This window comes from Minwuia thermotolerans, from assembly GCF_002924445.1.
GTDB lineage: Bacteria > Pseudomonadota > Alphaproteobacteria > Minwuiales > Minwuiaceae > Minwuia > Minwuia thermotolerans.
Window position 1 is genome coordinate 111,994 of sequence record NZ_PIGG01000010.1, and the last position, 94,993, is coordinate 206,986.

General features: G+C 67.0%; 86 protein-coding genes (1 of these 86 cut by a window edge). 39 read left to right on the plus strand and 47 right to left on the minus strand.

All coding sequences use genetic code 11. The features are described 5' to 3' along the window. The 3 genes from CWC60_RS01680 to CWC60_RS01690 all read left to right on the plus strand — a co-directional run. Positions 1–641: the final stretch of a mechanosensitive ion channel family protein gene (locus tag CWC60_RS01680; protein WP_109792318.1), read on the plus strand. It extends 679 nt beyond the left edge of the window; only the last 641 of its 1,320 coding nucleotides appear in the window; its start codon lies beyond the left edge, outside the window; it ends in the stop codon at positions 639–641. A 12-nt stretch (positions 642–653) separates the two neighbouring features. Then, positions 654–1,886 (plus strand): MFS transporter, encoded by a 1,233-nt coding sequence (locus CWC60_RS01685; protein ID WP_109792319.1) that lies wholly within the window; start codon positions 654–656, stop codon positions 1,884–1,886. A 79-nt stretch (positions 1,887–1,965) separates the two neighbouring features. Continuing rightward, a complete protein-coding gene (locus tag CWC60_RS01690) occupies positions 1,966–3,168 on the plus strand; it encodes a pyridoxal phosphate-dependent aminotransferase (protein WP_109792320.1) in 1,203 nt (400 codons plus the stop codon). Between the two features lie 165 nt (positions 3,169–3,333). Here the strand turns inward: CWC60_RS01690 and acuI are convergent, their stop codons facing one another. The 4 genes from acuI to hrcA form a co-directional block, all read right to left on the minus strand. Further along, the gene (gene acuI, locus CWC60_RS01695) at positions 3,334–4,326 is read right to left on the minus strand and encodes an acrylyl-CoA reductase (NADPH) (RefSeq protein ID WP_109792321.1); all 993 of its coding nucleotides are present in this window, start codon (positions 4,324–4,326) and stop codon (positions 3,334–3,336) included. A gap of 68 nt (positions 4,327–4,394) precedes the next feature. Continuing rightward, positions 4,395–5,360 carry an ATP-grasp domain-containing protein gene (locus tag CWC60_RS01700; RefSeq protein ID WP_109792322.1) on the minus strand — a complete coding sequence of 322 codons (966 nt, stop codon included), beginning with the start codon at positions 5,358–5,360 and terminating at the stop codon, positions 4,395–4,397. 23 nt (positions 5,361–5,383) lie between these two features. Continuing rightward, positions 5,384–6,061, minus strand: a complete 678-nt coding sequence (locus CWC60_RS01705; protein WP_109792323.1) for a nucleotide exchange factor GrpE — start codon at positions 6,059–6,061, stop codon at positions 5,384–5,386. Positions 6,062–6,103: 42 nt separating this feature from the next. Beyond that, on the minus strand, positions 6,104–7,153 hold the full coding sequence (gene hrcA, locus CWC60_RS01710; RefSeq protein WP_109792324.1) for a heat-inducible transcriptional repressor HrcA: 1,050 nt from the start codon (positions 7,151–7,153) through the stop codon (positions 6,104–6,106). Positions 7,154–7,287: 134 nt separating this feature from the next. Here hrcA and rph point away from each other — a divergent pair, with 134 nt between their 5' ends. The 4 genes from rph to CWC60_RS01730 are packed head-to-tail and all read left to right on the plus strand — an operon-like array spanning position 7,288 to position 10,998. Continuing rightward, positions 7,288–8,007, plus strand: a complete 720-nt coding sequence (rph, locus tag CWC60_RS01715; RefSeq protein WP_109792325.1) for a ribonuclease PH — start codon at positions 7,288–7,290, stop codon at positions 8,005–8,007. Next, positions 8,004–8,609, plus strand: coding sequence for an RdgB/HAM1 family non-canonical purine NTP pyrophosphatase (rdgB, locus tag CWC60_RS01720; protein ID WP_164516319.1), 606 nt, complete (start codon positions 8,004–8,006; stop codon positions 8,607–8,609). Before rph ends, rdgB begins: the two co-directional genes overlap by 4 nt. Continuing rightward, positions 8,606–9,769: a radical SAM family heme chaperone HemW gene (gene hemW, locus CWC60_RS01725; RefSeq protein ID WP_109792327.1), complete on the plus strand. Its 1,164-nt coding sequence runs from the start codon at positions 8,606–8,608 to the stop codon at positions 9,767–9,769. Before rdgB ends, hemW begins: the two co-directional genes overlap by 4 nt. After that, the gene (locus CWC60_RS01730) at positions 9,766–10,998 is read left to right on the plus strand and encodes an MFS transporter (protein ID WP_109792328.1); all 1,233 of its coding nucleotides are present in this window, start codon (positions 9,766–9,768) and stop codon (positions 10,996–10,998) included. Before hemW ends, CWC60_RS01730 begins: the two co-directional genes overlap by 4 nt. Here CWC60_RS01730 and CWC60_RS01735 read toward each other — a convergent pair. Continuing rightward, positions 10,995–12,344 (minus strand): FAD-dependent oxidoreductase, encoded by a 1,350-nt coding sequence (locus CWC60_RS01735; RefSeq protein ID WP_164516312.1) that lies wholly within the window; start codon positions 12,342–12,344, stop codon positions 10,995–10,997. The two genes, CWC60_RS01730 and CWC60_RS01735, sit on opposite strands and share 4 nt — an antisense overlap. Before the next feature lie 110 nt (positions 12,345–12,454). Here CWC60_RS01735 and CWC60_RS01740 point away from each other — a divergent pair, with 110 nt between their 5' ends. Beyond that, complete coding sequence (locus CWC60_RS01740; protein ID WP_109792330.1) at positions 12,455–13,639, plus strand: 3-hydroxybenzoate 6-monooxygenase; 1,185 nt, start codon at positions 12,455–12,457, stop codon at positions 13,637–13,639. A 7-nt stretch (positions 13,640–13,646) separates the two neighbouring features. Here CWC60_RS01740 and CWC60_RS01745 read toward each other — a convergent pair whose 3' ends face one another. Next, entirely contained in the window at positions 13,647–14,222 is a 576-nt protein-coding gene (locus CWC60_RS01745; protein WP_164516313.1) for a cold-shock protein, read from the minus strand. A 168-nt stretch (positions 14,223–14,390) separates the two neighbouring features. On the opposite strand from CWC60_RS01745, the gene CWC60_RS01750 reads away from it, so the two are divergent. The 12 genes from CWC60_RS01750 (at position 14,391) to CWC60_RS01805 (ending at position 24,746) form a co-directional block, all read left to right on the plus strand. Continuing rightward, the gene (locus CWC60_RS01750) at positions 14,391–16,637 is read left to right on the plus strand and encodes a tetratricopeptide repeat protein (protein WP_109792332.1); all 2,247 of its coding nucleotides are present in this window, start codon (positions 14,391–14,393) and stop codon (positions 16,635–16,637) included. Positions 16,638–16,741: 104 nt separating this feature from the next. Continuing rightward, positions 16,742–17,248: a Na+/H+ antiporter subunit E gene (locus CWC60_RS01755; protein ID WP_164516314.1), complete on the plus strand. Its 507-nt coding sequence runs from the start codon at positions 16,742–16,744 to the stop codon at positions 17,246–17,248. 2 nt (positions 17,249–17,250) lie between these two features. Further along, on the plus strand, positions 17,251–17,523 hold the full coding sequence (locus CWC60_RS01760) for an MrpF/PhaF family protein (RefSeq protein ID WP_109792334.1): 273 nt from the start codon (positions 17,251–17,253) through the stop codon (positions 17,521–17,523). After that, complete coding sequence (mnhG, locus tag CWC60_RS01765) at positions 17,520–17,864, plus strand: monovalent cation/H(+) antiporter subunit G (RefSeq protein WP_109792335.1); 345 nt, start codon at positions 17,520–17,522, stop codon at positions 17,862–17,864. The genes CWC60_RS01760 and mnhG overlap by 4 nt, the downstream gene beginning before the upstream one ends. Beyond that, positions 17,861–18,436 carry a DUF4040 domain-containing protein gene (locus CWC60_RS01770; RefSeq protein ID WP_109792336.1) on the plus strand — a complete coding sequence of 192 codons (576 nt, stop codon included), beginning with the start codon at positions 17,861–17,863 and terminating at the stop codon, positions 18,434–18,436. Before mnhG ends, CWC60_RS01770 begins: the two co-directional genes overlap by 4 nt. Continuing rightward, a complete protein-coding gene (locus CWC60_RS01775; RefSeq protein ID WP_109792337.1) occupies positions 18,433–18,900 on the plus strand; it encodes a Na(+)/H(+) antiporter subunit B in 468 nt (155 codons plus the stop codon). The genes CWC60_RS01770 and CWC60_RS01775 overlap by 4 nt, the downstream gene beginning before the upstream one ends. Then, entirely contained in the window at positions 18,897–19,286 is a 390-nt protein-coding gene (locus tag CWC60_RS01780) for a cation:proton antiporter subunit C (RefSeq protein WP_109792338.1), read from the plus strand. Before CWC60_RS01775 ends, CWC60_RS01780 begins: the two co-directional genes overlap by 4 nt. Next, positions 19,283–20,791 carry a monovalent cation/H+ antiporter subunit D family protein gene (locus tag CWC60_RS01785; RefSeq protein ID WP_206419719.1) on the plus strand — a complete coding sequence of 503 codons (1,509 nt, stop codon included), beginning with the start codon at positions 19,283–19,285 and terminating at the stop codon, positions 20,789–20,791. The genes CWC60_RS01780 and CWC60_RS01785 overlap by 4 nt, the downstream gene beginning before the upstream one ends. A gap of 8 nt (positions 20,792–20,799) precedes the next feature. Then, positions 20,800–22,269, plus strand: coding sequence for a monovalent cation/H+ antiporter subunit D family protein (locus tag CWC60_RS01790; RefSeq protein ID WP_109792405.1), 1,470 nt, complete (start codon positions 20,800–20,802; stop codon positions 22,267–22,269). Beyond that, positions 22,266–22,505: a hypothetical protein gene (locus tag CWC60_RS01795; protein ID WP_109792339.1), complete on the plus strand. Its 240-nt coding sequence runs from the start codon at positions 22,266–22,268 to the stop codon at positions 22,503–22,505. The genes CWC60_RS01790 and CWC60_RS01795 overlap by 4 nt, the downstream gene beginning before the upstream one ends. Further along, a complete protein-coding gene (locus CWC60_RS01800; RefSeq protein WP_109792340.1) occupies positions 22,492–24,195 on the plus strand; it encodes a Na(+)/H(+) antiporter subunit D in 1,704 nt (567 codons plus the stop codon). Before CWC60_RS01795 ends, CWC60_RS01800 begins: the two co-directional genes overlap by 14 nt. Further along, positions 24,195–24,746, plus strand: a complete 552-nt coding sequence (locus tag CWC60_RS01805) for a histidine phosphatase family protein (protein WP_109792341.1) — start codon at positions 24,195–24,197, stop codon at positions 24,744–24,746. The genes CWC60_RS01800 and CWC60_RS01805 overlap by 1 nt, the downstream gene beginning before the upstream one ends. A 25-nt stretch (positions 24,747–24,771) precedes the next feature. Here CWC60_RS01805 and CWC60_RS01810 read toward each other — a convergent pair whose 3' ends face one another. After that, positions 24,772–25,923 carry a tetratricopeptide repeat protein gene (locus tag CWC60_RS01810; protein ID WP_164516315.1) on the minus strand — a complete coding sequence of 384 codons (1,152 nt, stop codon included), beginning with the start codon at positions 25,921–25,923 and terminating at the stop codon, positions 24,772–24,774. Positions 25,924–26,017: 94 nt separating this feature from the next. Then, on the minus strand, positions 26,018–27,409 hold the full coding sequence (locus CWC60_RS01815; RefSeq protein ID WP_109792343.1) for an aspartate aminotransferase family protein: 1,392 nt from the start codon (positions 27,407–27,409) through the stop codon (positions 26,018–26,020). A 193-nt stretch (positions 27,410–27,602) separates the two neighbouring features. On the opposite strand from CWC60_RS01815, the gene CWC60_RS01820 reads away from it, so the two are divergent. From CWC60_RS01820 to CWC60_RS01830, 3 genes are all read left to right on the plus strand, one after another. Continuing rightward, positions 27,603–28,448, plus strand: a complete 846-nt coding sequence (locus CWC60_RS01820; protein WP_109792406.1) for a prephenate dehydratase — start codon at positions 27,603–27,605, stop codon at positions 28,446–28,448. A 12-nt stretch (positions 28,449–28,460) separates the two neighbouring features. Then, positions 28,461–29,018 (plus strand): PAS domain-containing protein, encoded by a 558-nt coding sequence (locus CWC60_RS01825; RefSeq protein ID WP_109792344.1) that lies wholly within the window; start codon positions 28,461–28,463, stop codon positions 29,016–29,018. Positions 29,019–29,125: 107 nt separating this feature from the next. Further along, positions 29,126–31,021, plus strand: a complete 1,896-nt coding sequence (locus CWC60_RS01830; RefSeq protein ID WP_109792345.1) for a propionyl-CoA synthetase — start codon at positions 29,126–29,128, stop codon at positions 31,019–31,021. Between the two features lie 7 nt (positions 31,022–31,028). Here CWC60_RS01830 and CWC60_RS01835 read toward each other — a convergent pair whose 3' ends face one another. Genes CWC60_RS01835 through rpiB form a run of 12 tightly spaced genes read right to left on the minus strand, consistent with a single transcriptional unit; the run spans position 31,029 to position 41,553 of the window. Further along, positions 31,029–32,498, minus strand: a complete 1,470-nt coding sequence (locus CWC60_RS01835) for an MBOAT family O-acyltransferase (protein ID WP_109792346.1) — start codon at positions 32,496–32,498, stop codon at positions 31,029–31,031. Continuing rightward, positions 32,495–32,617: a hypothetical protein gene (locus tag CWC60_RS24230; RefSeq protein WP_277422307.1), complete on the minus strand. Its 123-nt coding sequence runs from the start codon at positions 32,615–32,617 to the stop codon at positions 32,495–32,497. The genes CWC60_RS01835 and CWC60_RS24230 overlap by 4 nt, the downstream gene beginning before the upstream one ends. Continuing rightward, positions 32,601–34,568, minus strand: coding sequence for a hypothetical protein (locus CWC60_RS01840; RefSeq protein WP_109792347.1), 1,968 nt, complete (start codon positions 34,566–34,568; stop codon positions 32,601–32,603). Before CWC60_RS01840 ends, CWC60_RS24230 begins: the two co-directional genes overlap by 17 nt. A 4-nt stretch (positions 34,569–34,572) precedes the next feature. Continuing rightward, positions 34,573–35,526, minus strand: a complete 954-nt coding sequence (gene thiL, locus CWC60_RS01845; RefSeq protein ID WP_109792348.1) for a thiamine-phosphate kinase — start codon at positions 35,524–35,526, stop codon at positions 34,573–34,575. After that, entirely contained in the window at positions 35,523–36,020 is a 498-nt protein-coding gene (gene nusB, locus CWC60_RS01850) for a transcription antitermination factor NusB (RefSeq protein WP_109792349.1), read from the minus strand. The genes thiL and nusB overlap by 4 nt, the downstream gene beginning before the upstream one ends. Next, complete coding sequence (locus tag CWC60_RS01855) at positions 36,017–36,469, minus strand: 6,7-dimethyl-8-ribityllumazine synthase (RefSeq protein ID WP_109792350.1); 453 nt, start codon at positions 36,467–36,469, stop codon at positions 36,017–36,019. The genes nusB and CWC60_RS01855 overlap by 4 nt, the downstream gene beginning before the upstream one ends. 4 nt (positions 36,470–36,473) lie before the next feature. After that, a complete protein-coding gene (ribB, locus tag CWC60_RS01860; RefSeq protein WP_109792351.1) occupies positions 36,474–37,589 on the minus strand; it encodes a 3,4-dihydroxy-2-butanone-4-phosphate synthase in 1,116 nt (371 codons plus the stop codon). 8 nt (positions 37,590–37,597) lie between these two features. Further along, complete coding sequence (locus CWC60_RS01865) at positions 37,598–38,188, minus strand: riboflavin synthase (RefSeq protein ID WP_109792352.1); 591 nt, start codon at positions 38,186–38,188, stop codon at positions 37,598–37,600. A 9-nt stretch (positions 38,189–38,197) separates the two neighbouring features. Further along, complete coding sequence (ribD, locus tag CWC60_RS01870; protein ID WP_206419721.1) at positions 38,198–39,322, minus strand: bifunctional diaminohydroxyphosphoribosylaminopyrimidine deaminase/5-amino-6-(5-phosphoribosylamino)uracil reductase RibD; 1,125 nt, start codon at positions 39,320–39,322, stop codon at positions 38,198–38,200. Further along, the gene (gene nrdR, locus CWC60_RS01875; protein ID WP_109792353.1) at positions 39,294–39,764 is read right to left on the minus strand and encodes a transcriptional regulator NrdR; all 471 of its coding nucleotides are present in this window, start codon (positions 39,762–39,764) and stop codon (positions 39,294–39,296) included. The genes ribD and nrdR overlap by 29 nt, the downstream gene beginning before the upstream one ends. A 27-nt stretch (positions 39,765–39,791) precedes the next feature. Beyond that, a complete protein-coding gene (glyA, locus tag CWC60_RS01880) occupies positions 39,792–41,090 on the minus strand; it encodes a serine hydroxymethyltransferase (protein WP_206419722.1) in 1,299 nt (432 codons plus the stop codon). Between the two features lie 7 nt (positions 41,091–41,097). Further along, the gene (gene rpiB / locus CWC60_RS01885; RefSeq protein WP_109792355.1) at positions 41,098–41,553 is read right to left on the minus strand and encodes a ribose 5-phosphate isomerase B; all 456 of its coding nucleotides are present in this window, start codon (positions 41,551–41,553) and stop codon (positions 41,098–41,100) included. Between the two features lie 302 nt (positions 41,554–41,855). Between rpiB and CWC60_RS01890 the strand changes: the two genes are divergently transcribed. Continuing rightward, the gene (locus CWC60_RS01890) at positions 41,856–42,221 is read left to right on the plus strand and encodes a Ros/MucR family transcriptional regulator (RefSeq protein ID WP_241147884.1); all 366 of its coding nucleotides are present in this window, start codon (positions 41,856–41,858) and stop codon (positions 42,219–42,221) included. Between the two features lie 27 nt (positions 42,222–42,248). Here the strand turns inward: CWC60_RS01890 and CWC60_RS01895 are convergent, their stop codons facing one another. From CWC60_RS01895 to CWC60_RS01925, 7 genes are all read right to left on the minus strand, one after another. After that, the gene (locus tag CWC60_RS01895; protein WP_164516320.1) at positions 42,249–43,547 is read right to left on the minus strand and encodes a branched-chain amino acid ABC transporter permease; all 1,299 of its coding nucleotides are present in this window, start codon (positions 43,545–43,547) and stop codon (positions 42,249–42,251) included. A gap of 2 nt (positions 43,548–43,549) precedes the next feature. After that, positions 43,550–44,560, minus strand: a complete 1,011-nt coding sequence (locus CWC60_RS01900) for a branched-chain amino acid ABC transporter permease (RefSeq protein WP_109792357.1) — start codon at positions 44,558–44,560, stop codon at positions 43,550–43,552. Continuing rightward, a complete protein-coding gene (locus CWC60_RS01905; protein ID WP_109792358.1) occupies positions 44,561–45,268 on the minus strand; it encodes an ABC transporter ATP-binding protein in 708 nt (235 codons plus the stop codon). Next, complete coding sequence (locus CWC60_RS01910) at positions 45,265–46,047, minus strand: ABC transporter ATP-binding protein (protein ID WP_109792359.1); 783 nt, start codon at positions 46,045–46,047, stop codon at positions 45,265–45,267. Before CWC60_RS01910 ends, CWC60_RS01905 begins: the two co-directional genes overlap by 4 nt. 73 nt (positions 46,048–46,120) lie before the next feature. Further along, on the minus strand, positions 46,121–47,305 hold the full coding sequence (locus CWC60_RS01915; protein WP_109792360.1) for an ABC transporter substrate-binding protein: 1,185 nt from the start codon (positions 47,303–47,305) through the stop codon (positions 46,121–46,123). Positions 47,306–47,393: 88 nt separating this feature from the next. Next, positions 47,394–48,608, minus strand: coding sequence for an MFS transporter (locus CWC60_RS01920; RefSeq protein WP_109792361.1), 1,215 nt, complete (start codon positions 48,606–48,608; stop codon positions 47,394–47,396). 18 nt (positions 48,609–48,626) lie between these two features. After that, entirely contained in the window at positions 48,627–49,517 is an 891-nt protein-coding gene (locus tag CWC60_RS01925) for a TauD/TfdA dioxygenase family protein (protein ID WP_109792362.1), read from the minus strand. A 78-nt stretch (positions 49,518–49,595) separates the two neighbouring features. Here CWC60_RS01925 and CWC60_RS01930 point away from each other — a divergent pair, with 78 nt between their 5' ends. The 3 genes from CWC60_RS01930 to CWC60_RS01940 all read left to right on the plus strand — a co-directional run bounded on the left by CWC60_RS01930 (position 49,596) and on the right by CWC60_RS01940 (position 53,537). Next, the gene (locus CWC60_RS01930; protein WP_109792363.1) at positions 49,596–50,084 is read left to right on the plus strand and encodes a GNAT family N-acetyltransferase; all 489 of its coding nucleotides are present in this window, start codon (positions 49,596–49,598) and stop codon (positions 50,082–50,084) included. 109 nt (positions 50,085–50,193) lie between these two features. Beyond that, complete coding sequence (locus CWC60_RS01935; protein WP_164516316.1) at positions 50,194–51,357, plus strand: TAXI family TRAP transporter solute-binding subunit; 1,164 nt, start codon at positions 50,194–50,196, stop codon at positions 51,355–51,357. A gap of 149 nt (positions 51,358–51,506) precedes the next feature. Beyond that, positions 51,507–53,537: a TRAP transporter permease gene (locus CWC60_RS01940; RefSeq protein WP_109792365.1), complete on the plus strand. Its 2,031-nt coding sequence runs from the start codon at positions 51,507–51,509 to the stop codon at positions 53,535–53,537. 18 nt (positions 53,538–53,555) lie between these two features. Here CWC60_RS01940 and CWC60_RS01945 read toward each other — a convergent pair whose 3' ends face one another. From CWC60_RS01945 to CWC60_RS01980, 8 genes are all read right to left on the minus strand, one after another. Continuing rightward, the gene (locus CWC60_RS01945) at positions 53,556–54,059 is read right to left on the minus strand and encodes a 2,4'-dihydroxyacetophenone dioxygenase family protein (protein WP_109792366.1); all 504 of its coding nucleotides are present in this window, start codon (positions 54,057–54,059) and stop codon (positions 53,556–53,558) included. 29 nt (positions 54,060–54,088) lie between these two features. Beyond that, positions 54,089–55,678, minus strand: a complete 1,590-nt coding sequence (gene ggt / locus CWC60_RS01950; protein ID WP_109792409.1) for a gamma-glutamyltransferase — start codon at positions 55,676–55,678, stop codon at positions 54,089–54,091. A gap of 84 nt (positions 55,679–55,762) precedes the next feature. Further along, positions 55,763–58,060, minus strand: a complete 2,298-nt coding sequence (locus CWC60_RS01955) for a hybrid sensor histidine kinase/response regulator (RefSeq protein ID WP_109796384.1) — start codon at positions 58,058–58,060, stop codon at positions 55,763–55,765. Between the two features lie 196 nt (positions 58,061–58,256). After that, entirely contained in the window at positions 58,257–58,697 is a 441-nt protein-coding gene (locus tag CWC60_RS01960) for a MarR family winged helix-turn-helix transcriptional regulator (protein ID WP_164516317.1), read from the minus strand. Between the two features lie 92 nt (positions 58,698–58,789). Beyond that, a complete protein-coding gene (locus CWC60_RS01965; RefSeq protein WP_109792369.1) occupies positions 58,790–59,965 on the minus strand; it encodes an iron-containing alcohol dehydrogenase in 1,176 nt (391 codons plus the stop codon). A 97-nt stretch (positions 59,966–60,062) separates the two neighbouring features. Then, complete coding sequence (locus CWC60_RS01970; protein ID WP_109792370.1) at positions 60,063–62,726, minus strand: TRAP transporter large permease; 2,664 nt, start codon at positions 62,724–62,726, stop codon at positions 60,063–60,065. 11 nt (positions 62,727–62,737) lie between these two features. After that, entirely contained in the window at positions 62,738–63,733 is a 996-nt protein-coding gene (locus tag CWC60_RS01975) for a TRAP transporter small permease subunit (protein WP_109792371.1), read from the minus strand. A 134-nt stretch (positions 63,734–63,867) separates the two neighbouring features. Continuing rightward, positions 63,868–64,956 carry a TRAP transporter substrate-binding protein gene (locus tag CWC60_RS01980; RefSeq protein ID WP_109792372.1) on the minus strand — a complete coding sequence of 363 codons (1,089 nt, stop codon included), beginning with the start codon at positions 64,954–64,956 and terminating at the stop codon, positions 63,868–63,870. A 307-nt stretch (positions 64,957–65,263) separates the two neighbouring features. On the opposite strand from CWC60_RS01980, the gene CWC60_RS01985 reads away from it, so the two are divergent. Further along, positions 65,264–65,833, plus strand: a complete 570-nt coding sequence (locus tag CWC60_RS01985; protein ID WP_164516318.1) for a rhomboid family intramembrane serine protease — start codon at positions 65,264–65,266, stop codon at positions 65,831–65,833. Here the strand turns inward: CWC60_RS01985 and CWC60_RS01990 are convergent. Next, a complete protein-coding gene (locus CWC60_RS01990; protein WP_109792374.1) occupies positions 65,823–66,332 on the minus strand; it encodes an acyloxyacyl hydrolase in 510 nt (169 codons plus the stop codon). The two genes, CWC60_RS01985 and CWC60_RS01990, sit on opposite strands and share 11 nt — an antisense overlap. Positions 66,333–66,399: 67 nt before the next feature. On the opposite strand from CWC60_RS01990, the gene CWC60_RS01995 reads away from it, so the two are divergent. The 3 genes from CWC60_RS01995 (at position 66,400) to CWC60_RS02005 (ending at position 69,941) form a co-directional block, all read left to right on the plus strand. After that, positions 66,400–67,176: a thermonuclease family protein gene (locus CWC60_RS01995; RefSeq protein WP_206419724.1), complete on the plus strand. Its 777-nt coding sequence runs from the start codon at positions 66,400–66,402 to the stop codon at positions 67,174–67,176. Between the two features lies 1 nt (position 67,177). After that, positions 67,178–68,653, plus strand: a complete 1,476-nt coding sequence (locus CWC60_RS02000; protein WP_109792375.1) for a M48 family metalloprotease — start codon at positions 67,178–67,180, stop codon at positions 68,651–68,653. 82 nt (positions 68,654–68,735) lie between these two features. Continuing rightward, positions 68,736–69,941, plus strand: a complete 1,206-nt coding sequence (locus CWC60_RS02005; RefSeq protein WP_109792376.1) for a multidrug effflux MFS transporter — start codon at positions 68,736–68,738, stop codon at positions 69,939–69,941. 4 nt (positions 69,942–69,945) lie between these two features. Here the strand turns inward: CWC60_RS02005 and argE are convergent, their stop codons facing one another. Then, on the minus strand, positions 69,946–71,106 hold the full coding sequence (gene argE, locus CWC60_RS02010; RefSeq protein ID WP_109792377.1) for an acetylornithine deacetylase: 1,161 nt from the start codon (positions 71,104–71,106) through the stop codon (positions 69,946–69,948). A gap of 50 nt (positions 71,107–71,156) precedes the next feature. Here argE and CWC60_RS02015 point away from each other — a divergent pair, with 50 nt between their 5' ends. Further along, positions 71,157–71,819: an SOS response-associated peptidase gene (locus CWC60_RS02015; protein WP_109792378.1), complete on the plus strand. Its 663-nt coding sequence runs from the start codon at positions 71,157–71,159 to the stop codon at positions 71,817–71,819. A gap of 17 nt (positions 71,820–71,836) precedes the next feature. Here CWC60_RS02015 and CWC60_RS02020 read toward each other — a convergent pair whose 3' ends face one another. The 3 genes from CWC60_RS02020 to groES form a co-directional block, all read right to left on the minus strand. Further along, positions 71,837–72,244: a DUF4864 domain-containing protein gene (locus CWC60_RS02020; RefSeq protein WP_109796383.1), complete on the minus strand. Its 408-nt coding sequence runs from the start codon at positions 72,242–72,244 to the stop codon at positions 71,837–71,839. Positions 72,245–72,406: 162 nt separating this feature from the next. Then, positions 72,407–74,056, minus strand: a complete 1,650-nt coding sequence (gene groL, locus CWC60_RS02025; RefSeq protein ID WP_109792380.1) for a chaperonin GroEL — start codon at positions 74,054–74,056, stop codon at positions 72,407–72,409. Between the two features lie 82 nt (positions 74,057–74,138). Further along, the gene (gene groES / locus CWC60_RS02030) at positions 74,139–74,450 is read right to left on the minus strand and encodes a co-chaperone GroES (protein WP_109792381.1); all 312 of its coding nucleotides are present in this window, start codon (positions 74,448–74,450) and stop codon (positions 74,139–74,141) included. Between the two features lie 281 nt (positions 74,451–74,731). Between groES and CWC60_RS02035 the strand changes: the two genes are divergently transcribed. After that, positions 74,732–74,995, plus strand: a complete 264-nt coding sequence (locus CWC60_RS02035; protein WP_109792382.1) for an usg protein — start codon at positions 74,732–74,734, stop codon at positions 74,993–74,995. A 12-nt stretch (positions 74,996–75,007) separates the two neighbouring features. Here the strand turns inward: CWC60_RS02035 and hflX are convergent, their stop codons facing one another. The 7 genes from hflX to CWC60_RS02070 all read right to left on the minus strand — a co-directional run bounded on the left by hflX (position 75,008) and on the right by CWC60_RS02070 (position 84,255). Further along, a complete protein-coding gene (gene hflX / locus CWC60_RS02040) occupies positions 75,008–76,309 on the minus strand; it encodes a GTPase HflX (RefSeq protein ID WP_109792383.1) in 1,302 nt (433 codons plus the stop codon). Positions 76,310–76,334: 25 nt separating this feature from the next. Next, on the minus strand, positions 76,335–76,583 hold the full coding sequence (hfq, locus tag CWC60_RS02045) for an RNA chaperone Hfq (protein WP_109792384.1): 249 nt from the start codon (positions 76,581–76,583) through the stop codon (positions 76,335–76,337). A 175-nt stretch (positions 76,584–76,758) separates the two neighbouring features. Then, positions 76,759–77,646, minus strand: coding sequence for a D-amino-acid transaminase (locus CWC60_RS02050; RefSeq protein WP_109792385.1), 888 nt, complete (start codon positions 77,644–77,646; stop codon positions 76,759–76,761). An 18-nt stretch (positions 77,647–77,664) separates the two neighbouring features. Beyond that, positions 77,665–79,125, minus strand: a complete 1,461-nt coding sequence (locus CWC60_RS02055) for a TrkH family potassium uptake protein (protein ID WP_109792386.1) — start codon at positions 79,123–79,125, stop codon at positions 77,665–77,667. Positions 79,126–79,142: 17 nt separating this feature from the next. Continuing rightward, entirely contained in the window at positions 79,143–80,519 is a 1,377-nt protein-coding gene (gene trkA, locus CWC60_RS02060; RefSeq protein ID WP_109792387.1) for a Trk system potassium transporter TrkA, read from the minus strand. Between the two features lie 54 nt (positions 80,520–80,573). Then, positions 80,574–81,968, minus strand: a complete 1,395-nt coding sequence (gene ntrX / locus CWC60_RS02065; RefSeq protein WP_109792388.1) for a nitrogen assimilation response regulator NtrX — start codon at positions 81,966–81,968, stop codon at positions 80,574–80,576. Between the two features lie 7 nt (positions 81,969–81,975). Further along, positions 81,976–84,255: a sensor histidine kinase NtrY-like gene (locus CWC60_RS02070; protein WP_109792389.1), complete on the minus strand. Its 2,280-nt coding sequence runs from the start codon at positions 84,253–84,255 to the stop codon at positions 81,976–81,978. 131 nt (positions 84,256–84,386) lie between these two features. On the opposite strand from CWC60_RS02070, the gene CWC60_RS02075 reads away from it, so the two are divergent. The 6 genes from CWC60_RS02075 (at position 84,387) to CWC60_RS02100 (ending at position 94,855) form a co-directional block, all read left to right on the plus strand. After that, the gene (locus tag CWC60_RS02075; RefSeq protein ID WP_206419725.1) at positions 84,387–86,186 is read left to right on the plus strand and encodes an acyl-CoA dehydrogenase family protein; all 1,800 of its coding nucleotides are present in this window, start codon (positions 84,387–84,389) and stop codon (positions 86,184–86,186) included. A gap of 7 nt (positions 86,187–86,193) precedes the next feature. Then, positions 86,194–87,285, plus strand: a complete 1,092-nt coding sequence (locus CWC60_RS02080; RefSeq protein ID WP_109796382.1) for a sensor histidine kinase — start codon at positions 86,194–86,196, stop codon at positions 87,283–87,285. A 106-nt stretch (positions 87,286–87,391) separates the two neighbouring features. Further along, entirely contained in the window at positions 87,392–89,671 is a 2,280-nt protein-coding gene (locus CWC60_RS24235; protein ID WP_109792391.1) for an NADP-dependent malic enzyme, read from the plus strand. A gap of 73 nt (positions 89,672–89,744) precedes the next feature. Further along, a complete protein-coding gene (locus CWC60_RS02090; RefSeq protein ID WP_109792392.1) occupies positions 89,745–91,934 on the plus strand; it encodes a PAS domain-containing sensor histidine kinase in 2,190 nt (729 codons plus the stop codon). 124 nt (positions 91,935–92,058) lie between these two features. After that, positions 92,059–93,162 carry an amidohydrolase family protein gene (locus tag CWC60_RS02095; RefSeq protein WP_109792016.1) on the plus strand — a complete coding sequence of 368 codons (1,104 nt, stop codon included), beginning with the start codon at positions 92,059–92,061 and terminating at the stop codon, positions 93,160–93,162. A 10-nt stretch (positions 93,163–93,172) separates the two neighbouring features. Continuing rightward, positions 93,173–94,855, plus strand: coding sequence for an N-acyl-D-amino-acid deacylase family protein (locus CWC60_RS02100; RefSeq protein WP_164516278.1), 1,683 nt, complete (start codon positions 93,173–93,175; stop codon positions 94,853–94,855). The last annotated feature ends 138 nt before the right edge of the window (positions 94,856–94,993 follow it).

Here is a 94,993-nt window from a genome sequence, read left to right on the forward strand (position 1 = left end):
AGATCATGGGCATCGACGTGACCACCCTGGTGGTCTTCGGCGGCGCCATCGGCGTCGGCCTCGGCTTCGGTCTGCAGCAGATCGCGGCGAACTTCATCTCCGGCATCATCATCCTGCTGGACCGTTCGATCACCATCGACGACTACATCCAGCTGGAGGACGGCCGCGCGGGCCGGCTGCGCGAACTCAACATGCGCTACGCCATCCTGGAGACCTTCGACGGCAAGGACATCATGGTGCCGAACGAGCAGTTCATCACCACGGCCTTCACCAACTGGACGCATCACAACCAGAAGCAGCGCTACGCGCTCAACTTCCAGGTCGCCTACGACACCGACCTGGAAGCGATGTTCCCCATCATCCGTGACGTCGTCGCCAGCCATCCGAAGGTGCTCAGCGGCGAGCACATTCCCATCGCCGAACGTCCGGATGCGGAAATCCAGGAGTTCGCCGATTCGGGCATCACGATCCTGGTCGAGTTCTGGATGGAGGGGATCGATGATGGCGACAACCGCGTCGGCGGCGATCTGCTGCTGATGATCTGGTCGACGCTGAAGGCGCACGGCATCGAGATCCCGTTCCCGCAGCGGGAGATCCGGCTGCTGAAGGACCAGGACCAGACCCCGAATGCATCCGCCTGACCGGGGCCGGCCGTGACCGTCCGGCTCGCCATCGCCGCTCTCGCCATCGGCCAGACCATCGTCTGGGCGGGCACCTACTATTTCTTTCCCGCCATGCTGCTGCGCTGGGAAACGGTGGAAGGCTGGCCCAAGACGACGCTGACCGCCGCCTTCGCCGCCGCCCTGGTGCTGACGGCGCTGGTTTCCCCGCTGGCCGGCCGCCTGATCGACCGCGGCCGCGGGCCACAGACCATCGCAGGCCTCGCCTTCGTTGCCGCGGGACTGGTGGCGCTGCTGCCCTTCGCACCGAATATCTGGGTCTTCGCCGCCCTGTGGCTGGCGATCGGCATCTGCATGGGCGGCTGTCTCTACGAGCCCTGTTTCGCCCTGATCACGCGGACCCGCGGCGCGGCGGCGCGGCGCGCCATCACCATGGTGACGCTGGTGGCCGGCTTCGCCAGCACGGTGAGCTTCCCCCTCAGCCATTACGTCTCCCGCGAAGCGGACTGGCAGACCGCCGCCTTCGTCTTCGCCGGCCTGATCGCATTCGCCGGCGCGCCGCTGCTGCTGTTCGGCGCGCGGACGCTGGAACACGCGCACGGCGCCGCGGGCGCAGCGGCGCCCGCCGAGACCGCTCACGGCGGCATTGCCGCAGCCGCGGAGCGCACCGTCGCCCAGGTGCTGCGCAGCCCCGTCTTCCTGTTGCTGGCGCTGGCCTTCGCGCTGCTCTCGCTGAATCACGCCGTGATCATCAACCATATCCTGCCGATCCTGGACGACCGGGGCGTCTCGCCGGAGCAGGCGGTGCTGGCGGCCTCGCTGATGGGGCCGATGCAGGTCGCCGGCCGTGTCGCCATGATGCTGTCGGAGCGGCACCTGTCGAACCATGTCATCACCACCTACTGCTTCGGCGCGCTGTTGCTGGCAACGGTCTGTCTCTTCACGGCGTCGTTCTGGCCGCTGCTGATCTTCGCCTTCGTCGTCCTCCAGGGCAGCGGCATCGGCATCTTTTCCATCATGAAACCGGTGATGACCCGCGATCTGCTGGGGGAAAAGAATTTCGGCGCGATCTACGGCTCGCTTGCCCTGCCGACCATGCTGGCCTTCGCCCTGGCGCCGTTCCTCGGCACGCTGCTCTGGGCCGCCGGCGGCTACGACTTCGCGATCATGGTGATCGGCGCGCTGACCCTGGCCGGCCTGATCGCGTTCCGGGCCGCCTCCGCCCAGGCGCATGCGGCGGCCGGCGCAGGGCCTCGCCCTTCTTGAATTGCCTCCGCGCCGGGCGTAGTTTCCCGCCGGCCCGTCGCAGGGGCCTCACGCAAAACATCATTCCGGAGCAGGAACCATGTCGATCCTTGCCGAATCGCTGAGCCGCATCAAGCCGTCGCCGACCATCGCGGTCACGGCCAAAGCCCGCGAGCTGCGCGCCATGGGCAAGGACGTCATCGGACTGGGCGCCGGCGAGCCGGACTTCGATACGCCCGACAACATCAAGGAAGCGGCGATCAAGGCCATCCGCCACGGCGAGACCAAGTACACCAACGTGGACGGTACGCCGGAGCTGAAGGCCGCGGTGAGCCAGAAGTTCAAGCGCGAGAACAACCTGGACTACGCGCCCGAACAGATCACGGTCGGCACCGGCGGCAAGCAGGTGCTCTACAACGCGCTGATGGCGACGCTGAACCCGGGCGACGAGGTTCTGATCCCCGCTCCCTACTGGGTGTCCTATCCGGACATGGTGCTGCTGGCCGGCGGCACGCCGACCTTCATCGAGGCCGGCGCCAACCAGGGCTTCAAGCTGGTGCCCGAGGAACTGGACAAGGCGATCACGAAGAAGACCAAGTGGCTGATCCTCAACAGCCCGTCGAACCCCTCCGGCGCGGCCTATACCCGCGAGGAGCTGGCGGCGCTGGGCGAGGTGCTGAAACGCCACGAACATGTCTGGGTCATGACCGACGACATGTACGAACACCTCGTCTATGACGACTTCGAGTACTCGACCATCGCCGAGGTCTGCCCGTTCCTCTACGACCGCACGCTGACGGTCAACGGCGTCTCCAAGGCCTATGCGATGACCGGCTGGCGCATCGGCTATGCCGGCGGGCCGGTGACGCTGGTGGCGGCGATGGCCAAGATCCAGTCGCAGTCGACCTCCAACCCCTCCTCCATCAGCCAGGCGGCGGCCGTCGAGGCGCTGACCGGCCCGAACGACTACATCGCCGAGCGCAACAAGGTCTTTCAGGAACGGCGCGATCTGGTGGTCGCCATGCTGAACGATGCCGAGGGGCTGCATTGCTCGACGCCGGAAGGCGCGTTCTACGTCTATCCGTCGTGCGCCGGCTGCATCGGCAAGACCACGCCCGACGGCAAGAAGATCGGCAACGACACCGACTTCGTCACCTACCTGCTGGAAAGCGTCGGCGTGGCCTGCGTGCAGGGCGAGGCCTTCGGGCTGAGTCCGCATTTCCGCATCTCCTACGCGACCTCGACCGAGGCGCTGAAGGAAGCCTGCACGCGGATCCAGAAGGCCTGCGCCGATCTGAAGTAGGGCGATGTGCCCCTGCCCCGGCTATGACGGCCGACTGGGCTCCGGGATCGAATCCCGGAGCGGGCAAAAGCCGGTGGCACTTTCAATTCATCCCCGTCCCGGGGCTTGACCCTGGGACCCAGCCCGGGGTCAAGGCCTGCCCGGAACGGGACCGGGGCAGGCGCCTCAGGCGTTGACGTCGACGATGACCCGGCCCCGCACCTGGCCCTTCAGGATCTCGGGCGCCAGTTCCAGCACCTTCTGCAGCGGCGCCATCTCCGACATGGCGTCCAGCTTGTCGAGCGGCAGGTCGACGGCCAGCCGGGACCAGGCTTCCTGCCGCGCCGGCATGGGCGCGTAGACGGAATCGACGCCGGCCAGATTCACCCCGCGCAGGATGAAGGGCAGCACCGTGGTGGGCAGGTCCGGCCCGCCGGCCAGGCCGCACGCCGCGACGCAGCCGCCATAGGCCGTTTGCGCCAGCGCGTTGGCCAGAGTGTGGGAGCCGACGGTGTCGACCACACCCGCCCAGCGCGGTTTCTGGAAAGGCTTGCCCTGTTCGGAGAGTTCGGTGCGGTCGATGATGTTCGCCGCACCGAGATCCTTCAGATAGCCGTGGGTCTCCTCACGGCCGGTCGAGGCGGTAACCGAGTAGCCGAGCTTGGCCAGCACCGCGACCGCGACCGAGCCGACGCCGCCGGCCGCGCCGGTGACCAGCACGTCGCCCGATCCGGGCGCCACGCCATGTTTCTCCAGCGCCAGCACGCAGAGCATCGCCGTATAGCCGGCCGTGCCGATGGCCATCGCCTGCTTCAGGTCGAGACCGTCGGGCAGACGCACCAGAATGTCGCTCTTCACCCGCGCCTTCTGGGCATAGCCGCCGCTCTTGTCCTGGCTGAGGCCATAGCCGTTCACGACCACGCGGTCACCGGGCTTGAAGGCGTCGGTTTCCGACGACGCCACGGTGCCGGAGAAGTCGATGCCGCAGACCATGGGAAAGCTCTCGCAGATCTTGCCCTTGCCCGTGACCGCGAGGCCGTCCTTGTAGTTCAGGGTCGAATAGGCCACGTCGACGACCACATCGCCTTCGGATAGCTGGTCGAGACCGATCTCCTCGATCTTCGCCTCGTAGCCGGCGTCGGTCTTGTTGGCGACGATGGCTCTGAACGTGTCACCCATGATGCGCTCCTCCCAAACGGCTGTTATCCGCGTACTACCTAGAGCATCGCCCGGTCCGGGCCAAATGCCTATGCGTCGAAGGCCCGCGCCAGCGCCGCCTGGTAGATTTCGACCGCCCGTGCGCGCCGCTCTGCGCCGGCGCGGGCGAAATGCTCCAGCATGACGCCGGCATTGATTTCCATCACCGCCGGCACGCCGTCGACCGCCTCTGCGATGTCAACGCTGCCGAACCGCAGGCCGACCGCCTCGGCCGCGCGCAAGGCGATCTCGCCGTTGGCGGCGACGGTGGGATGGCTCGATTCCAGTTCCTTCGGCCGCGCGCCATGGCCGAGATTGTGCCGCCAGCCGACGGTGACGATCTCGCCCCTGTCCGGCGCCCGGTCCAGTTCCCGCGGCGTGCGGGCGGCCAGCCATTCGCCGAAGGCCTCCGCCATCTCCGGTGTCATGACCGCGGCGGCAAGCTGGCGCAGGGTGCGCTCTCCGTCGCCGACCACGGCGGGCCTGGTCTTGTCGTAGGCGAGCACGATTTCGCCGTCCAGGATGACGAAGCGTTGTTCGGCAGCGATCTCGACAAAGGGCGAGAGCGCGATGGAACGGCACCCCTGCAGCAGCATGTGGACGACGCGCTCCAGCTCGGCCACTGAATCCACACGGTGAACATCGTTGCCGCTGGTGCCCTCGTTGGCCTTGACCACCACGTCGCCGCCGAAGTCCGCGAAGGCCTTCAGCAAGGCCTGCCAGTTGCCGGACTGTCCGGTGAAGCGATGCATGATCGGCTCCAGGAACAGCCGGTGCTCGATCATGGGCACGCCCGCGGCGCGCAACACCTCGAAGCTGGCGGCCTTGTCGTTGGCAACCCTGAGGCATGCGGCGCCATTGAGCCCGACGTCATAGCCGAAGACGAGGTGGCGCCGGCCCGCCGCCTCGAGCACCAGGATCCAGTCATGCGAAAGCCGCGTCAGGGCAAGGCCGCGGCGCTCGGCGTAGTCCACCACCGCCTCGACCAGAAGCCGCTCGTCATTTCGGATCGGCACGCGCCCCGCTCCGGCCGCCGGCCTCAGGCCTGGGTGTCCACCCTCTGGCCGGCGGAACGGCTCTGCGCCTTCGTCACCACGACGCGTGCGGGACGCAGCAGACGGCCGTTCAGGGTGTATCCGGTCTCGATCACCTCGATGCAGATTCCCGGCGGCGCGCCGGGGACGTCGATCTCGGTCATCGCCTCGTGCAGATTGGGGTCGAACTTCTGGTCCCTGGCTTCGATCACCCGGATGCCATGACGTTCGAAGATCTGCTGCAGCGCGGCCCGGGTGATCTTCACACCCTCCAGCACCGCCATGGTGTTCTCGTCCGCACCTTCCTCCGGCGCGGCGTCGATGGCGCGCTGCAGATTGTCGGCGACCTCGCACATGTCGCGCGCGAACTTCTGGACCGCGAACTTCTGGGCGTCCTCGCGGTCGCGCTGCGCGCGCTTGCGGGTGTTCTCCAGGTCGGCCAGCGTGCGCACCAGCCGGTCCTTCAGCGATGCGTTCTCCTCGGTCAGCACGGCCAGTTCGTCGGGCTCACCCGCGACCTCGTTCTCGGGCGGCGCGGCCGGCGCGTCGGGCTCCTGCTCCATGTCGTTGGCCGCCTGCTCGGCCGCCGCCGCCGCCGCATCCTCGCTGTCGGCGATTTCCTCGGTCGGCCGGCTCTCGTCGACCTTGTCCTCGGGCAACTTCTTGCCGTCTTCCTGCATCATCGTTCGGTCCTGAATTCTGGAGGGCGCATCGTGGGCCGAGGCTCAGCCGATCAGCTTTCCGATCACGCGCGCGGTGTAGTCCACCATGGGAATGATGCGCGCGTAATTCAAGCGCGTCGGGCCGATCACGCCGATCGAGCCGACGATCTGCTGATTGCTGTCGGAGAAGGGCGCGACGATCATCGAACTGCCCGAAAGGCTGAACAGCTTGCTCTCGGAGCCGATGAAGATGCGCACGCCCTCGCCTTCGCCGGTGAGGTCCAGCATGTTCACCAGGTCGCTTTTCGTCTCGAGATCGTTGAACAGGCGCCGCACCCGCTCCAGATCCTCGATCGCCTGTACATCCTCCAGCAGCCGTCCGCTGCCGCGGATGATCAGGCGGCTGGAGCCGTCGCCGCCGGCCCAGTCGGCGAGCCCCGCCTCCACCACCTGGGACGCCAGCGCGTCGAGCTGCGCCTGATGTTCCTCGATCTCCTTCAGGATCGCGTCCCTGGCCTCGGTGATCGTGCTGCCCCGCAACCGCTCCGAGAGGTAGTTTCCTGCCTCCTCCAGCGACGAGGGCGGCAGGCCGGGCGGCAGCGCGATCAGCCGGTTCTCGACCACGCCGCCGACCGTGACCATGACCACCAGCGCCTTGTCGGGCGCCAGGCTGACGAACTCCAGATGTTTGAGGGGCTGATCGTTCTTGGGCACCGTGACCAGTCCGGCGTAGCCCGACAGCGTGGACAGCATGTCGCTGGCCTGGGTGAGCATGTCCGTATAGTTGCGGCCGACAGCGACGCAATGCCCCTCGATCGACGCCCGCTCGTCATCGGTCAGATCGCCGATTTCGAGGAATCCGTCGATGAACAGCCTCAAGCCCACTTCGGTCGGCATGCGGCCGGCCGAAGTGTGCGGCGAGTAGAGCAGCCCGAGTTCTTCCAGATCGGACATCGTGTTGCGGACGGACGCCGGCGAAAGCGCGGTATGGAGCCGGCGGGAGATCGTGCGCGAACCCACTGGCGCCCCTGTCTCCAGATAGCCCTCAACGATATGTCGGAAGATTTCGCGGCTGCGTTCGTCCAGTGACTGAATGACGGCCTTGTCGTGCATCTTCCCATGTTACCGAAAAAACGGATGTGTTGCGGAAGTTAGGTAGGCCCCGGCCCGGGGTCAACGTCCTCGACCCGGTTCCCCCCGCCCCTCATATGGCCTAGAAGCACGTTCCGAAGACAAGGAGAAACGAAATGCCACGACCTTCGGGCCGCGCCGGCGACGAGATGCGACAGGTCACGATCGAGCCCGGCTTCGCCAAGCACGCGGAAGGCTCCTGCCTGATCCGCTTCGGCGACACGCATGTCCTCTGCGCCGCCTCGATCGAGGAGCGCGTGCCGCCGTGGCTCAGGAATTCGGGCCGCGGCTGGGTCACGGCCGAATACGGCATGCTGCCGCGCTCGACGCACACGCGCACCGACCGCGAGGCGGCGCGAGGCAAGCAGTCCGGCCGCACGCAGGAGATCCAGCGCCTGATCGGCCGTTCGCTGCGCGCGGTGACCAATCTGGAAGGCTTCGGCGAACGCCAGATCCGCATCGACTGCGACGTCATCCAGGCTGACGGCGGCACCCGCACCGCCTCCATCACCGGGGCGTGGATCGCGCTGCATCTCGCGTTCGAGAAGCTGGTCGAGAAGCAGGCCATTCCCGCCATCCCGCTGATCGGCCACGTCGCGGCCATCTCCTGCGGTATCTTCGGCGGCGCGCCGGTGCTGGACCTGGACTACGCCGAGGATTCGAACGCGGAAACGGACGGCAACTTCGTCATCACCGACGGCGGCACGCTCTGCGAGATTCAGGCCACCGCCGAGGGCACGCCCTTCACGGACACGGAGTTCCTGGAACTGCTGCGCCTGGCGAAGAAGGGCTGCGCGGAGCTCTGCGAACATCAACGAAAGGCCATCGGAGGCTGATCATGACGCGCAAGCTGACCGAGAGGCGGATCGTCGTCGCCAGCCACAACAGGGGCAAGGTCCGCGAGATCGCCGATCTGGTGCAGCCGCACGGCATCGAGACGGTCTCGGCCGCCGACCTCGATCTGCCGGAGCCGGAGGAAACCGAGAACAGCTTCGCCGGCAATGCGCTGCTCAAGGCGCGGGCTGCGGCGAAGGCGGCGAACATGCCGGCGCTGGCCGACGATTCGGGCCTTGCGGTGGCGCTGCTCGACGGTGCGCCGGGGATTTACTCGGCGCGCTGGGCCGGCCCGGACAAGGACTTCGCGCTGGCCATGGAAAAGGTCGAGAACGCCTTGCGCGAACAGGGCGCCTCCGACCGTTCGGCGCGCTTCGTCTGCGCACTCGCGCTGGCCTGGCCGGACGGCGGCGAGGCTGTCTTCGAAGGCACGGTGGAAGGGCAACTGGTCTGGCCGCCGCGGGGCGAGCACGGCTTCGGCTACGACCCCATCTTCCTGCCCGACGGGCACGACGTCACCTTCGGCGAGATGCCGCCCGACGAAAAGCACGCCATCAGCCACCGCGCTGACGCCTTCCGACAGCTTCTGGAATCCTGCCTTTGACCGGACACGCGATCTACGTCCACTGGCCGTTCTGCATCTCCAAGTGCCCCTATTGCGACTTCAACAGCCATGTCCGCGAGACCGTCGACGAGGCCGCCTGGGCGCAGGCGATGGGCCGGGAGATCGCCTGGTGGGGCGAGCGCTTCGGCGGCCGGGCGACATCGGTCTTCTTCGGCGGCGGCACGCCCTCGCTGATGCCGGCCTGGCTGGTCGACGGTATCCTCCGGAACATCGACGACGCCTTCGGTCTGGGGCCCGATTGCGAGATCACACTGGAGGCCAATCCCTCTTCGGTCGAGGCCGGACGCTTCCGGGATTTCCGGGCCGCCGGCGTCAACCGCCTCAGCCTGGGCGTACAGAGCTTCGACAATGGCGCGCTGAAGTTCCTCGGCCGCGCCCATGATTCGGGCCAGGCGCTCGCCGCCATCGAAACCGCGCGGCAGAGCTTCGATCGCTTCTCCTTCGACCTGATCTACGCCCTGCCTGGCCAGGACGCGGCGCGCTGGCGCGCCGAGCTGGAGCGCGCCATAGGCCTCTCCGCCGGACACCTTTCGCTCTACCAGCTTACCATCGAGGCGAATACAGGCTTCGCCGGCGCCGTCCGCCGCGGCGCCTGGTCGCCGATGGACGACGATCCGGCAGCCGACCTCTACGAGATGACGCAGGAGATCTGCGAAACGGCCGGCATGCCCGCCTACGAGACCTCCAACCACGCCGCGCCGGGCCATGAGAGCCGCCACAACCTCGCCTACTGGCGCTACGGCTCGTGGATCGGCGTCGGGCCGGGCGCCCATGGCCGCCCGCTGGGCGCCGACGGCGCGCGCTTCGCCACCGCCAACTGGAAAAAGCCCGAGAGATGGCTCGAAGCGGTCGGCCGCGAGGGCCGGGGCGCGGACGAGTACCGAAAGCTCGACGCGGACGAACAGGCCGAGGAAGCGATGCTGATGGGGCTTCGCCTCGCCGAAGGCGTCGACATCGCGGCGCTGCGGCGGGAAACCGGCCGGCCCCTGGAGGCGTTCGTCGATACCGATGCCGCAGCCCAACTGGCCGCGCAGGGCCTGATCGAACTGGACGCCGAACGGCTCAGGATCCTGCCGGCCGGCCGGCTGCTGCTGGACGCCATCGCCTCACGGCTGATCGCCGAGCGCGCGGCGGCATGAGCCCGGAGGCGGAGCGGCCGCTCGGCCGCAACATCGCGCTGATCGTCTTCGGCGCCTTCATGTGCCTGCTGTCCAGCGTCGGCCAGACTTATTTCATCTCGCTGTTCGGCGGCGAGATCCGCGCCGATTTCGGCCTCAGCCACGGCGAATTCGGGCTGGTCTACATGATCGGCACCATCGCCAGCGGCGCGACGCTGATCCTGTTCGGGCGCATCGTCGATCACCTGTCGCTGGCCGGCAGTTCCTTCGTCGTGCTGCTCGGCCTGGCCGGGGTGGCCGCCTTCGCCGGGCTGGCATGGTCGGCCGTCGCGCTGACCGTGGCGATTTTCGGCCTCCGGCTGTTCGGACAGGGCATGTCTACCCATGTCGGGATCACCGCGATGGCGCGGCATTTCGAGGGGTTCCGGGGCCGCGCAATCTCCATCGCTTCGCTGGGTCACGCGATCGGCGTCGCCGCCTCGCCGCCCTTCGTCATCTTCCTGGTGGCATGGCTCGGCTGGCGCAATGCCTGGTTCGCCACCGCGGTGCTGGTGCTGGCGCTGATTCCGGTCGTGCCGATGCTGCTGCGCCGGACGGGCTGGCAGCGGCCGGAGAAAGACAGCGGCCCGGCGGTGAGCGCGGAAGACCGGCGGCGTTCGGGCGACTACAGCCTGTCGGACGCGCTGCGCGATCCGGGCCTGTGGCTGCGCATGCCGGCGCTGCTGGCCCCGGCCTTCATCTCGACGGGCTTCTTCTTCCACCAGGTCCATCTCGCCGGCGCCAAGGGCTGGGACATCGAGACCATGGCGTTCTCCTTTTCGGCCTTCGCGGCGACCACCGTGGCGGGCCTGCTGGTCGGCGGCGCGCTGGTCGACTGGCTGGGCGCGCGGCGGCTGGTCAGCGTCTTCCTGACGCCGCTGGCGGCTTCCGCCCTCGTGCTCTGGGCCGGCGACGACCCGGCGACCGCGCCGGTCTTCCTCGGCCTGATGGGCTTCGGCGCCGGCCTCACCCAGGTTCTGCTGGGTGCGCTCTGGGCGGAACTCTACGGCACGCGCCACATCGGCTCGATCCGCGCTTTCGCCACGGCCATGATGGTTTTCTCAACCGGGCTCGCGCCCTTCGTCATGGGCTACGCCATCGATGGCGGCGCCTCGATGGAGACCATCGCCATCTGGTCGGCGCTCTATTGCCTGGGCGCCTCAATCTTCTCGACGCTCGCCGCGCGCTTCGGCGTCGCCGTCCGGCGCTAGGCGCCGTCCGCCTCACGGCCCGACTCGGCGACGAACGCCCGCGTCCAGGGATCGTGGTCGGCGCGGCTCAGATTGTCGGCCACGTCCCGCTGCAGGCCGGCGATATCGATCTGATGAAAGGAGCCGCCGCCCAGCCGGGCCGCCGCTGCGGCCGCTGCGCGGCCCATGGCGAAGCACGGACCCATCACCCGCACGCTGGCGAGCGCGGCGGGTTCGGCGTCGATGCAGCGGCCTGCCGTCACCACGTTGTCCAGACCCTGCGGCACCATCGCGCCGAAGGGAACGTAGTGCATGTGATCGGCGTCGAAGACCTCCCAGTGGGTATCCGCCATCTCCGTGTGCAGCTCGATCGGCCAGCTGCAGCGCACCACGGCGTCGTCGGGCTGTCTTCCCCGGCGGACATCGTCGACTCTGATCCTGCCCTGGCCCCGGATCGTCCGCGTCTGGCGGATGCCGGGCTGGCCGTAGAGCGCCACACGGGCCTTGCCGAAGGCGTCGGGAAACTCGTCGCGGAACAGCGCCAGCAGGCCGTCGATCTGCCGACGGCCCGCGATCCCCGACAGCGCCAGGCCCACAGCCTCCTGCGGCGTCTCGATGTGGGTCATGTTGAGCAGCACGCGGCCACCCCGGGCGACGGGGAAGATGAAACCGTCATGGCGCACCAGTCCGAATTCGCCGCCGCGGCGGCGCATCGCCTCGTGGAAGGTATCCCGGGGCCAGGATCCGCAGAGGTCGGTGTCGACGTCCTCGAAGACGGCCATGATGGTGCCGTAGATGTCCTGATCGGCCTGATTCAGATCAAGACCCGCGAGCCAGGACAGGACGGCGTCGCCGGACGCATCGACGAAGGCGTTGGCGCGGACCTCGTAGTCGCCCCAGCGCGTCGTCAGATGCAGGACACGGATGCGTCCGTCCTCGACCATGACCTCCCTGAGGACCGCCCCGGTGAGCGGCGTCACCCCGCGGTCGGCCACGGCGTCCTCGGCCCAGCGCATCCAGGCGTTGATCGAGTAGTCCAGGATCAGGGTGTTGCGGGCGCGACGCGCGGCGGCGTCGCCATTGGCTGTCAGCGCCGCCAGCATCTCGTCCATGACCCCGTAGGTCACGCGGTGCGGCCCCTCGCCATTGGCGTAGAGGCCGCAGATCGTGCCGATCGCGCTGCCGACCGCCTGACCTCCGAGCTGCGGCGAGGCGTCGACAACGATCACGCGCTGGCCCAGCGCGCGCGCCTCGAGCGCGGCCGAAAGGCCCGCGGCGCCCGACCCCACGACGCAGAGATCGGCCTCCAGCGAACGCACGGCCCCTGCCGGCCGACGAACGGTGATCATCCCCGGATGTTGCGCCATTGACATTCTCCTCCCTGTTTCGCCGAACTATAGAGAAAGGCGCACCGGGCCGCATTGTCCCGCCATTGCGGAACACCTAAGAAGGTTCCGGCTCCGGGAGGGGAGATACAATGGCGCGGGCGGAACACATCATCGTCGCGGGCGGCGGCATCGGCGGCCTGGCAGCGGCGCTGGGGCTGTCGTCGAAGGGCTTCCGCGTCACGGTGCTGGAACAGGCCCCAGCCTTCGGCGAGATCGGCGCCGGCATCCAGCTCGGCCCCAACGCCTTCCATGCCTTCGACTGGCTGGGCGTCGGCGAGGGCGCGCGGGCGACGGCCGTCTACATCGACGGGCTGGTGCTGATGGACAGCCTGTCCGACGAGGAGATCTGCCGGATACCGGTCGACGCGCCCTTCCGCAAGCGTTTCGGCAACCCCTATGCCGTCTGCCACCGGGCGGATCTCCACAAGGTGCTGCTTGACGCCTGCGCGGCGCGGCCGAATGTGGCGCTGCTGACCGATCAGCGGATCACGGACTACACGCAGGACGGAGATACGGTCACGGTGCGCACCGCCGCGGGCGGAAGTCATCGCGGCGATATACTGATCGGCGCCGACGGTCTCCGCTCGGCGGTGCGCGCGCAGCTCGTCGGCGACGGCGAGCCCCGGGTCTCCGGCCACACCACCTACCGATCCGTCATTCCGGTCGAACGGATGCCCGAGGAATTGCGCTGGAACGCGGCGACGCTCTGGGCCGGGCCGAAATGCCATATCGTCCACTACCCGCTCAGCGGCTGGAAACTGTTCAACCTGGTGGTCACGTTCCATTCCGACGCCGACGAACCGGTGACCGGGGTTCCGGTGGACAAGGATTTCGTACGCAAGGGATTCGACCACATCGCCGACCGCCCCCGCGCCATCATCGACCTGGCCGACGACTGGCGGATGTGGGTGTTGTGCGACCGCGACCCTGACGGGAACTGGGTCGACGGGCGCGTGGCCCTGCTGGGCGATGCGGCGCATCCGATGCTGCAGTACATGGCGCAGGGCGCCTGCATGGCGCTGGAGGACGCGGTCTGCCTGTCGCACATGCTGGACAGCCATGCGGAAGCCGGGCGGGCCCTGCTGGCCTATCACGACATGCGTGTCGCGCGCACGGCCCGGGTTCAGCTCTCGTCGCGGCTGATAGGCGACCATGTCTACCATGCCGCCGGTCCGGTCCGGCTGGTCCGCAACCAGATGCTGGGCGGACGCGACCGTGAGCAGCACTACGACAGCATCGCGTGGCTATATGGCGGAACGGGCCTCGCGCCCTGAGCAGAGGTCAGACGGACTGGGAGCCGCTGTCCGGTTCTCCGGTGGATATCAGGTCGACCTGACGGGCCATCAGGCCCTTGTCACCCTCCTCGACCAGGGCCTGAACCTGCTGGCCGGGCTGCACGCTGGTCAGGCCGGCGCGGCGCAGCACCTCGATATGCAGGAAGATGTCGGGCGTATTCTCGCCCACCGAGAGGAAGCCATATCCACGGATACGGTTGAACCACTTCACCGTGGCGACGATCGAATCCAGATCGCCCGATACCGGCTCTGGGGCCGGCCGGCCGGGCTCGCCGGCAGGCTGTCGCGCAGCGGATTGCGCGACCGCCGCCTCGTTCGCCGTCGCGGGCCGTACCTGAAGCACCGAAACCGCCTGCAATCCGCGCGGGCCGTCGCTGACCTCGCACCAGATTTCCGAGCCTTCCTCGATGAAGGAAAGCCCGGCCTTGCGCAAACACGACAAATGCAGGAAGACATCGGAACCGTCCGGGGTGGTCACGAACCCGTAGCCCTTGACGTAGTTGAACCACTTGAGGCGACCGCCAACTTCGAACGTCTGCTTTTCAGCGACCTCGTGAGCCATGCCCCTCCTCACATCGGTCTCGTGTACTGGCACCATAGCCTACGCAACGCGTTAAAGTAACATAATCAAGTGTCGATACGAAAGCGTAAATATGAATGAGCCATCCATATTGAAACCCGCTCCGGTATCGGAAATACCTTATTACCGCCGGGTTACGACGTCAAAGAAATGAAACAGAGCGCCGGGGACTGGCTGGAGGCTGCACAACCCGCTTTGGAAGCGGAGGCGGCTGGTCTGTTTGCGACCGCCGCGCGCCACTGGCTGACCCTGGTTCGCCGCCATCCGGAAGACGCGGAACTGCGCTGGCGCCACGCCGAGGCGCTGCGTCTCGACGGGGACAGGGACGGCGCGCGCCAGGCACTGCGCAAGGCGCTGGTCACGCGCCCCGATCACGCCGGCGCCGCCTTCCGATTCGCCGAGATGCTGTTTCAGGACGGCGACGCCGCCGAGGGCATGGTCTGGCTGAAACGGATCATGGCGCGGCGGCCCGACGACGACGAGCTGCGGATCGGCGTACTGGAGTTCTGCGCCCGCCACGGCATGATCGGCCAGGTCCGGGTGCAAGCGGAACGCATGCTTCGCGGCGACCAGCCGCCTTCGGCCCGGCTGTCGACAGCGCTTGCCTTCCTGTTCGGCTGCATGGGCGATCACGGCCGGGCGCTGGAGGCGGCCCGCGCGGCCATGGCCGCGCGGAAGGCGCCGGCGAGAAGCGCCCTGCTCGCCGCACACTACGCCGAACTGGCCGGCGCCCCAGAGGAAGCCGGACGCATCCTCGGAGAACTGATCGACGGGACGCCATCGGGCGCCGCCTATGGCCGCCGGGCGCGCGCGCTGGCCGAATCGGGTGAGGCGGATGCCGCCGCCGCCGCGATCGGTTCGGCGCTCCTGACCTTCGCAACGATGCCCGAGCATCTCGCCGACATGGCGCATATGCTTGCGGCGCCCCGGCACGCCCGGCTGTGCGGCGTCCTGCTCGATGCGCTGCAGGCCGGAGCCGCAGGCGGACGCGCCGACGCCCGGATCGCGCTGGCGCTGGTGCATTACCGGCTGGGAGACTCGCGTGAGACGGGCCGGCTGCTCGACGCGGACGCATCCATGCAGGGACACCCGGCGCTGGCCGTCGCCCGCGCGAACATCGCGGCCGCGGCGGATCTGCTGGAGGCCGGAAGCGGCACGATGCCGGCGGATGCCCTGGCGCGCGGCCTCCCCGGCCCGCCGCGCGGAACGCCTGCCGCCGCAGAAGGTCTCGTCGTGCTTCTCGACCGCGAAGGCTGGACCGGCCGCCAGCGCGGCGTCATGGAAGTGGCGAAGCTGGCCGCCGAGCGGCATGGCATGAAGGTGTCGGTCATCCAGCGCGCGCCGCCGGGGGTCGACGCCGCGGCCGCCGCAGACGCGGCGCGGCTCGCTGGCGCGCTCGCCGGCATTGCCGACTATGTCGTCCTGGACCCCGCCGGGGCGTCGCCGGCGGAGGATTCGGCGCTCGGCTATCTCACGCCGGCGCTGGCCGCCGAAACCGGCGCGCTGCAGCACGCCATCGCCGAAAGGCGGCCGGCGGCGGTCCATCTCGCCAGCGCAGGGATGATGATGGCCGGCGGGCTCGGCGCGGTCATGGCCGGCGTGCCGCGCCTGTTCCTGCACGCGGGCGCGGACTGGCTGAGCGATGGCCCGCAGGGAAGCCGGGCCTTCCGCTCGGCGTTCGCCCATCTGGCGCGCCGGTCTCAGGTCCGGGTCGTGGCTGCGTCCGATGCGAGCGGCGAGGCTCTGAGAGCCTATGCGCCAGAAGGCGCGCGCCGACCGTTGCTGATCCCCACCGCCGTCGACAGCCGGGATCTGCGGCGGCGTTCCGGCGGGCGGGAAAGGCGGCGCGCCGCCGAACTGCTGGAACTCGGCGAGGGCGCAGATTTCCTTTCGGTTTTCGGCGCGTTGACCGAAGAGGCCGGACTGGCGGACCTGCTCGAGCGCCTCGACGCAGATGCCCTGCCGCCGCGCATCGTGCTCTGGCGCCACGCCCCCGGCCCGGCGGCCCTCACCGGCCTGGGCGGGTCCGCCGGCGCGGCCCTGAGGCGGCGGCGCTGGCCGATCGAGCCGGCCCCTTTTCTGGGTCACGCCCGGCTGGCCATCGCCTGGAACGCCACCGAGCGCCACCGTCTGAGCGTCCTGCAACATGTGATCATGGGCGTGCCGGTTCTGCTGGCCGATTCCCCGGATCTGGAGGATCTCGCGGGCCCCGACGGCGCTGCCATGGCGCTCGCCACGTCCGAGCCGGACGCCGCGGCCCGGGAAACGGCGCGCTGGCTCGGCGATGCGGCGCTGCGGCGGGTGACGGCGGAGGCGGCGGCGCGCAACGTGCGCCGCGTCCACAATGTCGAGCGGGCCCTGCGCCGGGTGATCCGTCTTCACCCCCGCAACGTGTAAGTTTCGCTGGTCATACGCAGTTGCATCGGGGTCCGCCGCCGGGATAAGCATTGGCAATGCTCCGGCGACCGCCGGATGGAACGCCAAGGGGGATGGCAGTCGGAATGTCGCGCGCTCTGGGTTTGCTGGTGGTGCTTGCCGCGACATGGCTGCTGCTCTCCGGCATCTACGACCATGCCCTGCTCTACTGGCTTGGCGCCGCCTCGGTCATCGCCTGCGTGTTGCTGGCCGCCCGTATGGACGTGGTCGACCATGAAGGTGTGCCCTTCGACCTGGGCTGGCGCATCCTGGTCTACTGGCCTTGGCTGTTCGTCGAGATCGTGAAGGCGAATATCGACGTCGTCGGCCGGCTCATGCGCCTCAATCCGGCCATCTCGCCGACCCTGATCCGTTCCTTGCCGCTGCAGAAGACCGATCTGGCGAAAGTGACCTACGCCAACTCGATCACCCTCACGCCCGGCACATTCTCGATCGACATCGACCACGAGCACGGCATTCTCGTCCATGCGCTGTCGCGCGAAGGCGCCGAAAGCGTGCTTTCGGACGACATGAACCGCCGCTGCGAACGCCTGGAGAGCACTCGTCTGCACCGCAAGGCGGGTGTGAAATGACCATGTTCGCCGCGGCAGCGCTGGGCCTGCTTACCGCCATGGCGCTGGCCATCGTCCGCGCCCTGCTGGGCCCGACGATCTATGACCGAATCATGGCCGTGAACATGTTCGGGACCAAGACGGTGCTGTTGATCGCCGTGCTCGGATTTCTCGCCGGCCGGCCGGATTTCCTGGACCTCGCGCTGCTCTACGCGCTGATGAACTTCATCGGCACCATCGCGGTGCTGAAATACGTCCGCTACCGCGATCTCGGGCAATCGAGGTACGGCGAATGAGTCTCTGGGCCGAAATCCTGGTCTGGATCCTGGTGGGCTCGGGGGCTTTCTTCACAATCGTCGGCGCCTGGGGCGTCGTGCGCCTGCCCGACCTTTACACGCGCATGCATGCGGCCAGCGTCACCGACACGCTGGCGACGTTCCTCATCCTGGCCGGCTGCGCCGTGCCGGTGCTGCTCGCGGGCGACTGGCTGATCGCGATCAAGCTGTTCTTCATCCTGGTCTTCCTCTGGTTCACCAGTCCGATGGCCTCCTACGCACTGGCGCATGCGGCCTTCTTCGATGGCGACAAGCCCGTCCTCGACCATGACCTGACCGAGGACAGGGAGGGGAGCGCATGAACTGGGAAGCCATCATCAACATCGTCCTGCTGGCGCTGCTGGTGGTGATCACGCTCGGCATCCTGCGCCTGCGCAATCTGTTCGCCGTGGTCATGCTCTCGGGCATCTTCAGCCTGATCATGGCCTCGGTCTTCACGGTTCTCGACGCCGTCGACGTGGCTTTCACCGAGGCGGCGGTCGGGGCCGGCATTTCCACGATCCTGGCGCTGTCGACGCTGGCCCTGATCGACAACCGCCGGGAGAAAGTGCCATCCAGGCTGCGCTTCATGCCCCTGCTGGTTTCGGTGGCGACCGGCGCGGCCCTGCTGTGGGCGATGGGCGGCCTGCCGCCGGTGGGCGCCCCGGACACGCCGGCGCAGCAGCACGTGGCGCCTTACTACATCCAGCAGGCGCCGCAGGAGATCGACGTGCCCAATCTCGTCACCGCGGTGCTCGCCAGCTATCGCGGCTTCGATACGCTGGGCGAGGTCGCGGTGATCTTCACCGCCGGCGTCGGCGTGATGTTCCTGCTCGGCACCCTGCCGGCGATCGGCGCGCGGCCCAGGCGACGGAAGGAGGGCGAGGAGGAATGATTCATCACCTGATTCCGCGCGTCCTCTCGAAGCTGCTGATCCCGTTCATCGTGCTGTTCGGCTTCTACGTGCAGTTCCATGGCGACTTCGGACCCGGGGGCGGCTTCCAGGCCGGCGTGATCGTTGCCGCCGGGATCATCCTCTACGCACTGATCTATGGCCTCGACGCCGCCGAGACCGTGATTTCACCCGGGGTGGTCGGCGTGATCATGGCGCTGGGCCTGTTGCTATACGCCGGCGTGGGTGTCGCCACCATGGCGCTGGGCGCGGAGTTCCTGAACTACAACGCCCTCGACAGCCACGATCCCGTGCACGGCCAGCACATGGGCATCCTGATCATCGAATTCGGCGTCGGGGTGACCGTGGCCGCGGTGATGCTGACGATCTTCTTCAAGTTCGCCGACCGGCTGAAGCTGATCCGCGATCTGGAACAGATGCACGGCGACGACGAGGACGTCCGATGACCGGTCTGGAGCAGTACAATTACTGGATCTTCGCGATCCTGCTGACGATCGGCATCTATATCGCCATCAGCCGCGGAAATCTGGTCAAGAAGGTGGTCGGTCTGAACATCTTCCAGGCCAGCGCCTTCCTGCTCTACATCAGCTCAGGCAAGATCTGGGGCGGCACCGCGCCGATCCTGATGAAGGGGGCCGACGCGACCTACGCCAACCCCCTGCCGCACGTGCTGATCCTGACTGCCATCGTCGTCGGCGTGGCGACCACGGCCATCGGCCTGGCGCTGGTGGTCCGCATCAAGGAAGCCTACGGCACGATCGAGGAGGATGACGTGCTGGCCGCCGAGGCCGCCTTCGAGGCGGAGATGCGGCAGGAGGCCAGGCAGTCATGAGCGCCACGGGGGGCGCACTGAGCCTGATGGACAACCTGCCCGCGCTGCAGGTCGCCGTGCCGCTGATTGCGGCTCCGATCTGCACCTTCCTGCGCTTCCGCAACGGGGCCTGGGCCTTCGCGCTGCTGGTCAGCGCCGCGGTGTTCTGGATGTCCTGGCTGCTGCTGCAGCAGGTGCTCGTCGACGGCGTCATCTCCTATCACATGGGCGGATGGGCGCCGCCGATCGGCATCGAGTACCGCGTCGACCGGGTCAACGCCTTCGTCATCCTGATCGTGGCCATGATCTCGCTGATCACCCTGCCCTTCGCCAAGGCGACGGTGGAACGGGAGGTGCCGGCGGACAAGCATCACCTGTTCTACGCCGCGTGGCTGCTCTGCATCACCGGCCTGCTGGGCATCGCGATCACCGGCGATGCCTTCAACGTCTTCGTCTTCCTGGAGATATCGTCCCTGTCGAGCTACGTGCTGATCGCCGCCGGGCGCGACCCGAGGGCGCTGACGGCGTCGTTCCAGTATCTGATCCTCGGCACGCTGGGCGCGACCTTCATCCTGATCGGCGTCGGCCTGCTCTACATCATGACCGGCACGCTCAACATGATGGACCTCGCCGACCGGATCCCGGCGATCGCCCACACGACTCCGGTCCGGGCGGCGGCCGGCTTCCTGACCGTGGGCATTGCGCTGAAAGCGGCGCTGTTCCCGGCGCATTTCTGGCTGCCCAACGGCTACGCCTTCAGCCCCAATGCGGTCTCGGTCCTGCTCTCGGCGACGGCGACCAAGGTCTCGATCTACCTGCTGCTGCGCTTCGAGCTCACGGTCTTCGGCGACGTCGACGCGGTGGGGGATTTCAGCTTCGCCAACCTGCTGCTGCCCTTCGCCGTCGCCGCCTTCGTCCTCGGCTCCGTTTCGGCGATCTTCCAGAGCGACGTCAAGCGGCTGCTGGCCTATTCGTCGGTGGCGCAGATCGGCTACATGATCGCCGGCCTCGGCCTCGGCTCGGTCGACGGCGTGACGGCCGGCATCGTGCACCTGTTCAACCACGCACTGATGAAGGCGGCGCTCTTCATGGCCGCCGGCGCGGTGTTCATGCGGGCCGGCGGCGTGCAGCTCGCCAACTTCGCGGGCATGGGCCGGCGCATGCCGCTGACCATGTTCGCCTTCGTGCTGGCGGGACTGAGCCTGATCGGGGTGCCGCTGACCGTCGGCTTCGTTTCCAAGTGGTATCTGGTGCTCGCCGCGCTGCAGACCGGACCCGGGGGGTACGTTCTCACCGGCCTGATCCTGGCCAGTTCCCTGCTCTCGGTCATCTATGTCTGGCGCGTCGTCGAGGTCGCCTATCTGCGCGATCCCGAACCCGATGCGCCGCGCCACGAGGCGCCGCTGTCGGTGCTCGCGCCCATGTGGCTGCTGGTCGTGGCCTGCTTCTGGTTCGGCATCGACAGCAGCTTCACCGTCGGCATCGCCCGCGATGCCGCGATCCAGCTCATGGGGCCGGGCCAGTGACGGTGGAGATGCAGATACTGCTGACGGTCGCCGTGCCGTTGATCGGCATGGTCGGCATCGCGCTGGCCGGACGCTGGCCGAACCTGCGCGAGGGCGTGACCCTGCTGACGGCCACGGTCAATGCGGTCAATGTCTGGACCATCCTGCCGGTCGTCCTGGAAGGCGGGCGGCCTGCGGTCAGCGTGATCGAGATCCTGCCCGGCCTGCCGCTGAAGTTCGAGGCGGAGCCGCTCGGCATGTTGTTCGCGGCGGTCGCGGCGACGCTCTGGATCGTCAATTCGATCTATTCGATCGGCTACATGCGCGGCAACAACGAAGTCCGCCAGACCCGCTTCTACGCCTGCTTCGCGCTGGCCATCGCCGGGGCCATGGGCGTCGCCTTCGCCGGAAACCTGCTGACGCTGTTCATCTTCTACGAGGTGCTGACGCTCTCCACCTACCCGCTGGTGATCCACAAGGAGACCGAGGAAGCGCGCCGGGGCGGGCGCACCTATCTCGGCATCCTGATCGCCACGTCCATCGGCCTGCAGCTTCCGGCGATCATCTGGACCTGGCACCTGACGGGCACGCTGGACTTCGTCCCCGGCGGCACCCTGGCGGGCAAGGTGCAGGGGGTTTCCGCGGGCCTGCTGCTGGCGCTCTACATGTACGGCATCGGCAAGGCGGCGCTGATGCCCGTGCATCGCTGGCTGCCGGCAGCGATGGTCGCGCCGACCCCGGTCTCGGCGCTGCTGCATGCCGTCGCCGTGGTCAAGGCCGGCGTCTTCACGGTGCTGAAGGTGATCGTCTACATTTTCGGCCTGGACCTGATGTCGTCGGAGCCGATGACCAACTGGCTGGTCTACGCCGCCGCGATCACGCTGACGCTCGCCAGCCTGATCGCCATGCAGCAGGACAACCTGAAACGACGGCTGGCCTATTCGACGGTCAGCCAGCTTTCCTACGTCATCCTGGCGGGCGCGCTTGGCACGGCCATGGGCGTGGTCGGCGGCGGCATGCACATCGCCATGCACGCGGCCGGCAAGATCACGCTGTTCTTCTGCGCCGGCGCGATCTACGTCGCCGCCCACAAGAACGAAATTTCGGACATGAAGGGAATCGGCCGGGTCATGCCCGTGACCACCTTCTGCTTCATGATCGGGGCGCTGTCGGTGATCGGCCTGCCGCCCCTCGGCGGTTCGTGGTCGAAGATGCTGATCATGGTCGGCGCGGCGGACGCCGGCTTCCAGATCATGATCGGCGTGCTGATCCTGAGTTCCCTGCTCAACGTCGCCTATCTGATGCCCGTGCCGCTGCGCGGTTTCATGTTCCGCCCGCCCGACGCTGGCGATGGCCCGGTCAAAGTCAGGGAGGCGCCCCTGCCCTGCCTGATCGCCATCGTCATCACCTCGGCACTGTGCGTCGTGCTGTTCTTCGGCGCGGGCGAGATCTACGACATGCTGCTGCCGATCACCGAACCCGGGGGAGGCCGGCGATGAGCGGACGCACCCTCTACCGCATATTGCTCGCCCTCTGCGCCGCGCTGCTGCTGATCGACGTGGCCAACCTGGCGCTGCACTTCATCCACCATCATCCCAAGTTCGCGATCGAGGAGATCCCGAACTTCTACGGCTTTTACGGTCTCGCCGGCGGCGTGGTGCTGGCGCTGCTGGCGGAGCGGATCGGCAACGCACTGACGCGCGGGGAGGGCTACTACGACGATGACGTGGGCTGACCTGCCGCCGGGCCTGGTGCTGATCCTGGGCGGCGTCCTCGCCGCCGTCCTGCCGCATGCGCTGCGCAAGGCGCTGATGCTCGCCCTGCCGCTCGCCGGGCTGGCGCACATCCTGGCGCTGCCGGCAGGCGGGCATGCGGAGATGATGCTGTTCGGCATCGACCTGGTCGGCAGCCGCGTCGACGGCCTCGCCCTCGTCTTCGGCGGTATCTTCTATGTCGCCGCCTTCCTCGCCGCGGTCTTCCACCTGCACGTCCGCGACCGCATGCAGGATGTCGCGGCCATGGTCTATGCCGGCGCGGCGGTGGGCGCGGTATTCGCCGGCGACCTGGCGACGCTGTTCGTCTACTGGGAGCTTACGGCCATTGCCTCCGTGTTCCTGGTCTTCGCCGGCCGCACCGACGCCGCCTATCGCGCGGGCATCCGCTATCTGCTGGTACAGATCACCTCGGGCGTGCTGCTGATGGGCGGGCTGGTGCTCCACTGGCGCGCGACCGGCTCGGTCGCCTTCGACGACATCGGCCTTGGCTCGGCCGGCGCGGTGATGATCTTCCTCGCCTTCGCCATCAAGTGCGGCTTCCCGCTGCTGCACGGCTGGATCGCCGACGCCTATCCGCGCGCCAGCATCACCGGCGCGGTCTTCCTCTCCGCCTTCACCACCAAGCTCGCCGTCTATGCGCTGGCCCGCGGCTTTCCGGGCACTGAACTGCTGATCTGGATCGGCGCGGCGATGGGCATTCTGTTGGCGCTGCTGGCGCTGAAGGCGACCGACATCCGCCGCATCCTGGCCTACAGCCTGAACAGCCAGCTCGGCATCATGGTCGCCGGGGTCGGCATCGGCACGCCGCTGGCGCTGGACGGCGTCGCCGCCCACGCCGTGGTCTCCATCCTCTATACGGCGCTGCTGTTCATGGCCGCCGGCGTCGTGCTGCACCGCACCGGCCGCTCGGAGGCCAGCGCACTCGGCGGGCTGGCCACGCGCATGCCCTGGACGCTCGCCGCCACGCTGGTGGCCGCGGCGACGATCTCCGCCCTGCCGCTGACCGGCGCCTTCGTCTCCAAATCGCCGATCCTGACCGCCGCCGGATCCGAAAGCGGCTGGCTGGCCTGGAGCCTGTTGCTGCTCGGCGCGGTCGGCGCCATCGCCCATACGGGTCTGCGCCTGCCCTGGCTGATCTTCGCCGGCCGGCGTGAGGGGCCCGTGGAGATCCGGCAGCCCGCGCCTGCGAACATGTACGCCGCGATGGCCGGAAGCGCGGCGCTCTGCATCGCCATCGGCCTTGTCCCGGGTCTCTATTACGGCTGGATGCCGAACGCCTCCGATTACGAGGTCTACTCTGCCAGCCACGTGCTGACCCAGCTCCAGCTCGTCGCCTTCGCCGCGCTGGGCTTCGTCTGGCTGGTCCGCTCGGACCTGCTGTCACGGCCCGCCGCTCCGGAGACACTGCTGGACGCCGACTGGTTCTACCGGCGCGGGCTGCAGGACGTCTGGCGGAAGACCGTCGAATGGGGCGGCGAGATCGGCCGCGCCGGCCGCGGCGGCCTGCACGGCTGGGTCCAGGCGGTCATCCTGACCAGCCGCCGCCTGGCTGGGCCGGACGGGCCGCTCGGCCGTGCGGTCACGCCGGGTACGGCCGTGCTCTGGCTCACCGCCATGCTGGGACTCTATCTCGTGGTATTCTACACCTGATGCCGAAGACCGTTCACCTGATCCGCCACGGCCAGTCCACCTTCAACGCCCACATGTCGCTGACGGGGGTGGACCCGATGACCTTCGACGCGCCGCTCAGCCCGAAGGGCGAACTGCAGGTCGAGACCCTGCGCGAGGCGATGTCCGCCCGGCCCGTGGACCTGGTGGTGACCACGCCCTTCACCCGCGCGATCCAGACCAGCCTCGGCGCGTTCGGGCAGCGCGGCCTGCCGCTGGTGGTGGAGGCGATGCACCGCGAGCATCTGGCGGCCAGCTGCGACGTCGGCCGCTCGCCCGCCATTCTGGCGCGCGACTTCCCGGAACTGGACTTCGACCACCTGAACGATCCCTGGTGGTATCACCGCGACGATCACGACGGACCCTTCGCCGAGGAGCCGCAGGATCACGTCATGGACCGCGTCCACCGCTTCAAGGGCTGGCTCGCCAGCCGGCCCGAGCGCCACATCGCGGTGGTCGGCCACGGCACCTTCTTCTGGATGCTGACCGGCCGCTTCCTCAACAATGCCGAGGTCGCGACCCTGGAAATGTAGAAGGCCTCGGCCTCCGGCAGCGGGCCTATTCGTTCAGGATCGTACAGTTCTCGCGCGCGCACTCTGTCAGGGCCGCCTGCGCGGCGTCGCTCCATTCGTCCTCCGGGGCGTCCGCGGCCAGATAGCCCTTCCGCTTCAGCACGCTGATGTAAACGGACTTGTAGACCCAGTGGTTGTCGGCGAGCCGCCGGTGCGTCGCCACCGCCGCATCGATATCGCCCTTCGCCGCGTGGATACGCGCGAGCACGTAGACGCCAACACCGTCCGCCGGGTCGAGCCTGAGGTTCTCTTCCGCATGGAACAAGGCCTTGTCGAAATCGCGGACCTCCTCCGGCCCGAAGGCGCGGAACTGCGCCAGCATGAAATGAGCCGCCGATACCGATGGATCGTGGCTGACGACATCCTCATAGGCCGCGACGGCCGCGGGGCCATCGTTCAAATCCGCATAGGCTTCGGCTCTCTGGCCGTGGAGAAACGCGATATCCACGACCTCACCGATCGCATCCCCGGCTGCTGCGAGCGCCTCGTAGTTGGCGAGCGCCGCCCGGAGCCGGCCTTTATGCTGCAGGGCGAGACCCAAGTTGAACCGCGTCAGGCTGTTGCCGGGCTGCAGATCGAGGGCCTTCTGGAAATCGGCGATGGCGCGGTCGTAACGCTCCTGCCGAAGAAAGACGGTGCCGCGGTTGTTGTAAGCGTCCATTCGTCCCGGTTCGGCCTCGATCGCCAAATCGTAGTCCGCGACAGCCTCGTGCAGCCGGCCCGCCTTGCGCTTCGCGAGGCCGCGATTGACCAACGCATCGTAGTCGCCTGGACGCAACTCGAGCGCCCGGTCCAGATCGATGATGGCTTCGTCATAGGCGCCGATCTCATCCAGCGCATAGGCGGATTCGTAGTACGCCGCGGCGCGTATGTCGGGATCGGTCGCATGATGGGCGAGAACGCTGCAGAAGGCCGAATCCAGCGCCCAGGAGTTGTAGGGCTCGGTCTGATCGGGGCATTGCTCTATCAGATCGTCGACCGTGATGGTTGCGGAAGGATGGGCGCCGAGCGCGATGGACACACCGCAATAGGATTTCTGCAACCGTGTCGGAAGCCCGTCATCCTCGCATCGCTGCTGCAGCACTTCGCCGGTGAGCGGCGACTCCGCCTCCGCTCGAACGGCGCCGAAAACCAGCACCGCACCCAGAACAATCGCCCGCATCGCTCCGCCTCCCACAACCCTGGATGGCTGCAGGAAATCACATGCACGCGAACAAATCAAGATCGGAGGATCAGGCGGCCTGGCGCAGGCCCTCCTTCGTCACCCAGTGCTCGGTGTCGTCGAGGGCCTTCTCGAAGCGGTCGAACATCTCGTTGATCTCGGCTTCGGTGATGACCAGCGGCGGGCAGAAGCCCAGCGAATCCGTCATCGCCCGGGTGATGAGACCGTGCCTGACCGCGAATTCCGAGCAGTTCGCGCCGACCATCTTCTTCGGGTCGAAGGCCCGCTTCGTGGCCTTGTCGGCGACCAGTTCCACCGCGCCGACGAGGCCGACGCCGCGAACGTCGCCGACCAGCGGGTGATCGCCCAGCTTGCGCAGGCGCCGCTGCATCACCGGCATGACCTCGCGGACATGCTCCAGGATACGCCGCTCCTCCATCAGCTCCAGCGTGCGCACGGCGACCGCCGCGCAGACCGGATGGGCCGAATAAGTGAAGCCATGGGCGAAGGTGCCGATCTTCTTCGACTGCTCGATCATGGCGTCGTGGATGCGGTCGTTGACCATCACGCCGGAGATCGGCAGATAGGCCGAGGAGAGCTGCTTGGCGCAGGAGACGGAATCCGGCTCGATGTCGTAGGTCTCGCAGCCCCACATGTTGCCCGTCCGGCCGAAGCCGCAGATCACCTCGTCGGCGATCATCATGATGTCGTATTTCTTCAGCACGGCCTGGATCTTCGGGAAGTAGCCCGCCGGCGGCACCAGCACGCCGCCCGCGCCGCAGACCGGTTCGGCGATGAAGGCGGCGACCGTCTCCGGTCCCTCCTCCAGGATGCGCTGCTCGAGCAACTCGGCGAGGCGGGTCGAGTATTCCTCCTCGGTCTCGCCCGGCTCCATGCCGCGATAGGGATAGGCCATGTCCACATGGCCGATATTGGCGATGGGCAGGTCGAACTCGGCATGGTTGGCCGGCAGTCCCGTCAGCGAGGCCGAGGCGATCGTGACGCCGTGATAGCCCTTGATGCGGGAGAGGATCTTCTTCTTCTCCGGCCGGCCGAGGGCGTTGTTGACGTACCACTGCAGCTTGACCTGGCTGTCGTTGGCCTCGGAGCCGGAATTGGCGAAGAAGACCTTCGACATGCCCTTCGGCGCGATCGCCAGCAGCTTCTCGGCCAGCTCGATGGAGGGCATCGAGCTCTTGTGGCCGAACTGGTGGTAGAAGGGCAGCTTGCGCATCTGCTCGACCGCCGCGTCGATCAGCGCCTCCTCGCCGAAGCCGAAGCTGGCGCACCAGAGGCCGGCCATGCCTTCGATGTATTCGTTGCCCTCGTCGTCCCAGACCATCACGCCCTTGCCGCGGTCGATGATCATCGGGCCCTTGGTCCGGTGCACGTCGAGATTGGTGTAGGGATGGATAATGCTTTCGATGTCGCGCGCGGACGGCGAATTGCCGATGTCGTTCATCTCTCGCCTCCAGGGGTAAGGTCGTCCGTTTCGGGCCGCGATCCTGCCAGAATACCGGCCCGCCGGCGACTGCTTTGATCGCGGACCCGTCGGCGCGGACGCGCAGGCACCGTCCAAGCGGCTTGAAATGACCCGCGTTTTCTGCCCATTTCCCTCCGCCCGAAGCCTTCTGTGGACAAGCACGACCATGAACATGATCCCCTCCCCCAGGACCGTCGCCTTCCAGGGCGTCCCCGGCGCCTATTCGAACCTGGCCTGCCGGGAGGTCTTTCCGGAGGCGGAGGCGGTGCCATGCAAGACCTTCGATGCCGCCTTCGAGGCGGTGCGCAATGGCGACACCGATGTCGGCATGATCCCGATCGAGAACTCGCTGGGCGGCCGCGTCGCCGACATCCACTCACTGATCCCGAAGTCCGGCCTCTACATGGTCGGCGAACACTTCCAGCGCGTCGAGCACATGCTGCTGGCGCCGAAGGGCGCGACGCTGGAAGGCCTGAAGCGCGTCTACAGCCACGAGCAGGCGCTGGCCCAGTGCCGGGACCTGATCGCCAATCTGGGCCTGGAAGCGGTGGTCCATGCGGATACCGCCGGCTCGGCGCAGGAGGTCGCGGAGCGCGGCGACCCGGCGGAGGCAGCGATTGCCTCCAGTCTCGCCGCCGAGATCTACGGACTCGAGCCCCTGCGCAGCCGTGTCGAGGACAAGATCGGCAACACCACCCGCTTCATCGTCATGGCGCGCCAGCGTATGGATCCGCCGCCGACCGACCCGGCGATCACCAGCCTGCTGTTTCAGGTGCGCAGCGTGCCGGCCGCGCTCTACAAGGCGCTGGGCGGTTTCGCGACCAACGGCGTCAACGTGGTCAAGCTGGAGAGCTACATCGTCGACATGAGCTTCACGGTGGCCCAGTTCTACGCCGAAATCGAGGGCCATCCGGCGATGCGCGAGGTCGATCGCGCTCTGGAGGAGGTCCGTTTCTTCTCAACCAGTGTGAAGGAACTCGGCGTCTATCCTGCACATCCCTTCCGCCGCCAGGGATAGCAGCGGAGACACATGCATCTGCAGCCGGAGATATTCGTATCGGAGAAGGCCCGGACGCTGTTCGAGTACTGGCTGTCCCTGGCCCCGCCCGGCCATCCGCCGCGCCGGCGCGACTTCGATCCGGCTGCGGTGCCGGACCTGTTGCCCGAAATCCTGATGGTGCGGCCGACCGATGACGGCGATTTCAGGATTTCTCTGCTCGGTACCGCCCAGCGCGAGGCCTTCGGCGAGGAACTGACCGGCGAGAGCATCTTCGCGCGGATCGGCCGGCGGGAGGCAGAGCGCCTCCGGCAGATCCAGACCGAGGCGCTGACCGGGCGCAGCGGCTTCGTCACCCTGCGCCAGTTCTATCGCGACAACGGCAAGCACTGGACGGTGCAGGGCCTGGCATTGCCCATGCTGGGCGAGGACGGGATCGTCAGCCGCAACCTCGCCGGCTTCTTCTCCCTGACGGCGGCGGAATTCGGCGAACGGCGCGGCGCCGGCCTGGACGTGGACCGGACCACCCTGCAGGGCGCCTGGCGCTATGACATCGCCCGCGGCACCTTCGCCGTCGCCCGCCTGGACTGAGGCGCGCTTCATCCGTTCCTGATTGCGCGCCTTTCCCGCATTCCGCCCGCGGCGGCCTTGTGATAGCTAACGGGAAAGCACGAAGACGCACCGGGGAGGGTGAACCGATGGGCCGTTATGACGACGTCTACAACGCCTGGCGCGAGGATCCGGAAAGCTTATGGGCCGAGGCTGCCAAGGATATCGACTGGGTCAAACCCTGGGACAGGGTGCTGGACGATACCAACCCGCCGTTCTACCGCTGGTTCGCCGGCGGCGAACTGAACACCGCCTACAACTGCCTCGACCGCCATGTCGATGGCGGCCGCGCCGACCAGGCGGCGATCATCTACGACAGCCCGATGACGGGGAATGTCGAGCGGCTGACCTATCGCGATCTGCGCGACAGGGTGGCGCTGTTCGCCGGCGCGCTGCGCGCCCGCGGCGTGGGCAAGGGCGACCGGGTGATCATCTACATGCCGATGATCCCGGAGACGGCGGTGGCCATGCTGGCTTGCGCGCGGATCGGCGCCGTGCACTCGGTTGTCTTCGGCGGCTTCGCTCCCAACGAACTCGCCACCCGCATCGACGACGCGAAACCGAAGCTGATCATCGCCGCGACCTGTGGCCTGGAACCGGGCCGGGTGATCGAATACATGCCGCTGATCCACAAGGCGATCGACCTGTCGAAGCACAAGCCGGACGGCACCATTGTCTACGCGCGCCCCGAAGTCCCGGCGTTCGAGATGCGTCAGGGCGACATGCTCTGGGACGATGCGCTGAAGGACGCCGAGCCGGCCGAGTGCGTCACCGTGAAGGCGACGGACCCGCTCTACGTCCTCTACACCTCCGGCACGACGGGCCAGCCCAAGGGCGTGGTGCGCGACAATGGCGGCCACGCCGTGGCGCTGAAATGGTCCATGAAGAACCTCTACGACGTCGATCCGGGCACGACCTTCTGGGCGGCCTCCGACGTCGGCTGGGTGGTGGGCCACAGCTACATCGTCTACGCGCCGCTGCTGCACGGAGCGACGGCCATCCTGTTCGAGGGCAAGCCCGTCGGCACCCCGGACCCCGGCACATTCTGGCGCGTCATCGCCGACCACGATGTGCAGGTGATGTTCACCGCCCCGACCGCCTTCCGCGCCATCAAGCAACAGGATCCGAAGGGCGAATTCATCGGCAAGTACGACCTGTCGAAGTTCCGCATCCTGTTCCTGGCCGGGGAGCGTGCGGATTCCGACACCATCCAGTGGGCCGAAAAACAGCTCCAGGTGCCGGTGATCGATCACTGGTGGCAGACCGAGACCGGCTGGCCCATGGCGATCAACCCGATGGGCATCGAGGCCCTGCCCGTCAAATACGGCAGCCCGGGCAAGCCGGTACCGGGCTATGACATCCGCATCGTCAACGACGCCAACGAGGAAGTGAAACGCGGCGACATGGGCGCGATCGTGGTTAAGCTGCCGCTGCCTCCGGGCGCGCTGCCGACGCTGTGGAACGCCGAACAGCGCTTCCGCGACGCCTACCTCACCGACTACCCCGGCTACTACAAGACCGCCGATGCCGGCTACATGGACGAGGACGGCTATCTCTACGTCATGGCCCGTACCGACGATATCATCAACGTCGCCGGTCACCGCCTCTCCACCGGCGCCATGGAGGAGGTGCTGTCCCAGCATCCGGACGTCGCCGAGTGTGCGGTCTTCGGCGTCGCCGACCAGATGAAGGGTCAGTTGCCGCTCGGCCTGATCGTGCTGAAGGCGGGCGTCGAGCGCGATGTCGACGAGATCCGCAACGACTGCATCCAGATGATCCGCAACCAGATCGGCGCGGTGGCCGCCTTCCGGCTGGTGACGCCGGTCAAGCGCCTGCCCAAGACCCGCTCGGGCAAGGTGCTGCGCGCGACCATGCAGAAGATCGCCGACGGGGAGGAGTTCAAGACGCCGGCGACGATCGACGATCCGGCGATCCTGGACGAAATCCGCGTCTCGCTGGAAGACCTGGGCTACCCGAAGCGCTGAGCCGCGCTCAGAAGTCCCAGTAGAGGAACTCCGGCACCACGGCGGAGTTGGCGCGCAGCATGGCGAAACAGGCCGCGAAGGCGGCGAAGGCGAGCAGCATGCCGACCAGGTGGGGACGGTAGAGATGCGCGGCGAGCCGCCTGAGCGCCCCACCGGGTTCGACCATGCCGGCCACCTGCGGCAGGTTCGGAAGCGCCAGGCAGAAGAGCGTCAGCGCGGCGAATGTCTGCCAGCGCCAGCCGGCCAGGAAGTCCGCGCCCGCGACCGGGATGTCGAGGCCATGCAGCCCCGTCATGCCCTGCCAGACATGGATGGCGGCGGTCAGATTGTCAGCGCGGAACACGACCCAGGCGGCGACGACGAAGACCATGGTCAGCATCCAGCCGGCCGCAAGCCCCAGGGGCCTGAGCGCCGGCATTTCAGGCAACCGTGGCCGCACCGCGTCGCCCCAGGCGCGGTGGAGCAGCAGGCAGGACCCGTGCATCGCCCCCCAGATGATGAAGGTCCAGCCCGCCCCGTGCCAGATGCCGCCCAGCAGCATGACGATGAACAGGTTGAGATAGGTGCGCCACGGTCCGATCCGGTTGCCGCCCAGCGGAACGTAGAGATAGTCGCGAAGGAAGGACGACAGGGTGATGTGCCAGCGCCGCCAGAAGTCGGCGATGCTGACCGCCCTGTAGGGCGAGTTGAAGTTGAACGGCAGACGGATGCTGACCATCAGCCCGATACCGATGGCCATGTCGGAATAGCCGGAGAAGTCGAAATAGAGCTGGAAGCTGTAGGCCAGCGCCGCCGTCCATGCCTGTTCCAGCGCCAGCGGCTGGGTCAGCGCCTGGTCGAACAGCGGCGTCGCCACCGTGCCCATGGGATCGGCGATCAGCAGCTTCTTGGCCATGCCCCCGATGAAGATCATCAGGCCCCATGAAAACCCCTCCGCCGTGATCCGGAAGGCCTTCGGCGCCGCGAACTCCTGCATGGTCCGCTTCTGCTGCAGGATCGGTCCGGCGATGAGCTGCGGGAAGAAGGAGACGAAGGCGGCATACTGGATGAAGTCGTGATGGTGCGTACGCCCGTTGCGGGCGTCCACCAGGTAGGAGATCTGCTGGAAGGTGAAGAACGAGATGGCGAGCGGCAGGACGATCTCCGGCAGCGGAATGTCCGCCCCGCTCAGCCATTCGATGTTCTCCTCGATGAAGTTGGCGTACTTGAACCAGGCCAGCGCCGCCAGATTGAGCGCGACACCGAACGCCGTCAGACCCTTCGACCGGGTGCGTTCGATGGCCCGCCCGAGGGCGAAGTTCACCAGGATCGAGGCGACGATCAGCGGCAGGTAGACCGGCTTCCAGAAGCCGTAGAAGAACAGCGACACGGCGACGATCCAGTAGAGCTGGGCCCCGAACAGCCGTCGCGAGAGCACCACGCCGATCAGCGCCAGCGGCAGGAAGGCGAACAGGAACAGGTCGGAACTGAAGATCATCGCGCCGCCTGCCGGTCGCAGTAGGGGTCCATCACGGCGCGGAAGGCGTCGATCGATCGTTTCAGCCGCTCCCGCAGATCGGCCTCGTGGAGATCGAGCGCCTCAGGGGGGGACGACATGCCTGCCGGCTGCGATCGCCTCCAGGATGTAGCTGTTGACGGTCGGGTGGTAGTGCGAGGCGTCGCGGTAGAGTTCCGGGTCGCCTGCGAAGCGGACGATGCCCTGGAAGTCGAACAGCCGGTAATTGGACAGCCCCGCAAGTTCCTCGTGGAGGATGCGCGCGGCGAACTCGGTATCGGCCAGCCGCCCGCCCGGATCGGCATGCATCAGGGCCGAATAGGCCGGGATGAAGAAGACGAACTCCGTTTCCGGAAAATCCTCGACCAGGGGCCGGACCGAAAGGCGGATGTTCTGCCGGATGTCGACCGCGTCGATGTCGCCCGCGGGCTGGTCCTGCCGCGCGCAGTATTCCTCGCCGACCAGATGGGGGCCGAACTCGCGCCGCTCCCCCCATTTGTTGATGCCGTCCAGCGCCTGGACGTCTCCCGTCCGCCGCGCAGTGCGGGCCGCATTGGCGTCCAGCCAGGCCTGCAGGGTGAAGCCGTACTCCAGATCGGTCAGCGGGTTGCCGTCATAGAGATGGAACGGGAACGTCCCGTCGCGCAGTCGCCCCGGCTCCAGGTTGAAGCGCGCCAGTTCGTATTCCCACAGCACCCGCTCGGCGCCGTGGTCGCGCAGTGCCGCGCGCGCCAGTTCGCTCTGCTCGGCCGGGTAGGAGCCGGCGATGGTCGCGTTCAGCGTCGGCAGACCGAGAATCTCGCCGGCCTCCTCCATATAGAAGTTCTGGCTGATCGAGGTGCCGACGATGATCGCCTTGTAGGGCCAGGTTCGTACCAGGCCCGCCATCCGGTACTGCTCGTCGGGGACGAAGTAATCCCGCGCAGCCGGCGGCGCGAACATGTGCAGCGGATCGATCCGCACCAGCCAGCCCAGATAACCGACGACGACAGCCATGATCGCCGCAGGCAGGACGATCGCGACGGTGCGCGGCCTGGGCACCGCAAGCCGCCGGGCGATCCCTTCGTGACCGACCGCGTAGGCAGCGAGCGACAACAACAGCAGCGTCGCGGCGAAGGCCGCGGGCACATAGGGGCTGAGCAACGCCGTCAGCTCGACCTCGTAGCGCCGCCCGTTCGCGGCTGGATCGCTGTTGTCGGGTGTGGAGAAACGCAACAGGCCGCCGCCGACGAAGTGCGCGCCGCCGCCCTGCCCACGGATCTCGTCGGTGCCGGCGAAGGGATCGCCAACCGGCCAGCCGTCCTCCAGCAGCTGGCCGGCGACGAAGCCCCGTCCCCTGTCGGACCAGGGGACATACAGTGGCCAGGGCTGCTCGATGGGATAGAAATAGCCGACCGGGGCGAGAGCCCGGACGGCGGCCGGATCGATCGATTCCCGGTAGCGCACGCCCTCTACCGCCAGCCATGCCGTGGCGCCCGCGGCGACGGCCAGCGCGAGCAGCACGACATCCACGCCTCGGCGGGCCGCCCGGGAACCGGGCGCCAGCAACAGCAGCCCGCCGGTCAGCAACAGCGCCGCCGCCGCAACCGTCGCGATCATCACCTCCCGGTCGAGCCGAACGAGAAACCGGGCCTCCAGCAGCGGGTTGGCGGGCGGCTCGGGCCCCAGGGTGAAATAGAAGTTCTGGACGCCGGTATGCAGATAGCCCGGCCGCGCGCCCTCACTGAGCGGTCCCTTGCTGACCCGCCCATCGGCGACGCGCCGGCCGTTGATGTAGAACTCGGTGGCCGTCCCCGACGAGCCGTAGCGCGCCGCGTCGAGAACATGCAGCGGCGGGCGCTCCCAGGAACCGACATCCAGACGCTGCAGGAAGAGACGTCCCTCCTGCCGTTCTGCCTCGGCAAGCGAGAACTGTTGACCGACCGCAAAGCCGCGGAGTCCGACGAACAGCGCGGCAGCGATGACCGCGAGCGCGATCGTGATCAGTGCGGCGACCGCCCACTGCCGGCTCAGCCCTTCGGGGCGCTCCGATTCCAGAATGTTGTCGACCATGGGATCAGAAATGCCGCCAGCCTGCCTGCCTCAACGATATCTCACCCCCACGGGACATAAATCTTACACCATCGCCGGCCACGACACGGCCAATGCGCGTCAGGGGAACACCCACGTCAGGCAGCACCGCGTCGACCGGCGCGGTGAAGACCAGCTCATAGTCGTCCCCGCCGGTGAAAGGCAGGGTCTCCAGGCCGCTGCCGGCGGCGATCGCCGCGCGCGCCGCCTGGGATATCGGCACGAGATCGGCCTCGATCTCCATGCCGGCCCCGGACCGGCGGGCGATGTGGCCCAGATCGGCGGCAAGTCCGTCGGAGACGTCCTGACAGGCCGTGGCGGATCCGATCAGCGCCGGCCCCAGCCGGACCCGCGCCTCCGGCAGACGATAGCGGTCCACCAGGGTCTTCCGGTAGCCGGCGCTTACCGCCAGCTCCTCCTGAAGGCATTTCAGCCCCAGCGCGGCGTCACCGACGCTGCCGGAGACGTAGACCGCGTCGCCGGCCCGGGCGCCGTTGCGGCGCAGTTCCCGCCCACGCTCGACCCGGCCCAGTGCCGTCAGCGAGAGCGTCACCGGACCCGGCGTCGAGACTGTATCTCCGCCATATAGCGCGATGCCGAAAATCCGCTGGTCCTCGGCGAGACCGGCGACGAAGGCCTCCAGCCAGTCGTCGTCACAATCGGGCGAGAGAGCGAAGGCCAGCAGATAGCCCATCGGCGACGCCCCCATCGCCGCAAGGTCCGAGAGATTGACCCGCACCAGCTTGCGGGCGATCAGATCGGGCGGATCGTCGGCCAGGAAGTGGACGCCGGCGACCATGGCGTCCTTCGTCGCGACCCAGGCTTCGCCATGCGAAAGTTCCGGCAGAACGGCGGCGTCGTCGGAGAGAGAGAAGGCGCCCTCGCCGGCCAGGGGGGCGAGCAGACGCTCGATGATCTCGAATTCGCCGCTTCGGCTCATCCGCCCCGGCCGGCGGCCAGTTCATCCCGTCTGATACGCCGCGCCAGCCGATCCAGCACCGCGTTGACCAGGGACGGCTCGGCGCCGCTGAAGAAGGCGTGGGAGAGGTCCACATATTCGTCGATGACCACGCGCGCGGGCACATCGATGCGGGCCAGCAGCTCATAGCCGGCAACCCTGAGCAGCGCCCTGAGCAGCGTCTCCAGCCGGTCGAGATCGTAGTCCAGGCTGAGCGCGCCTTCGATCATCCGGTCCAGTTCCAACCGACGGTCGTGGCTTCCGGCCACAAGGTCCTGGAAGAAGTCCCGGTCTGCGCTGACCAGGGGCTCGCCGTCCAGGTCGTGACCCAGACGATGCGCCTGGAACTCGGCAATGACGGTCGCGGCATCGTCCTCGTTGAGGTCGAGCTGATAGGTCGCCTGCACGGCGTGCATGCGGGCGGCGCTGCGCTGACGCCGCGCCTGGCTGCCGCCGCTGGCCTTGCGCCGGGTCATTCCTCTTCCGCGAACTGCTGGCCGAGTTCGATCATCCGCAGCACGGCCCGGGCGGCATCCCCGCCCTTGTCCTTGCCCTTCGGGTCGGCCCGCGCCCAGGCCTGATCGTGATTCTCGACCGTCAGGATGCCGTTGCCGATGGAAACGCCGTCATAGACGGTCAGATCCATCAGCGCCCGGGCCGACTCGCCGGCCACGATGTCGTAATGCGAGGTCTCGCCCCGGATGACGCAGCCCAGCGCCACGTAACCCTCATAGGAGCGCGTGCCCTGTTGCACCGCGTCCTCGGCCATGGCGATGGCGCCGGGGACTTCCAGCGCGCCGGGCACTACGATCCGGTCATAGGCGGCGCCGGCCTTCTCGAGTGCGGCGATGGCGCCTTCGGCCAGGCCGTCGGAGATGTCTTCGTAGTACCGGGCTTCCACCAGCAGGATTTGCGCGCGCGCCATGCCCTCAGTCCTCCTGAAGCGGGCGGGTGCCCACGATTTCCAGATTGTAGCCTTCCAGGCCGATGACGTGCTTGGGCGAATTGGTCAGCAGGACCATCTTGCGTACACCAAGGTCCGTGAGAATCTGGGCGCCGATGCCGTAGTCGCGGAGGTCCATCAGCTTTTCCAGGTTGTTCTGCTCCTGGGCCTGCAGGAACTCCGAAATCCGCATTTCCCGCGCCTGGCGCAGGAAGACCAGGACCCCCCGGCCTTCCTTCGCAATCTGCCGCATGGCCTGCTGCAGCCGGCCCGCCTTGCCCCCGGTTTCATGGAACAGGTCGGGCAAGGGATCGTAGCCGTGCATCCGCACCAGCACCGGTTCCTCGCCGGAGATGTCGCCCTTGATGAGCGCCAGGCTCTCCGCGTAGGAAACCTCGGAGTCGAATACCACCAGCCGGAACTCGCCGCCCAGTTCGCTCTTCACCACGGACTCATGGGAACGCGCGACCAGCTTGTCGAAGCGCCGCCGGTAGGCGATCAGGTCGGCGATGGTGGCGATCTTGAGATTGTGGAACTGGGCGAACTTCACCAGATCCGGCATGCGGGCCATGGTGCCGTCGTCGTTCATGATCTCGCAGATCACGCCGGCCTGGCGCAAGCCCGCCATCCGCGCGATGTCGACTGCGGCTTCCGTGTGGCCGGCGCGCTGCAGGACGCCGCCGCTCTTGGCGACCAGCGGGAAGACGTGGCCGGGCGTGACGATATCCTCCGGCCCCTTGGTCAGGTCGATCGCGGTCTGGATGGTGTGCGCGCGGTCCTGGGCCGAGATGCCTGTCGAGATGCCTTCGCGCGCCTCGATCGAGACAGTGAAGGCCGTCTGGTGGCGCGCCTGATTGTTCTTGCTCATCAGGTCCAGGCCGAGCTGCTCGATCCGTTCCTGGTTCATGGACAGGCAGATCAGGCCGCGGCCGTACTTGGCCATGAAGTTGATCGCCTGCGGCGTCGCGAACTGAGCGGGAATGTAGAGATCCCCCTCGTTCTCCCGGTCCTCGTCGTCGACCAGGATGACCATCTTGCCGTTGCGGGCGTCCTCGACCACGTCCTCGATGGACGAAAGGTAGCGTGTGAATTCCGAAGTCATTCAGATCCCTAGCCGTCGGTGTCCCTGAGCCGCGCCACATAGCGCGACAGGATGTCGATTTCCATGTTCACAGGGTCGCCGACCTGGATTTCGCCGAAGGTCGTCCGCTCCTGTGTGTGCGGAATGATGTTGATCTCGAAGCTGTCTTCGCCGACCGCATTCACGGTCAGTGACGCGCCGTTGAGCGCCACCGAGCCCTTCTCCGCGACATGGCGGGCGAGTTCCTTCGGCAGTTCGAAGACGAAGCGTCGGCTGTCGCCCACCGGCTCGATTTCCCGGACCCGCGACAGACCGTCGACATGACCGCTGACGATGTGGCCGCCCAGCTCGTCGCCGACGCGCAGGGATCGTTCCAGATTGATCCGTGCGCCCTCGCCCAGCGAACCGATGGCCGTGCGGTCAAGCGTTTCCCGGGAGACATCGACGTCGAACCAGCGCGGCCCCTTGTCGACGACCGTCAGGCAGACGCCGTGACAGGCGATGGACGCGCCCATTTCGATGCTGGCCGTATCATAGGCCGTGGCGATCCGGATGCGCATGTCACCGCGCGCCTCGACGGAGACGATGCGGCCGATGTCGGTGATGATGCCGGTGAACATGGCGTCCTTTTAAGGTTCCCGCAGATAGGTTTCCAGCACGTCGTCGCCGAAATGCGCGATGGCCGCCCTGCGGAACCTGGGAACGTCGGCCAGCTTCTCCAGCCCGAAGCCCCCGATCGCCGGCAGACCGTCGCCCCCGATCAGCGTCGCAGCGCGGAACCACGCCAGTTCGTCGACCAGGTCGGCGGCCACGAAGGCGGCGGCGACCCGCGCTCCGCCCTCGATCAGCAGACGCGTGATCCCCGCCTCCGCCAGCGACCGCAGAACGTCGCCCGGCGCGGGCACCCCGCTCGCCGAAACATCGAAGCGGAACAGGCGCGCACCCCTGGCTTCCAGCGCCGCGGCGCGCGCCGGGTCCGCCTCCATGCCGCAGAAGACATAGAGCGGCGTCTGCGCCGCGGTGTCCACCAGCCGGCCCGATGGCGGGATCGACAGCCGCGAATCGAGCACCACCCGCACCGGGCTGCGCTGCGCCAGGCCCGGAAGCCGGCAGGTCAGTTCCGGATCGTCGGCCAGGGCGGTGCCGGCGCCGATCAGGATCGCATCGTGACTGGCGCGCAGCAGGTGCCCCCGCTGCCGCGCGGCGCCCGCCGTGATCCATTTCGCGTCCTTGGCGCCGGTGGCGATGCGCCCGTCCAGCGTCGTCGCCAGCTTCAGCGTGACCATCGGGCGGTTCGCCGTCCGTTGAAGGACGAAGCCGCGGTTGAGCGCGGCGGCCTGGTCGGACAGAACGCCCGTGACCACTTCGACGCCCGCGTCACGCAGCATCTCCACACCACGGCCATTCACCCGCTCGTCGGGATCGGTCATGGCGATCACGACCCGGGCGACACCGGCCGCGGCCAGCGCCTCCGCGCAGGGCGGCGTGACGCCGTGATGACTGCAGGGTTCCAGCGTGACATAGGCGGTCGAACCGCGGGCGGCCACGCCGGCGCGGGCGAGCGCTTCCGTTTCGGCATGCGGGCGGCCGCCGGGTTGGGTCCAGCCCCGGCCGATCACGCGGCCGTCCGCGACCAGCACGCAGCCAACGGCCGGATTGGGCGCCACCTGCCCCAGTCCGCGCCGCGCCAGCATCAGCGCGTGGGCCATGTGGCGGCGGTCGGCCTCAGTCGTGGACTTCGTCGCGCTGGCCAAGTTCGCGTCCGATGAAGTCCTCGAAGTCGGAGGCCTCGCGGAAGTTCCTGTAGACCGAAGCGAAGCGGACATAGGCGACCTGGTCCAGGTTGGCGAGCGCCCGCATGATCAGTTCGCCGATGGTCTGTGACTGGATCTCCGATTCGCCTGAGCTCTCGAGCTGACGCACGATGGCGTTGATGGTCCGCTCGACCCGTTCGGGATCGACGGGCCGCTTGCGGATGGCGATGTCGATCGAGCGGGCGACCTTGTCGCGGTCGAAGGGCACGCGCTGGCCGTTCTTCTTCACCACGGTCAGTTCGCGGAGCTGGATCCGCTCGAACGTGGTGAACCGGCCGCCGCAGTTGGGACAAAAGCGCCGGCGCCGGATCGCGGTGTTGTCCTCGGTGGGACGCGAATCCTTCACCTGCGTGTCGGCGTTGTGACAGTACGGACAGCGCATGCCCAATCCCCCCTGGTCAGGCCGTGGTCACAGGCCCTGCGTATAGATCGGGAACCGGCCACAGAGCTGCTTGACCTCTTCGCGCGCCTTCGCCTCCGCGGCCCCGTTGTCGCCGTTGGACTGGGCGTAGGCCTCCAGAACGTCGGCGATCAGGTGCCCGACCTTCTGGAACTCCGCTTCGCCGAAGCCGCGGGTCGTTCCCGCTGGCGTGCCGAGCCGGACGCCCGACGTAACCATGGGCTTCTCCGGGTCGAATGGCACGCCATTCTTGTTGCAGGTCATCCAGGCGTTTTCCATCGTCCGTTCGGCGTCACGGCCGGTAACGCCCTTGGAGCGCAGATCGACCAGCATCAGATGCGTGTCGGTACCGCCCGAGACGATGTCGAAGCCCCGCTCCATCAGCGCCCCGGCAAGCGCCTTCGCGTTGGCCACGACCTGGCGGCTGTAGGCGTGGAACTCGGGCTTCAGCGCCTCGCCGAAGCCGGCCGCCTTGGCGGCGATGGCGTGCATCAGCGGCCCGCCCTGAAGTCCGGGAAAAACGGCCGAGTTGATCTTCTTGCCCAGCGCCTCGTCGCGGCTGAGGATCAGCCCGCCGCGGGCGCAGCGCAGGGTCTTGTGGGTCGTCGAGGTGACGATCTGCGCATGGTCCAGCGGGTTCGGGTGCACCCCGCCGGCGACCAGGCCGGCGAAATGCGCCATGTCGACCATCAGCCAGGCACCGACCTCGTCGGCGATCTCCCTGAATCGCTTGAAGTCGATGATGCGCGGATAGGCCGATCCGCCGGCGATGATCAGCTTCGGCCTGTGTTCCTTCGCCAGCTTCTCCACTTGATCGAAGTCGATCAGGGCATCCTCGCGCCGAACGCCGTACTGAACGGCCTTGAACCACTTGCCGGACTGGTTCGGCGCGGCCCCGTGGGTCAGGTGCCCGCCGGCGTCCAGCGACATGCCCATGACCGTGTCACCCGGCTGCAGCAGCGCCATGAAGACGGCCTGGTTGGCCTGAGCGCCCGAATGGGGCTGAACGTTGGCGAAGCTGCAGTCGAACAGCTTGCAGGCCCGCTCGATCGCCAGCCGCTCGGCGATGTCCACGAACTCGCAGCCGCCATAGTAACGCCGGCCCGGATAGCCTTCGGCGTACTTGTTCTGGAACACCGTCGCCATCGCCTTGATGACCGCGGGGCTGGCAATGTTCTCGGAGGCGATAAGCTCGATCTGGTTCTGCTGACGGTCCATCTCCAGCCGGAAGGACTCGAACAGTTCGGGATCGTCGCGCTCCAGGTCCGCCGACCAGAAATCACGCACCGCGTCGGTTGCTTCAGCCATGCTCATTCTACCTGTCCTCATCGCCTTGGGCCGCGAGGCCCAGTTTGTCGACCCGGCGCTGATGCCGTCCACCCTCGAATTCCGTCTCGAAGAAGATGCGCACGCAATCCCGGGCCGTTTCTATGCCGATGACCCGCGCGCCGAGCGCGAGCACGTTGGCGTCATTGTGCAGCCGCGTGAGCCGGGCCGACGTCGCGTCACTGACTGCGGCGGCGCGGACCTTCGGCTCGCGGTTGGCGGCCATGGATATGCCGATGCCGGTGCCGCAGACCAGAATGCCGCGTTCGGCCCGGCCATCGCGGATGGCGGCCGCCAGCCGCCATCCGAAGTCCGGATAGTCGACGGAATCGGCGCTGTCGGTTCCGACGTCGAGCACCCTGTGCCCGAGCGCCTCGACGTCCGTCTTCAGCGCCTCCTTCATCTCGAAGCCGGCGTGATCCGCTGCCATGACGACGGTAACCATGCGCCTTCCATCCGTTTCCGGGAACAAGGCCAGGGGCATACCACATCTTGTGGAGAAATGCGAAGCGGCACGCGCGGCCGCCCACGCCGATGCGACGCATTGACCGGCCATTCCGGGCCGCCGGAACACCACTCGCGCCGATAGCCGAGCACATGGTCAGTTAGCGCATAAAGCGATTGATCGAGCCATAACGCTATCTTACCGTTATGAAAATGTTGCAATATCAACCGGAACAGAATGGGGAAATGACCGTGGACCGAGCAGAGAGCGACGAACAGACGGAGGCCCGGAGCCTGCTTCGCATGACGTCCAGCATCTCGGCCGCCTATCTGGCCAATAATCAGGTAGCGCCGGGCGATGTGCACACGGTGATTGTGACCGTCCGGTCTGCGCTCAGTGCATTGATGCAGCCTGCCGACGACCGGAATATTGCACCTCCGGAACCAGCGGTGCCGATCAAGCGTTCCATCACGCCCGACCATCTGGTGTGTCTGGAAGACGGCAAGAAGCTGAAGATGCTGAAGCGCTATCTTCGGGCCAGATACGACATGACGCCGGACGATTATCGCGCCAGGTGGAACCTGCCGCCGGACTATCCCATGGTGGCGCCGAACTACGCGCGGCAACGGTCCGAGTTCGCCCGCCGCATCGGCCTCGGCAGGAAGTAGCCCCGCCCCTTCGCCCGGCGGGCCGCCTCAGTGCCGCTCCGGTATCAGCCCCTTTGGCGCGAATCGCATTACCAGCAGCAGGATGGCCCCCATCAGCAGATAGCGCGTGTAGGCGGCGCCGGCGACCAGGTGCTGCGACAGGAAGGAATCGTCGGCCATGGGCAGGGTAATGGTCTGCATGAACCAGTTGCCGAGCGGCTCCGCCTCGACCCACAGGAACCAGATCACGAAACCGCCGAGGACCGCGCCCCAGTTGTTGCCCGACCCGCCGAGAATGACCATCACCCAGATCAGAAAGGTGAAGCGCAGCGGAATGTAGCTGGTCGGCGTGAGCTGGCCGTCCAGGGTGGTCAGCATGGCGCCGGCGATGCCGCAGGTGGCGCAGCCCAGGACGAACACCTGCAGGTGGCGACCCGTGACGTCCTTGCCCATCGCGGCAGCGGCTTCGCGGTTGTCGCGGATCGCCCGCATCATCCGCCCCCAGGGCGAACGCAGCGCCCGCTCCGCGAACCACATGACGATCGCCAGCACCAGCAGGAACAGCGCCGCGTAGCAGAGCTTGACGAACAGTCCTGCGAGATCCGAGAGATCCGGGGCGTCCAGCCAGTCGGCGAGACCGATGAACCATGGCTGCTGCACCAGCACGACCTCGTAGGGCACCGGCCGCGGCAGGCCGGTGACGTTCTTCACGCCGCGGGTCAGCCATTCCTCGTACTTGATGACAGCGATGATGATCTCTGAAATGCCCAGCGTGGCGATGGCGAGATAGTCGGCCCTGAGGCCGAGCGCGATCTTGCCGATGAACCATGCCGCGCCGGCCGCCACCAGCCCGCCCAGCGGCCAGGCCAGCACGATCGGCAGCCCCATGCCGCCGAGATAGCCGGTCTGGGCCGAATCGACGGCCTCGATCTGGCGCGCCGCCGGCACGAAGAACTCCGAGATCAGGAAATAGCCGGCGATCATCAGCACGATGGTGACCGGCAGCCGCATCGTCCGTGGCGTCAGGCGCCGTGCGACGATGATGGCGACCACCGTGGCGGCCAGGCTGAGGGCCGCCAGCAGGATGTCGGTACCGCCCGCCGCCCAGGCGGCGTCGACCGGCGGCATGGACACAAGCACCGCGGTCAGACCGCCAAGCGCTGTGAAGCCCATGATGCCGACGTTGAACAGGCCGGCATAGCCCCACTGCATGTTCACGCCGAGCGCCATGATCGACGAGATCAGGCACAGGTTCACGATGCCCAGCGCGACGTTCCAGCTCTGGTAGAAGCCGACGAAGATCAGCAGCAGCGCCATCGCGCCGAAGAGAAAGAGCTTCCGGGTCATCATCAGATCACCTTCCCGCGGATGATTCCGGTCGGCCGGATCAGCAGCACCGCCACGAGGATGATGAAGGAGACGGCGAACTTGTACTCCGTCGACAGGAGCTGCACGAGACCCTCCGGCGCCCAGTCCTCGGGGCCGAGATAGCCCAGGAACTTCTTGAAGGCGTAGGTGACCATGACCTCGGAGAAGGCGACGACGAAGCCGCCGAGGATGGCGCCCACCGGCTGGCCGATGCCGCCCAGGATGGTGGCCGCGAAGATCGGCAGCAGGATCTGCAGGAAGATGAACGGCTTGTAGGTCTTGTCCAGGCCGTAGAGGGTGCCGGCAATCGCCGCGAGGGTCGCGGTGATGATCCAGGCGATCATGACCACGCGATCCGGATCCACGCCCGAAAGCAGCGCCAGATCCTCGTCGTCGGAGTAGGCGCGCATGGCCTTGCCGGCCCGGGTCTTCTGCAGGAACCAGAACAGCGCAGCCATCACGGCGACGGCGACCACGACCGTGAGCACCTGCGTCTGCTTCAGTGCGATGCCTTCCCTGAGGCCGGTGACCTGCCGGAAATCGCCTGCGGTGAAGATGAAACGCGCGCCATCAGTGAAGGTCTGGTCGTCCGGGCCGATGATGATGCGGATCAGACCGGCCAGCACGAACATCACGCCGACCGAGACGATGGCGAAGACGATCGGGTTGGAATGCTGGCGATGATAGAAGCGGAACACGAAGCGGTTGGCGGCCAGCGCCATCAGGATCGTGCTGGCGATGCCGATGGGCAGGGCCAGCAGCGCCGTCGGAAAGGGCGCGATGCCGATCCCCTGCGCCTGCATCCACCAGGTGGCGAGAATGGTCGACATGGCCCCCCAGGACATCATCTCGCCATGGGAGAAGTTGGCAAAGCGCAGGATGCCGAAGATCAGCGTCACGCCGAGCGCGCCGAGCGAAAGCTGCGCGCCGTAGGCGATGGCCGGCACCAGGACGAAATTGGTGATCAGCGCGAGGGCGTTGAGAACGTCCATTCAGCCCCCCAGGAACGAACGACGGACTTCCTCGTTGGCGAGCAGCGCCTCGCCGGTGTCCGTGAAACGGTTCTGGCCCTGCACCAGCACGAAGCCGTGGTCGGCGATCTCCAGCGCCTGGCGGGCATTCTGTTCCACCATCAGGATGGCGATGCCGGTCCGGGCGATCTCGAGGATACGGTCGAACAGTTCGTCCATGACGATGGGCGAGACGCCCGCCGTCGGTTCGTCGAGCATCAGCAGCTTCGGGGCGGTCATCAGCGCCCGGCCCACCGCAACCTGCTGGCGCTGGCCGCCGGAGAGTTCGCCCGCGGGCTGGTTCCGCTTCTCGCGCAGCACCGGGAACAGCTCGTAGACCCGTTCCATGGTCTCGCCGTATTCGTCGTCGCGGATGAAGGCCCCCATCTCCAGGTTCTCCTCGACCGTCATGGAGACGAAAACATTGCGGTTCTGGGGCACGAAACCCATGCCTTGGCGCACACGCTCCTGCGGCGCCATCCGCGTGATGTCCAGGCCATCGAGCACCACCGCGCCCTTGCGCAGGTTCAGCATGCCGAAGATCGCCTTCATGGCCGTCGACTTGCCGGCGCCGTTCGGTCCGACCACGACGGCGATCTCGCCCTTGTCGACGATGATGTCGCAGTCCTCGATGATGTCGGGGCCGTTGCCATATCCGCCGGTCATGCCGGTCGCGGAAAGGAAACTCATGACGTTGCCTGCCGCTCGTGCTTGCGGCCGGTGCCGAGATAGGCCTCGATGACCTCTTCGTCGTTCTTCACCTCGTCGATCGTGCCCTGCATCAGCAGCCGCCCCTCCGCCATGACGATCACCGGATCGCAGAGCCGGGCGATGAAGTCCATGTCGTGCTCGATCATGCAGAAGGTATATCCGCGCTCCTCGTTCAGGCGCTGGATCGAGGTGGCGATGGTGTTCAGCAGCGTGCGGTTGACGCCGGCGCCGACTTCGTCGAGGAGCACGATCTTGGCGTCGACCATCATCGTGCGGCCCAGTTCCAGCAGCTTCTTCTGGCCGCCCGAAAGGTTGCCCGCGAGTTCGTTTTCCAGATGCGAAATCTGCAGGAAGTCGAGCACTTCGCGGGCGCGCTCGGCGACGCGCGCCTCGACCTCGCGGACGCGGCGGTAGTCGAACCAGGCGTGGCGAAGCTGTTCGCCGGGCTGTTGGTCCGGCACCACCATCAGGTTCTCCAGCACCGTCAGGGTGGCGAACTCGTGCGCGATCTGGAAGGTGCGCAGCAGGCCCTTGTGGAACAGTTCGTGCGACTGCAGTTCGGTCACGTCCTCGCCGTCCAGCAGGATCTGGCCCGAGGAGGGCGGGAAAACGCCGGCGATGATGTTGAACAACGTGGTCTTGCCCGCCCCGTTCGGACCGATGAGGCCGGTGATCGAGCCCCGGGCGATATCCAGCGTCACGCCGTCGACGGCGTGAATGCCGCCGAAGTGCTTGGTGACGTTCCTGACGGTGATCATGGGTTCTGAAGCCGGGAAAGAAGCGGCCGGGATCGTCCCGGCCGCTTCCCCGTCCCGTTCGGGTGTTGGCGGATCAGTGGTACTTGACCGTGGTGAACGCGCCGTCCTTGACGACCGACTCGCGGAAGCTGCCGGCCGCCTCGCCGGGGCCGATCAGTTCGACCGCGCCGGCGCCGACATAGTCGATGTCGCCGCCGTCGGCCAGGATCTGCAGAGCCTTCTTCAGTTCGCCCGGATAGATCTTCTCGCCCGGCGCGTTGGCGACCTTCGTGACGTGGTCCTTGTAGACCGAGCTGTCGGTGGAGCCCGCCGACTGCATCGCCAGCAGCAGGATCGCCGAGGCGTCGTAGGCTTCCGGCACATAGGGGTCGTCGCCCTTGAAGCCCTTGCCCTCGCTCATCTTCGCGAGCATGTCGGCGCCCGGGCTGTCAGTGCCGGGGTTGGTGCCGATGGAGCCGTCGATCCCGGTGCCGAAATTGTCGGTGAGCGATTCGCCGACCATGCCGTCAGGCAGCATGAAGGTATCGAAGGCGCCCGTATCCAGCGCGGCCTGAATCATGCCCTTGCCGCCCTGGTCCAGATAGCCGGCGACGATCAGCAGTTCGCCGCCCGCGGACGCCAGCGTCGCGACCTCGGCCGAGTAGTCGGCCTTGCCGTCCTCGTGCGAAGCGACAGCGGTGATGTTGCCGCCCATGCTCTCGAAGGAGGACTGGATGGAATCCGCCAGGCCCTTGCCGTAGTCGTTGTTGGTGTAGGTCAGGGCCGCATTCTTGATGCCCTTGTCGGACAGGATCTTGGCGATGATCTCACCCTGCCGCGCATCGGACGGCGCGGTGCGGAAGAAGTACCCGTCATCCTCGATCGTCGACAGCGCCGGCGACGTCGCCGACGGCGAGATCATGACGATACCGTTGGCGCGCACGACGTTGTTGAGCACCGCCGTGGTGGCGCCGGAACAGGTCGCGCCGACAATGCCGACCACGCCTTCCGAGGTGATCAGGCGTTCGGCCGCGGCCGTCGCGGCGGCGGCATCGATGCAGGTGCTGTCGCCGCGGACGGAGACGACCTTGCGGCCGCCGAGGAACATCCCGCTGTCGGAGACTTCCTGAATGGCGAGTTCGCCGCCCATCGCCATGGGCTTGACGAGCGACTCCGTCGGGCCGGTGAAGCCCTGCAGCATGCCGACCTTCACGTCGTCGGCGACCGCCGCGCCACTGGCCATTGCGGCGGCGAAAACAAGCGGAAGCATTCGTTTCATGGTGTTATCTCCCTTTGTACCCCTGACACACTCTGCATCTTTGGCGGCATGATTTCCAGAGCGCGTGTATCCGGGACACGTCCCACGCCTATCGCCGCCCGCCCGCGATCCTCACAGCATCGGGGTGCGCACGCAACCGCGCCATCGCCACGCAGCCGAGCAGCGGCCCCGCGGCGATGATCCAGAACGCCCATTCCCAGCCCATGAGTTCGGCCGCTTCCGGCAGCAGGTGCAGCGGCGCCAGCGTCAGCAGGAAGCCGAGCGAGGTCTGGGCCGTGACCATGGTGCCCACGCGCTCCCGGTCGGCCAGTTCCATCACCGCCGAGGAGAATTGCGCGGAATCGGCGATCACCACCACGCCCCAGAACAGGCAGAGCGCGATCAGCGGACCGGGCGGACCGCCGAACAGGAAACCAACGGTCATGCAGCAGGCGGCGCTCATCGCCATGGCGGCGATGGTCACCGTGGTGCGGCCGATCCGGTCGGCCACGAGGCCGGCGCCGATGGCCCCGATGGCGCCGGCGCCGAGCACGCCGAACGCCGTCAGGGAAGCATGATAGCCCGCCCGCGGATCGCCCTCACCATACCAGGCGCTGAAGGAGGCGTGCAGGAAGACCGCGATCCAGCCCCAGACGGCGTAGAGTTCCCACATATGGCCAAAATAGCCGAAATTGGCGAGCCTGAGCGCCCGGCTGCGCCAGCCCTCCAGCACGGCGGCAGGCCGGAACGCCGCTGCAGGCAGCGCGTTCGGCCCCAGCCGCACCAGCAGCACGAGGGCGGCGGCCAGCACGCAGGCGGCGGAACTGACATAGAGGGTCACCCGCCAGTCCAGGCCCTGCAGGAAGGCCTGGCTGAGGTGCGGCGCGCCCGAGCCCAGCGTCAATGCGCCGACCAGGATGCCGACCAGCAGGCCCATGTCGCCCTTCGCCCAGGTCGAAACCATCTTCATGCCGACGGGATAGCAACCGGCGAGACTCGCCCCGATCGTCAGCCGCAGAACCGGCACCAGCGGCGAGGCCGGGTCGAGGAAGGCAACCGCCGCGTTGGCGGCGCCGGCAAGCAGCGCTGCGCCGCAGAAGAAATACTGCGGCCGCCAGCGGTCGGCGAGACCCAGGATCGCACTGGTCAGGGTGCCGACGACAAACCCGACCGAGAGCATGGAGGAATAGAGCGAGGCCTGCAGATCGCTGATCTGTGTTTCGGCGCGAATCGCCGGCAGCGTCGCCGCTCCCGTGAACCACACGCTCAGCGCCGCGATCTCGGCGACGCACAGCAGACCGATGGCCGTCGCCTTGCCCCTCACCGCCCCGGTTTCCCCCTGTCAGTCCTGATCGCCGGCGCGCGGACGCTCCAGCACGGTGACGCGATGCATCAGCCGGCGCGCCGGATGGAAGTCGGCGACGGCATAGTGGATCGTGGAGCGATTGTCCCACATGGCGACACAGTCCGGACTCCAGCGAAAGCGCACCTGGAACTCCGGCGCCTTGCAGTGCTCGAACAGGCAGGCCAGCAGATGCCGGCTCTCGCTCTCCGACATGCCGTCGATGTGGCGGGTGAAGCTTTCGTTGACGAACAGCGCCTTGCGCCCGCTCTCGGGATGGGCCCGGACCACGGGATGGCTGACCGGCGGGAACTGCCGCCGCGCTGCCTCCATCAGCTGCCCGCGCTCGCCCTCCCACAGCCGCTTCTTCACCGGCCGTTCGTAGAGCTTCATGAAATCGTGGGTGGCGGTCAGTCCATCCAGGTAGTGCTGCATGCGATCCGGCAGGCCCTCCCAGGCGGCGAACATGCCGGCCCAGACGGTGTCGCCGCCGCAGTCGGGCACCACGACCGAACGCAGTACCGAGGCGAAATCCGGCTCCGCCGCAAAGGAGTAGTCGGAATGCCAGTTGTTGACCGTCGGCGGCCGGTCGGCGTCGTTCGCCAGCACCGAAACGAAAGGATTGGCCTCGTGCACCAGAAACATGGAATCCGGCACCTTCGGCACGTGACCGAAGCGGCGCGCGAACGCCACCTGCCGGTCGGGCGTGATCGGCTGATCCCGGAAGAACAGGACCCCGTGCTCGATCAGCGCCGCGCGCAGCCGGGCGATGGTCGCCTCTGCAAGGTCCGCGCCCAGGTCGACACCGCGCACTTCCGCGCCGACGCCCGGCGTGACCTGCCGGATTTCGGGCTGTTCAGTTTGGATTTCGCGATGTTGGGCCAGAGTCATGGCATTGATCCTCCCCGATTGCCTCGTCACCCTAGCATCGGATTCACGCCGACGCCCTGAAAGGTTGATGGAGCGCCCATGCACGCAATTCGCGACGCCCGGCCCGACGAAGCGGGCCTTCTCGGCCTTCTCTGGCACGACGCCTGGCATGAGAGCCATGCCCCCTGCGTGCCGCCGCCGCTGACCCGGCTGCGCAGCCTGGAGAGTTTCCAGTCGCGGATCGCCCGGATGCTGGCGAATACCCGGGTCGCCTGCGCGGGCGCCGAACCGGTCGGTTTCCGCACGCTGAAGGACGACGAACTGCACCAGATCTTCGTCCGGGCCGATGCGCGGGGGACCGGGGCCGCCGCCGCCCTGCTGGCCGACGGGGAGACGGGCCTGCGGCGTGCAGGCGTGAGAACGGCCTGGCTGGCCTGCGCAGTGGGCAACGATTGGGCGGCCCGGTTCTACGAGAAGCACGGCTGGCATGTGGCCCGAACGGAAATCGAACAGGTCGAGACCGGCGCAGGAGAGAGCAGCTTTCCGCTGCGCGTCCGGCGTTACGAGAAGCGGCTGGACGAGCGCTGAGCGATTTCGTCTATTCCCAGTTGTCCGATTGCCCCGGCGTCATCTAACATTCCTTCAGCGGGCATCAGAAACAAACAACGCACCGCAACAGGGAAAAGGGGAGGATGACATGTCCTTTATGAGAAACTGCGCCTGGGCCGTCGGCGCCCTGGCGGCCGCAGGGTTCGCCACGTCTGCGGCCACGGCCGACGACATCAAGCTGCCGGGCACGCTGGTGGTCACCGCCTATGACGTCGGCTCGTCGGGCTACAGCCAGATGGTCGGCCTCGGCTCGATCCTGAAGAACAACTACGGCACCAATGTCCGCGTCCTCCCGGGCAAGAACGACGTCTCCCGCCTCGGCCCCGTCAAGGCGGGCCGCGCGCAGTTCACGGCGACGGGTTCGGATTCGGTCTACGCCCAGGAAGGCGTGTTCACCTTCGGCACGCGGGACTGGGGGCCGCAGCCGCTGCGCATTCACCTGCTGGCCATCGGCAAGGGCGCCGCGGTCGGCATGGTCACGCCGGGCGACAAGTCGATCGAGACGATGGACCAGATCAAGGGCAAGCGCGTCGCCTGGATCCGCGGCGCGCCGGCGCTGAACAAGGCGGTCGAGGCCATGATGGCCTGCTTCGGCGTCGGCTGGGACGACGTCGAGAAGGTCGAGTTCGGCGGCCACGGGCCGGCGGTCGACGGCTTCATCAACGACGAGGTCGACGCACTGAACAACGCCACGTTCTCGGCGCTGAACAAGAAGATCGAAGCCAGCCCGCGCGGCATCCACTATCCGGTGGTGCCGAACGATCCGCAGTGCTGGGAGCGCCTGAACGCTGTCGTGCCCTGGTACCTGCCGACCTTCGCCACCGTCGGCACCGGCATGGCCGAGGGCGGCCAGTGGATGGCCAATACCCCCTACCCGATCCTTGTATCCAACCCGGACGTCGAGGCCGAAACCTCCTACAGCATCGTCAAGGCGATGGACACGCACTTCGACACCTTCAAGGACACCGCGCCGGGCGCCGCCGGCTGGGCCATGGAGAACCAGCAGTTCCACAAGCTTCTGCCGTACCACGAGGGCGCGATCAAGTACTTCAAGGAGGTCGGCGTGTGGCCGGAGGGTCAGGACGAGATCCAGGCGGGCAGCCTGAAGCGTCAGGACGTGCTCCGGACCGCGTGGGCGACCTATGTCAAGGACGCCCCGGAGGATGACGAAGCCTTCAACAAGGGCTGGATGAAGGCGCGCGCCGACGCGCTGGAAGCCGCCGGCATGACGGTCATCTTCTACGAGTGGTGACCGCCTGAACGCCGAACGCCGGTTCCCGCCGTCACGGCGCGGGGACCGGCGCCGGTTCCGCGACAAATCATTGAATTCGCGACCGATCGCCCTTCCGCCGCGGTGCGCGGCACAACCCGAACGGTGATCGCACGCCCGGAGTCCGCCCGATGAGCGACCAGAAGATGGCAGTCAAGGAAGACGACATTCCCGATGTCGACCTGAAGCGGACCCGAACGCTTAATCCGTTCTGGCAGGTGGTCGTCACCATCATCGGCAGCCTGGCGATCTTCCTGTCGATCTACCAGATCTTCAAGCTGGACTCGCGGCTGAACGAGATCTGGCAGTTCCTCGGCGGCGAGGGCAAGATCGGTTACACGCTGCTGGTCAACGAATACCTCTATGCTCTTGTCGGGCTGATGCTGGCGACGGTCTACATCGTCTTCCCGACCTATGGCAGCCAGCGGCGCGACCGGGTGCCGCTCTACGACGTCATCCCCGCCCTGCTGGCGCTCGGCGTCACCTTCTACCTGCTGGCCAACTCGCTGCAGATCCAGGAGCAGGCCTGGGAATACGTCGCCCCCGAATGGGCGCAGTGGATGGCCGTTCTGGTCTGGGCGCTGGTCATCGAGGCCGGTCGCCGCACCGGCGGCTGGCCGATCTTCACCATCGTGCTGCTGATCTCGCTCTACCCGCTGGTCGCCGACCAGGTGCCGCAGGTGATCCAGGGCGCGCCCATGGGCTTCCTGGATACCGCGGCCTTCCACGTCTATTCCATCGAGAGCCTGCTGGGCATTCCGATGCGGGCCTTCGGCCTGCTGGTGTTCGGTTTCCTCGCCTTCGGCATGGCGCTGGTCTACACCGGCGCGGGGCTCTTCTTCATCAACTTCGCCTTCGCCCTGCTCGGCCATGTCCGCGGCGGCCCGGCGAAGGTGGCGATCTTCTCGTCCGGCCTGTTCGGCTCCATGTCGGGCGGCCCGATCACCAACGTGCTCACCACCGGCACCCTGACCATTCCGGCCATGCGCAGGATCGGCTTCTCGGCCAAGTACGCCGGCGGCATCGAGGCCTGCGCCTCCACGGGCGGCGTACTGATGCCGCCGATCATGGGCGCGACGGCCTTCGTGATGGCCGACTTCCTCCAGGTCCGCTATGTCGACGTCGCGGTCGCGGCAATCGTACCGTCTCTGCTGTACTACTTCGGCCTGTTCGTGCAGATCGACAGCTACGCGGCGCGCAACAAGATCCAGGGCCTGCCGAAGCACGAGATGCCCCACATCCTCGATGTGCTGAAAGATGGCTGGTACTACATCTTCGCCTTCGCCGTGCTGGTCTTCATGCTGGTCTTTCTGCTGCAGGAGGCGCGCGCGCCGTTCTACGCGACCGCGCTGCTGCTGATCCTCAACCAGTTCAGCGCCAGGCACCGCATGGACTGGACGAAATTCTACAAGTTCCTGCAGGCGACCATCTTCCTGCTGGCGGAACTCGCCGGCATCCTGGCGGCGATCGGCCTGATCGTCGGCGCCGTGGTGGGTACCGGCATGGCGGGCTCCGTGACCAACGATCTCGTCTACATCGCCGGCAACAACGTCTTCATCCTGCTGCTGATGGGCGCGCTGACCAGCTTCATCCTGGGCATCGGCATGACGGTGACGGCGGCCTACATCTTCCTCGCCATCATCCTCGCCCCGGCGTTGATCCGCGCCGGACTGGACCCCATGCCGGTGCACATGTTCATGCTCTACTGGGGTATGCTGAGCTTCATCACGCCGCCGGTGGCGCTGGCCGCCTTCGCGGCCGCTTCGGTGGCCAACGCCCGGCCCATGGAGACAGGCTTCGAGGCCATGCGGCTCGGCACGATCATCTACTTCATCCCGTTCTTCTTCGTCTTCAACCCGGCGCTGCTGCTGCAGGGGGAGACGAGCGAGATACTGGTCGTGCTGGCCACCGCCTTCACCGGCGTGCTGTTGCTGGCGAGCGGGCTGCAGGGCTATCTCATGCTCGCGGGAACCGTGCCGCGAAACGCGATCGGCTGGCTGGCGCGGGTGCTGATGATCATCGGCGGGCTGGTGCTGGCGGCGCCGGGCGGGGGCATGCTGGGCATGGGCCATGGCCAGCTCACCGTGCTGGCGGCTGCCTTCGCCGCGCCGGGGGTGTTGATCGTGGTGATGGCGCGAAGACTGGCCGCGCGGTCGGCATAGGCGGCGGGGCCGCCGGGACTACCGAATCAGGCGGCGGACGAAGTCCTCGCCCAGGCCGGATTGGCGGCAATGCGCCTTGTACTTCTCGAGCCGCGTGAAGACGTCCTCGTAGCCGGTCTGCTGGCCGTTCTCGTCGATGTAGATCAACGGCCCGAAATTGTGGAACAGGACCGTCATGTGGCCCGCCTCGCCCTTGCAGTACAGAGTGTGAGTCTCGCCCGCCGGCTCGTAGATGAAGGTGCCGGGCTTCGCCACCCAGTCATGCTCCAGATAGCCCCAGGTGCCTTCCAGCGTGTAGCCGGTCACCGGCGCCGGATGGCGGTGGCGGCTGACGACGCCCTGCCCCTTCGCGCGGACGATGTTCACCCACATGCCCTGCAGCACGTTGAAGAACAGCGGCCGCGTCAGCACGTCCTCGGCCGACTGCATCCACTGGCGCGGATCGTCGAAGTCCACGTCCTCCACCAGTTCCGGCGCCGCGTCCGGCGGCAGCGGAATCTTCAGCTTCGTCAGTTCGTTCATCGCCAGGCCTCCCCTTGCCCCGCTTCTGCTCAGTACCCCATGGCGCAGCCGTCCTTGCGCGGGTCGGACCCGGCAGCCAGCGTGCCTTTCCGGTGGTCGATGAAGATCGCCTGCGCGCCGCCCCATGGCATCTCCGGCGTATTCACGTCATGGCCCAGATCGGCCAGACCCTGGCGCACCGTATCCGGAACCGAACGCTCGACATCCAGCTTGCCGGCGACGTGGAAGGTGCGCGGGCAGTCGATCGCCTCCTGCACGTCCATGCCGTAGTCGAAGAGGTTGGTCAGCAGGTGGGCGTGGCCGACAGGCTGATAGCCACCGCCCATGACGCCGAAGCTGAGCTCGCAGCGTCCGCCGTTCAACACCATGCCCGGGATGATCGTGTGCATCGGGCGCTTGCGCGGCGCGACACAGTTCGGGTGACCGGGGTCGACGACGAAGCCCGCCCCCCGGTTCTGCAGCAGCACGCCCGATTGTGGCGCGGTGATGCAGGAACCGAACGAAAAGTAGAGCGAGTTGATGAAGGACACTGCGTTGAGGTCGCGGTCCACCACGGTGAGATAGACCGTGTCGCGGTAGACGGGGCCGGTGACCTTCGCCGGATTCGCCATGGCCCGGCCGAGCGAGATCTTCTCGCGCAGCTCGTCGGCCAGCGCATCGGAAAGCAGGTGCTCGACCGGAACGTCGACCTGACGCGGGTCGGCGACATGCTTGTCGCGCTCGGCAAAGGCCAGCCGCGTAGCCTCGGCCTCGATGTGCAGACGCTCCACGCTCATCGGATCGTAGGCGCCCAGATCGAAGCCCTTGAGGATGTTCAGCATCAGCAGCGCGGTGATGCCCTGGCCGTTCGGCGGAATCTCCAGCACCTGCCGGCCCGCATAGTCGCTGGCGATGGGCTCCACATAGTCGCAGCGCTGCGCCTCGAAGTCGCCGGCGTCGTGCACCGCGCCGAGGGCGTTCAGCGCCGCCACGATGTCTTCGGCGACGGGCCCGGCATAGAAGCCGTCGCGCCCCCGGGACGCGATCGCCTTCAGCGTCCGCGCCAGCTCCGGCGAGCGCCAGACATCGCCGGGAACGGGGCTCCCGCCGTCCTTCAGGTACTGCGCCGCGGAATTCTCATTGCCCGACAGCCGGCCGACATTGCGCGACCAGTCGACGGAGATGCGCGGCGTCACCGCAAAACCTTCCTCGGCGTAGCGGATCGCCCGATGCAGCACCCGGTCGATACCCATGGTGCCATGATCCCCCAGCAGGCGGCACCAGGCGTCGACCGCCCCCGGTACCGTGACCGCGTGCGGGCTTTCCAGGCCGATCTGGCCGATCCCCTGGTCCAGCAGGTGTTCGGCGGTAAGCTTCGCCGGGGCGTGGCCTGAGCCGTTCAGGCCGATCACCGGACCCTGCGCGCCCTTCTGCAGCAGCACGAAACAGTCGCCGCCGATGCCCGTCGACATGGGCTCCACCACGCACTGCACCGCGCAGGCCGCCACGGCCGCGTCGACGGCGTTGCCGCCGGCCTGGAGAATTTCCATCGCCGCCAGGGTCGAGAAAGGATGGCTCGTCGCCGCCGCGCCGTTGGTCGCGTGAACGACGGAGCGTCCGGGTTGCTGCAGATCGCGCAAGGTCGTCTCCCCCACTGTTGCGGCTTTGTCCTTATCACGGCCATACCGGGTTGGGAATGCGGCCGGCGCGCGCCTTCGGACCGGCTATTCGCGGGGACCGGCCCCGCGCCCGGCGCGCCAGTGGTTCAGCGTCTCGTTCAGCACGGCTTCGTTGATCGGCTTGGCGAGATAGTCGTCCATGCCGGCGTCGAGACACATCTGCTTGTCCTCGGCCATGGCGTTGGCGGTCAGCGCGATGATCGGGATCTCGCGTCCGCCATCCAGGGTGCGGATCTGGCGCGTCGCCTCCAGACCGTCGACCTCAGGCATGTGAATGTCCATCAGCACCAGGTCGAAGTCGCCGTCGCGCACCGCCTGCACGGCCTCGGCGCCATTGACCACCGCCTGGACCTTGTGGCCGCGCTTGCCCAGCAGCGCCAGCGCCAGCATCTGGTTGATCTCGTTGTCCTCGGCCAGAAGGATGTTGAGCGGCCCGGTTTCGACGGCGCCCTCCGGCCTGCCCGCGGGCGCGTCCGCCGCCCCCGCCTGCAGCGTCCCCGCGGCCGTGTCCTGCTCGCCGCCAAGCAGGAACTGGTGCAGCGAACGGCGGCGGATCGGTTTGATCAGATAGGCGTCATAGCCCCAGGATCTGAACTCGTCGGTCTCTCCCCGCCGTGACGCCGGGACGGCGATGACCAGCCGTGTGGCGGCGATCGCCGGGTTCGCGCGCACCGCTTCGACGAAGGCCTGACCGCCGAGATCGGCCATGCCGCCGTCGAACAGGACCGCGCCATAGGGCGCGCCGTCGGCAGAGGCCTGCGCCAGCTTGGCCAGCGCCTCCTTGCCCGTGCGTGCGGTATCCGCCGCGCCGCCGGCGTCGATGACGTGATCGCTCAACACCCAGCGGGAAATGTGGTTCTCGTCGGCGATCAGCACCTTCAGTCCGTCAAGGCGGGCCTCCGCCGCCGGCGCGCCGGCCCCCCGCGCCTTCACCAGGTCGATCTCGAACCAGAAGGTGCTGCCCTTGCCCTCCTCGGAAATGATGCCGATCTGGCCATTCATCTTCTCGACGATACGGCGCGTGATGGCGAGGCCGAGGCCGGTGCCGCCATAGCGCCGCGAAACCGAGGAATCGACCTGGGTGAACTCCTCGAACAGGGTCTTCTGCTTCTCGGCCGGCACGCCGATGCCGCTGTCGATGACCTCGGCGCGCAGCGTCACCTTGAAGCCGTGATCGCGCAGCAGGCGGATGGCGATGACCACGCCGCCCTCATGGGTGAACTTGACGGCGTTGCCGACCAGGTTGACCAGCGCCTGACGCAGCCGGCCCGGGTCGCCGATCAGGTGGCGCGGCACGTCCGGGTCGATCTGGGTGGCGATCTCGATACCGCGTTCAAAGGCCTTGGGCGCCAGCAGTTCGGCGATCTTTTCCGCCTGCCCGGCAATGTCGACGTCGATCTCTTCCAGTTCCAGGAAGCCGGCCTCGATCTTGGAGAAATCCAGAATGTCGTTGATCAGGGTCAGCAGGGACTGCCCCGACTCCTGGACAGCCTCGGCATAGTTGCGCTGCTCCGGCGTCAGCCGGGTGTCCAGCAGCAGGCTGGTCATGCCAATGACGCCGTTCATCGGCGTGCGGATCTCGTGGCTCATGGTGGCCAGGAAGCCCGACTTGGCGCGGTTGGCGGCCTCGGCGGCGTCGCGCGCCTCGGCCAGTTCCTGCTCCGTCCGCTTCCGGTCGGTGACGTCACGGCCGACCCGCTGGATCTCCTTGATCCGGCCGTCGGGGTCGCGCAGCGCCACGTCCTCCCAAGATATCCAGCGCCAGCCATACTGGGTCCTGACGCGCTGGTCATAGCTGGCGCGGTAGGGCGGGCGCAGCACCCGCTCCATATCGAAGGGCTCCGAGCCCTCCCCCGCATCGATCTCGGGCGTGAAGCGCCGCGCCTCGGACTCGGGCCGGACCCCGAACGTGTCCGCCAGCGCCTCGTTAGCGAAGGTGAGTTCGCCCTTGAGGTCGAGACGCAGGATCAGGTCCCTCTGGGTTTCGACAAGACCGCGATAGCGCTCCTCGTTGGCGCGCAGGGTGGCGTTCATGTCGTTGAGCGCCTCGACCGTCTCCGACAGCCGGTCGGCCATCTCGGACATGCGTCTCGCCTGCACGTTCAGGCGCATGTACTTGCGCCGCGCGTCCTCGATCAGCACGCCCATGATCAGCACGACCGTGATCACCAGGGCCGCGATGGACTTCGGGCCGATGACGACCTCGTCCTCGCCGGCGAAGATGTCGGCGTTGAAGATCCAGATGATCACGCCGATCCCGGCCACCGCCAGCAGGGGCGCGAAATAGCGCAGACGCCCCAGGCTGTGCCGCTGATAGGACTTATTTGGATCGATATCGATCACCAGGATCTCCGATTGGACCGTTCCGCCGCGCCGCTGTGTCAATATGCGACCAGACCGGCATCAAGCGTCCACAAACCCTCTCACGCTGCAAAAACCATGCATTGTCCACGATACATATAAGTGAATTTTCCCGCGTTGCGGGTGCCGGCCGTCAACGGATGCCCGCTTCGTTGCCCCGGACGGCGGGGACTCCGCCTCAGGAGGTGCGTTCGACCAGGTTGTTCTTGGCCTGCAGCAGCAGGTCGACCAACCGGTCCTGATCGCCCCGGTCCATGCCGGAAATGATCAGGCGATGAACGCCGCGGGCCTTCTCCTGCATCTCCGCGATCAGCGGCCGGCCCGCCTCGGTGAGATAGACGCGTTTGGCCCGGCGGTCGTCGGGGTCGGGACGGCGCTCGATCCAGCCCCGGCTCTCCAACCGGTCGAGCAGCCCGCCCAGCGCAACCTTGCCGACGTCGAGCTCCTCGGCGAGCTGAGTCTGATTGCAGCCGTCGAAGCGGATCAGGTGCACCATCACCCACCACTGCGAACGCGTCAGGTTCATGCCCTTGACGCGCCGGCCATATTCGCGCCGCATCAGGCGAGCGACGTCGTTGACCAGGAATTCGAGATTTCTGTCGAGGGGATCGGCGGACATCATGCAACAAGGTTCGAAAACGGATAATATCGAAAACGTACTGTTCACTAGCGCATTGTCAATGGCCGCACGAAACCCCGGGGGGCCTGCATTCACGCCGCCATGTTCAGCAACTCGATCACGTCGCCGGCCCCGTTCACCTTGCGCGGATTGGTGTGCAGCCAGCGGTCATGCAGGCTGTTGCGGGCGATCAGGTCGAACTGGTCGGGCCCGACACCCGCCGCAGCAAGGCTGCGCGGCATGCCCAGCCCATCGATGAAGCGATGCAGGACATCCGCCGCCGTCTCGCCCGGTTTGCCGAAGGCTTCCGACACGATCTTCTGGCGCTCGGCGTGTTCCGGAACCTCAGCGTTCCAGCGCAGCACGGAGGGCAGCATGATGCAGCTCGTATAACCATGCGGCACGTCGCAGGTGCCGCCCAGGATATGGCCGATGGCGTGGCTGGCGCCCATGGGCACGCCGGCGATCACCGGCGTCATGGACAGCCAGGCGCCGATCAGGCAATCCAGCCGCGCCGCCATGTCGGCCGGATCGGCCTTCACCAGCGGCAGTCCGCGCGAGAGCAGGCGCAGGGCGTGCAGCGCATCGGCGTCACAGTAGTCGTTGGTGTTCGGGCTGCAGAGCGCTTCTACCGCGTGATCCACCGCCCGGATGCCGGTCGAGAGCCAGACCCATTCCGGCGTGTGCGCAGTCGGCGCCGGATCGAGGACGACCGAGACCGGGACCAGCGAAGGATGGCGGTAGCCCTGCTTCACCTTGATGCGGGGATCCGTACAGCCGCCCAGCGGATTGAACTCGCCGCCCGACAGTGTCGTCGGCACGCTGATCTGGCGCACGCGCGCCGCGCGCAGTTCCGGTATCTGCGTACGGCCGTCCTCGGTGGTGCGGATGCAGTAGTCGTCCAGTTCGGCCATGTCGGTGACGCCGTGCTCCAGGCATACCTGCATGACCTTGCCGGCGTCGGTGACCGAGCCGCCGCCGAAGGTGACCAGCAGATCGGCTCCGGCCTCGCGGGCCGCGTTCGCCGCTTCCACCACTGCGTCCCGCGGCGTGTGGGGCGGAATCCCGGAGAATCGGCCCGCATAGGAGTCGCCCAGCGCCGCGGCCATCCGGTCGACCTCGTCGGTGGTCTCGTTCATCGTCCGGCCGGCCAGGATGAACACCTTCTGCTTGCCAAGGCGCGCCGCCTCGGCTGCCACGGCCTCCGCCGCCGGCGAACCGAACAGCACCTGCTCCATCTCCGTGAACCTGATCGCGCCGCGTTTCATCGCCGCCGCCTCCCCTGGCCATTGCCTGCCGTCCAGTCTGGCGCACCTCGGCGGCCCGGGCCATCGCGGATATCCGCGATAGTCCGGGCCCCGGTGATCAGAAGTGCAGCGAGAAGTCGCGGTGGCTTGCGTTGCAGGACGCCATGAACAAGGCCTGATCACGCGAGAGCTGCGTCTGCGTTCTTGCGCCGAGCGTACCCTCGATGGCGTCGAGATAAGCGGCGATCTCGTCGCGCAGCGCCTTCTCGGCGGTATCGCGCCAGCCTGCCTGCTGCTCGAAAGCGGCGACGGCCTGCTGATGAAGCTCCAGCGCCGCGGCCCGGTCGGGCTCGTTGCCCCGGCGCGCCCGCAGCTCGCGCTTGGCCTTGTAGAGCAGATCCTTGACCTCGTCCGCACCGGCCACGTCCCGGAAGGCCCGCTCGACCTCCTCTATCCGCTCCATCGCCACCTCAGGCTCGGCTGTCTCGATGACAGCGGGGAGCGCATCCAGGTCGTCCCGCAGCGCGCCAAACGCTTCATTGGCGTCAAGAACCGCCAGGACGGAAGCAGCATCCTCATAGGCCTTGTCGGCCGCCCGGCGATAGGTATTCCGGGCATCGTCCTCGGCCTTGGTCAGCTTGCTGAACTCGCCGTAGACCTGCTTCCACTCAGAGGGGATTTCGCCCTGAAGACGTTCAACCTCCGCCAGAAGCGCATCAAGGCGCTGCTCGAGCTCGCGCCGCCGTTCGGGCGTGGCCTCGTCGCTCAGCCGGTTGATCTGCGTCTGCAGCGTGTCGGCCTCATCGCGCAGTTCCCGCACGTCCTTCTGGATCCGCCGCACCTGCTGCAGCATCGGCCGGTAGTCGTCGGCCGATGCTTCCACCGCGGCCTCGGCCTCGAAGGCAGCCTCAAGGGCCGGCAGCGCCGTCGCGGCGCTGTCCACCGCGCCGTCGAACCGCCGCGCGAGATCACGTGGCAGGGGCGACAGGTCGAGTCCCTGGGCGCGTTGGATCGCCTGGGCGATCGAGGGGTCCCTTTCGATCTGCCGGGCCACGTACTCTTCCAGGCAGAACTGGAGCTTCGGATTGCGCGGCGGCGGCGAGGTGTCGGACAGGAAACTCACCCGGCTCGGCAGGTAGTTCACCAAGGGCGGGTAGGCGCCCACGATACCAAGCGCGATCAGCTGCAGGGAAATGAAGGCAATGACGCCCTTGTACATCTGCACCGTCTTGACGACCGCCGGCGCGACGCCGCGGAGATAGAAAAGCGCGAAGCCGAAGGGCGGCGTCAGGAACGAGGTCTGGATGTTCAGACCGATCATGACGCCCAGCCAGACGGCCGTGATGTTCGCCTCGGGATCCGCCAGCAGGATCGGGGCGACGATCGGCACCACCACCACGGCGATCTCGATGAAATCGAGGAAGAAGCCGAGAATGAAGATCACCGCCATGACGATGATGAACTGGGTCCAGAAGCCGCCCGGCAGCGAGTTCAGGAAGTCCCGCACCAGGTCCTCGCCGCCGAAGGCGCGGAAGGCCGCGGTCAGCATCGCCGCGCCCAGCAGGATGATGAAGACCAGCGAGGTCGTCTTCGCCGTCTCCAGCATCACGCCCTGCAGCGTGTTCTCGATCCGCAGGACGCGCACGCCGCTCCAGATCAGAGCGACGATCAGCATGACGGCGCCCACTGCGCCGATTGCGATGCCGAGGCTGTCGTCGGCCGTGTCGACCGCTTTCACGTTCATCTCGAAATTGGCCAGCGCGAAACCGATGATCCCGAGCGCCGCGAGCGCCATGATCGCCGGCGCATAGGTCATCTTCCCGCTGTCGGAGAGGCGGTAGCCGGCCATGATCAACGCGCCGGCGGCGCCGATGGCGCCGGCCTGGTTGACGGTCGCGATGCCGGTGATGATGGAACCCAGCACGAGGAAGATCAGCGCCAGCGGCGGCACCAGGGTCAGGATGACCTTGCGCCAGAAGGCGGCGTCGAACTTCTCCCCGGAGTGGATCGCCGGCGCGTTCTTCGGGCGCAGCACGGCGAAGATCAGGATATAGGCCATGTAGAGGCCCACCAGCACAAGACCGGGGACGAAAGCGCCGAGGAACATCTCGCCCGCACTCGTCGACGAGACGCCGAAGACCGACGGCATGGTCAGTTCGCCCGTCGCTTCCTTGTAGAGCTCCTTGCGCAGCGTACCGGCCTGGTCAGTGGCGGAGGCAAGCTGGTCGGCCAGAATGATCAGCACGATCGAAGGCGGGATGATCTGTCCCAGCGTACCAGACGCCGCAATGGTGCCCGTGGCCAGCGACGGCGAGTAGTTGTTGCGGAGCATCGCCGGCAGCGAAATGAGCCCCATCGCCACCACCGTTGCGCCGACGATCCCTGTCGTAGCAGCCAGCAGCGCGCCGACGAATACCACCGAAATACCGAGGCCGCCGGGTACAGGGCCGAACAGCTGCGCCATGGTGACCAGCAGATCCTCGGCGATCTTCGACCGCTGCAGCATGATGCCCATGAAGATGAACAGCGGAATCGCTATCAGCGTGTCGCGTTCGACTTCCCAGTATACGCCGCGCAGGTTGGTGACGCCGGCTGAGAGCCACTGCGACGGCCCGCCTGAATGGAAGTAGGCGTCCATGTTGCCGGCGAACAGATAGCCGGTGGCGGCGGCGAGGCCGATGCTGAGAATGGCAGCGCCTGGCAGAGCGAACGCGACCGGATAGCCCGAACCCAGGGCGAAGGCCATGATCAGGACCAGGACGGCGAGGAAGAAGAGCTCCATCTTTCAGGCCCTCACTGGGTCACGGGCTCGTGCTCGCGATGGCCGGGCTCGTCCCGGCGATCCGCGATCGCTTCGAAGAAATAGCTGACGAACTGGATCAGCATGGTGATAGCGAAGATGCCGATGAATGCGGCCATGTGATACTTGATGTACATACCGACGGGCCCGCTCGCGGAGATTTCCATGTTGGCTACGGAGCTGTTGATGATCGAGCGTGGACCGTCAAAGCCGATATCGATGATCACCCATGCGGTCGTCGCGCCCAGCAGCAGCGAGCCGACCGCGTTCACGACTCCGCGCGTGCGCGTGCTGAAGCCCGAATAAAGCACGTCGACACGGACATGGCCTTCATCGAACAGCGTGTAGGCCGAAGCGAAGAGGAACAGCGCTGCGTACCAGTAGCGCACCAGATCCCCCATCAGCGCCTGTTCGTAGGAGAAGACGAAGCGCGAGATGACGATGATCAGTTCGGCCGCGACGATCAGCAACGCCAGCCAGGTGAAACCCAGCGTGCGCGTGAATGCGGCGATGATCAGGCCGGCGATCAGCAGCGGAATATGGATGTAGTTGCCGACGAAACTTGCCCGGCCGAGCTCACGGACCGCATCCTCTCCCATGAAGAGACCGAGCAGGTTCTCCACGCGCATGAAGGCGATCGTGGCGTCGGCGACACCGACCAGCAGCACGATCCAGAAACAGGCGCGTACCAGATAGAGATTGAAACGGTGGATGGTATCGGACTCCCGCCGGAGCGCGCGGTTGGGCGTGCGCAGCACATAGCCGGCGGTCAGGGCCAGGGCGGCAGCGTATATCAACAGCTGTACCCAGGCCAGTGCGCCGCCGCCCGCGAAGGCGGCAGTCATGCCGGGAAAGTCGAAGGCGACCATCAGGACGTTTTCGATCAGGAATGCGGCGAGGATGCTTAGCATGGACCAGCCGAAGATGCGCACGATCGGCGCCGGCCGGCCGAACTCCGGGATACCCGCATTGTCACTGGTGCTTGCCATGGGCTTGCTGGTTCAGCCTCTCGAAGGATTCCGCCGTGCGGGCAATCCGGCGCCGCACCGGGTATTGGGATGGGTCGAAATCAGAAAAAGGGCGGAGCCTCGGCCCCGCCCTTGTTCCTGTCGCCGTCCGGACCTCAGATCAGGCCCAGAACGCGGTTGCGCTGGTTCACGAAGGTGCCCTCCAGGGCAGCCATCGTGCCGCCGATCTCGCGCAGGCTCCTCTGGAACGCGTCGTCGATCTTCAGCGCCAGCGGCGAGTGATCACGCACTTCCTGGAAGACCTCGGCCGAAGCTTCGCCGAAAGCATCCCAGACCTCGTCGGAGAAGGCGCGAACCTGGACGCCGTGCTCATTGACCAGCTTGGCCATGTATTCGCCGTTGCGGGCGCAGGCTTCCTCGAACTGGGCCGCATGCTCTTCCATGCAAGCCGCCTCGATGACTGCCTTCTCCCAGTCGGTCAGGCCGCCCCACCAGCTGGCGTTCATGCCGAAGGCCAGGCCGCCGCCCGGCTCGTGCATGCCGCCGGTGTAGTAGTACTTCGCGGCCTCGTAGAACTTCATGAAGTAGTCGTTGTACGGACCGACCCATTCGGTCGCCTCGATCGCGCCGGACACCAGGTTTTCGTAGATCTGGCCGCCGGGCAGGGAGACCGTGGAGGCGCCCAGCTTGGACATCACGGAGCCGCCGAGGCCCGGAATGCGCATCTTCAGGCCCTTCAGGTCTTCAGGCGTCTGGATCTCCTTGTTGAACCAGCCGCCGGCCTGCGTGCCGGTCGCGCCGCAGGGCAGCGACTTGATGCCGAAGCCGCCCGACAATTCGTCCCACAGCTCCTGGCCGCCGGAGAACTTGATCCAGGCGTTCCACTCCACCGTGGTCATGCCGAACGGCACGGAGGTGAAGTAGGCCAGGCCCGGATGCTTGCCGACCCAGTAGTAGTCGGCGCCGATATAGGCCTGCGAGTTGCCTGACGCGACTTCGTCGAACACGTCGAACGCGCCGACGCGTTCGCCGGCGGCAAAGTATTCGACCTTGAAGTGGCCCTGAGACAACTCACCGATCCGCGCAGCCAGCCGCTGCGCGGAAACGCCAAGGCCCGGGAAGTCCCGGGGCCAGGTGGAAACGATGGTCAGGGTCTTGCCACCCTGCGCGATCGCCGGCGCGGATAGCGCGGCGGCGCCGACGCCAGCCATCGCGGCGCCCTTCAGAAATTTGCGACGTTCCATCGACGTGGATCCCTCCGTGTAATCACTTGGTTCTTGTGCAGCATCCATGGGGATAGTTTCACGCCCACAAGAAATCTGCAGGCCCCAAATTGGCGGAAGTACCGGCAAGAATGCAAGCCTTTCGACGGTTAGCATCGGGAATCCAGCCTTTCCGCTGCGTCACCCGGGGCCGCTTGAGCCCCGCCGCCGGCCAAGCTAGCTTCGGCGCGTCGGAGGCGCCCTCTTCCGGCCCCACATATGCGTCGGGAGTACACACGCCATTTCCTACCGCCCTCAACGTCAGCCGCTGCTCAACGCCCCCAGGGCCGTGGTCTGGCTCTGCGCCGGGCTGGTCCTGTTCCACGCGGTGCGCTTCATTCTGCCCGACGATGTCGACCGGTCGATCCAGCTGCACCTCGCTCTCGTGCCCCGGTTGTGGGACCAGGGCGAACCGTTCTACTGGACGCTGCTCACCTATGCCCTGCTGCACGGGGATTTCCTGCACGTCCTGATCAACGCCGCCATGACGCTCGCCATCGGCTCGGCCGTGGCCCGCCTGGTCGGCAGCGGCACGTTCCTGGCCATCTACGCGCTCAGCATCGTCGGCGGCGGCCTCGCCATCTTCGTGCTCGCCCATGACAGCGTGACGATTGGCGCGTCGGGCGGGGTATCGGGTCTGATCGGGGCAGCCGCCGTGCTGCTCTATCGCTTTCGGGACGTCGATCCCCGGGCGCAGTCAATGGCCGCGATGGTCGGGATCGTGGTCATCCTCAACCTGGCGATGGCCTTCTCCGGCGGGACCGGGATCTCGTGGCAGGGCCATCTGGGCGGCCTGGCCGCCGGGCTGATCTACGGCTATGCCGCCCGCCCCCGCAGCGGGCGCGGCCTCAGAAGCTGAGCGGCAGCAGCACCGAGAAGGCGACCGATTCTGTGCCGGGGTTCTGACCCAGTCCGGCATTGGAGATGTGGTTCAGGCTGACCGATGCGCGGATGCCGCTGTCGAAGCGCCAGCCCAACTCGATCTGGGAACGGAACTCCAGCGGATAGCCGAGATCGCGGCTATTGCCCTTCATGTAAATCCCGGGCGCAAAACTGGGCGAAACATAGAAATGCTCGCCCCAGAACAGCTCGGCATAGACGCCGGCGTAAATGTGGGCGGCGCGTTCGGTGTTCGCCATCACGCCGCCGAAGGGCTTCAGCCACCAGTCGTTGTTGGCTCGGAGCTCCAGCCGGCCCTCGAGGGACGGGAATTCCTGACCGATGACATCGAAATAGCCGAGCGTCAGACCCAGCAGCGGCGCATCGGTGAAGCGTTCGGCCGCCCTGGCCGGCCCGGACAAGCCGACGATCAAACCGGCGCAAAGCGCGGCGACGCCGCCGATCAAACGCAAGCGCATTCGGAAAATTCCCTCATGACCCCTCCTTTTCTCTAATAGTGGGGCGCGTCAGGGAGGTAAAGCGCCAATGCCCCGCCGGATGATCGCCCTCATGATCGGCCTGCTCGCGGCCCTGCCGGCTCTGGCCGGCGATCCCGGCGACCTGCCGGGCCGTGTCGGCGGCGCTGTCACGGAGGTCGTCGACGGTGACACGCTGTTCCTGGAGGACGGCACGGAAGTCCGGCTGGTCGGCATCCAGGCGCCGAAACTGCCGCTCGGCCGCGCCGGGTTCCGCAAATGGCCTCTGGCCGACGAGGCAAAAGCCACGCTGGAATCGCTGGTGGCGGGCCGGCGTTTCGACCTGCATTTCGGCGGCCGGCGCCTGGACCGACACGGCCGCAGCCTGGCCCATATGGTGACCGCGGACGGGTTCTGGCTGCAGGGCGAAATGCTGCGCCTGGGCATGGCGCGGGTCTATTCCTTCCCCGACAACCGCGCGCTGGTCGAAGAGATGCTGGCGCTGGAGCAGGTGGCGCGACAGGGGCGGTACGGTATCTGGTCCCATCCCTTCTACGCCGTCCGCTCGCCGGAAGAACTGGGTGGCAATATCGGCACCTTCCAGATCGTGAAAGGCATGATCGCCGACGCGGCCAGGGTCCGCGGTACGCTCTACCTGAACTTCGGCGCCGACTGGCGCGAGGATTTCACCGTGGCGATCGACCGCAGCGCCGGGCGCTTGTTCCCCGATACCACCCCCGCCATCTGGCGGGACAGGACAATCAGGGTCCGGGGCTGGGTCAGGTCGCGGAACGGCCCGATGATCGAGGCTTCGCATCCGGAACAGATCGAAATCGTGGGTGAATAGAATGCTCAAGAAACTCCGCGTCTTTGCGGCGGGTCTCGCGATCGCTTCCCTCGTCGCCTGCCAGCAGGTCGAGAATCCGGCCACCGGCGAGACCGAGCTCTCGACGGTCAGTCTCGAACAGGAACGGGAGATGGGGCGCGAAGCCCATCCCCAGATTCTCGCGCAGTTCGGCGGTGAGTATCAGGATCCCGAACTGCAGGGCTATGTCCGGCAGATCGGCATGCGGCTGGCCCGGGGCGCGGAACTCCCGGCCGAACAATTCACCTTCACGCTGCTCGATACGCCGGTCGTGAACGCCTTCGCCGTGCCGGGCGGCTATGTCTACGTCACGCGCGGCATGCTGGCGATCCTGAACACGGAAGCCGAGCTGGCCGGCGTGATGGGGCACGAGATCGGCCATGTCACGGCGCGTCACAGCGCCCAGCAGCAGAAGCAGGGACTGTTCGCCAACCTCGCCGTGCTCGGCGCCGCCATCCTGACGGGCAGCGGCGACGTCGCCCGCATCGGTCAGGTCGCCGCCCAGGGCTATATGGCGAGCCATTCGCGCAGCGACGAACGCCAGGCCGACAGCCTGGGTATCCGCTATCTGTCGCGCGCCGGTTACGACCCGATGGCGATGGCCGGCGGCTTGCGCGCCCTGCAGCGTCATTCCGAACTGATCGCCGCCATGAGCGGTCGCGAACTGCAGCAGGTCAGCTTCTTCTCGACCCACCCCCACACGCCCGAGCGGGTCGCAGCCACCGCCGACGAGGCCCGCGGCGTCAGCGTTTCCGACCCCGAAGTCGGTCGCGACGCCTATCTCGACGCGATCGACGGCATGATCTATGGCGACAGCCCGTCCCAGGGCTTCGCCCGCGGTAACACATTCGCCCATCCCGAACTGCGCTTCTCCTTCCAGGTGCCGGAGGGCTTCAGCCTGGACAACCTGCCCCAGGCAGTCGTCGCCAGTTCGCGCGACGGCGGCCGCAGGATCATCTTCGACCAGGAACCCGACCGCAGCGTGGCCAGCCGGCAGGGCGGCATGGACGCCTATATCGCCAATCACTGGGGCGAGGGCGCGCAGCTTTCCGGTCTGAAACGCATCACCCTCGACGGCATGCCCGCGGCGACGGCCGTGGCGCCGGTGACTGCCAACAACCAGCCCTATGCGGCCCGGCTGGTCGCCATCCGGTTCGACGAGAACCGCATTTATCGCTTCGTGTTCCTCGCTCCGCGCAATGACGGCCGCGCGCTATCCTCAATGTACGAGCGGACCGTCGGCAGCTTCGAGCGGCTGACCGCCAGCGAGGCGCGGCAGCTTCAGCCGCTTCGGCTGCAAGTCGTGACCGTCGACAGCAACGACACGGTTTCCAGCCTGTCGAGTTCCGCGGGCGCGGAAGGTTTCGCCGAGCAGCGTTTCCGCGTGCTGAACGACCTCGGCGGCGAGGACGGGCTGCGGCCCGGCCGGCGCGTCAAGGTGGTCCGCGTCGGCGGCTGAGCAGGGCTATCACGCAAGCGCAGCTTGACCGCGGGGGGTTCCGCGTCATCTTTCGCCGTTCCGACTGGGACAGGGGCGCAGAATGACGGCGGCGGAACACAGGATCGGCAAGGTCCAGGCGACAGGCTTCATGATCGCGCTGTTGGCCGCGATCACGGCGATCGGGCAGTTCGCCACCAACATCTATCTGCCGGCCCTGCCATCGATCGCCGCCGAGATGGACGCCGGCGCGGCCGAGGCGCAACTCACGCTGACGGCCTATCTGGCGACATTCGCCCTGACCCAGCTCGCCTACGGTCCGGTGTCGGACCGGTTCGGGCGGCGAATCGTGCTGATGTTCGGCCTTGCCGTCTTCGTGGCCGGCAGCGTGACCTGCATGCTGGCGCCGGGTATCGTCATGCTGATTGCCGGCCGTGTGCTGCAGGCCTTCGGCGGCGCGGCCTGCACCGTCGTGGCGCGCGCGGTCGTCCGCGACAGCTTCGACGGCCCTGCGCTGCAGAAGGTCATGGCCCTGATCGCCATCCTTTTCGCCCTGGTGCCGGGGTTGTCGCCGCTGTTCGGCGCGCTGCTGCAGGAGTTCGCCGGCTGGCGCTCCATTTTCGCCGTCACCGGGGTCGCCGGACTGGTGGTCGCGGCGTTGATGGTTGCCCGCCTGCCGGAAACACTTTCCCGCCGTCTGCACAAACTGAATGCGGCCGAGCTGGTCCGCGGCTACACCATGGTGATGGGCAACGCCGCCTTCCGGCGCTTCGCGATCCCCAACGCGTTGATCTTCGCGGCGATGTTCGCCTTCTTCGGCGGATCGCCGCGCACCTTCATCACCTTTCTCGGCGTCTCGCCGACGGAATACGGCTTCTATCCGCCGCTGGCCTCCCTCGGCTTCGTGATCGGCGGCCTGGTGGTGCGCGCGCTTGCCGGGCGGATGGATGCGGTGGGCATCTGCAAGCTGGGCCTCGCCGTGGTTCTCGCGGCCTGCGCCTTCGGCTATGTCATGCCGCTGCTGGGTATGATCGACAAGTTCGTGCTGATCGGCGCCGTCGTCGCCTTCGTTTCGGGGCTGGGCATCTTCCTGCCCACGGCGATGGCCAGCGCATTGCAGATCTTCCCGGACCGGGCGGGAACGGCCTCCGCCATGATGGGTTTCCTGCAGATGGCCGGCGCCGGGGTCGGCAGCGCGCTGGTCGCCGTCTATCAGGAGCCGTTTCCGATCCTGGCCTATCCCGCGGTCATGTTCTTCGCGGTGGCGCTTTCGGTGATCTACTTCCTGCCGAGGCGCGCCCGCGCCTGAGGGCTCAGTCGGTCATCCAGCCCAGCAGGCGGCCGAAGAAGGCCTCGCACGCCGCGATCTGATCCAGCGCCACGAACTCGTCGGGCTTGTGCGCCTGGGCGATGTCGCCCGGTCCGCAGACGATGGTCGGAACGCCGGCGCCGTGATAGTGCCCGGCTTCGGTGCCGAAGCTCACCTTGGACGTGGCGTTGGTCTGCGCGAAGGACTTGGCCAGGGTGGCGACCTCCGCGTCCTCGGACGTCTCCAGCCCGGCGAACCAGGCGACGCGCTCGAACTCGATGCCGGTCTCCGGCCGGACCGCGCGCATCTCCGCACAGAGGCGGTCCGCCTCCCCCCTGATTCGAGCCAGCAGGTCTTCCGGCTCGTCGGCGGGCAGATTGCGGAATTCGAACAGGAACTCGCAGTCCCTGGGCACGATGTTGAGCGCCGTGCCACCCTGGACGACACCCGTGTGGACCGTGGTGTAGGGCGGATCGAAGGCTTCGTCGAAGGGGCCGTTGGCGCGTTTGTCCTCGGCGAGGCGGCGGATCGCCGCGATGGTGAGCGCGGCGTATTCGACCGCGTTGACGCCTTCATGCGTGAGCGAGGAATGACATTCGAAACCGCGCACATGGCAGCGATAGCTCGATTTGCCCTTGTGGCCGATGACCACGCCCATGTTCGTCGGCTCGCCGACGACGCAGAGCCGCGGCTTCACCTCCAGGCCCGACAGCATGGCCGCGAGCTGGCGGCCGCCCAGGCAGCCGACCTCCTCGTCATAGGACAGCGCGATGTGTACCGGCATCTTCAGCCGCGCGGCGGCAAAGTCGTCGGCATGCGCGAGACAGAGGGCGATGAAGGCTTTCATGTCCGCCGCGCCGCGGCCATAGACCCGGCCGTCCCGCGTCTCCGCCCGGAACGGATCGGAGGCCCATTCCTGGCCATCGACGGGCACCACGTCCGAATGCCCCGACAGCATGACGCCCGGCACGTCGGCGGGGCCGATGGTGGCCCAGAGATTGGCCTTCTCGCCGGTCTCGTCGAACTGCAGCGCCGACGTCACCCCGCGTTCGGCGAGGTAGGACTCCGCCCAGCGGATCAGGTCCAGATTGGAATTGCGGCTGGTCGTGTCGAAGGCGATCAGCCGGTTGAGGATGTCGAGAGTGCGGGCGTCTGGAGATGTCATGCACAGCCATGTAGCATCCGCCCATCCGGGCATAAAGCGAGGAAAGCAGGATGTGCGGACGCTACAGCCTGACGACGCCGCTGGAAGCGCTCCGGCGGGTCTTCGCCTTCGAGGGCTCGCCCAACCTGGCGCCCCGCTACAACATTGCCCCGACCCAGTCCGCGCCGGTGCTGCGCCGGCATCCGGACGGCCGGCTGCTGTGCCACCAACTCCGCTGGGGTCTCGTCCCCTCCTGGGCGAAGGACATGTCGGGGGCCGCCCGCATGATCAACGCGCGTTCGGAGACCGTCGCGGAGAAACCCGCCTTCCGGGCAGCCTTCGCCCGACGCCGCTGCCTCGTGCCCGCGGACGGCTTCTACGAATGGCAGAAGCTGGAAAGCGGCAAGCAACCCTGGCGCATCGTCATGGCGGACCGGTCGCCCTTCGCCTTCGCAGGGCTGTGGGAACGCTGGGAGCGTCCCGAGAAGGGCACGATCGACAGCTACACCATCCTGACGACGGACGCCGCACCCGGAATCGCCGAAATCCATCATCGCATGCCTGTCATCCTCGACGCCGCGGACCACGACGCCTGGCTGGATCCGGACGCCGGCCGGGACGCGTTGCTCGATCTGGCCAAGCCCAATGATGGTGTGACGGCCTATCGTGTCTCTGCCCGGGTGGGCAATGTGCACAACGACGACGCCGATCTGATCGAGCCCGTGGACGCCTGAAACGCGGCAACCAACATTCAGACGCCGAGTTCGGGCGCCTGCCGCAGCTCGACCCCAGCGATCTTCCATGCGCCGGCCTCGTTCATCTCCATGAAGTACCGCGCCACGACCGCCGAGCCGTCCTGACCGAAGAAGAACACTTCCTGGACGGTGACATGCTCGAACGCCTCGACCGCCTGGAACTGCATGTCGCGCGGGCGGTAGACCTGCGGATAGCCGGTCCGCACCATTTCCATGAAGTTCGCCGGCGACCCGAACTTCGCCTGTATGGCCGGCGAGGCGTGGGCGAAGGCGCGGTCGCCGTCTCCCGCGCGAAAGGCGGCGATCTGATCCTCGATGACGGCCCGGATCTCGTCGGCGGGCGCGGCCAGCGCCGGCCAGGCGAGACAGAGCGCCAGCACGAGGGCGTGAAGGCGGATGCACATGCCCAGATCCTCCGGTTGTTCCGTTGCCGGCAGGATACGCGAGAACGGGCGCCGGCGGATCAATTCACTGGGCCGAAACGCGGAAAGGCCGCGTCCCTTGCGGAACGCGGCCTCCCCTTCGAGCCATTCGGGCGATGACGCCCGGACGGATTTGCCGTCCGGTTACATCATGCCGCCCATGCCGCCCATGCCGCCCATGTCGGGCATGCCGCCGCCGGAGGACTTGTTGTCGTCCGGCCGGTCGGCGACCATGGCCTCGGTGGTGATCAGCAGGCCGGCCACGGACGCGGCGTCCTGCAGCGCGGTGCGAACCACCTTGGTCGGATCGATGACACCGGCCTTGACCAGGTTCTCGTACTTCTCGGTCGCGGCGTTGAAGCCGTAGTTGGCGTCCTTCTGGTCCAGCAGCTTGCCGGCCACGACGGCGCCGTCGACACCGGCGTTCTCGGCGATCTGACGCGCCGGCGCCTGCAGGGCGCGGCGGACGATCTCGACGCCCACGGTCTGGTCGTTGTTGGCGCCCTTGAGGCCTTCAAGCGCCCGCGTGGCGTAGAGCAGCGCGGTGCCGCCGCCCGGAACGATGCCTTCCTCGACCGCGGCGCGGGTGGAGTGGAGGGCGTCGTCGACGCGGTCCTTCTTCTCCTTCACCTCGATCTCGGAAGCGCCGCCGACCTTGATCACCGCAACGCCGCCGGCCAGCTTGGCCAGCCGCTCCTGCAGCTTCTCGCGGTCGTAGTCGGAGGTGGTGTCGTCGATCTGCTTGCGGATCTGGCCGCAGCGAGCCTGGATATTCTCCTTCTCGCCCGAGCCATCAACGATGGTGGTTTCTTCCTTGTTGATGGTGACGCGCTCGGCCTGGCCCAGCATGTCGAGCGTGACGCTCTCCAGCTTGATGCCCAGATCTTCGGAGATCACCTCGCCGCCCGTCAGGATGGCGATGTCCTCCAGCATGGCCTTGCGGCGATCGCCGAAGCCCGGCGCCTTGACGGCGGCGATCTTCAGGCCGCCACGCAGCTTGTTCACCACCAGGGTCGCCAGGGCCTCGCCCTCGACGTCCTCGGCGATGATCAGCAGCGGACGCTGGGACTGAACGACAGCCTCCAGAATCGGCAGCATGGGCTGCAGATTGGACAGCTTCTTCTCGTGCAGCAGGATGTAGGGCTTCTCGAGCTCGGCAACCATCTTCTCGGCGTTGGTCACGAAGTACGGCGAGAGATAGCCGCGGTCGAACTGCATGCCCTCGACGACGTCCAGCTCGGTCTCCAGACCCTTGGACTCCTCGACGGTGATGACGCCTTCCTTGCCGACCTTCTCCATCGCCTCGGCGATCTTGTCGCCGATGTCGGTCTCGCCGTTGGCGGAGATCGTGCCGACCTGAGCCACCTGCGAATTGGTGGTGATGTCGGTCGAGCGCTTCTTGAGATCGGCCACGACCTTCTCGACGGCCAGGTCGATGCCGCGCTTGAGGTCCATCGGGTTCATGCCGGCAGCAACCGACTTCAGGCCTTCGCGCATGATCGAGGCGGCCAGAACGGTAGCGGTGGTGGTGCCGTCGCCGGCTTCATCATTGGTCCTCGAGGCGACCTCGCGGACCATCTGCGCGCCCATGTTCTCGAACTTGTCCTTGAGTTCGATCTCCTTGGCGACGGTGACGCCGTCCTTGGTGATGCGCGGCGCGCCGAACGACTTCTCGATGACCACATTACGGCCCTTGGGGCCCAGGGTCACCTTGACGGCGTCGGCCAGGGTCTCGACGCCCTTCGCCATCTTGGTGCGGGCGTCGATGCCAAATTTCACGTCTTTCACGGACATATTTCGTCAATCTCCCATACAGCTCGCGGCCGGCAGCGGGTCCGGCCTGCGCTTCATTTCACGGATCGGGCGATCCCGGTGCTCAGGCCGCCTTCGCCTGCGCAGAACCTTCGATCACGCCGAGGATGTCGGATTCCTTCATGATCAGGAGATCCTCGCCATCGATCTTGACCTCGGTGCCCGACCACTTGCCGAACAGGATCCGGTCGCCCGCCTTGACGTCCATGGCGACGGTCTCGCCCCGGTCGTTGCGCGCGCCCGGACCGGCGGCGACGATTTCGCCCTCGCTCGGCTTCTCCTTGGCGTTCTCGGGAATGATGATGCCGCCCGCGGTCTTCTCCTCCGACTCGACGCGACGGACGAGCACGCGATCGTGCAAAGGCCGAAAGCCCATCTGGTACCCTCCATAGGTAGGATTATCTGGTATTCCCTCCGTTAGCACTCACTCTACTCGAGTGCTAGCCGACAGGTGAGCGGGAGATAACCACCGCGCAGCCTTCTGTCAACTCGACCGGCGCAAAATTCCGGAGTTTTCATCGAGCCCGCACCGCCAGCTCGGCAGCACTCACGAAACACTGTTGCTAACACATTGATTTAACGATGTTTTTATTGCCTCTATGGGAGAACTCGTCTCACCATGGAGATCGATGCCATCGGAAATCGAGGAGATTGCCCATGACGAACATGGAGATGCAGCTTGCCGGTTACCGGCTGACCACCGCCGAAATCCTCTATCACATGCCCGATCACCCTGGACTGCTCCAGACGTTCGTCTGGCAGACCATGGACCTCGCGCCCGACTATCCGCGGATACGGCAGTTCCTGGAATTCTGGGAAGCGGAGATCGAGGGGCCGCTGCATTCCGTCCGCATCGCCGGCGGCGAACTGATAAAACCCGTGGCCCTGAACCACTGCGACGCCGTCGTCACCCTTCACTAGCAGAAGGCGCCTTCACTCGGCGGCACGCGGCAGCCGGCCCTTGGCCCAGCGGCCGGCATCGGCCGGGGACAGCCGCACCGTGACGTGAACACCGTCGTCCGCATCCTCCCGCGCGACCACTTCGCCATGACTGTAGAGCCAGGCCAGCGCCCGCCCGTCGGTTGCGTCGACCACGTCGCTGATCTCGACCCTGTCTCGGGCGATCCGCCGGGCGATCTCCGCGGCGAGGTCTTCCATCCCCTCCCCCGTCACGGCGGAAATGAGCACGCCAGGATGAGGCAGCGCCGCGGCCTCGGCGCGGAGATGCGCCCGTTCGTCGGGCCCGAGCAGATCCGCCTTGTTCCAGACTTCGATCAGATTCGGATTGTCCGCGACCTCGATGCCCAGCGTCTTCAGGATGCCGTGCACGTCGGCCGCCTGCGCTTCCGAATCGGGTTGCGCGGCATCGCGCACATGCAGGATCAGGTCGGCCTCGGTGACTTCCTCCAGAGTCGCCCGGAAGGCGGCGACGAGCTGCGTCGGCAGATCGGCCACGAATCCCACCGTATCCGAGAGGATCACCGGACGGCCGTCGGCGAGCTGGACCGAGCGCATGGTCGGATCGAGCGTCGCGAACAGCAGATCCCGGGCGAACACGTCGGCGCCGCTCAGGCGGTTGAACAGCGTCGACTTGCCGGCATTGGTGTAGCCGACCAGCGCGACCACCGGATAGGGCACCGCACGGCGCGGCTTGCGGTGCAGTTCGCGGGTGCGGCGCACCTTTTCCAGATCCTGCTTCAGGCGGACGATGCGTTCGTCGATCAGGCGCCGGTCGATCTCGATCTGCCGCTCGCCGGGACCGCCCATGAAGCCCGCGCCGCCGCGCTGACGCTCCAGATGGGTCCATGAACGCACCAGGCGGCTGCGCTGGTACTGGAGATGCGCGAGTTCCACCTGCAGCCGGCCTTCCCGGGTCCGCGCCCGCTCCCCGAAGATCTCGAGGATCAGGCCGGTGCGGTCGATCACCTTGACCTTCAGATCGCGTTCCAGATTGCGTTGCTGCGTGGGGCTGAGCGCGGCGTCGAAGACGGCGAGTTCCAGATCCTCGGCCTGAACCAGAGCAGCCAGTTCCTCGATCTTGCCGACGCCGATCAGCGTGGCCGGTCTCGGCCGATCGAGGCGGATCGTCTCGCTGTGGCGGATATCGAGCCCTATGGCCCGGCAGAGGCCCACGGCCTCCGCCAGCATCGCCTCGGATTCGCGCGTCGCGTCGGCAGGCGTCCAGGGGACGATCAGCATCGTGCGCGCACCGACGGCATTTTCGGGTGCGCTCATAGCCGGCGCCCGCCGGAGAGCGCGGTCAGTCCGGCTGTCCCGGCACACCCTCGAACAGGTCGATCGGATGGGCCGGCATCACCGTCGAGATGGCGTGCTTGTAGACCAGCTGCACGTGAGCGTCGCGCCGCAGCAGGACGCAGAAATTGTCGAACCAGGTGATGATCCCTTGCAGCTTCACGCCGTTCACCAGGAAGATGGTCAGCGGAATCTTGTTCTTTCGAACGTGGTTGAGGAAGACGTCCTGCACGTTCTGTGGACGTTCGCTTGCCATGTGCGTCGTTCCTATTGTTCTTGCGCCGGCAGAAACGCGCCGACGGTGATTTGCCTTCGGCCCGGATACGAAGCCGATATGTATTCAGATTTTCTACTCCCACAACTGGATATCTGGGGAGCGGCGCGTTTCCGAGCAAGTCGAAACGCGCTGGTCGCGACATTGGTACGCGATGTCACGCTACTGTCATGCCAGCCGCCGCTTCCGTGTCCGATCCAGCCACATAGCGTTCGAACATGTCAACCACGCGCGAGGACACACTGCCGGGACGGCCGTTGCCGATCTCGCGGTCGTCAACGCGGACCACGGGCAGCGCCATGCCGCTGGCGCTGGTGAGAAAGACCTCCCGCGCGGTCTTCAGTTCCTCGACGGAGAAGGGCCGTTCCTCGATCTCGATATCCGTTTCCCGGGCCAGCTTCATCAGCGCCAGCCGGGTGATCCCGTTCAGGATGTCGCTGGAGGCCGGCCGGGTAACCAGGCGGCCCGACTGGTCGACGATCCAGGCGTTGGTCGAACTGCCTTCCGTGATCATGCCGTCACCGTCGACCATGAAGGCCTCGTAGGCGCCGGCCTCACGTGCGGACTGCTTGGCCAGGCAATTCGGCAGCAGCGACACGGTCTTGATGTCCCGCCGGGTCCAGCGCTGGTCCGGCACCGTGATCACGGCCACGCCCTCGGCGGCGGCCTTGCGCCGGGCATCGGCGGCCTTGGGCCGGGCATAGATGACGACAGCTGGCTGGGCGTCCCGGGGAAAACCGTGGTCGCGCGCCGCGACGCCGCGGGTGACCTGGATATAGACGAAGCCGTCGCGCACGCGGTTGCGGCGCACCACCTCCTCGATGACCAGGTTCAGCGCCCGATCGGACATCGGCCGGTCGATGCGCAGTTCGCGAAGGCTGCGCGCCAGCCGCTCGACATGGCCAACGCCATCGATCTGCCGGCCGTCGACGATGGGGATGACCTCGTAGACGCCGTCGGAAAACTGGTAGCCCCGGTCCTCCACGTGGACGGCGGCGGACTGGTGCGGCACGTACTGGCCGTTGACGAAGGCAATTCTGGTCAAGTCAGCAATCCATCGATTTCAGCGCCCCCAGAACGAGGGGGAAAACAGGCCGAGCAGCGCGAGCAGTTCCAGCCGGCCGGCCAGCATGCCCGCAATGATAGCGATTTTCGACACCGGATCGAGTTCGCCGATGGCCACCGCTTCGACAGTGACATAGGTGGCGGCGGGGCCAGCGTTGCTGAGCGCGCCGACGGCCAGGGCCAGCGCCGTCGCCAGGTCATGGCCATCCAGATCGATCACCACCGCCAGGATGGCCACCGAGAGCATGAACAGCATCAGGAAGTTCCATGTGGCGCGCAGCACCGGCGGCTCCACCCAGTAGCCGCCATAGGTCACGATGGTGACCGCATTGGGATAGGACAGCCGTGTGAGTTCCGCCCCGCCCTGGCGAATCAGCAGCGCGAAGCGCATCAGCTTGAAACCGCCGGCGGTCGAGCCTGCAGCGCCCCCCACCATCATGATCATCAGCAACAGGATCGACAGCGGCGTCGGCCAGGAGCCCGTGATGATGCCCTGATCGGTCTCCAGACCGAAGAAGCCGGTGGTCGAGGCGACCGCGGCCACTGCGAAGATTGCCTGGCCAAGGCTGCTGGCGAGATCCAGTTCCGTCATGCCCCAGATGATGAGACCCGCCATCAGTGCGGAGATGCCGCACAGCCGTCCGAAGGCGCGGATCTCCGGATCCTCGCGGTAGACCCTGAAGCGGCCGTGGAACGCCGCCCAGTGCAGGGTGAAGTTCAGCGCCGAGCCGAGCATGAAGACGACCAGGACGCCCTGCGCGAAGGATGACAGGCCTGCGACGCCGTTCGTGCTGGTGGTGAACCCGCCGGTAGAGACGGTGGACATGGCGTAGCAGACGGCATGAAAGGCCTGGACGCCGGAAACCCACAGCAGGACCGCGCAGGCCAGGGTGATGATGACGTAGACCCACCAGACCGCCGACAGGGTGTCCTTCAGCCGCGCGACCAGGGTGTTCGCATCGCCTGAGGGGATGGCGCTGCGGTAGACCGCCAGACCGCCCAGACCGAACAGGCCCAGCAGCACGACCGCCAGCATTATCGTCGCCAGACCGCCGATCCACTGCAGTTCGGCGCGCCAGAACAGCATCGAACGCGGCAGCAGCTCCGGCGTGGCGAAGACGCTGTAGCCCGTCGTGGTCAGGCCCGACATCGCCTCCAGATAGCCGTCCAGCGGCCCAACCAGGTTGGCGAAGGGAATCGCGCCGAACATGGGCAGCACGGTCCAGATGAGGCAGGCCAGCAGAAATGCTTCCCGCCGCCCCGCTGCGCGCTGTCTGCCGCCGAGCGAGGCGAGGGTCAGCGCGCCGCCGAACATGCCCGTGATCAGGATGGTGGTGAGAAAGACCGGCCAGGTGCCGACCTCCCCATGGAACAGGGCGATACCGATCGGGAAGATCATGGTCAGGGCGAAGATGACCATCGACCAGCCGAGAACCGACAGCACCGCGGTCAGCGCCATGGCTCAGGCCCCGGGCATCAGAAGAACCGCAGGCCCGCAGACAGCATGCTCTCCAGCTTCTTCACGCTCTCGCGAAGCGCGAACAGGATCACCCGGTCCTTGCGCTGGATCACCATAGAGCCCCGCGGCTTGAGCACCTGGGGGCCGCGTACGATCGCGCCGACGATGACGCCTGCCGGCAGCTCCACTTCCCGCAGCGGCTTGCCGATCAGCAGCGAGGTTTCCAGCGCCTCGGCCTCCATCACCTCGGCGGCGCCGTCGCGGATCGAGTAAATACGCCGGATCCGGCCACGGCGGACGTGCTGCAGGATCGACGAGACGGTGGTGGCGCGCGGGTTGACGGCCACGTCGATGCCGAGCGAGCCGACCAGCGCCTCGTAGGCCTTGTTGTTGACCAGGGCGATCGCCTTCTCGCAGCCGAGCTGCTTGGCCATCAGTGAGACCAGGATGTTGGTCTCGTCGTCGTTCGTCAGCGCCACGATCGCGTGGGCGTTGGAAATGTTGGCTTCTTCGAGGAGCTCGGCGTCCAGGGCGTCGCCGCAGAGCACAACAGCGCTTTCGAGGCGATCCGCCACGAACTCCGCCCGGCTGCGGTCCGATTCGATCACCTTCAGGTTGACCCGGTCCTTCTCCTGCTCCAGATCGCGCCCCAGCACCAGCCCGATATTGCCGCCGCCCACGATGACGATGCGGTGGGCGTCGTGCTCCTCGTGACCGAACAGCGGCATGGCGCGGCGCGCATGCTGGGTGTCGACCACGAAATAGACGTCGTCGCCAGGCAGCATCTGGTCGGTCGGCGACGGCACGAACAGCTTCTCGCCGCGGTTGATGCCGGTGACGATGATGTTGAGATTCGGGAAGAGTTCCGTGAGCTGCCGCAGCGGCTGATGGGCGATCGGGCAGTCATCCTCGATGCGCACGCCGATCATGCGCACCCTGTCGTCCGCGAACGGCAGCATGTCGAAGGCGCCGGGCATGTGCAGCGCGCGGTTGACCGCGTGGGCCACCTCCACTTCTGGCGAGATGATGGCGTCGATCGGCATGTGTTCGCGCGTGAACAGATGGCTGAACGACGGCCGGAGATAGTTCTGCGCCCGGATGCGGGCGATCTTTGTCGGCACGTTGAAGATCGAATGGGCCACCTGGCAGGCGACCATGTTGACCTCGTCGGCGAAGGTCACGGCGATCAGCATCTCAGCGTCCGCCGCGCCGGCGCGGTCGAGCATGTCCGGGTGGGAGGCGAATCCCACCAGGCCGCGCACGTCGTAGGCCTCACTGATCCTCCGGATCAGTTCGGGCGACTGGTCGATGATGGTCACGTCGTTCTGTTCTTCCGCCAGATGGCGGGCGATGTTGGAGCCGACCTGACCCGCGCCGCAGACGATCACTTTCATGGCGCGGACGTTAGCCTGTTTCACGCGGGTGCGGAACAGCCCTTAAATGCCGGTTCAGCGGGCGCCGCGTTCCCCGCCCACGCCCAGCAGTTTCAGCTTGCGGTGCAGGGCCGACCGTTCCATGCCGACAAAGGCTGCGGTCTTGGTGACGTTGCCGCCGAAGCGTTCGATCTGGGCCAGCAGGTATTCGCGCTCGAAGACCTCGCGCGCTTCTCTCAGCGGCATGGCCATGATCTCCTGGCTGGTTTCCGGCCTGAGCGTCGCCGCCGCCGGGTTGGTGATCTCGACCGGCAGCATCTCGACGGTGATCGGCGCGCGCGCCTCGCCCGGCGCCATGATGAGCAGCTGTTCGACGACATTGCGGAGCTGGCGCGCATTGCCCGGCCAGTCATAGGCCTGCAGCGCCGCCATCGCGGCCTCGTCGATGGTGCGCGGCGTCAGCCCGGCGCTGTCGGCGCTGCGCTGCACGAAATAGCGCGCCATGGCCGGGATATCCTCCCGCATCAGGCGTAGCGGCGGGGTCTGGATCGGCACCACATTGAGGCGATGGAACAGGTCGCGGCGGAAGCGGCCGTCATCGGCTTCCACCTGCAGGTCGCGGCTGCTGGACGACAGGACCCGCACGTCAACACGCACCGGCCGGCCGCCGCCGACGCGCTCGAAGGTCTGATCGAGCAGGACGCGCAGGATCTTGTTTTGCGTCTGCTCCGGCATGTCGGAGACCTCGTCCAGGAACAGCGTGCCGCCGTGGGCCTGTTCCAGCAGGCCGATCTTGCGCGAACGCACCTGGCCCCCGGCCGGGGCCTCTTCGCCGAACAGCTCCAGTTCCATGCGCTCGGGTTCGATCATGGCCGCGTTGACCACCACGAAGGGCCCGCCGGCACGCTTCGACAGAGCGTGGATCTGGCGAGCCACCACCTCCTTGCCGGAGCCCGAAGGCCCGCTGATCATCACCCGGCTGTTGGTGGGCGCCACCTTCTCGATGGCCGCCCGCAGGGCGCTCAGCGGCTGGGAGGCGCCGATAAGAGCCGCATCGCCGCCGGCGCGGACCCGCAGCTCCGCGTTCTCCCGCCGGAGCCGCGAGGCCTCCAGCGCCCGTTCGGCAATCAGCACGAGGCGGTCGGTCTGGAACGGCTTCTCGATGAAATCATAAGCGCCGCGCTGGATGGCGGCGACGGCGGTCTCGATGTTGCCGTGGCCGCTGATCATCACGATCGGCACGTCGGGCGCGCGTTCCTGCATCATGTCGAGCAGTTCCAGCCCGTCAAGGCGGCTTCCCTGCAGCCACACGTCCAGAACGATCAGCGCCGGAGCGCGGTCGCCGACCGCCTCCAGCGCCTCGTCGGCAGTACCGGCGACCCGGGTCTCGTATCCTTCATCGGACAGGATGCCGGCGACCAGCATCCGGATATCGGCTTCGTCGTCGACGATCAGGACGTCAAGGGCCATTGCTTTCCTAACCGCTGTCTCCGTCGGCACGGAGCCGTTCCTCACCCTGGTCGGCCAGCGGGAAGACAAGCGTCACCGCGGCGCCAGGGCCGGTTGCCCGATCGCCCAGATGCAGGGAGCCGGAATGATCTTCCATGATCTTCCGCACGATCGCGAGGCCCAGACCCGTGCCCTTATCTCTCGTGGTCATGTAAGGCTCCGTCAAGCGGTCCCGCTCCGAAACCGGCAGCCCGATGCCGTTATCCGTGACTGTGATCACCACACCGTCACTGTTGCAGGAAAGCTTCACTTCCACGACGCCCAATTCGTCGCACGTCTCGCGCGCTTCGATCGCCTGCACTGCATTGAGCAGCACATTCGTCAGCACCTGGGCGACCTGGCGGCGGTCGCAGGGCAGCGGCGGCAGGCCGGCCTCCAGATCCATGCGGAACTCGACCGACGGGTTCGCGACTTCGACGGCGAATACCGCCTGCCGCACCAGGTCGGCGACCGGCTCCGGCCGCATCACCGGCGCAGGCATGCGGGCGAAGGCGGAAAATTCGTCGATCATGCGGCCGATGTCGCCGACCTGGCGCACAATGGTGTCGGTGCACTGCAAGAAGATTTCCCGGTCGGTCTCGATCTGCTTCAGGTACTTGCGCTTCAGCCGCTCGGCCGAAAGCTGGATCGGCGTCAGCGGATTGCGGATCTCGTGGGCGATGCGCCGCGCGACATCGGCCCAGACGGCCATGCGCTGGGCGGCGACCAGATCGGTGATGTCATCGAAAGTGACGACATAGCCCAGAACCTCCCGCTCGCGGCGCTCCGCACCCACGCGGACGAAGAAGGTCTTGGCGTTGCCGTCCCGGATGATGGTGATCTCCCCCTCCGCCAGGCGGTGCGGGCGCTCGCGCGCGGCCGCGAGCAGATCCGCCATCTCGGGCACCGCCGATTCCAGCGGATGCCCCACCAGATCGTCCTGCTTCAGCGACAGCAGCCGCAGGGCGGACCGGTTGGGCAGGTCGACGACGCCGTTGTGATCGGTGCCGATCACACCCGCGGTGACGCCGGACAGCACCGTTTCCATGAACCGCCGGCGTTCGTCCAGCGTCCGGTTGGCCTGCACCAGGGCCGCCTGCTGGCTCTCGAGCTGCCGCGCCATCCGGTTGAAGGTCCGGCCCAGCATGTTGATCTCGTCGTCCTCGTCGGAAGTGACGACGCGGGCCTGCATGTCCCCCTCGCGCAGCTTCTCGGCCGCGCCGACAATGTCGCCCAGCCGGGTGGAGAGGCGGGTCGAGAAGTTCAGCGCCAGCCATACCGCGGCCAGCATCAGCAGCACGGTGACGACGCCGAACAGGAGCACGAACGTCAGCTCGAAACTGAACCGTTGCGCGGCCAGCCGCTCGTAATCGGTGGCGGCCTGCTGCGCCCGCTCCACCTGTTCGGCGACGCGCGGCTCGACGAAGCGGGCGACGTAGAGATAGGCGCGATAGGTGCCCAGAAAGCCGGTCAGCTGAACCAGCGCGCCGGCCTTGTCGTTGGCCGTCAGGTCGATACTCCCGCCCACCGGCTCGTCCGCGGGCAGCGCGACGACCGCGCCATCGTCGGCGGCCTCGATGGCCGAGATCGGGATCTGCTCCGCGAGACTGTCGGAGGCCAGGCTGGTCTGCGCCAGGACCTGGCCAGAGCGGTCGAAGACGATGGCCTCGCTGAGGCCGCGGGCGCCGGCCTGAGTGATCAGCAGACGGGTCAGCAGGGCTGTGTCGTCCTGCACTTCGGGGGCGACGCGGTTCAGATCCTGCGCCATCGCCAGGACGTCGGCGCGGATCGTGGCGCGGTGTTCCTGAATCAGCGACCGGGCGACTGCGACCGATTCCGAAACCGCCTTCTGGGCGCGGTCGCTGAACCAGCCCTCGATCCTGAGGTCGAAGAACAGTGTGGAGAAACCGGCGACCAGCAGCGCGGGGATTACTGCGGCGGCGGCGAACAGGGCGCCGAGACGCATGTGCAGCCCCGCCCCGGCGCGGCCGTCGCGGTGGGCGATCCAGATGCGGGCGACCCGTCCCACGATCGCGACGACCAGCAGCAACAGCACGACGATGTCGAAGACGACCACCCCGGCCGGGATATCGCGGAGGCTGGAAGGCGGCTCCGGCGAGCCGAACAAGGCGGCATAGGTCGCCGCACCAGCAATCAGGGCCAGGGCGGCCAGGGTGAACACGCCCGCGCGGCCCGGTCTGAGTCCCAGTATCCACGCGCGCAACCGGCCCAGGCGGCGCGCGTCCACCTTTTCGGCAGCCTCGGTCATCTCGCCCGCACAGCCCGTTTCATGGCCTCGACTATAACCCCTTCACGGACCCGACGCGCGACCGTGGAATTGCGGCCGCCGGCGATGCCGCACGCTTGATCTGTCGCCCGCCGGGGGCGATGCTGTCGGCCATGAACATACAATCCTCCAATACCTCGGCCCCGGCCGCATTCGGCCATATGCAGAGGCGCGGCGCGATCGGCAATCTGGCCGACGACGTCCGCGGCGCCAACTTCTTCGAAATCGACGCCTCGCTCCGGTCGCTGCTGACCCTCTACTGCCCGGAAGAGCTGCGCAACCACATGTGGCCGCACTGGCGGAACCTCGGCGAGCTGGCGGGCGGGAGGCTGGACGAACTGGCCGACATCGCCGACAAGCATCCGCCCGTCCTTCATCCGCGCGACCGCTTCGGCCGCGACCAGGAGTGGATCGAGCATCATCCCGCCTACCGGGAGATGGAGGAGATCGCGCTGGGCCGTTTCGGCCTGCACGCCATGAGCCACATGCCCGGCGTGCTCGGCTGGCCCGACAAGGTGCCGCCGATCGCCAAGTACGCCTTCACCTATCTGTTCGTACAGGCGGAATTCGGCCTGATGTGTCCGATAAGCCTGTCGGACACCGGTCTCTACATGATGCGCCGCTATGGCGACGACTTCATTCAGGAGACCTACGTCAAGCGCATGCTCACTCAGGATCTGTCGACGCTGATCAAGGCGTCCCAGTTCATGACCGAGAAGCCGGGCGGCTCCGACGTCGGCCAGGTCGAGACGGTGGCGCGGCGGGAGGATGGCGGATGGCGGCTCTACGGCGAGAAATGGTTCTGCTCCAACCCCCATGCCGACGTGGCCCTGCTGCTGGCGCGGCCCGAGGGCCGGGAAGCGGGCACGAAAGGCCTGGGTCTGTTCCTGATGCCGAAGATCCGGCCCAACGGCGAACGCAACAGCTATCGGATCGTGCGCCTGAAGGACAAGCTGGGTACCAGTTCAATGGCCTCCGGCGAGATACTGATCGAGGGTGCCGAGGCGTTCGCGCTGGGCGACGTCAACAGCGGCCTCAAGCAGATGATGGAGCAGGTCAACCTGTCGCGCCTGTCGCACGGTGTGCGGGCCGCGGCGATGATGCGGCGCTGCTGGAACGAAGCTCTGGCGGCGGCGCGCAGCCGCATCGCCTTCGGCCGGGCCGTCGCCGACATGCCGCTGGCGCAGCGGCAGCTGATGAAGCTCCTGGTGCCGACGGAGCAGGCGCTCAGCATGTACGCCTATACCGCCGAGGCGATGGGCGCGGCGCAGGCCGACGATGCGGAGGCGGCGACGCGGCTGCGTATCCTCACCGGCCTGTTCAAGTTCCGCGCCTGCCGCGACAATCCGACGGTCGCGACCGGCTCCATGGAGATCCGCGGCGGCAATGGCTACATTGAGGACTTCGTCAACGCGCGGCTGATCCGCGACGCCCAGATCGGCCTGCTGTGGGAAGGCACCAGCAACATCAACGGCCTGGACGTGCTCAACCGCGCCGTTGCGAAGGTCGGTGCACACCGGAGGCTGGCCGACGACCTGGCCGCGCGGCTCAAGGCCTCCAACGCCCTGCCGCCCTCGCTTCGCGAGCAGGCCGGGGACTGCCTCGATCGCGCCACGGCGATGGCCGAGGAAGTCGCACACCGCGGCGACGAGACCCAGGCGCGCAAGGTGGCGAGCGCACTCTATCACGCCACCACGGCGGCGCTGATGGCCTGGGAGGGCGCGACGCTGGGCGGGCGCGGCGACGATGCCCGCCGCATGCTGCTGTCGCGGCTGGTGATCGAGAAGCGGCTGCTGCCCGAGGATCCGCTGGCGCCGGAGAGCGGCGATTTCGGGCAGGCCGCCGCCGCGGCGCTGCTCGACGACGCGCCGGTGACGCTGGACCGTGCGGTCGAGTTGCTGGCACTGCCCTGAGAACGACATGAGAGGGTCCCCCGGGAGATCGTATCTGCTGGATGCGGACCGCAATCCGATCATCCGGTTCCAGCGCCAGTTGGTGGAAAGCCACGGTGTGCTGCGAAGCGCCGTGCTGACCACCGCCGGCTTCACCATCGTCTCCGTCGTCGTCAGCCTGATCTGCTACGAGATCCTCGGGATCGACTATCTGAGCTACCCGATCGCGATCGTGATGCCGATCGTGCTGCCGGTCGTGACCGGATTTCCGACGACCTTCATCATCCACCTGCTGGTTGGCGTGACGCTGGAGCGTGAGCGGCTGGCCCAGGCGCAGCAGCAGGAACTGGCGGAACTGGCCTGGGAGGCGGCCGAGCAGCGCAGCGCCGCCGAGGCGGCCAGCCGCTCCAAGTCGGCGATGCTGGCGAACATGACCCATGAACTGCGCACGCCGCTGAACGCCATCATCGGCTTCTCGGACGTGCTCAAGGCTGAAGGGGTCGACGGACTGGACGGCGAACGGCTGCGCCAGTACGCCCTGGACATCAACCTGAGCGGGCGGCACCTGCTGGAACTGGTCAACGACCTGCTGGAACTGGCGCGGCTGGAGCGCGGCAACCGCGACTTCTATCCCGAAGCGATCGACCTGGGAGAGAAGATCGCCGAGGTCTGCCGCATCATGCGCGAGCAGGCCGCCTCGGCCGGGGTTGCGTTGTCGGCCGAACCGGGCGGCGCCCCGGTCATTGCCCTGACCGACGACCAGACCCTGCGCCAGATGCTGCTCAATCTGATCTCCAATGCCCTGAAGTTCACGCCCCCGTGCGGCGAGGTCCGCCTGATTCCGGAAATGCGCGCAGGCCACCCGTGCGTCAGCGTGCGCGACACCGGCATTGGCATCGCAGAGGATGACCGCGAACGCATCTTCGATCCCTTCAGCCAGGTCGACAATGACTTCACCCGGCGGAAGACCGGGAGCGGCCTGGGGCTGGCGCTGGTCAAGACCATGATCGAGCAGCAGGGCGGGCGGATCGAGCTCGAAAGCGCGCCGGGACAGGGTTCGACCTTCCGGCTGGTCTTCCCCGAGGCCGTCGAGCAGGCCGGTTCCCAGGCCGCGGATTGACCGTCGCCAACGCCGCGACAGAAATCACCTTCCCGCCGGCGGGGGCACGTGTCTATTCTCGATGCCCCTGCCTCAAGACGAAATCCCAGTTCCGCAAGGTCCGAACATGAGCGACGAACGCAACAAGAGCCTCAATCAGGAGGCGCTGCTGTTTCACACCACCGGCCGCCCCGGCAAGATCGAGGTGGTGGCCACCAAGCCGGTGGCGACGCAGCGCGACCTGTCCCTGGCTTACAGCCCCGGCGTCGCCGAGCCCTGCCGCGTGATTCACGCCAATCCCGACATGGCCTACGACTACACCGCCAAGGGCAATCTGGTGGCCGTGATCTCCAACGGCACCGCCGTGCTGGGCCTCGGCGACCTGGGCCCGCTGGGCGCCAAGCCGGTGATGGAAGGCAAGGCGGTGCTGTTCAAGCGCTTCGCCGACGTCGACGGCATCGACGTGGAACTCGATTCCACCGACGTCGACGAGATCATCAACACGGTCCGCGTCATCGCGCCGACCTATGGCGGCATCAATCTGGAGGACATCAAGGCGCCGGAGTGCTTCATCATCGAGCAGCGCCTGCGCGAGATCCTGGACATCCCGGTCTTCCACGACGATCAGCACGGCACGGCGATCATCGCCGCCGCGGGCCTGATAAACGCCTGTGAACTGACCGGCCGCCAGCTGTCCGACTGCAAGATGGTGGTGAACGGCGCCGGCGCCGCCTCGATCGCCTGCATCGAACTTGTGAAGGCCATGGGCATCGGCCATGACAACGCCATCATGTGCGACAGCAAGGGCGTCATCTACAAGGGCCGCGAAGACGGCATGAACCAATGGAAGTCGGCGCATGCCGCCGATACCGACGCCCGCACTCTGGAAGACGCGATGGAAGGCGCGGACGTCTTCTTCGGCCTGTCCGTCGCCGGCGCGGTGACCAAGAAGATGGTCGCTTCCATGGCCGCCAAGCCGATCATCTTCGCCATGGCCAACCCGGATCCCGAGATCACGCCCGAGGATATCCAGGAAATCCGCGATGACGCGATCATCGCCACCGGCCGGTCCGACTATCCGAACCAGGTGAACAACGTCCTGGGCTTCCCCTACATCTTCCGCGGCGCGCTGGATGTCCGCGCCCGGACCATCAACGAGCAGATGAAGATCGCCGCCGCCGAGGCGCTGGCCGATCTCGCCCGGGAGGACGTCCCCGACGAGGTCGCCCGCGCCTATCGCGGCACGCAGCTTCAGTTCGGTCCCGAATACATCATCCCCACGCCCTTCGACCCGCGCCTGATCAGCGCCATCCCCCCGGCGGTGGCCGAGGCGGCGATGGCCAGCGGCGTGGCCCGAACCCCGATCGTGGACATGGAGCAGTACACCCACGAACTGAAGGCGCGCCTGGATCCGACGACGGGCATCCTGCAGATGATTCTCAACCAGGTGCGCGCGGCGCCCAAGCGGGTGGTCTTCGCCGAGGGCGAGGAGGAGAAGGTGATCCGCGCCGCGCTCGCCTTCAAGCAGGAGGGCTATGGCGAACCGATCCTGATCGGCTACCCGGAGCGCGTGAAGGCGAGCCTGAAGACCATGGGCCACGACCCGGAGGAGCTGACCATTGTCAGCGCCCGCGACTACGACCGCCGCGACATCTACTACGACTATCTCTACAAGCGCTGGCAGCGCCGCGGCCTGCTCTACCGCGACTGCCAGCGGATGGTGAATACCGACCGCAACATCTTCGGCGCCTGCATGGTCGCCCATGGCGACGCCGACGCCATGGTGACCGGCGTCACGCGGCGCTTCTCGGTGGCCTATGACGACGTCCGCCGCGTGATCGATCCCAAGCCGAGGGCGCGCGTCTTCGGGCTGTCGATCATGCTGGCGCGCGGGCGTACGGTCTTCATCGCCGATACTTCGGTACATGAATTGCCGAGCTCCGTGGAACTGGCCGACATCGCCAGCCAGGCGGCCGATTTCGCGCGCCGGCTGGGGCACGAGCCACGGGTGGCGATGATCGCCTTCTCGACATTCGGCAACGCGCCGCACCAGGCTTCCGAAAGGATCAACGAGGCGGTGTCGCTGCTGGAAACCCGCGACCTCGATTTCGAGTTCGACGGCGAGATGTCGGTCGACGTGGCGCTCAATCCGGAACTGATGGAGCTCTACCCGTTCTGCCGCCTCTCGGGGCCTGCGAATGTCCTGATCATGCCGGGTCTGCAATCCGCCAACATCGCCTGGAAGCTGCTGCAGTCGCTGGGCGACGCCACCACTGTCGGGCCGCTGCTGATCGGTCTTTCCCAGCCCGTCCAGGTGGTCCCGATCGGATCGACCGTGTCCGATCTGGTCTCGATTGCCGCGCTGGCGGCCTATGACGCGGAGCAGGCGAACCGCTCTCCGCTCTGATCCGGCGGCCCGCGGGCGCGGCAGTATCCGCTTAAGGCTACGTTTACTGAAGTGGACCTAGGCTGGACATGACATGTCTCAGCCAGGCTCAGAGAAGTACGTCAGTAACGGCGCCGAGTGGCCTTCGCCACCGTCGGGCGGCGTGCTTCACCTGGCTTCCCTGCTGCTGCTGGCCTGTTCCGTCGCCGCCGTGACCACGGTTCTCGTGCTGGTCTTTGGCGGCGCGGCGGCCCGGCAGATGGTGATCTTTCTGGCGGTCGCCGCCGGCGGAATGGCTGGCTTTGTCGGCAACCTGATCGTCACCGAGTACCGTCGACGACAGTTCGCCGGCCGCATCTTCGCGGAACTCCGGCAGCTCTGCGACGGCGTCGCCGTCTACGGTCCCTCGGGGCAGGCCCTCGCCCCGGCCGGCGGCGCGCTGGCCGATCTGCCGGGCGTCGACCACCGGACTTGGCTGGCCGGCAATCTCGCCGCCGCGCCCTTCCTGCTGGAGAGCGAAAAGCCCTCGACCGAACCGGATGCGCCAGCGCGCTTCGCGGCCGGCGGAACGGCGCGCGTGGTGCTGAAGGGTCCCGGCGGGCTGGTCCTGCGACTGGCTCAGACGCGCACCGCGCTGGGGCCGACGCTGCTCCTGGCGCACGACATCAGCGCCGACCGCGCCCGCGAGAAGGACGTGCAGGCGAGCGAGCGCAAGTTCTCGGAACTCGCCGACGTCGCTTCCGACTGGATATGGGAAACGGACCACGAGCACCGCTTCACCTTCGTCTCCGACCGCTTCGAGAAGCTGACCCGCCTGCCCGTGGGCAAGCTGGTGGAGCGCCGCCTGATCGAAATCGCCGACGTCCGCGCGGCGCCGGTGGATATCCGGGCCCTGCTCAAGCACATGCAGGAGCAGGATTCGTTCTCCGACATCATCATTCCGCTGCGGCTCGCCGGACCCCATGGCCAGCTCTGGATACGCTTCGCGGGACGGCCCAACATCGATGACGAAGGCCGCTTTCTGGGCTTCCAGGGCGTCGCCGCGGACGTCACCAAGGAATACCACGCCGAAGCGACCGCCGAGGAAGCGCGGCGGACGCTGCGCGACGCCATCGAGAGCGCATCGGAAGGCCTGGCGATCTACAGCGCCAATGGCGACTTCGTCATGTGCAACCGCAAGCTGGCCAACGACTTCGCGGCGGCCGGGCACCTACTGCGTTCGGGCGGCACGCTGACCGGCCTGATCACCGAACTGCTGCGCACGCGCCAGCTCAGGGTGCCTGAAATGTCGCCGAAGACTGCGACCGCCTCGGTGATGGCGGAGATCGACAGCGCCCACATGCGCCGCGAATTCCTGTCCTCGAACAACCGCTGGTTCCGCATCAGCGCCAACCGCAGCGCCGACGACGGGACGGTTCTGGTATTCACCGACATATCCGAGGACAAGGCGCACGAGGCCGAGCTGGCGGCGAAGATCGATCAGCTCGAGACGGTTCAGACGGAACTGCTGCAGCAGAAGGAGACGCTCTCCAACCTGGCGGAGAACCTTTCTGCGGCCCGCAACGAGGCGGAGGCGGCCAACCGCGCCAAATCCGAGTTCCTCGCCGCGATGAGCCATGAACTGCGCACGCCGCTGAACGCCGTCATCGGCTTCTCCGAGGTGATGCAGTCCGAAAGCTTCGGCCCCCTGGGAAGCGTCCGCTACCGCGAATACGCCGGCGACATTCTGGAATCCGGCCGCCACCTGCTGACGCTGATCAACAATATCCTGGATCTGTCCAAGGCGGAGGCGGGCCGGCTGGAGCTCTACCCCCAGGCGGTCATGGTCCGCGACATCATCGACGCCAGCGTCAGGATCGCCTGTCCGCGCAGCATGAAGACCGAACTGGCGGTGCTGATCAATCCGGACGCCACCGAGATCATCGCCGACGCCCAGAAGCTGAAACAGATACTGATCAACCTGATCTCCAACGCCGCCAAGTTCACGCCCGACGACGGTTCGATCCGGATCAGCGCCGTTCGCCGCGGCGGCCTGACAGAGATTTCGGTGGCCGACACCGGCATCGGCATGAAGCCCGAAGACATCCCCGGGGCGCTGACCGCCTTCCGTCAGATCGACAGTTCGCTGGGCCGAAAATACGAAGGCACCGGGCTCGGTCTGCCGCTGGCGCGCCGCTTCGCCGAACTGCATGGCGGCAGCCTGGAGATCGACAGCACCCTCGGCGAAGGCACCACTGTCGTCGTCCGCATCCCCGATCACGTCGCCCGCGCCGCAGTCGCCTGACGCTGCGCCGACCCCCCTGCGTCAGCGGACGGGGCGGCATGTGCCAAAGCGTGCTGACACCTCCCCACGCGGCCCCTAGGATGCTCCAAAACAAGAATATGCGATCCAAGGGGAGGACTGCGCCATGAGCATCACGCCGATTTCCGCCGATTCTCACATCACCGAGCCGCCGGACTGCTATTCCGCGCGCATCGACAAGGCCTGGCGTGAGAAGGCGCCGCATATCGTCAAGGACCCGAAGTTCGGCGAGGTCTTCGTCATTCCCGGCTTCGACAAGCCGATCCCGATGGGGCTCGTGGCCGCCGCGGGGCGGGATCCGAAGGATCTCAACTTCAACACCCAGAACTACGGCGACCTGCATCCGGGCGGCTACGATCCCAAGGCGCGGCTGGCCGACCAGGATCGCGACGGAATCTTTGGCGAAATCATCTATCCTTCGGTCGGCATGATGCTCTGCAATCATCCAGACTTCGACTACAAGAAGGCCTGCTTCGACGCCTACAACATCTGGCTGCAGGAGTATTGCGACTTCGCCCCCGGCCGGCTGTTCGGCATGCCCCAGATCGCGATGCGCACGGTAGACGAAGGTATCGCCGACCTGATGGACCTGAAGGCGCGCGGCTTCCGCGGCATCATGATGCCGGGCGAGCCGGCGGTCGCCGACTATGACGACCCCATCTACGATCCATTCTACGAAGCCGCGGTCGACCTGAAGATGCCGCTGTCGTTCCACATCCTGACGTCGAGCAACGCCGCCGCCGGCCGCACGCGGGGGCCGCGGATCAACTCCTTCCAGTCGATCATCCGCGGCAATCAGGACATCCTGGGCACCTTCATCTTCGGCGGCGTCTTCGACCGGCATCCGGACCTGAAGATCGTCTGCGTCGAGGCCGACGCCGGCTGGGCGCCCCACTGGATGTACCGCGCCGACCACGCCTACAAGCGCCACCGTTACTGGATGAAGTGCGACGAGCTGCAGCGCCTGCCGTCCGAGTATTTCCTGGAGCACATCTACCTGACGTTTCAGGACGACTGGTCGGCCTTCCAGATGAAGGATCTGCTGAACGTGGACCGCCTGATGTGGGCCAACGATTTCCCCCATTCGGACGCCACCTGGCCCTGGTCGCAGGAGATCCTGGCAGAGCAGACCGTCAATCTGTCCGATCACGAAAAGCAACGCATCCTGCGCGACAATGTGCGGGAACTCTACGACCTGCCGATCCAGTAGGAGGCGGAAGATGCTCGATCTCAAGATCACCAACGGAACCATCGTCGACGGCACCGGCGCGAAGGGCTGGAAGGGCGATATCGGCGTCAAGGACGGCCGGATCGTCGCCATGGGCAAGGTGGACGGGGACGCCGAGCGCACCATCGACGCGAAGGGCCATGTCGTCGCGCCGGGCTTCGTCGACATCCACACCCATTACGACGCGCAGGTCGTCTGGGACCGGATGCTGTCGATCTCGCCCTGGCACGGCGTCACCACGGCCGTGATGGGCAATTGCGGCTTCGCTGTTGCGCCGACGCGGCGCGAGCACCGCGACCTGATCATGCGCACGCTGGAGAACGTCGAGGGCATGAGTGTGGCCGCACTGACGAGCGGCCTGGGCGACTGGGGCTTCGAGAGCTTCCCGGAGTATCTCGACGCGCTGGAGAAGCTGGGCACCGCGATCAACATCAGCGTCTTCTGCGGCCACACGCCGCTCCGGCTCTACGTCATGGGCGAGGAAGCGACGGAGCGCGAGGCCAACGCCGACGAGCTGGCTGAAATGAAACGCCTCGTCGAGGAGGCGATGGACGCCGGCGCCATCGGCTTCGCCACCTCCAAGGCCGTGACCCATACGGGCTACGCCGGACGGCCCGTGCCGAGCCGCCTCGCCTCCATGCAGGAGATCGAGACGCTGGCCGGCGTGCTGGGCGAGAAGGACAAGGGCATCCTGCAGGCCACCATCGGCCGCGAGCTGTTCATCCCGGAATTCGAGCGGATTGCGCGCCAGACGGGCCGCCCCGTGACCTGGACCGCCATGCTGGCGGGTACGCAACTCGCCGACGGCACCGCGGAAGAGCATCTCGAGCGCACCCGGGAGCTGAAGAACCAGGGCCTCGACATCGTGCCCCAGGTCACGCCGCGGGCGCTGATGTTCGAGATCCAGATGAAGGCGCCCTTCATCTTCGAGCCCGTCTCGGTCTTCAAGCCGGTGCGCGGCGCCAGCTTCGAGGAGAAGAAGCGCCTCTACGCCGACGCGGACTTCCGCGACGCGTTCCGCCACAAGCTGTCGGGCAATATCCGTCCCGGCTTCCAGCGCAGCTTCGACATGACCATCATCGCCGACGTCCCGGGCCATCCCGAACTGGCGGAGATGACCCTGGCGGATGCCGCCGCCCAGGCCGGCAAGCATCCGACGGATTTCATGCTCGACATCTCCCTGTCGACCGATCTGGAGGCGCGCTTCCGCATGCCGGTGGCGAACCATTTCGAGGACGAAGTGGAGCCGCTGTTGAAGGACGGCAACACGGTGATCGGCCTCTCCGACGCCGGGGCGCACGCCAGCCAGCTCTGCGACGCCTGCCTGCCGACGCATCTGCTCGGCCGCTGGGTGCGGGAGAAGAAGGTCTTCTCCATCGAGGAGGCCGTGCGGATGCTGACCAGCCGACCGGCGGAGGTCTTCGGCATCACCGACCGGGGCACACTGGCCGAGGGCCGGCCCGCGGACATCGTGATCTTCGATCCCGAGACCGTCGGCTGCGGACCCGTCCAGCGTGTCTGGGATTTTCCGGCCGGCGCAGACCGGCTGATCTCGGAAGCCGACGGCATCGACGCGGTGATTGTCAACGGCACCGTAATCCGGCAGGACAATGCCGACGCCGTGGACCCCAACGGTCCCCTTCCTGGAAACCTGCTGCGTGGTGGACATGCCTGACACGACGAACCCCGACAACAAGCCGGCGCCGAAGGACTGGACGCCGGAACTCGACGAACTCCATCTCCGCGAGGAGATGACCGGCGGCATGGGCGGCCCCGACAAGGTGGCCCGCCAGCACGCCGGCGGACGGCTGAC

Coding starts and splice junctions, on each gene's coding strand:
- CWC60_RS01915 (WP_109792360.1), bottom strand. CDS start 47,305: ATGAAACGAATGCTTCCGCTTGTTTTCGCCGCCGCAATGGCCAGTGGC.
- CWC60_RS01740 (WP_109792330.1), top strand. CDS start 12,455: ATGGCGCGGGCGGAACACATCATCGTCGCGGGCGGCGGCATCGGCGGC.
- CWC60_RS02005 (WP_109792376.1), top strand. CDS start 68,736: ATGACGGCGGCGGAACACAGGATCGGCAAGGTCCAGGCGACAGGCTTC.
- CWC60_RS01785 (WP_206419719.1), top strand. CDS start 19,283: ATGAGCGCCACGGGGGGCGCACTGAGCCTGATGGACAACCTGCCCGCG.
- CWC60_RS02020 (WP_109796383.1), bottom strand. CDS start 72,244: ATGTGCATCCGCCTTCACGCCCTCGTGCTGGCGCTCTGTCTCGCCTGG.
- CWC60_RS01890 (WP_241147884.1), top strand. CDS start 41,856: ATGACGTCCAGCATCTCGGCCGCCTATCTGGCCAATAATCAGGTAGCG.
- CWC60_RS01730 (WP_109792328.1), top strand. CDS start 9,766: ATGAGCCCGGAGGCGGAGCGGCCGCTCGGCCGCAACATCGCGCTGATC.
- CWC60_RS01960 (WP_164516317.1), bottom strand. CDS start 58,697: ATGTCCGCCGATCCCCTCGACAGAAATCTCGAATTCCTGGTCAACGAC.
- CWC60_RS02090 (WP_109792392.1), top strand. CDS start 89,745: ATGTCTCAGCCAGGCTCAGAGAAGTACGTCAGTAACGGCGCCGAGTGG.
- CWC60_RS01865 (WP_109792352.1), bottom strand. CDS start 38,188: ATGTTCACCGGCATCATCACCGACATCGGCCGCATCGTCTCCGTCGAG.
- CWC60_RS02000 (WP_109792375.1), top strand. CDS start 67,178: ATGCTCAAGAAACTCCGCGTCTTTGCGGCGGGTCTCGCGATCGCTTCC.
- groES (WP_109792381.1), bottom strand. CDS start 74,450: ATGGGCTTTCGGCCTTTGCACGATCGCGTGCTCGTCCGTCGCGTCGAG.
- hrcA (WP_109792324.1), bottom strand. CDS start 7,153: ATGCACGACAAGGCCGTCATTCAGTCACTGGACGAACGCAGCCGCGAA.
- CWC60_RS01830 (WP_109792345.1), top strand. CDS start 29,126: ATGGGCCGTTATGACGACGTCTACAACGCCTGGCGCGAGGATCCGGAA.
- CWC60_RS01925 (WP_109792362.1), bottom strand. CDS start 49,517: ATGACTCTGGCCCAACATCGCGAAATCCAAACTGAACAGCCCGAAATC.
- CWC60_RS01975 (WP_109792371.1), bottom strand. CDS start 63,733: ATGGCAAGCACCAGTGACAATGCGGGTATCCCGGAGTTCGGCCGGCCG.
- CWC60_RS01750 (WP_109792332.1), top strand. CDS start 14,391: ATGAAACAGAGCGCCGGGGACTGGCTGGAGGCTGCACAACCCGCTTTG.
- CWC60_RS01815 (WP_109792343.1), bottom strand. CDS start 27,409: ATGAACGACATCGGCAATTCGCCGTCCGCGCGCGACATCGAAAGCATT.
- CWC60_RS01840 (WP_109792347.1), bottom strand. CDS start 34,568: ATGGTCGACAACATTCTGGAATCGGAGCGCCCCGAAGGGCTGAGCCGG.
- CWC60_RS01835 (WP_109792346.1), bottom strand. CDS start 32,498: ATGATCTTCAGTTCCGACCTGTTCCTGTTCGCCTTCCTGCCGCTGGCG.
- CWC60_RS02095 (WP_109792016.1), top strand. CDS start 92,059: ATGAGCATCACGCCGATTTCCGCCGATTCTCACATCACCGAGCCGCCG.
- CWC60_RS02015 (WP_109792378.1), top strand. CDS start 71,157: ATGTGCGGACGCTACAGCCTGACGACGCCGCTGGAAGCGCTCCGGCGG.
- CWC60_RS01980 (WP_109792372.1), bottom strand. CDS start 64,956: ATGGAACGTCGCAAATTTCTGAAGGGCGCCGCGATGGCTGGCGTCGGC.
- hfq (WP_109792384.1), bottom strand. CDS start 76,583: ATGGCAAGCGAACGTCCACAGAACGTGCAGGACGTCTTCCTCAACCAC.
- CWC60_RS01945 (WP_109792366.1), bottom strand. CDS start 54,059: ATGAACGAACTGACGAAGCTGAAGATTCCGCTGCCGCCGGACGCGGCG.
- CWC60_RS01935 (WP_164516316.1), top strand. CDS start 50,194: ATGTCCTTTATGAGAAACTGCGCCTGGGCCGTCGGCGCCCTGGCGGCC.
- CWC60_RS01690 (WP_109792320.1), top strand. CDS start 1,966: ATGTCGATCCTTGCCGAATCGCTGAGCCGCATCAAGCCGTCGCCGACC.
- CWC60_RS01775 (WP_109792337.1), top strand. CDS start 18,433: ATGATTCATCACCTGATTCCGCGCGTCCTCTCGAAGCTGCTGATCCCG.
- CWC60_RS01940 (WP_109792365.1), top strand. CDS start 51,507: ATGAGCGACCAGAAGATGGCAGTCAAGGAAGACGACATTCCCGATGTC.
- CWC60_RS01705 (WP_109792323.1), bottom strand. CDS start 6,061: ATGATGCAGGAAGACGGCAAGAAGTTGCCCGAGGACAAGGTCGACGAG.
- nrdR (WP_109792353.1), bottom strand. CDS start 39,764: ATGCGCTGTCCGTACTGTCACAACGCCGACACGCAGGTGAAGGATTCG.
- ntrX (WP_109792388.1), bottom strand. CDS start 81,968: ATGGCCCTTGACGTCCTGATCGTCGACGACGAAGCCGATATCCGGATG.
- rph (WP_109792325.1), top strand. CDS start 7,288: ATGCCACGACCTTCGGGCCGCGCCGGCGACGAGATGCGACAGGTCACG.
- mnhG (WP_109792335.1), top strand. CDS start 17,520: ATGAGTCTCTGGGCCGAAATCCTGGTCTGGATCCTGGTGGGCTCGGGG.
- CWC60_RS01805 (WP_109792341.1), top strand. CDS start 24,195: ATGCCGAAGACCGTTCACCTGATCCGCCACGGCCAGTCCACCTTCAAC.
- CWC60_RS24230 (WP_277422307.1), bottom strand. CDS start 32,617: ATGTCGTCCCCCCCTGAGGCGCTCGATCTCCACGAGGCCGATCTGCGG.
- CWC60_RS01770 (WP_109792336.1), top strand. CDS start 17,861: ATGAACTGGGAAGCCATCATCAACATCGTCCTGCTGGCGCTGCTGGTG.
- CWC60_RS01800 (WP_109792340.1), top strand. CDS start 22,492: ATGACGTGGGCTGACCTGCCGCCGGGCCTGGTGCTGATCCTGGGCGGC.
- CWC60_RS01895 (WP_164516320.1), bottom strand. CDS start 43,547: ATGACCCGGAAGCTCTTTCTCTTCGGCGCGATGGCGCTGCTGCTGATC.
- CWC60_RS02100 (WP_164516278.1), top strand. CDS start 93,173: ATGCTCGATCTCAAGATCACCAACGGAACCATCGTCGACGGCACCGGC.
- acuI (WP_109792321.1), bottom strand. CDS start 4,326: ATGGGTGACACGTTCAGAGCCATCGTCGCCAACAAGACCGACGCCGGC.
- CWC60_RS01760 (WP_109792334.1), top strand. CDS start 17,251: ATGTTCGCCGCGGCAGCGCTGGGCCTGCTTACCGCCATGGCGCTGGCC.
- CWC60_RS02075 (WP_206419725.1), top strand. CDS start 84,387: ATGAACATACAATCCTCCAATACCTCGGCCCCGGCCGCATTCGGCCAT.
- nusB (WP_109792349.1), bottom strand. CDS start 36,020: ATGACCCGGCGCAAGGCCAGCGGCGGCAGCCAGGCGCGGCGTCAGCGC.
- CWC60_RS24235 (WP_109792391.1), top strand. CDS start 87,392: ATGAGCGACGAACGCAACAAGAGCCTCAATCAGGAGGCGCTGCTGTTT.
- CWC60_RS01905 (WP_109792358.1), bottom strand. CDS start 45,268: ATGAGTTTCCTTTCCGCGACCGGCATGACCGGCGGATATGGCAACGGC.
- CWC60_RS01900 (WP_109792357.1), bottom strand. CDS start 44,560: ATGGACGTTCTCAACGCCCTCGCGCTGATCACCAATTTCGTCCTGGTG.
- CWC60_RS01780 (WP_109792338.1), top strand. CDS start 18,897: ATGACCGGTCTGGAGCAGTACAATTACTGGATCTTCGCGATCCTGCTG.
- CWC60_RS01965 (WP_109792369.1), bottom strand. CDS start 59,965: ATGAAACGCGGCGCGATCAGGTTCACGGAGATGGAGCAGGTGCTGTTC.
- ribB (WP_109792351.1), bottom strand. CDS start 37,589: ATGACTTCGGAATTCACACGCTACCTTTCGTCCATCGAGGACGTGGTC.
- argE (WP_109792377.1), bottom strand. CDS start 71,106: ATGACATCTCCAGACGCCCGCACTCTCGACATCCTCAACCGGCTGATC.
- CWC60_RS01735 (WP_164516312.1), bottom strand. CDS start 12,344: ATGGCGCAACATCCGGGGATGATCACCGTTCGTCGGCCGGCAGGGGCC.
- CWC60_RS01825 (WP_109792344.1), top strand. CDS start 28,461: ATGCATCTGCAGCCGGAGATATTCGTATCGGAGAAGGCCCGGACGCTG.
- CWC60_RS02035 (WP_109792382.1), top strand. CDS start 74,732: ATGACGAACATGGAGATGCAGCTTGCCGGTTACCGGCTGACCACCGCC.
- CWC60_RS02080 (WP_109796382.1), top strand. CDS start 86,194: ATGAGAGGGTCCCCCGGGAGATCGTATCTGCTGGATGCGGACCGCAAT.
- groL (WP_109792380.1), bottom strand. CDS start 74,056: ATGTCCGTGAAAGACGTGAAATTTGGCATCGACGCCCGCACCAAGATG.
- CWC60_RS01790 (WP_109792405.1), top strand. CDS start 20,800: ATGCAGATACTGCTGACGGTCGCCGTGCCGTTGATCGGCATGGTCGGC.
- trkA (WP_109792387.1), bottom strand. CDS start 80,519: ATGAAAGTGATCGTCTGCGGCGCGGGTCAGGTCGGCTCCAACATCGCC.
- hflX (WP_109792383.1), bottom strand. CDS start 76,309: ATGAGCGCACCCGAAAATGCCGTCGGTGCGCGCACGATGCTGATCGTC.
- CWC60_RS01970 (WP_109792370.1), bottom strand. CDS start 62,726: ATGGAGCTCTTCTTCCTCGCCGTCCTGGTCCTGATCATGGCCTTCGCC.
- CWC60_RS01930 (WP_109792363.1), top strand. CDS start 49,596: ATGCACGCAATTCGCGACGCCCGGCCCGACGAAGCGGGCCTTCTCGGC.
- glyA (WP_206419722.1), bottom strand. CDS start 41,090: ATGGCTGAAGCAACCGACGCGGTGCGTGATTTCTGGTCGGCGGACCTG.
- CWC60_RS01910 (WP_109792359.1), bottom strand. CDS start 46,047: ATGATCACCGTCAGGAACGTCACCAAGCACTTCGGCGGCATTCACGCC.
- CWC60_RS02070 (WP_109792389.1), bottom strand. CDS start 84,255: ATGACCGAGGCTGCCGAAAAGGTGGACGCGCGCCGCCTGGGCCGGTTG.
- CWC60_RS01995 (WP_206419724.1), top strand. CDS start 66,400: ATGCCCCGCCGGATGATCGCCCTCATGATCGGCCTGCTCGCGGCCCTG.
- CWC60_RS01755 (WP_164516314.1), top strand. CDS start 16,742: ATGTCGCGCGCTCTGGGTTTGCTGGTGGTGCTTGCCGCGACATGGCTG.
- rpiB (WP_109792355.1), bottom strand. CDS start 41,553: ATGGTTACCGTCGTCATGGCAGCGGATCACGCCGGCTTCGAGATGAAG.
- CWC60_RS01855 (WP_109792350.1), bottom strand. CDS start 36,469: ATGGCGCGCGCGCAAATCCTGCTGGTGGAAGCCCGGTACTACGAAGAC.
- CWC60_RS01745 (WP_164516313.1), bottom strand. CDS start 14,222: ATGGCTCACGAGGTCGCTGAAAAGCAGACGTTCGAAGTTGGCGGTCGC.
- CWC60_RS01820 (WP_109792406.1), top strand. CDS start 27,603: ATGATCCCCTCCCCCAGGACCGTCGCCTTCCAGGGCGTCCCCGGCGCC.
- thiL (WP_109792348.1), bottom strand. CDS start 35,526: ATGAGCCGAAGCGGCGAATTCGAGATCATCGAGCGTCTGCTCGCCCCC.
- CWC60_RS01795 (WP_109792339.1), top strand. CDS start 22,266: ATGAGCGGACGCACCCTCTACCGCATATTGCTCGCCCTCTGCGCCGCG.
- CWC60_RS01990 (WP_109792374.1), bottom strand. CDS start 66,332: ATGCGCTTGCGTTTGATCGGCGGCGTCGCCGCGCTTTGCGCCGGTTTG.
- CWC60_RS02055 (WP_109792386.1), bottom strand. CDS start 79,125: ATGGCGCTGACCGCGGTGCTGTCGGTTCTCGGCTGGTCGATGGTCATC.